Origin of the sequence: Streptomyces sp. NPDC014656 (assembly GCF_043084305.1) — a bacterium.
In the GTDB taxonomy this organism is placed as follows: Bacteria; Actinomycetota; Actinomycetes; order Streptomycetales; family Streptomycetaceae; genus Streptomyces.
This window is the reverse complement of record NZ_JBIBZN010000013.1, coordinates 114,945-224,864: the sequence shown is the minus strand read 5'-3', so window position 1 is coordinate 224,864 and position 109,920 is coordinate 114,945. Positions and strand designations below refer to the sequence as shown.

The window sequence follows — 109,920 nt, the reverse complement described above, 5'->3', positions numbered from 1 at the left end:
GCGATGGGGATCTCCCAGGCATCTTTCAACAACGCATCAAGCTCGTGGCCTTCAACCGGCAGGTGCACGTGAATCGACCACAGGTCGACGGACCTCATGGGGCCCCGGACCGAACGGCCGCGCTTGCCCAGGATGCGATTTCCAGCAAGCTGAAGCGCCCGCATCACAGCCATCTCTGACACGGCGATCAACGCGACGCCGCCGTGCTGTTCCATCCCTCGGCTCCTCTGCCAGACCTCTCCACCGTCGTAGGGATGCCGCTATGGCGAGACGATCGGATTTCAGATACGAAGGCGGCGTCTCGATCACCCCCTGCGCGAACAAGCTGTCCGGATCCGAGCACTGCGCTGACATCCCGTCCGCTGGAAGCGCTTCGCCGTCACCGCTTTCTTTCCGGCGATCCTCCTGACAGATGGGAGCCCAGCGACGGCGTGCCGATCATGCAGAGCATCGTCGAAGTCCCGATGAGCCCCCTCAGGCACTGCTGAGGAAGCACTCGCGCCGCCTTTGATCGCCCGCGATAGAGGGAGACCATCGAGGTCGGCACCGCTGCGCGTCGTCCGCTCACCACCAGAGCGCATCCACGGCATCCACTGACAGGTACACAAGACGGGACGGGCCCGTGAATCGCCCATAGAAGGCGGGCCCGCCCTGCTGTGCCGCGTGAGGCAGGGAGTGCGGCTCACGTCTACCCGGCGGCAGGCAGACGCCGCGACCCACGTCTGCGAACTCCTTGACCCTTCTCGCCATCCGGCCTCAGCCCCCTCAGGGGTGGCGTCCGCGTCATCACCGAGACACCGAGCGGCCAGTTCACGGCCTTCGAGGGTTCGGCCGGCAGGGTCTCGTCGTGAGGCTGGCGTACCGCCCCTCTTGGCGATCAAAATCGAGCCGGACAGCCCACTATTTTCACCCGTGAAAGTTGGGCAAATGTGAAGTACGCCCGATTGGAGCACGCACCACGCTAGGCAACCTTGATCGCCAAGCGGACTGTTTCAGCAGGTCAGGGGCATACGATCGACGCTTGAGCGCCAGCTCCTCCAGGGTGCCCCTCGGCTGCCGACACGTCTATAGTGAGCCTCAGCGACGTGTCCAATACTCTCAACTTTCACGCGTGGAAGTTAAGCCTTCTGGATCACGAACGGGCTCCAAGCAGAGGAGCTCGGCCCCGGTTGCACCCAGGACCGAGCTCATGCGTGGAGTTCAAGCGAGCCCGGCCGAGTAGACAACGGCCGGGCTCGTTTCTTGCTGCCCAACCTTCGTCCGGTACATCGCTCTCGTGGCGCTACCGCGCCAGCTGCTCCACACAGCTTGCGATCGCCACCAGCACGGCGAGGAGATCGACCATGAGCTGAGCCTTCGCGAGGCCGCTACCTTGATCGTTTCCGTCCGTCTTAGGCGTCCGCTTTCTTGCCATGTCTCACTTCCGATCCGGTTGTGCTGCCCCGGAAAACCCGGGGTCCTCGACCTCCTGGCCGAGGCGCAGGATGGACCGGAAGTGGACGGCAAGAGCATATATGCAGGCACCGACACCAGCCGCGGGCTGAACGTCGGCACCTACCACCCCTCCAGGACTACAGTGCTTCCAGGTTCGGCTTGGGCGGCTCGCCCGACTTGCTTACTGGAGGCAAGACGGACCAGGGGAAGTTGATCCACTCGTCCGTCTTCTTCCAGACGTACTCGCACTTCACGAGGGAGTGGGACTTCTCGTAGACGACGGCGGAGCGGACCTCGGCGACGTGGTCGACGCAGAAGTCGTGGACGAGCTTCAGCGTCTTGCCGGTGTCGGCGACGTCGTCGGTGATCAGGACCTTCTTGTCGGAGAAGTCGATCGCGTCCGGGACGGGCGCCAGCATGACCGGCATCTCCAGCGTGGTGCCCACGCCGGTGTAGAACTCCACGTTCACCAGGTGGATGTTCTTGCAGTCCAGCGCGTAGGCCAGACCGCCGGCGACGAAGACGCCGCCGCGCGCGATGGAGAGGATGATGTCGGGCTCGTAGCCGTCGTCGGCGATCGTCTGGGCCAGCTCGCGGACGGCCGTCCCGAAGCCCTCGTACGTCAGGTTCTCGCGCACTTCACTCATGTCCGGCTACCGCCTCACACCTGGGTCCGATGGAAGTTCATGAAGGAGCGGGACGCCGTCGGCCCCCGCTGCCCCTGGTACCGGGAGCCGTACCGCTCGCTGCCGTACGGGAACTCGGCGGGCGAGCTCAGCCGGAACATGCACAGCTGGCCGATCTTCATCCCCGGCCAGAGCTTGATGGGGAGGGTCGCGAGGTTCGACAGCTCCAGCGTCACGTGCCCCGAGAACCCGGGGTCGATGAACCCGGCGGTGGAGTGCGTGACGAGCCCGAGCCGACCGAGGGAGCTCTTCCCCTCCAGGCGGGACGCGATGTCGTCCGGCAGGGTGATGACCTCGTAGGTCGACGCGAGCACGAACTCGCCCGGGTGCAGGATGAACGCCTCGTCGCCCTCCGGCTCCACCTCGCGCGTGAGGTCGAACTGCTCGACGGCGGGGTCGATGTGGGGGTAGCGGTGGTTCTCGAACACCCGGAAGAAGCGGTCGAGCCGCACGTCGATGCTCGACGGCTGCACCATGGATTCGTCGTACGGGTCGATGCGCACCCGCCCGGCATCGATCTCGGCCCGGATGTCCTTGTCTGAGAGAAGCACGCCCCCACGATACGCAGAGGGCGCGGACCGCCCCAACCGGGACCGGCTCCGCGCCCCGTCCGGTTCACCCAGCTCAGCGCTGCTGAACCTCCACCGGCACCGCGTGCCTCAACCGCGCACACCGCGGACACCGGATGAGCCGCCCGGGCCCGATCCGCCCGGCACCGAGCTGCTGAAGCGGAAACGAGGCGGTACTGAACACGTGCCCTTCGGCACAGCGGACGACGGTGCGCTCCACGGAACCCATCAAGTCCCTTCCCCTACACACATGCTGGACGAGAGGCCACATTAGGGGATCAACAGGGCGCCCTCCACGCGGCACTCCGACCCGCGGAGGAGAGGCGAACTACGCCGCCTGTGGCGCATGGGGTACAGTGTGCAACGATGCGGCTGGCTCACTCAGCCGCTGCGCGGATGTAGTTTAATGGTAGAACATGAGCTTCCCAAGCTTATAGCGCGGGTTCGATTCCCGTCATCCGCTCTTGCAAGAAGGCCCAGGTCAGAGACCTGGGCCTTCTTCGTTGTCTAGACCTGTCGGGGGCTGTCGTGCCCTCCGCGTGCCCCATCTCACCCGAACTTCCTGTTCGGAGGGCACGTGGCGCACCACCTCGCACCACCTGCGTCAGAGTTCTGCCAAGGGGATCGCCGCCGGTCTCGGGAATCTCCTCATACGAGGCCGACGGCGTGGCTAGCGTGTGGCGTCATGACCGACGCCGCATCCTCCAGGGCGGACCTCCTGACGTATCTGAACCGTCTGGAGTTACGTTTCGACTCGTCCGCTTCCTTGGTCGCCTCCGATGCCCACGACGATCCCGCAACACTGGAATGGAGCTGCCGCGCCGTCCTGCCCGTGTGGGAGCCGGACGACGAAGAGGCCGAGGCCGACAACACGCGGCTCCTGGCCCCTGGCGTATCGCTGGCCCAGTCGTCCCGGGGCGAGGACCAGGAACTGACGATCCTCACCATGTCCGGCCTCACGGTGGACCTGGGGCGAGTCGGGAGCATCTACGTGTCGCTGGACGCGCGCGATGCCGACTACGAGCACTTCACACCGCTCTTCGACAAGTCGGGAGATCTCGGCCTGCACCCCGATCTGGAGGAGGGCCTGGTGAGCGGCGAACAAGTCGTCATCATCGACCGGGTTCGGATCGCACCGGCGTGGCGCGGGCTGGGCGGGGTCGGCCGGTTGTTGATCGGCCGACTGCTCCGCTGGGTGGCCGGCCAAGCGGCGCTCGTGGCGACACATCCGTACCCGATCGACACCCCTGTCGGCGAACGGGAGGACACGGCACGGGAAGCGCGGGAGCAGGCCGTGGTCCAGCGCACGTGGCGGTCCTTGGGGTTCGAGCCCTTCCGTGAGGACGTATGGGTGATGCAGCCGCATCTGAGCGCCCACGGCGACGCCGTCGAACTCCTGGAGACCGCATTCGCTCAGCACCTCTGAGCCCGCTCGTACGGCCGGACCAGAAGAGAGGACGAACAGGACCGCAATGCGCGAGTTCACCAACCACAAGGCGCGATCCCAGCTCAACACTCTTTACCGCTTCTACTTGGAGACCCAGGACTTCTCAGAAACGCATCCCGGGGCAACACTGGACGACTTCGAGCGGCACCTCCTTCAACAGATCGCCGACTTGAAGGCGGAGCTGGAAGCCGGTGAAGAGGCGGCTGAGACCGCCGTCGTCACCAAGCCCCTGTCGGGGCCTCTCGCGGACCCCGAACGCCAGCACGCGTTCCGTCTGCTGCAGGAATCGGAGCCACCTGCAGTGGGCCCTGAGAGGGAAGCCTGGTGGGACCAGCGTCGGGCCGTGATGGCCGAGATCAAGCAGCAAGGGCTGACAGAAGCCCAGGACTGGGAGTGCCGCGCTTGCGGCGCCCCGGTCGGAGTCGCCTGCCGCACGGCCGGTGGTAGGCCCACGAAGGGGCCCCACTTCCTCCGGGCCACCGACGCCGAAGCGCCCTACAACCACGCGTACGGTCTGCGTTGAAGCCGGGTCGGGGGCCGGGACGAGAAAGCGTCCCGGCCCCCGACCTCATGCTTCCCGAGCAGCAGGAGGCGACTCGGTGGCCGCCTGCCGTGCAGCGCGGACCTTGGCGTCGATGCCTCCGGCGACCTCCTGCTGGCGGGCGTCGTCGGAGTGCTGGTAGATCATCGCGGCCTTCTCCGAGGACTGGCCGGCGCGGACCATCGTGTCCTTGAGCGTGGCGCCGGACTGGGTGGAGAGGGTGTGGCCCGTGTGCCGGAGGTCGTAGAAGCGGAAGTCCTTCGGCAGGCCGACCTTGGCGCGGGCCTTCGCCCACTTCCGGCCGAAGGTGGTCCGCCGGAACGGCGCTCCCTTCTCTCCGACGAACAGCAGCCCGTCAGGTTCCTTCTCCGCGAACCAGTCCAGGTGCCGCTTGACCTCGATGTAGAGGAAGGGCGGCAGGTGGATGGTGCGCACACCGGCCGCGGACTTGGTGTCGCCTTCGACACGGCGGCCGGTGTTCAGCTCCGGGGCGGCCTCCGTGACCCGTACGGAGAGCGGGTCGAGGGTGACCGAGGTCCGGCGCAGGGCCGCCAGCTCCTCCGGGCGCATCGGGCCGTAGGCGCCGAGGTACACCATCAGGCGCCAGCGGATCCCGATGGCCTCGGCGAGGGCGTCGACCTGCTCGACGGTGGCCGTCGTGCGCTCCTTGGCCTTCTCGCTGCCGGCGCCCCTGATCCGGCACGGGTTGCGGCGGATCAGCTCGTCGTCCGCCGCCGTCTCCATGATCGCCTTGAGCAGGCGGTAGGACTTGGCGACGGTCGTCGCTCCAGTGGCGGCCAGACGCTCAGCCCGCCACGTCCGCACCGTGGGCGGGGTGATCTCGTCGAGGTCCAGGTAGCCGAAGAACGGCAGGATGTGCAGCCGCAGCAGGCGGCGGTACAGCTCGTCCGTCGTGGCCGACAGGCCACGCTCCACCACCCACTTCAAGGCGTACTCCTCGAAGTTGACCGCCCCGACCTCGGGGTCCACCCAGACGTTGCGCTGGATGTCCGCCTTGGTGAGGGTGAGCCAGTCCTGGGCGTCGGTCCTCGTCTCGAAGGTCTCCGGGGCGGTACGCCGGGACCCGTCCGGCGCCCAGTAGCGGGCCTGCCAGCGCCCCGAGGGCAGCTGGCGTACGGTGCCGAACTCGCGCCGCCGCTGCGGCTTGCGGCCCGCCATCAGGCCGCCTTCCCGAAGCGGGAGCGGGCTTCGCGGATCGTGGGGACGGTGCGCTCCTCCACGTACGCGATCAGCACGCTGTCGGCGATGCGGACGTGCTTGCCGAGCTTCACGTAGCGGATCCGGCGCTCCTGGATGAGACGGCGGATGAAGCGGACGCCGGTGCCGAGGCGTTCGGCGGCCTCGTCGACCGTAAGCAGGCGGTCGTTGTTGTTCACCTCCTTCGACATGCGGGGCTGGGTGGAGGCGTGGGGTATCGCCGTCTGGCGCAAGCGGGCTCCTCTCCTGGCCTCGGCTGATGGAGCGGCAACCCCGGCCGGGCCGTGTCGTTCTGGGATGGGATGGGCGTGGTGGTGCGGCCGGGCCCTGGGGTCTGCGGGCCAGGGCGGCAGGAGGAGCGGGCTACGGCTGGGGCGGCAGGCCGAACTCCTCCTGGTTGATCTTCATGGTGTTCTCGGCGATGGCGTTGCTGACCATCACGTCGGCCGCCTCCCGGATGTCCGGGTGCTCGTCGAGGTAGGCGATGAGTTCGGCGTTGGCCCGGCGGTACGCGTGCTGGGCTCTCTGGGCGGCCGCGTTGGCGGCCACGACGGTGTCGATCAGCTCCATGGCGCGGCCGGCAGCGGCCAGGGCCGGCGGGCCGACGAGGTTGGACAGTGACACCCCGAACACCTCGGCGAAGCCGATGGCCTCGTCGAGATTGATGCGGCGCTTGCCGTTCTCGATCCGCCACACCCCCGACGGGTTCATCTCGTAGCCGGCCTCGTTGAGGCGGTCGGAGAGCGTGGTGGTGCTCCAGCCGCGCTGGTCACGCTCGGCCTTGATCCGCTTGGCGGCGTTCTCCTCACCCTTGAGCAGGACACCCTCTGGCTCCTCGTCGTGCTCGTCGTCCGACATCGGCCCCTCCTTCCTGTCGCAGCGTGCCGCTGCACTCCGCAGGGCCAGTAAAGACAGTACAGCACCTTCTGCCACCTGCAAAGCATCTATGCGTAGTGCATAGTGATAGACATGCCGCACCGCCACGAACCGCTGGAGACCGCCATTGCCTAGACCGACAAACAGAAAGCCCCCCGGTGCTTGCGACACCGAGGGGCTCAAAGCGCAAACCTCACGCCGCCCATCCCTGAACGACTAGCTGCATGGCCGGGATTGCCGTCCCGTATGGCCCGCAGATTGAGGAGCTCGATGTCCAGTATGGACGAAGCCACCCCGAACACGCCATCGCTTCCCGCCGCCTGGCCGCCGGTCGCCGTCCCCGGCCAGCCGACCGCCCCCACGCCCACCCCTGCCCCGGACCCCGAGGGCGTAGAGATCCTCGACCTGCTCCGGGACGCCATCCGGCGCTACGTCGTCATGCCGAGCGACGAAGCCCTGACCGCGACCACGCTGTGGGCGGCTGCGACCCACCTGCAGACCGTGTGGCAGCACGCGCCGCGCCTGGCCGTGGTCGGACCGGCCAAGCGCTGCGGCAAGTCGCGGCTGCTCGAAGTCCTGATCGAAGCGGTCCACGAGCCGCTGATCACGGTCAACGCCTCCGCCGCCGCGATCTTCCGGTCGATCGGCGCGGGCGACCCGCCCACCCTCCTCGTGGACGAAGTCGACACGATCTTCGGCAGCGCGAAGGTCGCGGAGAAGAACGAGGAGATGCGCGGCCTGCTCAACGCCGGCCACCAGCGCAACCGGCCCACCCTGCGCGTCACCGGCCCCAACCACGAGGTGGTCAAGTTCGACACCTTCGCCATGGCCGCCCTCGCCGGAATCGGCGACCTGCCCGACACGATCATGGACCGGTCGGTCGTCATCCGCATGCGCCGCCGGGCCGAGACCGAGAAGGTCAGCGCCTGGCGCTACGGCCGTGACGACCTGACCGTACGGGAGATCCGCACCCGGCTGGCGGCCTGGCTGGCCTCCGTGCGCGAGAAGGCACTCGCCCTGGAGCCGACAATGCCGGTCGAGGACCGCGCCGCCGACACCTGGGCGCCGCTGATCAGCGTCGCCGACCTCACCGGCGGACACTGGCCCGTCCTGGCCCGCACCGCGTGCACCGCCATGACCGACTACGAAGCCGGGCGCGACGAGGACGGCGGACTGAAGATCCGCATCCTCGCCGACATCCGCCGCGCCTTCGCCTCCGAAGGCGACCAGCCGGCGATCCGCACCGGCCGCCTCCTGGAAATCCTCAACGCCGACGCCGAGGCCCCCTGGGCCGAACACAGCCCCAACGGGCTCACCCCGCGCGGCCTGCAGATCCTCCTCCAGGACTACGGCATCAAGTCGGCCAACCGCCGCTTCCCCGGCGGCCACCAGGCCAAGGGCTTCACCCGCGCCCAGTTCAACGACGCCTGGACCCGCTACTGCCCGCCCGACGCAGCAGTCACCCTCCCCTTCGAGCCCGGGGCCTGACCCTCCCTGACTCGTCCCACTCGTCCCCGCGCAGGTCAGCGCGGGGACGAGTCACCGACCCGCAACGAGTCGACTCGACATCACCGCCCCACCCGTACCTGCCCTGACCAGCGGCGGGACGGGTGGGACGAGTCCCCACCGCCCACGGCTGCCTGCGCCACGGCGGCCGCACCCTTCCCCACCTGGAGACCATCCCCTTGCACTTCCCTGCCCCCAGCGCCCCGGCAGCGATACGCAGCATCCGCGCCCGCATCACGTGGCTCACCTCGGCCCCCGAGGGCGAGGCCCTCAAGCAGGACGACGACCCTGACGACGCTCGCCGAGCGCCCGCGCCCGCTGAGGGTCATCGCGTGAACCGCGCGGGACGCATCACCCTCGTCATCGGCCTGGTGGCTGTCGTCCTCATGGCCTTCCGGGTCTCGTGGAACGCGCTGTCCGACGTGGCCCGCGCCATCGGCGCCGACCCGATCGCCGCCCTGCTCTACCCGATCGTGGTCGACGGGCTGATGGCCCTCGCGCTGATCGCCACGCTCGTGCTGACCGGACCCGGCCGGACGTTCGCGCTGTGGGTCCTGGCGGCCTACACGGTCGCCAGCCTCCTGCTGAACTACGTGCACGGCCTCGTACCGGCCCTGCATACCGACTCGGTCCAGTGGGGCCGACTGACCGACTCGAAGTACGCGAACTGGGCTCTTGTCCTGCTGGCGACCTCGCTCCCGGTCGGGTCGATCTACTTCGGGTCGGACCTTGTGGCCAAGGTGCTGCACCACCACCCCGAGTCGGCCGACTCCCCCAATGCGGCCTCTGACCAGTCGGCCGCCGACCAGGCCCCACGGTCGACGCCTGACCGGCCCGAATCGGCCTCTGAGCAGCTGACCGAGTCGGCCCCCACGGGGCCGACCGAGGGAGCCGAAGCGGCCCCCGCCACCCAACCGCCTCGGCCGACCACGGTGGCGGAATCGACCGGAGCCGCCCCGCGTCGAGCGACCGGTCGGGTCCCCGCCGCCGCCAAGTCGACCGCCGACCGCACCCGCACAGACGCCGACCTCCTCGACAAGGCCCGACTCCTGACCGCCGACTGGAGCGGCGACCAGCTGACCGCCGAGCGTCTGCGCCGCGAACTACGGATCGGTCTGCCCCGGGCCCGCACCTTGCGCGACCGACTGCAGGCCGAGCGCACCGGCCAGGCCGGGGCCGTCACGGACGACGGCTTCAAGGCCGGGCCGCTCGAAGGACTCGACGAAGCCGCCTCTCCCGCCGGCACCGTCTGACCCCTACAAGGCACCGAAGCCCCGCCCCTCCGGCCGATCTCGTGTCCCCGTGCAGCCGAGCACGTGGACACGACGGCCGTTCCCAGCCAAAAGCCCCACGGAGAAACGACCATGCACGACCCGAACCACGAACTCCCCACCACCCAGCAGGAAATGACCACCCTCCTCAACCGCGAAGCAAGGTATGGCGTTGGACCGTCCAGGGGCCGGTCCAACGCGGAAGCCTCCGCCCCAGGGGTGGCGGAGGCGGCGGAGCCCCGGCGCGAGGGCGCACCGGGGGCAGGGGGTGTGCGCGCGGCGGACGAGGCCGCTCTGCACCGTGTTGCCCGCCGTCGTGCCCGCCAGGACGTGCAGCGCAAGGAGAGGGTCGACGTCCGCTACAGCGTCGCAGAGAAGCAGGAGATCCTCGCCGAGGCCCGTCGCCTCGGTCTGGCCGGCGCGCACTTCGTCGGTGCCGTCGTCATGGCGCACCTCAACGGCGACCTCGCCCTGCCCGCCGAGCGGACCGCCGTCGACGATCTGATCGACGAGTACGCGGCACTGCGCGAGCAGGTCGCCCGGATCGGCACCAACGCCAACCAGATCGCCCACCGCCTCAACTCCGGCGGCGACGCACACCCTGTGGACGCCGCCGTCCTCGCCGAGACCGGACGGCTCGTGGCCCTGGTCCAGGACACGGTCAAGGCCGTCGACGCCGCAGCGAACGTGGCCGCCACAACCCGTTGGACGGCCTGAATGATCGCGAAGATCGGCAAGCCTGGCCACAAGACACGGGGCGTCCTGAACTACCTGTTCGGGCCCGGCCGGGCCAACGAGCACACCGACCCCCACCTCGTCGCCTCCTGGGACGGCTTCGCCCCCGACCCCGGCCGCGACCCCGACGCCACCCTCGCCCAGCTCGCCACAGCCCTCGACCTGCGAGTCAAGCAGGCCGGCCACAAGGTACCGAAGAGCCACGTCTGGCACTGCTCGATCCGCGCCGCCCCCGAAGACCGCCACCTGACCGACGACGAGTGGGCCACCATCGCCCGCCGCGTCCTGAACGCCACCGGCATCGCCCCGGCCGGCGACCCCGACGCTTGCCGTTGGGTCGCCGTCCGCCACGCCGACGACCACATCCACATCGTCGCCACCAAGGTCCGAGGAGACCTCCGCCCGCCACGGAACTGGAACGACTTCCTGCGCGCCGACAAGGAACTCGTCGCCATCGAGAAGGAGTACGGGCTCCGCCAGGTCCCGCGCGGCGACCGCACTGCCGCCAAGCGCCCCACTCGCGCCGAACAGGAGAAGGCCCGCCGCAAGGGAACCGCCCGAACGTCCCGGGAACGCCTGCGCACTATCGTCCGCACCGCCGTCTCGGCAGCCACGACCGCCGAGGAATTCTTCCGGATCATCGAAGGGACCGGGGCCCTGGTCGACGTCCAGTACTTCCCTTCCGGGGACGTCCGCGGCTACAAGGTCGCCCTCGCCGGCGACACCAACGCCCAGGGCGATCCGGTGTGGTTCTCCGGCTCCACCCTCGCCCCCGACCTGTCCTATCCCAAGATCGCCGCGCGCCTCACGACCACCGGGACAACACCGGCGGAGCGGGCCGACACACCGGCCTGGCGGCGACTCTCCATCGCCATCGCCCAGACACCCGACCACCTCACGCACGACAAGGACGAGGTCGGACAGGCCCACATCACCGTCCTCGCCGAAGCCCTCGACGTGCTTCCCCTGGTCGCCCCCGCCGACCTCCGGCACCAGCTGGTTCAAGCCGCCACTGTCTTCGAGCGGGCCAGCCGGTCCCGTATCCGCGCCCGACACCAGCAGTCTCAGACCACCCGCCGGGCGGTGAAGGCGATCCTGCGTGAACCCGCTCCGAAGGACGGAGTCCTCCTCGCCACCGTCCTCGACGCCCTGCTGCTGACGGTCATCGCCGCCCAGCACTGGCACCGCACCCGCAATCACACCCAGCAGGCCGATGCCGCCCGCCAAGCCGCCGGCCATCTCCGCGCCGCCTATCAGGCCCAGGCCGCCGAGCCGCTGGCCGTGCTCCGGCAGCAAGGAACACGGCTGGCCGAGTCACTACGCCGACGGCAGGAGTTCACCCTGCGCCGAGCCCTTCCCGAACTGGCCGAACAGATCCTCGCGGAGCCCGGCTGGCCCGCTCTCGCCGCCACCCTCGCCCGAGCCGAAGCCGCCGGCCACAAACCCGCCGCGCTCCTCACCGAAGCCACCGCCCGACGGGAGACCGACACCGCCACCAGCGTCAGCGAAGTCCTCACCTGGCGACTCCACCGTCTCGCCGACCTGACCGCCGTCACCACCACCAGCAGCAGCGCCCCGGCATCCCAGCCGGCCGCCTACCGCCCCACCAACGCCGCCACCAGCCAGCAGCGCCACACGCGCTGACCCCACCCTCAAGGAGCACCCCTGAAGATCCACCCCGCCGCCGACATCTTCGCGATGCTCGACCCCGACGAACTGCTCGACCTCGCCGAGTCCATCAAGGCCGAGGGCCTGCGCCAGGACATCGTCCTCGACACCGACGGCGTCCTCCTCGACGGCCGCAACCGGCTCGCCGCCTGCGAGATCGCCGGCGTCGAACCCCGCTTCACCACCTACACCGGCGACAACCCCCGCGCGCTGATCTTCTCCAACAACGTCTTCCGCCGGCACCTCGCCAAGGGCCAGCAGGCGATGATCACTGCCATGGCCTGTTCACTCTCGGGACACTCCCTGCGTGGCCTGGCCAAGACCCACGGCCTCAGCCGCACCCGTATCTCCGCCGCCAACGTCGTCCTCCAGTACGCCCCCGACCTCGCCGAACAGGTTCGCCTCGGCGCCTTCCCGCTCGACGCCGCCTACGACATCGCCCGCGAGCACAAGGCGAAGGCCGAAGCCCTCCAGGAGAAGCGCGACCGGCTCACCGAGAACGCCCCCGACCTCGCCAAGCAGGTCACCGAAGGCCGTCTCGCCCTCGACGACGCCATCACCACGCTGAAGGAACGCCAGGAGCGGACCCGCATACGGAAGCGGATCGCCGAGGCCGACGAGCTCCGTCTCGCCGACGGCCACACCACCCCGCCTCTGACCCTGCTCGCCGAGCAGGGAGACCTCACCTGGCACCAGGCCCACCAGCAAGCCGAGCAGTACCTCGCCCACCGTGAGTCCGCCATCCACCACACCCAGCAGGCCCTCGAACAGGCCGCCCAGCACTGGGCCCCGATCCGGCCCGCCACAACCCGTCCCGACACCGCCTTCGCCCGTGAAGTCCACGCCAGCCTCTCACCCGAAGCCCAGGAACTGGCCTCCCACCTCATCCCACACATCTGAGACAGCACGCCCTGCGGGTCCCCGACCACCAGCCCGGCAACTCCCTCACGCACAAGCGGTGTCCTCGGTACCGTGCTGAGTACGAACTCCGTACGGACAGGCCGCGCACCCCGCGCGGAAGTCCGGCGGCCGGGGAGGTGTCCTGATGCTGGAGGAAGCCGAGGAGATCGGCCGGCGCGTCCGCAGGGCGAGGCTGCGTCTCGGAATGCCGCAGGCCGATCTGGCGACGGCCCTGGGGAAGTCGCAGGGCTGGGTGTCCAAGATGGAGCGCGGCCTGATCGAGCTCGACCGGGTCGGACTGCTCAACCAGATCGCCGCCGAGCTGCACGTCCACCCGAACGACCTGATCGGGCGTCCGTACAGCAGCTCCCCGGAGGACAACCAGTGGCAGGTGGCAGCCTCCTCGATCCTGCGCGAACTGCGCCGCTACGACCTTGCGCCGGTCTTCGACGGGACGCCGCGGCCGGCCTCGCAGCTGTGGCGTGAGGTGACCCGCCTACACCGACTGCGCGACACCGCCTCGAACGTGGCGATCCTGCGGGTCCTGCCGGATCTGTTCCGTGAGGCGCGGGCCCTGGCCGAGGTGTCGGAGGGGCACGAGCGGGAGGAGGCGTACGCGGTCTACGCGGTGTGCTGCAAGTTCGCCCACACCGCAGCCCACTCACTCGGCCACCCCGAGCTCGTGGCGATGGCCTGCGAGCGGGCGGCGTGGTCGGCACGGCTGTCCGGGGACCCGGTGCTGCCGGCGGTCGCGGACTGGATGCGGGTGTGGGACATGTGGGCGACGGCCGACTGGTCGGACGCGCTGGCGCTCTCGGACAAGGCGATCGGGTCGGTGCAGCAGGCGTACGAGGACGGCGAACCGCTGGCCGTACGAGCGTGGGGCACCCTCCAACTGCGGGCAGCGGTCTCTGCCGCCCGCGCCAGCCGTGCCTCGGAAGCCGAGGACCGGATCGGGTACGCGAAGGACGCCGCCGCGCGGATGGACGCGTACTCCGGGGTGCCGGTGTACGACCGGCACTCGCTGACGTTCTCCGCCGGGAACGTGCAGATCCACGCGATCAGCGTCGCGCTGGAGATGGGCGAGCAGGGCAAGGCCCTGGAGATCAACCGCCGTACCAGCCCCGATCTGGTCGGCGCCCTGCCCAACTCCCGTCAGGGGCACCACCACATGGATATCGCGCGCGCGTGGCTGTGGGACGGCAATCGGGACAAGGCCCTCGTGGAGCTGGAGACCGCCGAGCGGATCGCGCCTCAGCTCGTACGGAACCACCCCATCGCCCGTTCCACGCTCCGCAGTATCGTCTACGCCGAACGGGCAGCCACGCGCGAGAAGTTGCGGCGCATGTCCGACCGCTTCCACCTGGACGGATAGGGGTCGTATTCCTCCGGCTCATATTCGAGGCCGCGACCGCCCCTAACTTCGGGGACATGACCGGACGACGCCTTACCCATCTGCCTTCCCAGGGAGCCGAGTTAGGAACAGCGGCTCCCTTCTTGCCCCAGCTCGGCGACCTCGCCGCCGACACCGCCCGCGAGGGCCGGGTCGGCGTCGTGGTCACCCTCCCCGGCGAGGACTCCGCCACCACCTACCACCTGCGCCCGCCCGGCGGCGGCCCCGCCTGGTCCGCGCCGGCGGACGGCACGACGCTGCGCCCGGTGCCGGCGCAGATCACCCACGCCACGCTGCTGCCCGGCCGGGACGCGGTCTACGACCCGCGCGCCCGCCAGGGTTCGGTGCCCGTGGAGTTCCACCTGGAGGACGGATCCTCCCGCGAGGGGGCCCTCGTCCTCACCGCCGTCGAGCTCGAACGGCTGTACGCGCAGACCTGCCGCCTCCTCGACAAGCACGAGAACGTCCTCGGCGAGGACTCGTGAGCCGGGCCCACCGTCGCTTCCACCGCCCCGCGCCCTTCGTGCGGGCAGACCGCAGCGGCCGGATCGCCCTGACGTTCCTCGCCTTCGCCGGTCTTGTCGGTCCCGCCTGGGCGCTGCGCACCCACGCCGGCCAGCTCCTCGACACCGGCGACAACCGAGTGGCCGTGACCGCGCCGGACGCCGTGGCGCCGTCCCCCGCCACCAGCCACTGAGCGGCCCTCCGCTGAGGAGACCCGGAGCCTCCCCGTCCCGCTCCCGCACCACTCGGCGGAGGGCGACCAGCCCCGTACTCGTCCTCGCACCTCCGACCCGCGAACGGTGAAGGTAGTGACCACTTCCCTAGATCCGACCACTGTCGTCTGGCACCCCGACAGGCCCCTGGAACAGCCCCTCCTCCTGCGCGCCCCGTACGGGCTCGCCTACGTCGACGAGCGCGACGGGGACCGTTCGGTCGAAGGCGTACTCATGAGCCGGGTCGCCCCCGGGGCCGTGGCCCGGCGGACGGCGATGGAGCGGCTGCTGTGCCGGGTCTGCTCGGCACCGGCCGGGCGGACCGGTGCGGGCGTCCTGTGGCTGCTGCCGTTCCCGCCGAGAGATCACCGGTGGGACGGCTGGCCCGAGGGCGCCATGACCACCGAGCCGCCCCTGTGCCTCCGCCACTCCGCCCCGGCCGGGGCGGACATCGGGCACCGGGCCTTCTTCGCCGCCGAGGCCGAGGTCGTCGGGGTCCGCGGAACACTCCACCCGGCGCCGCGGATCCTGGCCTCCCCGGTCGAGCGGATGCTGCGCTTCGGTGACCCGCGGATGCCGTGGATGGTCGCCACCCACTTCGTACGGCAGCTGCGGCGGCTCACCCCGGCCGACGAGCAGGGAAGCACCCGGTGACCGGCGTGGGGCCGCTCGGTCCCGTCGGAGTCCGCAGGGTCAGGGGCTGGGCCACGCGGGCCGCCGCCACCGCCCGTGCCGCCCACCTGACCGCCGCCTACCGGGCCGACCGCACGGAGGTCGTCCGCAATCCGCACCTGACCGCCGAATGGGCTCGCCACGCCGTCCGCTCCCCGGCCCTTCTCACCGCCGTACGCCGGGCCATCGGGCCGAACGTCGCCGTGGAGAACACCTTCCTGGTGATCAAGTGGCCCGGCCGGCCCTTCGAGGTCCCGTGGCACCAGGACGGCGTCAACGACCGGATCGTGCTCGATCCGCGCCGATCGGTCGCCGCCTGGCTGGCTCTGACCAACACCGATGAGTCCACCGGCTGTCTCCGCGTCGTCCCCGGTTCCCAGCGGCGTGGCTACCTGCCGTACGCCGCCGAGCCGGACGCGGGAGCCGTGCGCGGCCGGGCTCTCGGCATCACCGGCGTCGTCCCGTCCGAGGCACGTCCTCTGCCTTCACAGGCTGGTGACGGCTGCCTCATGGACGTCCGCCTCGTCCACGGCTCGGCCTCCAACACCGGGGCCGGCGTCCGCATCGGCCTCAACATCCGCTTCGTCGCGCCCGGCGGCTGCACGGTGCGCGACGGCTCAGACCCCAGCCTGTACCCGGTCTCCGGGACCGGCTGGTAGCTCCACCCATCCACGAGATCCATCCACGAGAGGGGAGAGCACCACCGTGACCATCCTCAAGGAGTTCCTCGCCCAGGACGCGCCCGCGCGGGTCCGCGTTCTGAACGGCGAGGACACCGACGCCGCCCGCCGCGGCGACAAGAAGCCGGTCGTCCGCAGCGAGTGCACCTACTACTGCCCGGACGAGGCGACCTCCCGCCGCTGCATCGAGGCGCTGGAGGAGTCGGACAGGCGGCTGCGTGAGCGCCCGGACGAGCTGATGCTCTGGGACTGGCAGGCCACGTACTTCGAGGCCGAGCAGGACAACGCCCACGGCGGCGGCACGGTCATCCTCGGCGTCGCCTGGTACGACGAGGAGTTCTTCACCGACCGGCGGGACGCCTGGTTCGGCGTCATGCACCAGCGCATCTACAAGGACCTCGGCATCCCGCTGGAGAACATCGAGGTCTCCCACTGGCGGCTGATCGCCTGACGACCGGCCGGTGAGTGAGCGGGCCCGGGGCAGCTAGAGCGTGTCTCCTTGATCCGTTTGTTGGTTGATCGGATATGTCCGTCCGCCTAGTGATCACTGATGCGATGTGGGACTGGATCGAGCCGTTGATGCCGGCCGATCCGGTCCGTGGTCGGCGATGGGCCGACCATCGTCGAACTCTGGAAGCCATCGCGTGGAAGTACCGCACCGGCTCGCCCTGGCGGGACCTTCCGGACGAGCTGGGCTCATTCCAGACCGCTCACAAACGGCTGCTCAGGTGGGCCGTGGACGGCACCTGGGAACGTATCCTCGCCGCGCTCCTGGCGGCGGCCGACGGTGTTGACGACATCGGCTGGACTGTATCGGTGGACTCCACCGTCTGCCGGGCCCACCAGCACGCCGCCGGCGCCAGGAAAAAGGGGCACCACTTCGGGCTGAGCCCGATGACCATGCGCTCGGACGTTCCCGCGGCGGCCTGAGCACGAAAGTCCACCTCGTCAGCGACAGCCATGCACGGCCCCTGGCCCTCCGCGTCACGGCGGGCCAGGCGGGCGACGCGCCGGCCTTCGAGGCGGTCATGGCAGGCATCCGTGTTCCGCGAAGCGGGCCAGGAAGACCGCGAACCCGGCCGGACGCCGTCCTGGCGGACCGCGCGTATTCATCCCGCGCGATCCGTGAGCATCTCCGGCGGCGAGGCATCCGTGCCGTGATCCCGCAGCCCGCCGACCAGGTCGGTCACCGACTGCGGCGAGGTCGCGCCGGTGGCCGCCCGCCCGGCTTCGACGCCGAGGCATACAAGCAGCGCAACGCGGTCGAGCGATGCATCAACCGGCTCAAGCAGTGGCGCGGCCTGGCCATGCGAACCGACAAACTCGCCATCGCCTACCGGGCAGCGCTCCACCTCGCCGCCATCCTCATCTGGGCCCGAGCGTAGGAGCGTCGGGCCGCACAATTTGGAGAGGCACGTCCTCAGCCCAGCATGGCAGCATGCGGCAATGGTCTTTCGACACCCCGACGGCGACTACACCATCACGGCGATGTACTCCATACCCGATGACGCCTGGTATCTGGAACTGGATCTCGTGGCCCGGCAACGGAATCTCGTGACCGCAATCGTCCCCGACGAGGATCCGGCACGGGAGCCGACGGTGTGCTTCAACCCGAACGCAGGACACGCTGACATCCCGTACGAGGTCATGCGCTGGTTCATGCACCAGGTCGATGAAGAGATACGTAGCTCCCGTGCCTGGATGTGCCTGAGACCGGAGCTCGTCGAGATCATCTACCAACTCCGTCAGGAACACATGGGCGTCATCGACGATGACCACTTTCCCCAGGTTCTAGCAGCAGTGCGCACCACGGTCCCCGAGGAAGACCTCCCCGCCGTTCTAGAAGCCGCCTTTGGGCGGAACCCTGACGGCACCACCATGAACCACCCGCAAAGGCCCGGCCTGTAGACGATCAAGGAGACAGGACCTAGCGGCCACGGGTCCGTTCGCCCGCTCCCGCCCCGACGGGCTCCTGGACGGAGCCGGAACCGACGGGAGCCCAGCGGGCAGCGAGGACCGCGCCGAGCAGCCCGACGCCGACCAGGCCGAGGCCGGCCACGGCGAACGCCAGGCTCGGACGGTCGGCGGCGAGCGCGGGCACGAACAGCATCGAGGCCGTCCCGGCGGTGCGGATGACCGTGAGGTCCACGGACATCAGGCGCAGTCGGTGGGCCGGAGGAAAGCCTGACAGGTGAGTGACGAGAGCGACTTGGACGAACGGATTGACCGCCCCGAGCAGGACGGACAGCGCCAGCAGCGCCGGGACCGACCCCGCGAGCGCGATCGCGGCGAGGGCCGCGCCGGAGACCGCCCAGGCCAGGCAGTAGAAGGCCGGCAGGTTGGGCGGCAGGCGGAGGTTCCCGGCGAGGCCGTTCGCCGCGAGGGCTCCGGCCCCCGTGGCGGCGAGCGCGGCTCCGTACGTCCCGGCGCCGGCGCCGAGCTGGAGGGTGATGAAGGCCGGGAGCGCGAGGGCGACGGTGTGGGCGGCGATGCCGACGCCGTGGATCCCGATGGCGACGGCTGTGTCCGGCCGTGTGCGCAGCAGCATCCGTGCCTGGACCGGGGCCGCCTCCTTCGCCGGGGCGCGGTCCTGCCGCACTACCGGGCTGTGGCGGCCCAGGACGGCGGCGGAGACGAGGAAGGTGGCTCCGTCCAGCCAGAACAGGGTGGTCATCGGCATGATCGCGAGCAGCAGCCCGGCCGCGCCGGGCCCGGCGATCCGCGCAATCCGGCCCGACAGGTCCATCAGCCCGCTGACCGCCTGGACGTCCCGCTTCTCGACCAGCTCGGGGGTCAGCGCACCGAGGTTCGGATCGAACACGGCCCCCGCGAACCCGGCCACGAGCACCAGCGCGAGCGCCCCCACCAGCCCGAGATGTGTCCATACCAGGGGCAGTGTGGCCACCAGGCCGGCCCGTACGACGTCGACCGTCGCCAGCGCCCTGAGCGAGCCGAACCGTCCCACGAGGCGGCGCCCGATCGTGCCGAGCAGGATGTACGGGACTGACTCGGCGATCGCCACGAGGCCCATCGCGTACGCTCCGGACTCCTCGAAGGCGATCCACATGACCGCCATCGCGTACAGCCGGTCCCCGAAGACCGACAGGGACTGCCCCACCCACAGGGTGAGCACGGACCGGCTCCGCAGCAGCCGCACGTAACCCAAGATCACCACCGGTCCAGGAACGAACAGAACCCGGCGACACCACAGAGCACCGGGAACGCACGTCACCCTAGAGCACCACGACAGGAGAGTCAGTCGATGTCCGAAGAAATCAGGATTCCCAGGGAGGCCCTGGCCTCCGTCGAATCCCACTGCGGACGACCGGTGCTGTGGGAGATCGTCAGCAGCCGTCGAGGCGCCACCGTCTGGAAGGGCACCGGCCCCGCCGCCTCGGTCGCCCTCAAGGCCGGCCAGGGCGAAGGCGCCCCGATCACCGCCCGCGAGATCACGGTCGCCGAAAGCATGCCGGGCCACAGCCCCCTCATCGCCTCCGGTCGTACCGGAATCGCCTCCTGGCTGATCACGCCGTGGCACGACGGTCCGTCCACCTGGGACGCCTTCCGCACCGTCCGCATCACTCATCAGGGCACGGAGGAGGCCCGGGACGCCGCCGTCGGCCTGTGCCTCGCGGTCACCGACCTCCACCGCCAGGGCTGGGTCCACGGCGACCTCCAGCCCGACCACGCGATCCACACCAAGACCGGCGTCCAGCTCATCGACTGTACCTGGGCCGCTTCCCCCACCCTGCCCCCTTCAAGGACCTTCCAAGGCGGCCTCCCCCACCTCCTCGCCCCCGAACTGGCCGCCGAGATCGAAGCCGGCCACCGCCCGGTCAAGGTCACTCCGGCCGCGGAGACCTACACCCTCGCCGCGACCCTCTGGCGTTCCGCCACCGGCAGGTGGCCGTTCGACTACACCGCCGCGGCCGACGCCGAGGGCCCCATCGCCGGCCCCAGGGCCCGCCAGCTGATCGCTGGTGGTCAGCTCTCACCGGCGCTCGCCCCACAGTGGCCCGCCCTGCTCTCTGTCCTGCGGACCGCCATGGCCGTATTTCCCGAGGCACGCCCGTCCTCCCACGCCCTTGCGCTGCTCATCGCCGACACCCCGCTCTGACGTGGGCATCCTGTGAGCGTCTGTACGGAAAGCTGATCACCGCCGCTCCTCTTCACTCCCCTCTCTGCGAAGGCGGGCTGAGCAGTGGAAAGTCACAGTCCTGGGGTCGGCGGCCGAGCCGCTGGACCGTCAGCGCCGCCAACAGCGCAGGTCCCGGCCCCCTCACAGGCCGACGTCGTCTGCCGATGTAGAGGATTCCTTCTGCATCCGCCTGGCTCTCCGACACGTCCCCCTCGGCGATCAGTGCCACATTGAAGCCCCACAAGTCCGCCCTCAGCCCACTGGGAAGCCGGGAATCCACCCAGGCGAGCGGACATCGCCTGCCGGCCCGGTCGTAGCCGAAGGCGATCACCGCGCCCACCTCATCGGGCAAGGGGTACGCGCTTTCCGGAATGTCCTCCGCTACCCCGCCCAGCGGTTCGCTGACGAAGGAACGCAAGGAAGCGATCACCTCCTCGTCATCTCGCCAGCCGTCCATGGGCTCCCCGTAGGTCCCGGCGTACAACGCTCTGATGTCGATCGCACGGAACCGGGATCTCGGTCTTCCCGAGCCGACCACCTCAGCGAGGTACGAGAACAACAGGTCACGCACCAAGCGGTTTCGCTCGGTCGGCGGCAGACCACTCTGGACAGCGATCCACCTGCCATCCGCCTTCCGGAACGGGAAGGCCAAGGAGCCCTGGGGAAGCTCCAGCTCAACCACCCCGACCTCCATGACGTCGGTCAGTACTTCCAGGGGTAGCGCCCAGAGGTCGTGCGCTCGAAGAAGGCCCCAGTCCGGGCCGCACTCGGCATCCGTTAGACCGGACATCGCCGCACCTCCCGAGAGAGGAAATTTGGCTTATACAGCCATGTTCACCCACTTAGAGGACGAAGTCTGCGGCGTGGATGCCGCATTCTTTGATCTTGGGGATGTCTTGGCGTCCTGGCATGCAGCGCACTTGAGGCCCTCGGCAAAACGCAGCCAGCGCCCGGGTCCGCTTCCGGCAAACCCAGCAGCTCTGGGAACAATGCGCTACTGCGCGAAATCCGAGTCAGGCAGCTGTGGGCCAGTGCTTCGGTGGCGTCGCGGCAGGGTCTGTCATCCGCAGGCGGCTGTTGCGCTGCGGGTCGACAGAGGTGAGAAAGACCAACCTCTGCCCCTCCGCCTTGGCAAGATCGTCCAGGGCATGAGGCAGAGCCGCGCACACCGTCGCTATAGCCGTCCCGAGACCGACGAGACCACCGTGCTTGTGGTTCGTCCGGTACTCGATGCGATGGAGGCCGGACTCGGCGATCGCCCGAACCTCCAGCGGCCGACTGAGCTGTTTGCCGTCGTTGGTGATGATGGCCTGGAAGCCTTCGATCTTGGCTTTGCCGTACAGCTCGATGTCCTTGGTGCCGGCCCATCCGTCCAGGTCGTAGACGTGCAGCACTTCGTGCGCTGCCAGAAGAGTCCGCACGATCCCCGCCATGGGGCGCGGCACGTTCTCATCGAGCAGCAGCTTCAAGCGGCGACCTGCCGAGGCGCGCTGTCGGTGTAGCTGTCGACGTAGTCGCTGAAGTCGAGCGCGTCCCGGGCCGCGTCAGCGCTGACGCCAGGGTAGAAGTCCGTGATGCGCTCGGGCTCGATGCCGTCGCGCACCAGCGCGGCGACCTCCGCAGCGGGCACGCGCGTCCCCTGGATTACTGGCTCCCCTCCGCGTACGGCGGGCTCGACGGTCAGGTGCTGCCTCGGGTGCAGCAATGCCGGGATGTGGCGTCCGTCCTGGTAGAACGGCGCCAGCACATCGACGAGCTGATGGATGACGTAGTTGCCACCCCGGAGAAGATCCGTGGCCTGGCCGTGTTCGGCGAGGTAGATAGTGTCCCGGTCCGTTACCAGGGCGTACGCGGAGAGGTGTTCTCGCTCGCCGAGATCCTCCCGGAGAGTGTTCAGAGCCTTGCGGATCTTCTGGAGCGAAGTCTCCTGGCGCAGGCGTACACAGGCACGCAGCGCCACAACGTCACGGAACGAGTAGAGGATGGGGCGCGCGTCGGACACCTCGGGCACGAGCACGGCCCCGTTCTTGCCCGCCCTGCGCCAATGGGAGAGCTGGCGCATAGTGGCTCCGGAGAGCGCGGCGGCGAGCTTCGGTTCGTACGACACCCACGCCTCCTTCCGCCCCCTCGGATACGAGCCGAACGTATCCCATTGTCCCGAGGCCTCGCCAGAAATGAAGGGCCAGTGCTATGGGAACGTCTGGTTGTAGGACGCCGGCCCGAACCGAGGTGGAAGCTCGGTGCAGAGCGAGCAGGAGCGTTCGAAAGGCTCCGAGCACCGTGCCCTCCAGTGCGGGGAAAAACGGTCGACACCGGCATATCTGGACCGCGGAAGACGCCACACAGGAGCTTGTTTTTGCAGGTCAGACACCTGGTGCTCTTCCGCGGTAACGGTGGTTTCCAACCCGAGTAGCGCGGGTTCGATTCCCGTCATCCGCTCTTGAGAGAAGGCCCAGGTCAGTGACCTGGGCCTTCGTCGTTCTCCGGGGCGGTGCCGGCTGACAGGGCTGCGGCGTGGGGGAGTTCGGCGAGGAGTATCTCGGCGGCCTGGGTGACGTTGTCGGCGTGGACGGCTCGGGCCATGGCGGTGCGGGCGGCCTCGGGCGTGGTGGCGGGCGGGACGACCATGAGGGAGAAGTGGTCGTTGTCGCCGCGGGTGATCAGGACGGTGTCGTCGCCGACGGGGAAGGAGTCGAGGTGCACGACCCGGTCGTCGACGACCAGGCGAGTGGGGATGCCGTTCCAGGCGGAGGCGTCCAGGCCGACTCGGGTGAGGGGCCCGAGATGTTCGGTCAGGGCGGTGATCAGCGGCGGGATCTCCCGCTCGACGTCGCGCGAGCGCGGCCACCACGCGCCGTCGAGGAGGTTCTGTCGGGACCCTGTCGTCTCCAGCCGGAGCAGCGCGGTGCCCGGTCCGACGGCCCGGTGGATCTCGTCCGGCAGGAGGCGCCGCAGCGGGGAGGGGGTGTATGTGTCGGTCATGGTCGGTCCGCCCGTCCACGGGTGGTGCCGATGCCGCCCGGACCGGTGCCACGGCGGACGCCGGGTCGGTGGGCGGGGCGACGGCCCCGTTCTTTCACCGTACTCCGGGAGGACCCGCGGACGCGCCGCTCCCCGCCGGGGGCCGGTCTGTGCGGGTCTTCGGACGTACCGTGGACGTACGGAGACCTGACCGGCCCTGCCTTCGACGGGAAAGGACGGTGCCGCCTTGGACCGCAACGAGCCGGAAGCCGAAGCCCTGCCGCCGGCCGGGGTACGCCGAAGTCCGCATCGTCTCCGCCACCCCGGACGCCGCCCGGATGGTTGCCGATGTCCTCCGTCACTGCTTCGCCGGTGAGGAGCAGCGCAGCTATCCCGCCCCCGGCGGAGGGACCCGCCTCCACCTCACCGTCGACACCGCCCGCACCGCCGAACCGGCCCGGTCCTGGCTGGCCACCAGCAGGCCCCCGAGCGGCACCGGCCCCCACTCCCAGGAACCCTGACCAGGCGGCCGGAGCCGTCGGACGCGCGTGGCGGCCCCAGTCGCAACGGAGCATCCTGGAAGCCGCACCGCGATGCCGGCGGATCGGCCCTCCGGCACCGGACCAGGGCATTGCGCCGCCGCCCGCCTGGAGGCCCCGGATGACCGTCGGACCACACGACGACGGGGGCCCCGCCCTCTCGGAGAGCTTCGGGGAGATGCTGCTGGGCGGGTTCCTGGACCACGCCCACGCGCTGCCGCCCGACCGGGTGGGGTCCGCTCTCGCCGACGCGGTCGCCCGGATCGGCGGCCGGGAGACGCAGATCCTGCTCCAGGACTACGGGCAGCGGAACCTGGTCCCCCTCGCCGGCGACGGGCTGGAGGACGGCGATCCCCTGCCCATCGACGGCTCGGCGGCCGGCTGCTGCTTCCTCACCTCGCTCCCGGTCGAGCTGGCGCTGGCCGACGGGGTGCGGGTCCACCTACCGCTGCTCGACGGCGGCGACCAGGCCGGTGTCCTGGCCGTCACCCTGGACGCGGTCGACGACGATGCCCGTCGCATCCTGTGCAGGCTCGCCGCCCTGGCCGCCGACACGATGCGGGCCAAGAACGGCTACACCGACCTCTTCTTCCGCACCCGCCGGGGCGAAGCGATGAGCGTCGCCGCCGAGATCCAGTGGTCCCTCCTGCCCCCGCTCGCTATGACGATGCCCCGCGTCGCCGTCGCCGGCGTCCTGGAACCCGCCTACGACGTGGCCGGCGACAGCTTCGACTACGCCCTCAACGGCGACGTCCTCCACCTCGCCATGATCGACGCCATGGGCCACGGCCTGGACGCCGCGACCATGGCGACCGTGGCCATCGGCGCGTACCGGCACGCCCGCCGCATCAGCGTCGAACTGTCCGAGATCTACCTTTTCATGGACCGGGCCGTCGCCGAGCAGTTCGCCCCCGACCACTTCGTCACCGCGCAGATGCTGCGGCTGGACACGACCACCGGCAGCCTCCAGTGGGTCAACGCCGGGCATCCCGCCCCCATGCTGATCCGCGACCACCGCGTCGTCCGCCGCCTGAACAGCCCCACCACCCTCCCCGTCGGCTTCGGCGGAGACCAGCCGCAGGTCAGCGAGGTGAAACTGCTGCCCGGGGACCGGATCCTCTGCTTCACCGACGGCCTGATCGAGGAACACGAGAGCGGGCAGGAGGAGTTCGGCGAGGACCAGCTGATCGACTGGGTCCATCGACTGGACCAGGCCGACCGGGGCGTACGGGCCGTGGCACGCGACCTGTCCCACACGCTCAGACGGGCCCGCGGCGGGGCCACCACCGACGACGCCACCCTCGTCCTCGTCGAGTGGCGCGGACGGAAGTGACGGGGCCCGGCGCGTCCGGCTCCGGCGCGGAGTACGTTGGAGGTACCGGGAGCACTTCGAACACCCGCTCCCACGCGGACGTCGTTCCCGGCGATCACTAGGCCGGGGCGCCCGCAGGCGCCTCGGGGACGGGTCCCGGTCCCATGACCAGCACCACCGCTCCCACCCGCCAGGCGCGCCTGGCACTGACACCGAACAACTCCCCGGCCGGGCTGCTGGACGGCGCCTGGTGGCCGTGTTCACGCGATCTCGCCACCGAGCTGCCGCCCCTGGTGGAGGCGCTGCGGGACCGCTTCGGACGCGTCACACGCATCACCGCGAACCCGGCACCCTGGTCTGACCCCCTGCACAAGGTCCCCGTCGGCGGCTACGCCGTGCACGTCGGCTGGTTCACCGACCAGGCCCTCGACACGATGATCCTGCTCTCGTACAGCCTCGGCCGCTGCGACCTGCTCGTGATTCCCCCGGAGAGCGAACCCGCCTCCGCCGCAAGGCTGATGGCCGCCGCGTCCGCCCCGGGCAACGTCCACACCACCGGCATCCTGATGTCCCGCGAGGACGCCGTCGGCCGCCGCCTGCTGGAGACCCGAGTCGGCGAGGACGCCTGGGAGACGGAAGGCGGCGCCTCCGGACAGCCCCTGCCCCCACCCCACCCCATCGTCGGGGCACGCATGATCCACCTGCCCCAGGGCATGCGGAGGTGACACCCGCTGTTCCCTCGGCCCCGCTGGTCCCTTGTCCAGGAGCTGTCACCACCGCTGTCATCGCCCTCCGCTCCCGTGCCCCATCCGTGCCCTTCGGGACGGTGAACAGCGGTCAAAACGGGTACGCCCGAGCCGGTGGAAGGCTGGACGCCAGGGATCGTTTCCCCAGGTCAGGCACTAGATAAGCGAGACGGGCGTCGGTGATTCCCAAGCTTATAGCGCGGGTTCGATTCCCGTCATCCGCTCTTGAACGAAGCCCCAGGTCAGAGACCTGGGGCTTCCTCGTTTCCAGACCTGTCGGGGGCTGCCGTGCCCTCCGTGTGCCCCGCCGCGCGGTCAGGCCCGTACGAGGGTGAACAGCACCGGGGTGCGGATGCCGAGGTGCGCGGCGGGGTTCGCCGGCTCGCCGGAGAGCGTCGTTCCGTCTTCGCCGGACTTCCCCGCGTCGAGGCCCAGCTGCCCGACGTGCCGTTCTCGGCGGAGGCGGAGGCGTATCGGCACGGCTTGAGGTGTTCGGGGGGCTGAGGACCGCGGTCGCCGAGGGGCGCGAGTGGATCGCCGCACGGCGGCGGAGGACCGGCGGCCCCAGCGGAACGAGAGGAGACAGAAGGGGAGATAAGCAACAAAGTGCGCATGTGGGTGCGCGGTGTTGAGATGGACCGGACCACCGTGGAACGGAGTGAGCCCATGGGCGCAGCCCTCCCCTTCGAGGACACCACCGACTTCGACGACGCCGACCGGGGGTTCGTCGGTGCCCTCGTCCCCGGCGTCGTGAAGGCCGCCGACGGCCGGGTGATCTGGGACAACGACGCGTACGCCTTCCTGGAGGCCGAGTGCCCCGGCACCGCCCATCCCAGCCTGTGGCGGCAGGGTCAGCTCTGCGCCCGTCAGGGTCTGTACGAGGTGACCGAGGGCGTCTACCAGGTCCGCGGCCTGGACATCTCCAACATGACGCTCGTCGAGGGCGAGCGCGGTGTCATCGTGATCGACCCGCTCATCTCCGCCGAGACCGCCGCCGCCGCGTTCGCGCTCTACAAGGAGCACCGCGGTGAACGTCCCGTGACCGGCGTGATCTACACCCACTCGCACGGCGACCACTTCGGCGGCGTCCGCGGCGTCCTCCCGCACGGCACCGAGGAGGGCGTCCCGATCCTCGCCCCCGAGGGCTTCCTGGAGCACGCGGTCAGCGAGAACGTCTACGCGGGCGGGGCGATGGGCCGCCGCGCCGGGTACATGTACGGCGCCATGCTGCCCAAGTCGCCCGAGGGACAGATCGGCGTCGGTCTCGGCCAGGCCACCTCCAACGGCACGATCACGCTCGTCCCGCCGACCGTGGACATCACCCGGACGGGGCAGGAGGAGACGGTCGACGGCGTGCGGATCGTCTTCCAGCTCACGCCCGGCACCGAGGCCCCGTCCGAGATGAACTTCCTCTTCCCCGACAAGCGGGCGCTGTGCCTGGCGGAGAACGCCACGCACAACATGCACAACATCCTGACCCTGCGCGGCGCCGTCGTCCGCGACGCCCGCGTCTGGGCCCGCTACCTGGACGAGGCCATCGAGTACTTCGACGGGCGCTACGACGTCGCGTTCGCGTCCCACCACTGGCCCACCTGGGGCCACGACAACGTGGTCGCCTTCCTCTCCGGACAGCGCGACCTGTACGCGTACATGCACGACCAGACCCTGCGCATGCTCAACGACGGCCTGACCGGCCCGGAGATCGCCGAGGAGATCCAGCTGCCGCCCGCCCTGGAGAAGTCCTGGCACGCGCGCGGCTACTACGGCTCGCTGTCGCACAACGTCAAAGCGATCTACCAGCGGTACCTCGGCTGGTACGACGGCAACCCGGCCCATCTGTGGGAACACCCGCCCGTCGAACTCGCGCAGCGGTACGTGGACGTGGCCGGCGGGCCGGCCGAAGCCCTCGCCAAGGCCCGCGCGTACGCGGACGCCGGCGACCTCCGCTTCGCCGCGACCCTCCTCGACCACCTGGTCTTCGCCGACCCCGGCAACCGGGACGCGAAGGAGACGCTGGCGGACGTCTACACCCGGCTCGGTCACGGCGCCGAGAACGCCACCTGGCGGAACTTCTACCTCATGGCCGCCAAGGAACTGCGTACCGGCCCGGAGTCCGACATCGTCGACCTCGCCAACCCCGAGATGCTCATGGCCCTCACGGTGCCCATGCTCCTGGACTCCATCGCCATCCGCCTCGACGGCCCCCGTGCCTGGGACGAGGACCTGGCCGTCGACCTCGTTCTCACCGGTCCGGCCGCCGAACGGGCCCGGCACCGGCTCACCCTCCGGAACGGCGCCCTCACCCACCGCGCCGCGCCCGCCGACACCGCGCCCAAGACCCCCGCCGGGCTCACCCTCACCCTGACCAAGGCCCAGCTCCTCGGCGTCCTCGCCGGCGAGGGGCTCGACGGCGTCACGGTCGACGGCGACCCGGCCCTCCTGGCCCGCCTCTTCTCGTACGTCACCACCCCCGACAAGACCTTCGCCGTCGTCACGCCCTGACGCCCGACCCCTGGCCCCGGTCCCTGAAGAGGACCGTTGAGTGCCGGGCGATTCCCGAGCTCAGGGGGCGGGTTCGATTCCCGTCCTCCGCTCCCGTCCTCCGCTCGCAAAGACGAAGCCCCAGGCCAGTGGCCTGGGGCTTCGTCGTCATCCGGACGTCTCGGGGCCCGTGTGGGGTGACGGGGCCCAGCCGCCGTACGGCACGGTGATGAGTTCCATGGCGTGACCCGCCGGGTCCATGAAGTACACGCCGCGGCCGCCGTCGTTGTGGTTGACCGTGCCGGGCTGCTTGCGGTGGGGGTCGGCGTAGTGCTCGATGCCGCGCTCTCTGATCTGCGCGTACGCCGCGTCGAACTCCTCCTCGGAGATCAGGAAGGCGTAGTGCTGGGGGGTGATGGTGTCCGCGGGGACGGTGGCGAAGTCCAGCGTGACGCCGTTGCCCAGGCCGACCGCGATGAACGGGCCCCACTCGGCGGTGATCTCAAGGCGGAGAAGGTCCGCGAAGAACTCAGCGGACTCCCGGTTGTCCCGGGCGTGGACGATCGTGTGGTTCAACTCGACTGACAAGGAATGCCTCCGAAGGCATGTCCCGACACCTCCATGCCTCACCCAGCCGGTGACCGACACGCGATGTCGGCGTACACGTTAGCCCCGATCTACGCAGTGGGCAACGGCAGTTGACGAGGAGAAGGTCACCGGAGGCGGAACCGCGGCCGAGAGCCGATCGCCGGGACCGGGCGGGATCACGGCAGGCGGTCGACCAGTCCGTCGACCAGTCCGTCGACGTAGTCCGGGGCGAGCGGGACCATGCCGAACAGGACGCGGACGTACATCGGGGCCAGGACGTGGTCCAGCACGTCGAGCGCGTCGGGCGCGTCCTCTCCGCGTTCGCGGGCGCGGTCGAGCATGGACTGCAGTTGCCGGGTGCGTTCGGCGCGGAGTTCCTCGGCCGCCCGCACGCCCCGCTCGCCGCTGCCGGCCAGGGCGACAGCCAGGTGGAGCACCGCGGGGCCGTCGGGCCCGGTGATCTCGCGGGCCACCTGGGCCGCGTACGTGCGCAGGTCGCCGGCCAGGCTCCCGGTGTCGGGCATCGGCGACCGCGCGTTGAGGCGGGTGAGCGCCACGTCGGTGAGCAGGGTCTCCAGGTTGCCCCACCGGCGGTAGACGCTGCTGTCGGCCACGCCCGCGCGGGCCGCGACCTCGCCGACGGTGAAGTTGCCGTAGCCGCGTTCGCGGATCAGGTCGGTGACGGCCTGGTGCACCTGGGCGCCGACGCGGGCGCTGCGTCCGCCGGGCCGCCTGGCTTGCTGTCGCTCGTTCACGCCACCACCTTAACGCAGCCATCTCTTGCGTTTACAGGGGTGCCCTCTCTATAGTCGCCTAACGCAGTCGCTGACTGCTTTTAGGTGGCTCGGTAGGGCCACCGCCCGCGTCACGCCCGGCCGGGTGTGACCGATGGACGAAGGGGGATCTGGATGACGGCACCGCGTACGGCCTCAGACGGTCGACCGAACCGGGCCGTGCTGCTTGCGGTGACCTGCCTGGGCCAGTTCATGGTCCTGCTCGACAACACGATCGTCGGAGCGGCACTGCCCGACATGCAGCAGCGGCTGCACACCGGGTTGACCGGTCTGCAGTGGATCGTCGACGCGTACGTCCTGCTGGTCGCGATGCTGCTGCTGTCCGGCGGCGTCTTCGCCGACCGGTTCGGCCGCAAGCGGGTGTACCTGGCCGGGGTGGCGGTGTTCACCGCCGCGTCGGTGCTGTGCAGCCTCGCGCCCTCGCTCGGCTGGCTGATCGCCGGCCGGGTCCTGCAGGGCATCGGGGCCGCGGCGCTGAGTCCCGCCTCGCTCGCCCTGCTCGCCTCCGCCCATCCCGTACCGCAGGAACGCGTCAAGGCGATCGGGCTGTGGGCCGGACTCAGCGGGATCGGTCTGGCGGCGGGCCCCGCGGCCGGCGGAGTTCTGACGGACGCCTTCGGCTGGCCCGCGATCTTCCTGGTCAACCTGCCCGTCGGCGTGGTGCTTCTGCTGGTCGGTCTGCGCCACCTCGACGAGTCCCGCAATCCGGGCGCCCCCGCGATCGACGTCCCGGGCACGGTGCTGTCCGTCCTGGGGGTGGGGGTGCTGACCTACGGGCTGATCGAGGGTGGTGCCCGCGGCTGGACGTCGCCGGTGATCCTGGGAAGCTTCGCCGCCGCGGCACTCCTCCTCGCCGCCTTCGTCGCCGTCGAAGCGCGCCGTTCCGCACCGATGCTGCCGCCGCGGCTGTTCCGGCGGCGGTCGTTCACCGTGTCCCACACGGCCATGGGCGTGGTGGGGTTCGCGCTCATGGGGTCGTCGTTCTTCTTCTCCCAGTTCTTCGTGCACGTCCAGGGCAGCTCGGTCCTGCGCGCCGGCCTGCAGACCCTGCCGATGTCCCTCGCCATGGTGGTCGTCAGCCCGTACGCGGGCCGGCTCGCCGCCCGGTACGGCTTCCGCGTCGTGGTCACCACCGGCCTGACCCTGGCCGGCCCCGGACTGCTCGCGCTCGGCACGGTGCACGCCGACACCGGTTACGGGAACGTCTGGTGGCGGCTGGCAGTCGTCGGCACCGGCTTCGCCCTGACCCTGTCGCCCCTGACCGGAGCCGCCATCCAGGCGGTCGGCCCGCAGGAAGGCGGCCTCGCCTCCGGCATCAGCAGCACCACCCGGCAGATCGGCGCGGTGCTGGGCGTGGCGGTGCTCGGAGCCGTCGTCCGCGCCCGGCAGTCCGGCGGCGCCTCCTTCGAGGCCGGTCTCGACAGCGCCTTCGTCGTGGCCGGCGCCCTCACCTCGGCCGCCGCCGTGTTCACCGGCCTGTGGCTGAGGAAACCCCGGACATCGTCACCGCCGTGCCCGGCCGCGGCGACACCGCCGTCGGCAACGACGTCTGGTTCGGCTACCGGTCGACCGTCACGCCGGGCGTCCGGATCGGGGACGGCGCGATGATCACGGACGACGCCGTGGTGACCGCCGACGTCCCGCCGACGTCCCGCCGTACGGCGTCGTCGGCGGCAACCCGGCCCGACCGGTCCGCCGCCTGGTGGGACCGGCCCACCGACCTCGTCACCGAACACGGAACGGAGAAGTCCCTTTGAACCACATGCCCCACGTGTCCATCGAAGAGCACCCGGTGGCCGACCGCGCGGCCGGACCCTACGCCCTCACCACGGGACCCGACGGCGCCCTGTGGTTCACCCTCGTCCACGGCGGCCGGATCGGCCGGCTCGTCCCCGGCGAGGAACCGACCAGCCACCGGCTCGACCCCGACTGCGGGCCGACCGTCATCACCCCCGGCCCCGACGGCGCCCTGTGGTTCACCGAGTACGAGGCGGACCGGATCGGACGCGTCACCACCGGCGGCACCGTCACCGAGTTCGACGTCCCCACCCCCGGCTGCGGGCCGTTCGGCATCGCGGCGGGCCCCGACGGCGCGCTGTGGTTCACCGAGACCGCCGCCGACCGCGTCGGCCGGATCACCGTCGACGGCCGCGTCACCGAGTTCCCGCTGCCCGTCACCGGCGCGTTCCCCTCCGCGATCACCGCCGGCGCGGACGGCGGGATGTGGTTCACCCTCAACCAGGCCGACGCCATCGGCCGGATCGGCACGGACGGCGTGATCACCCTCCACCCCCTGCCGACGGAGGCGGCGGCGCCGGTCGGGATCGCGGCGGGCCCCGACGGCGCGCTGTGGTTCACCGAGATCGCCGCCGGCCAGATCGGCCGGATCACCCCCGACGGGCGGATCACCGAATTCCCGCTGCCCGACCGGGCCGCCCGGCCGCACGCCGTCACCGTCGACGGCGACGGCACCGTCTGGTTCACCGAATGGGGCGGCAACCGCGTCGGCGCCCTCACTCCCGAAGGCTCCCTCACGACGTACGACCTGCCCACCCCCGGCTCCGAGCCCCACGGCATCGCCGTCGGCCCCGACGGCTCCCTGTGGACCGCGCTGGAGACCGGCGCGCTCGCCCGCGTCACCCCCTGACCACCCCGTCCCACTCCACCGAGTCGACAGGGCCGCCACACGGCGGCCGGAGAGGAAGACCCCATGAAATACGCGCTCGTGATCTTCGAGACGGACGAATCGCGCCGCCGGATCCAGGCCGACCGGGCCGCCTACCGCAAGGAGTACGAAGGCTGGATCGGCGGCCTCGCCGCGGCCGGGAAACTCGTCGGCGGCGACGCCCTGGAGACCGAGCGCACCGCCCCCGCGACGGTGCGCACCGCGGCCGACGGGACGACGACGGTGACCGACGGGCCCGCGCACCCCGGCGGGGAGACCCTCGGCGGCTGGTTCGTCGTCGAGGTCGCCGACCGCGCGGAAGCCCTCGAACTGGCCAGGAGCCTGCCCACCCCGGAGACCGTCGAGATCCGCCCCCTCCTCGAATCCGCATGACCGGCCCGGCTCGAAGCGGCAGGCCGGAGCGGCCGGCCCGCCGTGGCCGGAAGACCGAAAGACCGAAAGACCGAAAGACCGGAAGACCGTGCCACAGCGTGCCGTGGAAGCGGTGAACAGCGGTCGGCAGAGGGTCCGGCAGGACACCGGGGCCGCTCCCGGCTACGGCTGTTCCCACAGGTCAGGTGGGATGTACGCGGTCGAGTGCCGGGTGATCCGCAAGCCTGGGGCGCGGGTTCGGTTCCCGTCGTCCGCTCTTCTCGCGACGCCCCGGGTCGGGGGCCCGGGGCTGCTGCCCCTCGGCGGGCTTCTCCTCGGCCGCTTCGCGCTGCGGACGGGAACGGGCGCAGCGGATGCGCGCGGGCGCATACTGGCAGCAATGACAAAGCCCAGTGCACCGAAGCGCTTTTTGCCCACCAGCCCCTTCAAGGCCCCGGTCGCGCTGCCTCCCAAGCAGTTCGCCGTGGGCGACCAGGTCACACACGACGTGCACGGCCTCGGCCGGGTCGTCGGCGTCGAGGACGGGATCGCCGCCGTCGTGGATTTCGGCTCGGCGCGAGAGCGGATCCTGAGTCCGTACGCCAAGATGAGCAAGCTGTAGGACCGCCGTGCCCGGTCACGGCACCCCAGACGCGTTCACGGACCCACAAGGAAGAGGACCCCTCTCATCGACCTGACCTCGCCGTTCTCCGCTCCGGAAGAGGCGTCCCCCTGCGCCGCCGCAGCATCACCGCAGCCCGCCACACATCCCTTCCGGGCGCCCGACTTCGGGGAGATCGACACCTTCCTGTTCGACGAGGACGCGCAAGCGACGGCCTCTGGTACGAGTGCGGCCCGACGCGAGACGGGCTAGCTCCCCCTCGTGACGACGGCTTCGGCATCGGGCCCCGGCGATTCCGCCGCCCATGGCGCGGGTGCGATTCCCGCCATCCACTCTTGAACGAACGAAGCCCCAGGTCAGGGACCTGGGGCTTCGTCGTCGTCCGGGAAGCTCAGGGACCCGGGGAGGGCCGGGATCACTCGCCACCTCGCCCACGAGGTCCCCTCGTGGCCGACGGGCACTGCGCGCACCGCTCGCGGAAGGACCGGGACCGGCTCGCCGCGGAGGCCCGCCGCTTCTCTCGCGGGCGCCGGCGGCGGCTCGTACGCGGGACGGTCGCGGGACGGTCGCGGGCCGCTGACCACGTGGCACGTCGTTCACGCGGGTTAGACTCCCCGTCACGGAATAGCCTCGCGCCGGGGCGGGACCGACCATCCTGTCCGCTGTGCGCGGGGTCGATCGAAGCTGCGGGCGCACGGGGGCTACGCGATGGGATCAGACATGTCCGGGCTGGGGCTGTCCGCCCCTGAAGAGGCCGTGTACCGGCACTTCCTGAGGAATCCGGGCACCTCCGACGACGAGATCCACACACTGCTGGGACTGGATCGACGCGAGGTGGACACGAGCGTGCACCGCCTGTGCGCGCTGGGGGTGCTGAACCGCACCGGACCGGGTGAGTTCGCGGCCGCGGACCCGGAGACCACCGTGGAGCGCCTCACCGACCTGTGCCTGCGGGAGCTCCACAGGGAGCTCACCCGGATCACGCAAGCCCGGCACCTGGTCGCCGAGCTGCGGCAGGTGCAGCCCGTGGAGGCCGTTTCCGCTCCGCGCATCGAGCGGCTGGCGGACGTCGAGCGCATCCGCGCCCGGATCGACGATCTCGCCTTCTTCGCGCGCGAGGAGATCCTCTCGGTCGAACCGCACGTCGAGCTGACGCCCGAGAACATCGCCCACGCCCGTCCCCTCGACCAGCGCTGCCTGCGGCGCGGCGTGCGGATCCGAAGCGTCATACCGCGCACGGCGCTCGACCATCCGCCCACCGCCGGCTACCTGCGCGAACTCGCCTCGCAGGGGGCGCAGATCCGGGTCGCGCAGACCGTCACCGAGCGCATCCTCATCTACGACCGCGGCACCGCCCTGGTGCCCGTGGACCCCGATGACACGGCCCGTGGCGCCCTGCTCGTCCGTGAGGACGGTCTCGTCGCCAACATGCTCGCCCTGTTCGAGAAGATCTGGGGCGAGGCGGAGCCCCTCCCGTCGCACGGCGAGGACGGCGCCGGTCCCGACCAGCCGACCGAGCTGGAGCGGCGCGTCCTGGAATCGATGTGCCGGGTCAGCAAGGACGAGATCGGCGCCCGCGAACTCGGCATCTCCGTCCGCAGCTACCGGCGCCACGTGGCCGACTTAATACAGCTGCTCGGCGCGGCGGGGCGGCCGCAGGCCGCTCTGCTGGCTCGCGAGCGTGGCTGGATCTGACCTCTCTCACTCGTGAGCGTCGGCCAGGGACCAGCCGCGCAGCGCGCGGTCCCGCAGCGCCCCGGTCACGGCCGCGCGCGCCGCGTCCGGTCCGGCCCCGACCCACAGCGTGATCCGGTCCGCCGACACCCGCGTGGAGCAGGGCCAGTCCGGGGGCAGCAGGGCCAGCAGGCGGATCACGGTCAGGGGAGCGGCGGACGAGTCCGCGGCCAGGCGCACGACACGGAGCTCCGCCCCGGAGCCGCTGTTCCCGCCGCTCATGACGCGGGGCCGAGAGCCGGGGGCGTACGGATGCCGAACTCGTGCCGCAGGGCGGAGCGCGCGGCCCAGTAGCCGGACATGCCGTGCACGCCGGGGCCGGGCGGTGTGGAGGCCGAGCAGAGGTACACCCCGCGCAGCGGAGTCCGGTACGGGTCGAACCGGGGCACGGGACGCAGCAGTGACTGGGTGAGCGTGACGGCCCCCGCCAGGATGTCGCCGCCCACGTAGTTCGGGTTGTACGCCTCGAGGCCCGCGGCGGTGACGGCCCGCTCGGCCAGGACCGTGTCCGTGAAGCCGGGAGCGTGCCGCTCGATCGCGGCCCGGATCATCGGCAGCGGATCGCGCGTGTCGCCGTTGGGCACGTGCGCGTACGCCCAGACCGGCCGCCTGCCCCGCACCTCGCGTCCGGGGTCGGTGACGGCGGGATCGACGAGCATGACGAACGGTTCGGCGGTCGGGACCCCGCGCGCCGCGAGGGTCTCCTGCCGCAGCATCGTGGCGCGGCCGCCACCGAGGTGAACCGTGCCCGCGCGGCCGGCCTCGGGGTCGAGCCACGGGATCGGCGCGGAGACCAGGAAGTCCGCCTTCGCCGCGCCGGGGCCGTACCGGAAGCGCGCCAGGGCCTTCGCGTAGCGGGCCGGCAGCAGGTCCCCGGCGAGGGCGAGGAACCCCTTCGGCGCCACGTCCAGCAGGACGGCCCGTACGCCCCGCAGCTCCCGCACGTCGGCGACGGGCGCCCCGGTCCGGACGCGTCCGCCGTGCGCCACCAGGTCGTCGGCGAGCGCGCGGGCGATGACGCCGCTGCCGCCCTTCGGCAGTGGCCATCCCGTGCTGTGGCCGAGGTGCCCGAGCAGCACGGCTGTCGCGCCGGAGGCGAGGCTGGGCAGCCGCCCGACCGCGTGCGCGGCCACGCCGGTCAGCAGCGCGGACGCCTCCTCGGTCGCGAACCCGTGGAAGGGGCCGCCGTGGCGCAGGACGCGCGGCGCCAGCAGGGCCGGGGCGGCGAGGTCGTCGGGCCGGGACCGCTGCCCGGACAGCATGAAGTCGACGACGCCCGTGCTGTGCGCGACCAGCGGCTCCATGAGCCTTCGCCACCGGGCGCCGTCGGCGCCGAGTCCGGCACAGGTGGTGGCGAGGTCGCGGTGCGCCAGTGCGGCGGTCCGTCCGTCGAGGAGTTGGGCGTAGGAGACCGGGGGGTGGAGCAGTTCCACCCCCCGGGCAGCGAGGTCGAACGCGCGGAAGAACCGCGAGGCGGCGGCCATGGGGTGCACCGCGGCGCAGAGGTCGTGCACGACCTCGCTGTCGAAGAGCGGGGCGGTGCGCAGCCCGCCGCCGATCTCCCCGGCGCGTTCGCGGATCTCGACGCGCAGACCGGCGCGGGCCATGGTGACCGCGGCGGCGAGTCCGTTGGGGCCGCTGCCGACGACGGTGACGTCGACGTCCGTCATCCGCTTGCCGTCATCTCGGGGTTCCCTCGGTCTCGCGGGGCCTTCTTCGCCTCGGCGAGCAGCTTCAGCCCGGCCCGGTCCGTCCGGTCGGGACGGCCGCCGAGCCGGTGCACGACCGCCCAGACGGTGGTGCCGGGGAAGGCGCCGGCGAAGACGGACGCGTCCCGCGTCGCTCCGTTGTGCCAGCGCAGTTCGCCCGCGCTCTGCCAGGACACGGCGGGTTCGCCCAGCGCGCGGTCCACCAGCAGGCCCTTCACGAGCCCCGACACGGCCCGGGGGGTGGCCCACAGGCCGCCGGCGGGCAGGATCGGTCCGGTCATGGTCCAGGTGGCGCGGGGCCGTCCGAACAGGCCGCGGGCGGTCAGTGTCCGGTCGGCGGGCGGGGCGGGGGTGACTTCGTCGACGCCGAGCGGTGCGAGCACGTGGGTGCGCAGCAGTTCCTCGTACGTGCCGCCGCCGGCCTTCTCCAGGGCGGCGCCGAGGACGGCGTAGCCGAGATTGGAGTACTCCTGGTCCGCGCCCGGCTTCCGCGTGGCGATCGTGTCGAGCCGCCGCAGGATCCCGTCGAACTCCTGGGGGTCGAGGGTCGCGTACGGGTCGCGGGGGTCGGTCGACGCCGGCCGCGGGTGCGAGCGGGGCAGGCCCGACGTGTGGTCCGCCAGCTGCCGCAGCGTGATCCCCGATCCGGCGGGAACGGCCGGAAGCCATGCGGTCAGCCGGTCGTCGGGGTCGAGCCGGCCGGCGTCGGCCAGCCGTGCCAGCAGGGTTCCGGTGAGCGCCTTGGTGAGGGAGCCGATCTCCACGTACGCGTCCGGGTCGTGGCCGTGCTCGGCCCGCACGGAGCCGGTGCCGGAGATCGCGCACATCGGGGCGGGGCGCGGGAACCGCCTCATCCGCCGGTCCATTTCCGCAGCAGCGCCTGCCGCTCGGGCCGCTTCGGGCTCGTGTCGCCCGCGATCGCGCCCCACGCCGTGAGCGTCCGGGGGGACGCTTCGCCGTCGACGAACCGGGCGAGCAGGTTCTGGGAGAGGGTGAACTCCTCCTCGTCGTACGCACCGGCGGCGGCCGAGTGGACGGGCAACTCCTCGCTGCCGGAGGCGGTTTCGAGTCGCAGCAGCATCTCCGGCGGTTCGCCGGTGCCGCCCAGTGCCGCCGTGAGCACGGCCTCCACGGCGAGCGCCAGCCGTCGGCGGGAGGCGCCGCGCACCGGGGCTCCCTCGACGCTCGCGGAGCGCAGTTCCTCCCACGTCCACGTCCGGTGGTCACCGGCCGCGCCGGCCTCCACGCCCTTCTCGGTCAGCCGCGCTCCGCGGCCCTCGGTGCCCGGGGGGGCACCCACGTACACCGCGTCCGCGGTGATCCAGAACAGTCCGACCATCGCCACAGTTGACTCCCGTTCGTGTCGTGCGTCCCGTCCGGGAGGCCGGTCCGGCCGCCCGCGCCTGGACGATCAGCCTGCATTCTCGGCGGAGGCCGTCCGCGTCGCCGTGACGGCGGACTGTTCCGGCCATCCGGCCCGTTTCCGTACGGCCGCCGTGACGCGGTCGCCGGCCCGGCCCGCCATGCGGATCCCGGCGGCGAGCGGCCGGCTCAGGAAGATCAGGTCGCAGGCCACCATGGTGAGGGCGAAGCCGGTGAGCCCCATGAAGAAGGCGATCGACAGGTGGAAGCCGATCGACGCCACGGCCGCCCAGGGGCGCAGCTTCGGGACGAGCACTCCCAGGGGGAAGTAGACCAGGAACAGGGTGGTGGCGTAGGTGCCGCCGATCACCAGCAGGTCGTTCTCGTACACCAGCCGGGAGAATCCCGGGAGTTCGAACTCGGGGATGCGCATGATGTAGAAGAGCGCCGTGCCGTCCTGCCACAGTTTGCCCTGCACCTTGTAGAGGCCGCTGGTGACGTACACGAGGCAGATCTGCGTCGCGATGGCGAGCACGCCCAGGTTGTGCAGCGGGGTCTGCGCGGCGCGCAGTCCGGCGGGCAGCCGGTCCTTGACCCGCCCGGCCAGGCCGCTCGTCAGGGAGAGCCGGTCGTAGCAGCGGGTGAGCATCAGCATGGGGATGACGAGGTACGCCAGGTTGTCGCCGCCGTCGAGCAGGAACTGGTCCCGCTGGTAGACCGACCACAGGAACACCCCGTGCAGGGCGAGCACCGGTCGTCCTCCGACGCCCAGCGTGACTCCGAGCGCCAGCAGCATGCCGAGGTGGAAGACCAGCTCGAACCAGGCCGTCGAGGTGCTGACCGCGTAGAGGCTGAAGGTGTCCGTCTCGTCCAGGACGGTGAGGAAACGGCTCCAGGACTCGACGCCCGAGGGGCCGAAGAGATAGTGCCGGTCGGCGTACTGCGAGGCGTAGAACATGAAGCCGACGAAGCCGAGCAGGGCCCGCGTGCCGGAGACTCCCAGGACGGCGAACGACGTGGAGCCCATCCGGTCCAGCGAGGTCAGGGAACGGCTCTTCCGGGCGCGCAGTCGCGCGCGAAGTGAGGTGATCACCGCAGTTCGTCCGCCTTCAGCCAGTCGAAGTCCTGCACCTGCACCGTGTCCTCGCCGTCCTTCGCCGGGGCGTTGCGCTTCGACCAGGGCGGCAGTTCGCGCACGTACATGCGCACCTGGATCCGCCGGGGATCACCGCCGCAGGCGTCGGGCATCTGGGTCAGTGAGTAACGGGAGAGGAAGCGGACCGCGTTGTCCTGCGCCTTCTGCTCCTCCGGCATCAGGCGGACCTTGCCCGCACCGTCCTTCCGGTCCTTCGCGATGTCGTCCTTGTGCTTCTCCCGCAGCCGGTCGAGCAGGGGGTCGGTCGCGTTGATGGACTGCATCGGCGCGGAGACCAGCCGCGACATGCGGGAGGGGAAGAACCTGCTCTCCTGTGCCTCGCGCACGTAGGCGGTGGTGACGTCGTGGTAGTCGGTGACGCTCCCGTCCCGGCACTGGGCCCGGGCCAGCACGCCGCGGTCGTCGGCGAGGGGGTCCGGCGCGAAGAGCATCCAGTTCTGCACGAAGTAGGGGTTCAGGTAGCCCTTCACCTTGTCGAAGTGCCGGACCTTCAACGGGGTGGCGGGGGCCTGGGAGAAGGAGGCGAGAGCGAAGTGAAGGCCCAGGAGGGCGGCGCCGCCGAGCAGCACCGCCCTCCTGGTCACGAGGTGACCCGTCACTTGTCGAAGACCTCTTCGACGGACGGCGCGTTCTCGCTGGTGGTGTCCGCCGGGGCGGAGCCGAGGCTCGCGATCCGGACCACGTTGCCGACCTGGCTGCGGATGGCCTGCGTGCCGGCCAGCGCCTTGCCGTGGACGACCGCGGCCTTGGCCACGGAACCGATCCACATCGGCCGCATCTCGATCTCCGGCTCGGCCGTCTGCACGGCGGAGGCGGTCACCAGCGGCGCCGCGGCCTGGGCAGGAGCCTGCGTGGCGAGCAGGGCGGCGACGCCGCCGAGAACCACACCGGCACCGGCAATTGCCTTCTTCACTGTCTTCTCCCGTTTGTCTTCTCTTCCGGTCCGTCAGTTCACTGCCAGCCGTTGACCGGCGTGCACAGCCGGTTGACGGGCCGGGGCAGCGCGCGGACGCCCTTGTGCTTCTTGCAGAAGCCCTTGAGCGGCCGCTCCGCCAGGTCGTGCGAAGCGTTTCCCTGTGTGGACGCCGACAGGACGGGCCGCTGCTCCGCGGCGGCACCGGCCGTGCCTGTCGATCCCCAGACGATGGCCGCGGACACGGCCAGGACGATGAGCGGCCTGACGCGAACCGAATGGCGCCTGGATTGGGCGTTCACTTGCTTCCCCCTTGACCTGACGGGTCGTTCTGACAAGGAAGACGATGCCATCGGGACAGCAGCGTCGGGCCTGTTGGACATGTCAGCTTCCTGCAGGGGCCCCTGCACTTTCCTGCAGGCGGCCGGCGACCCGACGCTCGATCCCCTCGACGGTCCCGCTCCAGACCGATGACCGCCGCCTGCCTGGACCTTCCCTGCGACCTGGGGTCCGTGCGGTCTTGAGTGCCGAGCGGGGTTCTTGACCTCTGGGTCAAGAACCCCGCTACGATGTCGCCATGGGAAGACCCAAGCAGTTCGATCCGGACGTCGCGGTGGAGCGGGCCATGGGCGTGTTCTGGCGCAAGGGGTACGCGGCGACGACGCCCCAGGACCTCGTGGACGAGATCGGCATCGGGAAGGGCAGCCTCTACCACGCCTTCGGCAGCAAGCACGCGCTGTTCGAGCGGGCGCTGGGGCGGTACCGGGACTCGCAGGCCGCGTGGCTGGAGGCGCTCCTCGATCATCCCGGGTCGGCGAAGGACCGGCTGCGGGGCGCCTTGGAGGCCCTGGTGCGGCTCGATCTGGGCGACCCGGAGCGGCGTGGCTGCATGGCGGTGAACACCGCCGCCGAGCTGGCCCCTTCGGACGCCGGGACGGCCGACACGGTGCGCAAGATGTTCGCGCGCACGGAGGGGGCGTTCCGGGCCACCGTCGAGGAGGGCCAGCGGGCCGGCGAGATCGCCGGGGACCGCGACGCGGCGGCGGTGGCCGCCTGGCTGCTCGCGACGGTGATCGGGATGCGGGTGCTGGCGAAGACCGCCGAGGACGACACGCAGCTCAAGCGGGTCGTGGACGCGGCGATGAGGTCCTTGTAGGCGGTGCCGGCGATCGGCGGCCCTCCTTGGATTTTTTACGGGCTTGTTTTGTACCTACGGTTCAAGAATCTATGGGGAGCGGATATGGAACTCGGTCTCGCAGGCAAGACCGCGGTCGTCACCGGGGCCAGCCGGGGCGTCGGTCTCGCGATCGCCCGGCAGCTCGTCGCCGAGGGCGTCCGCGTGGTCGGCGCGGCCCGGACGGTCACGCCCGAGTTGAAGGAGATCGGCGCTCACCCCGTCGCGGTGGACCTGAGCACGCCGGAAGGGGCCGAGGAGCTGGGGACCCGGGCGCTCGCCACGCTCGGCGGCGTGGACATCCTGGTCAACAACCTGGGCGGCGGCGACGAGTTCACCATGAACGGGTTCCTCGCGACCGGCGACGCCCTGTGGGCTCGGTGCTTCGAGGTCAACCTGTTCGGCACGGTCCGGGTCACCCGCGGGCTGCTGCCGAGCATTCTGGAACGCCGCGGCTCAGTGGTGAACATCTCGTCGATGAGCGCGCGGCTGCCCGGCACGGGCCCGATCGAGTACGGCGCCGCGAAGGCGGCCCTCAACGCGTTCGGCAAGGCGCTGTCCGAGGAGTTCGGGCCCCGGGGCGTACGCGTGAACACCGTCTCCCCGGGGCCGACGCGTACCGGCATGTGGGAGGACGCCGACGGCTTCGGCGCCCGCCTGGCGGAGGCCGGCGGCGTCGAGCACCGCGACTTCGTGGCCGGGGTGCCCGCGGCGATGGGCATGACCACCGGCCGCATGGTCGAACCCGGCGAAGTCGCGGCCGTCGTCGCGTTCCTCGCCTCGGACCGCGCGGCGAGCGTGACCGGCGCCGACTACGTCGTCGAGGGAGGCGGCATCAAGACGGTGTGAGGCGTCCTCCGGGGCACCGGCTTCGTCCGGGCTCCTCGGGGCCCGGACGACGCGAGGGCCCTCGGTCCGTCTTCCGTGCCCCCGTACGGGGAGGGGCGGCGCGCCCGCGTCCCGGCCGCGGGGCGCGGCGTGCCTCTACGGCTGTGCGGGGGCCGCCTTCTCCAGGTCGTCGACGCTGCCGGACATGAGGGTGCGGATGTGGCCGGTGAGGTGCTCGGCGGGCCAGTCCCACCAGGCCAGCGCCAGGAGCCGGGCGACGTCCTCGTCGTCGTACCGGGTGCGGATGAGGCGGGCCGGGTTGCCGCCGACGACGCCGTAGTCGGGTACGTCCTTGGTGACCACCGCGCCGGCGGCGACGATCGCGCCGTGGCCGATGCGCACCCCGGGCATGACGGTCGCGCCGTGGCCGAACCAGACGTCGTTGCCGACGACGGTGTCCCCGCGGTTCGGCAGGCCGGTGAGCAGGTCGAAGTGGTCGGCCCAGGAGCCGCCCATGGTGGGGAAGGGGAAGGTGGAGGGGCCGTCCACGCGGTGGTTGGCGCCGTTCATGAGGAACCGCGTCCCCGTGCCCAGCGCGCAGAACCTGCCGATGACGAGCTTCTCGGGCCCGTAGTGGTAGAGCACGTTGCGCGTCTCGAACGCGGTCGCGTCGTCGGGGTCGTCGTAGTAGGTGTACTCCCCGACCTCGATCAGCGGGGACGTGACCAGGGGCTTGAGCAGGACCACCCGCGGCTGGTCGGGCATGGGGTGCAGAACGTTCGGGTCGGCGGGGACGACTGGCTTCACCGATGTCTCCTCTTCACACGCGAAGTACCGCTGGACCGGCCGCGAGCGCGGCGGCTCTTCCCCGGGCCTGGTGCCCCGGGGGCGGGGGAGCCCCCCTGCCGAGGTGTCCAGACTGGACGTGGGCGGGTGCCGGCGGCAACGGCCTTTCCGGCGAGGCGCGTCGACTCCGCCCTGTTCGAGCGCGGCAGCCGGTCCGTGGCGACGACGCCGACCGGCCGGTTCGACCGGTCGACCGGTCGAACCGGGTGGTTCCTGACGGGCTCCGGACGGCTGGACGGAGGGACGGCGGGACGGCGGGACGGGCTCGCCCGAGGGTCTCTCGGCCGAAGCTCCGCATTCCGCGTGCACGGATATCTGCGTTCGCGGACCGAGATTTTAAGCGGCGCCACGGAGAGAATTTATAGCGGCGACACGGCGGGCTCAAAACGGAACCCGTATGGGCCGCACCGGCGTGCTACTGTCGAATCAGTTGCAGTTTTGGTACCCGAAGACTTCAAGCGCCCCGTCGACCTTATGCGCCGTGCGGAAGCGCTTTGCATTCCGGTTTTTTTCCGGGCAGGGAATCATCGCGGCGACACGGCGTCCGTAAAGTGCGGATTCCGCTGCACTGCCCGAAGGAGATATGACATGGCTGCTGGCACCGTGAAGTGGTTCAACGCGGAAAAGGGCTTCGGCTTCATCGAGCAGGAGGGTGGCGGTCCTGACGTGTTCGCCCACTACTCGAACATCGCCACCCAGGGCTTCCGCGAGCTCCAGGAGGGGCAGAAGGTCTCCTTCGACATCGCGCAGGGCCAGAAGGGCCCGACGGCCGAGAACATCGTTCCCGCCTGATACTGACGCGTCATACGCGGCTGGGGCCCACACCCTTCGGGGTGTGGGCCCCAGCCGCGTTCATTTCACAGGACTTCCCCGCGCATCCGGGTCGCTGACGCCCCTCGCATTCCCTTCGGGCCGCTCCCGCTATTCCGCCGCCGGTCACACGATGCCGGCCATGCGCTGCCGGCCATGCACCGCCGGCCGCGCAATTCCGGTCACACTCTGCCGGAATTTCTCGGAACGCGCCGCGTGAAGAAATTCTTCGAATGAATCGCGCAGGCACGAACGGCCGTACCGCGCGGGGCGGCGCACCGGACGGCGCCGTCCGCCGGTGCGGGGTCAGTAGGGCGCGGGGCCAGCAGGACGCGGGGTCAGCAGGGCGCCGGGGTCAGTGGTCGGAGTAGCTGACGTCGCCCATGGTCCACGCGCTGATGTCCGCGATCGAGACGCGGTACATCCCGCCCGTCTCCGGGATGCCCACCGTGCCCTGAAGGATCCGCGCCAGGTGGAAGTGCAGGTGGGTGGGCGGTCCGTCCTTCGCCCCGGCGGTGGCGAAGACGGCGGAGAACTCGGCCAGCCGGTCGGAGTCCGCCAGGACCTCCGAGACCCGCTGCCGCCACACCGCTTCGGGTGCCAGCCGGCCTGTGATGACAGCGCCCCCGGTGACGACGGTCAGGGACATCTGGTTGCTCCGCCCGGACTCCACCAGCTGGGCGACCTCAACGAGCAGCTCGTCAATCTTCGACATGGAAGCCGATCCTACGGGCTACTCCGCCCCGCCCACAGGTCGTCCCCCGGGTGGGGCGGACAGCCGGGGAGCGGGGGCGCGGGGGCCGTCCTCCTTGCCGACCGCTGCTTTCTCCCACCAGGACCCACGACTACCTGCCGACGCGGGACGCGAAAATCTATGTCGGCCACAGTAGACATGGAGGGACGGTCGGGTTATGTTTTCTTCCGTAAGCAGCAGAGACAACAGGGCCCGGCAGAGACGACCTGCCGGGGAGCAGTACGGCTAGTCGCAGTGAGCAGGACGGTGCGGCGGCGGAGTTTCGAAGCCAGGGCTTTCGCAGGACGGCGACGGGACTGGCGGCCGCACCGGGAGGCCCGCGGTGATCAGGGGCCTCCGGGAGCGGGACCGCGTTCATGGCGGACGCGGTCCCGTGAAGGCAGTAGGGCAGTACCCCTGGTGAAGGCGTCGGGCTGCGGACGCGCGCACCGGGGCGCGGTGAAGCGGCGCCTCCTCGGGCGCCGATGCAGTACGCAGGACCCGCGGGATCCGTAGTACCGGCAGTATCCGCAGTGCCCGCGGGACGAGAAGTTGATCAGCAGGGAAGAACGGAGGAACACGGCGCCATCGGGATCGCCCGGGCGGGAGTCTTGAGCCCGGGTACCGCAGGACATCGATAGCGAGGTGGTCTTCGGTCAAGCAACCGCGATCCCCGCACCCCCGGCAGCGAACGGGCCGGGTGGGCGGACACAGAAGGCCGGCGCTTCATCAGGGCCGGCAGGTGGTGTAGTAGTTCCTTCAGGGCCCTGGTGCCAGTACTGGCACCAGGGCCCCTCTATGCGTTTCACGGAGAGGTGCAAATGACAGCAGACGACTCGTACGACCGTCTCGACGACGACGACTATCCCGCCTACACCATGGGTCGGGCCGCCGCGATGATCGGCACCACCCAGGGCTTCCTCCGCGCCATCGGCGAGGCCCGCCTGATCACCCCGCTGCGTTCCGAGGGCGGTCACCGCCGCTACTCCCGCTACCAGCTCCGCATCGCCGCCCGCGCCCGCGAACTCGTCGACCAGGGCACCCCGATCGAGGCCGCCTGCCGCATCATCATCCTCGAGGACCAGCTCGAAGAGGCCCAGCGCATCAACGCCGAGTACCGCCGCGCCGCCGAATCCGGCACGCCCCCGGAGCATGCCTGAGCCGAGCCCACCCGCGGAAGACCCGGGTCGGCCGGCCCGGGCCTTCTTCGTCGTGCGGGGCGCCCGGGCGGTACGCCCGGTACGGCGGCGGCCGGGGGTCAGCCCTGCTCGGTGTCGTCGTCCGTCCGGGTGGCGGCCTCGGCCCCGAGGGCCTTCTCGCGCATCTTGCGCACCAGCTCGGCCTTCCGGTCGGCGGCACCCTGGCGGTCGAGGTTGCGGTGCGGACCGTTGTTCTGCCGTTCGGCGCGGGACAGCTTCTTGCGCTGGCCACCGCCCTGGCCGACGGGGTTGTTGATGTTCTTGCTGTCGGTCACGGGTTCTCCCGGTGGGGGTGTGGGGTGGTCGGCGGGGGTCACGGTGGGAGACGGGCGCGGCACCGGAGACGTTACCCGGTTCCGCCGGCACCGGCGGCACGGGAGCGGAGGCCCCCACCAGGTGGAGGGCGCGGCGCGACGGTGCGGCCAGGCGACTCGTACAGCGGGCTGCCCGGCTTCGAGGCGGTGAGGGCGGCCGGGAGGTCCGCCGACCCGTCAGCCCGCCGCCCCACCAGCCCGCCAGCCCGCCAGCCCGTCAGTAGTAGCTGCGCATGATCTCGGTGGCCCAGTCGGGCTGGGTCGTGGTGCCGCGCGGGCCGAACTCGCTCATGTAGGGCTTGATGTCGAGCACCGGAGTGCCGTCGACCGCGTCCAGGCCCTCCACGTGGACGTCGAGTCCGTCGACCCGCAGCAGCCGGCAGCGGGACACCCCGAGCCGGTTGGGGCGGTTCTTGCCGCGCTGGGCGAAGATGCCGACCAGCGGCCAGTCGGTGTTGCCGCGCGGATGCCGGGCTCCCGTCTCCACCTTCTCCTCCGGCACCCGGTCGAAGTGGTAGACGATCTCCACGTGCGAGAAGGCGTCCAGCCCGGCGAGGGCCTCCGCGCCGAACCGGCCGTCCAGGCGGACCACCGCCGCCACCTCGCCCCACTCGTCGTCCCGGACCTCGGCCCGGCCTCCGACCACCCGGCCGACCGGGGCGGAGACGATCTCCACGGGGGCGGTGCTGCTCTCCGTCATGCGCTGTGCCTTTCGCGAGGGAACGGGGAAGCGGACCGGCCCGGCGCCCTGAGGACCGGACCGTGATCTCCAGACGTACGCGGTCGGCCACCGGTTCCGGGAGACGGCCGGGGGGCGGGTGGCGCGGATCACTCCCCCGCCCCCGTCCGGTTGTCACATACGGAGCGTCTGGCCAGTCTCCGGTACGTACCCACCTGGAGGTTGACCATGAGGATCCTGCTCGCCGGCGCGACCGGCGCCATCGGCCGTCCGCTGACCCGTGCCCTGATCCGGGACGGGCACGAGGTGCTGGCCCTCGCCCGTTCGGAGGGTTCGGCGGGGACGGTACGCGCCCTGGGCGCGACGCCCGTCCGGGCGGACGCGCTCGACCGGGAGGGCCTGCTGCGGGCGCTGGACGGGCTGTCCGCCGACGCGGTGGTCCACCAGCTGACCGCGCTCAAGGCGCCCCGGCTGAAGCTCACCGCGGACGACCCCAGCAACGTGCTGCGGGAGCGCGGCACGGCGCACCTCCTGGAGGCGGCGGGCGTGCTCGGGGCGGGCCGCTTCGTCACGCAGTCGCTGGTCCTGGGCTACGGCTACCGCGACCACGGGGAGCGGCCCGTCACCGAGGAGGATCCCTTCGGCGTCCTCGGCGGCACCGTCGCCGACCACGTCGTCACGGGTCTCGTGGAGGCGGAGGGCCGGCTCTTCGCGGCGGAGCACGTGGCGGGCACGGCCCTGCGGTACGGCGTCTTCTACGGCCCCGGCACCTGGTTCGACCCGGCGCCCGGCACCCGGCCGTTCCCCGTCCCCCGGGACGGCGGCGGCACGATGTCGTGGGTCCACGTCGAGGACGCGGCCGGGGCGACCGTCGCCGCGTTGGAGCGGGGCCGGGCGGGCGAGGCGTACAACATCGTCGACGACCGGCCCTCCACCTGGGGCGAACTCGCCGCCGCCCGGGGCCGGCGCCGCCTCCGCCTCCCCGGCCGCGCCCTCCGCCTGGCCGTCCCCTACCTGGGCTCCCTCATGCTCGACACGCACCTCCGCGTCTCCCACGCGAAGGCCACCCGCGACCTCGCCTGGACCCCCCGCTACCCGGACCACGTCGCGGGCATGGCGGCGCGCTGACCCCCGGGCGGAGCAGAGCCGGGCGGGGCGGTCAGGCGGTGGCCCGCTCGATGAGGGCTGCGATGCGGGCCTCGACCTCGGGGGTGAGGGCGGTGAGGGCGAAGGCGGTGGGCCACATGGCGCCGTCGTCGAGGGCGGCGGGGTCGTTGAAGCCGAGGGTGGCGTAGCGGGCCTTGAACTTGGCCGCGCTCTGGAAGAAGAAGACGACCTTGCCGTCCTTGGCGTAGGCGGGCATGCCGTACCAGGTCTTGGGGGTCAGGTCGGGGGCGACCTTCTTGGCCAGGGCGTGGATGCCCTCGGCGAGGACGCGGTCCCCGTCGGCCATCTCGGCGACCTTCGCGAGGAGGTCGGCCTCGCCGTCGGCGGCCTTGGCGCGGGTGCCGCGGGCCTTGCCGGCCTTCAGCTCCTTCGCGCGCTCCTTCATCGCCTCGCGCTCGTCCTCGTCGAAACCGTCGTAGGACTTGGCGGCCTCGGCGGTCTCGGTGCTCTTCGTGTTCTCGGTGTTCTTGGTGTTCTTGGTGTTCTTGGTGGTGGTCATGGCCGGTCCCCTCGTCGATGTGCCGCTCGGCTCACTGGTCCTGCGGTCCTGCTCGTTCTGCTGTCCTGCTGTCCCGCTCGTCCTTCGCGGTGCTGTTCCAGGCTAGGTTCCGGCGGTTCCGGGGGCTTCTCCGAAACTGACCGGGCGGCTCAGGAGAGCCAGGCCCCGTCGCGCATCAGGGTGCGTCCCTCCAGTTCGTCGGCCTCGCGCCAGGCGTGCACGCGGTGGGGCCTGACCAGGAAGTACTGGTAGGGCCCGGCGAGTTCGCGCGGATCGAAGCCGGTCTTCTCCGCGAACGCGTCGCCGGTGCCGGCGGGGAGGTCGGCGAGGTCCACGGGCTCGGCGGTGCCGTCGATCATCACGACGTCCCGGGTGGGCCCGAGGGCCAGCCTGACCCGGCCGTCGGCCAGGAGGTTGCGGCCGGTGAGGGAGGCGCGCGGGGTGGAGATCAGGACGGCGGTGCCGTCCCAGAGGAAGGAGAGCGGGATCAGGTGGCCCCGGCTGGCCACCCACAGGTCCACGTCGTTCTCCAGTCGGGCCAGCGTGTCCTCGACGCGTTCCTCGCGGGACCTCGGCGCGGGCGTGGTGGTCATGCTGTCCTCCCCCGGGTGGCGCGGAGCGCGGTGACGAAGGCGTACGGGGTCGTTCCGTACGCCCGGGTGAACGTGCGGTGCAGCGTCTCCGCCGTCAGGCCCGCCCCCCGGGCCAGGCCCGGGACGTCCAGCGGGCGGGTGTACTCGCGGTCGATGCGGTCGCGGATCCTGCGCAGGTCCTTCAGCGCCTGGAGCCGTACCGCCGCCGTGCGGGCCTCGGCCCATGCGGGCTGGCACATGTCGGTCCCCCTGGTGGGTCTGCCGGTGGGTCGGCCGGTGGGTCAGCGCAGTTCCTGGATGCGGATCAGGTTGCCGGCCGGGTCGCGGAAGGCGCAGTCGCGGACGCCGTAGGGCTGCCGGGTCGGCTCCTGGACGACCTCGGTGTCGCCGGCGGTGACCTTCTCGAAGACGGCGTCGAGGTCGGGGGTCGCGAGGAGGATCCAGCCGTAGGTGCCCTTGGCCATCATCTCCGTGATGGTGCGGCGCTCGTCCTCGGTGACGCCGGGGTCGACGGCCGGCGGGGCGAGCAGGATCGAGGTGCCGGGCTGTCCGACGGGGCCGACGGTGATCCAGCGCGTCTTTCCCTGGCCGACGTCGCTGCGCACCTCGAAGCCGAGGACGTCGCGGAAGAAGACGAGGGAGGCGTCGGGGTCCTCGTGCGGGAGGACGGTGGTGTGAATGGTGAGGTCCATACGGATCAAGGTAGTTGGCGGGCCGGGGGCGCGCTTCTCGAATCCTGACCGGGCCGGGCGGGCCGGGCGGGGGTCCGGGAGGCGGGCCACCGCCGCCTAGTCGACCCGGTGGACCGGTCCGGGCCCCTCTTCCTGACCCGGACCCGGGGCCGGACCCCCGGCCGCTGCCACTGCCTCCGGGTCCGCCAGGAAGTCCGTCACCGCCAGGGCGAAGAGCAGGGCCAGGGCCAGGCCGATCACGACCCAGCCGGTCGGGTGCGGCCAGAGGACGAAGGCGAGGGCCGCGCCCGCCACCAGGATCCACACGATCCAGGCGCGGAAACGGCGGACGAAACCACCGACCGGGCCCAGCCGCAGCCCCGCCCGGTCCGCCGTCGAGCGGGACGCGGCGATGCCCGAGTGCCACAGGCCCCGGGCCAGGACGGCCGGGCGGCTCGGCCCGGACAGCCAGGCGACCAGCGCGACGAGCACGCCGAGCACCGCGCACACCCGGACCGAGGTGCGCAGGAAGCGGACCAGGGTGTCGTAGACCGAGCCGGCGGCCGCCGGGGAGACCGAGGCGGGCAGCGCGTTCAGGTAGACGGTGCGGAAGACGGTGAGCGCGATCCCGAGGACCACGGCCGCCACGGCGAAGCCGAGGGCGGCGGCGACCAGCGCCCGGCGCCGGCGCACCGCGAGCAGCACGCCGCCCGCCACCAGCAGGACCGCGATGACCGGCAGCCACACGCCCATGGTCTGGAGCAGCGCGAAGCCGGTCTTCGCCTTTCCGATGTCGTCGGACCTGAGGACCGTGAAGTCCGTGTGCACCTCGGGGATCTTGCCGGCGGCGGTGAGCCCGGAGTCGACCAGGCGTTCCTTGACCCGGTCGATGACGGGCGCCAGGTCGATGGTCACCGCGTCCGTCTCGATCTTCACCGCCCCGTCCTGGTCGCCGGTCAGGGCCCGGTCGAGGGAGGTGTGGACGGCGCGGTTGGCGTCGGTCCAGATGGTCTCGAAGGCCGGGGAGGCGACGACGTCCTGCGCGCGGTCGTGGACGAAGCCGGCGACCGCGCCCTCCAGCGAGCCGCCGAGCTTCCCGAGCGCCTTCTCCACGAGCGGCCGCTGGTCGGGGGCGACGCCTTCGAGGAGCGTGGCGAGGTCGATGTGCTCCATGACGGCGTCGGTCGCGCGGGTGGCGACGGCCGCCTGCACGTCAGGGTCGGAGGCGAGCGGGGCCACCGTCCGCACGTAGCGGTCGGTGTCGCCCAGGAGGTCGGCCGTCCAGGCGGCCACCAGGCCCAGCGGCACGAGGACGCAGCCGACGACCACGAGGAGCGCGGAGAGGAAGGAGCGCATCCGGTGGTGCTCCCGCTTCGGCGCGCCCTGGGCGGAGCTCGCCTCCAGGGCCGCCACCCGGGCCCGCAGCCTGGTGAGTTCGTCGCCGCCGGTAGCGCCGTCCGGAGTTCCCATGGGGTCACCCTGCGGGCGGGGCGGCGGGACGGCGCGCGGGGTGGGCCGGACGGGTGAGCTGTCCAGGACCGGGGACGTACGCGATCATGCCGTCATGACTTCGCTGCCGCGCTGTGCCGTGCTCGACGACTTCCAGGGCGCCGCCCTCACCTCCGCCGACTGGGGGCCGCTGCGCGGCCGGGTCGAGGTGCGGGTGCTCCGTGAACACCTGGCGGACCGGGACGCCCTGGTCGACGCCGTCGGGGACTGCGAGATCCTGGTCGTGATGCGCGAGCGGACGCCGCTCGACGCCGCCCTGCTCGCCCGGCTGCCCGAGCTGCGGCTCGTCGTCACCTCGGGGATGCGCAACGCCTCGATCGACCTGGCGGCCTGCCGGGAGCGCGGGATCACGGTCTGCGGCACCGCCAGCGGCTCCGAGCCGCCCGCCGAGCTGACCTGGGCGCTGATCCTGGGGCTCGTCCGGCACGTGACGACGGAGTCCCGGGCCCTGCGGGAGGGCGGGCCGTGGCAGTCGACCGTCGGCGGCGACCTCGCGGGGCGCACCCTGGGCCTCCTCGGGCTGGGGAAGATCGGCGGGCGGGTCGCCGCCGTCGGCCGGGCCTTCGGCATGGACGTCCTGGCCTGGAGCCCGAACCTGACGGAGGAGCGGGTCGCCGCGCACGGGGACGGCGTGCGGCTCGCGAAGGACCGGGCCGAGCTGTTCGCGTCGAGCGACGTGGTCTCGCTGCACCTGGTGCTCTCCGACCGGACGCGCGGGATCGTCGGCGAGCCCGAGCTGCGGGCGATGCGGCCGGGGGCGTACCTGGTGAACACCTCGCGGGCCGGGCTCGTGGACGGCCCGGTCCTGCTGCGGGCGCTGCGCGAGCGCTGGTTCGCGGGGGCCGGCCTCGACGTGTACGAGACGGAGCCGCTGCCGGCCGGCGACCCCCTGCGCACCCTGCCGAACGTCCTCGCCCTCCCCCACCTGGGGTACGTCTCCGAGGCCAACTACGCCCGGTACTTCGGGCAGGCGGTGGAGGACGTCGAGGCGTATCTGGCGGGCGCGCCGGTCCGGGTGCTGTCCTAGGGCCCGTCTGACCACGGGCGCCGGATCAGGCCGGGCCGCCCGGTGCGCGCGATCGGCGTGCGGGCGGGCCGGCCCCGGTGGGAAGGGTCGGACAGGACCTAGCCGAGGGCGGTCCGGGCCAGGTCGAGGAACTCGTCCTCGGTGAGGCCGAGTTCGCGGGCCTCGGCGGCGGCCTCGCGGAGGCGGGTGACGAGGCGGGCGCGGTCGGGGGCGGTGGCGCCGGGGACGACGATGGCGCCGCGGCCGCGCCGGAGTTCGATGAGTCCCTCCTCGCGGAGCCGCTGGTAGCCGCGCAGGACGGTGTGGACGTTGACGCCGAGGGAGTCGGCGAGCTCGCGGGCGGCGGGGAGCCGCTCGCCGGGGGCGGCGGTGCCGTCGGCGAGGGCACCGCGGACGCAGCCGGCGATCTGGTCGCCGAGCGGGACGGAGGAGGCGGGGTCGACGCGGAAGAGCACGGTCAGAGCCTTCCACGGCGTTCGGCGAGGGTGTTGAGGAGGGCGGCGGCGGTGTGCGCGTCGGGCACGGTGACGGCGAACTCGCGGCCGTTCCCGCGCCGGACGACCAGGGCCTCGCCGGAGCGCAGGACGACTCCGCTGCGGTGGGCGCGGACCCGGTAGCCCCAGCCCCCGAACTCGCGCAGCGCGACGACGGTCCGGGTGCCGGCGGTGGTGATGTCGGCGAGCGGCACGTGGACGCGGGGCCGGGGGACGAGCGTGGAGCGGACGGTGAGGCCGTGCCGGTCGACGCTGACGCGGATCCGGGCGAGGGCGAGCCCGGGGACGCCGACGGCGAGGGCGACGAGCGTCAGCGGCCACGGGCCGAGGAGCGCGGCGACGGCGCCGCCCGCGAGGAAGAGCAGGCCGAGGGCGGTGAGCGGGGCGGAGGCGGTGGCCCGGGACCAGCCGGCCAGTTCGCCGTCGCCGAGGTCGAGCCGGGGCGCGTCCGGGGGGACGGCGGGCCCGGTGCCGTCGTGCTCCTCGGGCGGGACGAGCCGGGAGAGGGCGTGTCCGGCGAGAGCGAGGACGGCTCCGGCGGCGGCCGCGACGGCGAGGTGGGAGAGCGGCGAGACGACGCGCGCGGGGTCGGCCGCGTCCAGGTTGTCGTGGACGACGAGGCCGAGGAGCGTGCCGGTGAGCCCCGCGGTGAGCCAGGCGCCCCAGAGGGCTTCCCGCCGGACGAGGACGGTCCAGGCGGTGCCGAGGGTGAGGAGCAGCGCGGCGCCGGCGGCGGTGAAGGCGGCCCGGCCGGTGAAGCCGTCGGCCTCGCCGCCGTACGAGAAGTGGGTGGCGAGCGGGTCGGGGAGCCGGTCGGACCAGACGGTGAGGAGCAGGACGTACGCGACGGTCGCGAGGGCGAACGGGAGCGCCGCGAGGGCGCGGAGGCGGAACGGGGCGCGGAGTGCGGCGGGGTGCGGAGCAGTGGTCATGAAAACCTCCCTTGTTCGCACTCTACTAGAACAATGGGGGTTGAGGGACGGCCGCCGGGGCTTCCTTTCCGGACGGGGGTCCGCGCCCTCCCGGATGCGGGTCCGCACGGCCGGTTGTTGACTGGTCCAAACGCTGACGAATGCAGCCAAACGGGGAGAGTTCATGCGCCGTCGGTCCACCGCCGTCCTCACCGCCCTCGCCGCCCTCACCGCCGCCCTCACGACCGGCTGCGGCAGCGACGACGAGCCCGACCCCCTCCGGAACCAGCAGTGGGCCCTGGACTCCCTGAAGCTGCCCGACGCCTGGTCCACGGCCGAGGGCGAGGACACGGTCATCGCCGTCGTCGACACCGGAGTGGACCCCGGCCACCCCGACCTCAAGGGACGGCTGGTCGACGGCTACGACTTCGTGGACGGCGACGACGAGCCGAAGGACCTCAACGGCCACGGCACCCACGTCTCGGGCATCGCCGCCGCCCACACCGACAACGGCGTCGGGATCGCGGGCGGCGCGCCCGGCGCCAAGATCATGCCGGTACGGGTGCTCGGCGCGGACGGCAGCGGCAGCGACGCGAACATCACCAAGGGGATCGTCTGGGCCGCCCAGCACGGCGCCGACGTCATCAACCTCTCCCTCGGCGAGTCCGGTCTGATGGCCCGGCTCCTCAAGGGCGGCGTCCTCAACGACGCCATCTCCGTCGCCAACGGCAAGGGGGCGGTGGTGGTGGCCGCCGCCGGCAACGACGCGACCCTGCTCCAGCCGTACGAGCTGGACACCCCGGTCCTCGTCGTCAACGCCGCCGACGAGAACGGGCGGCCGGCCGAGTTCACCAACTTCGGCGCGCGGAACGCGGTGGCGGCGCCCGGCGTGGACATCCTCTCCACCCTGCCGACCTACACGGCCAGGGAGACCCTCAAGAACACCTCGGGCTACGGCAAGCTCTCCGGCACCTCGATGGCCTCGCCGTACGTCGCCGCCGTGGCCGCGCTCCTGCACCAGCGGGGCCTGAGCCCCACGGAGATCATGGGGGCGATCCGGGACACGGCGAAGAACCCCGCACAGGCCCCGAAGCTGGGGCTCGGGAACGTCGACGCGGCCGCCGCCGTGAAGGCGGCGGCCGGCCAGAACTGAACCCGGCCCCCGGGGGTCACGCCTCCAGGACCGTCCGCAGGGTCTTCGCGAACTCCTCCGGCGCGCCCTCCTGGCCGAACTCGCCGCCCAGGAAGCCGCCGTGGTGGCTGGGGAAGACGGCGAGCGGGGTGCCGAGGCGGTCGGCGAGCGCGGCGGCGGCGCGGGCCGCGAGCTCGTTCCGGGACTCCTCGCCCGCGGCCACGACGATCCGGGTGGCGGCCGCCCGCAGGGCCTCGACGTCGGGGTCGTAGCCGGTGCAGCCCCGCACGTTCCGGCCGAGCAGCGGGTCGTCGCGGCGGCCGTCGTCCCCGGCCGGCAGGCCGAAGGTCTCCGGCGGCGGGACCGGGAGCCCGGCCCAGTCCGCCGGGATCGGGCCCTGGTGGCCGGTGAGGGAGATGAACTTGGCCATCCCCGCGCCCCAGCCGTCCCTCAGGTAGGTGGCGTGGACGTCGGCGCAGGCGGCCAGGGCCTCGGCGGCGTCGGGGACCAGCCCGGCGGCGGGCGGCTCGTGGGCGACGAGGGTGTGCACCAGCTCGGGGCGGCGGGCCACCAGGGCGAGGGCGTTGACGGCGCCTCCGCTGCTGGCGAAGACGTCCACCGGTCCGGCGGCCAGCTCCTCGATCAGCCGGGCCAGGTCGTCGGCGTGCTCCTCGGGAAGGATCTCGACCGGGGCGCCCTCGGCGGTCTCGCTGCGGCCGCTGCCCCGCGGGTCGTAGGTGACGACGGTCCGGTCGGCGAAGTGGGAGGCGAGCGTGGTGAAGCCGGTCGCGTCCATGGGGGAGCCGATGAGCAGCAGCGGGCGCGGGTCCGTGCCGGTGCCGGGGCGGACGTCGTAGCGCAGGGTGGCGCCGGCGGTCTCCAGGATGTGGGTGGTGGGCTCGGCCATCGTTCTCTCCTCCGTGGTGTGCTCTCACGGGGGTGGACGGCGGCCGGCCGGAAAACTCATCGGTCGCGCCGCGACCTGCGCGAATTTTCTCCCACCCGCCGCGCCCGTGGGCGGACGGGTCGACGGCGACGCGGTCCAGGAGGCCGCGGAGCGGGGTCCGTCCGGCCTCGGTGAGGTCGGCGAAGAGCTCGCGCTCGGCCTCCCTCCCGCACCCCCCTCCCCGGAATTCTCCGACAAGACGAGACGATCCGTCTTGTCAAATCCCTCCGGACCCCTTACCGTCGAGTCAACGAGACGCCGCGTCTCGCTTTCCCGACGGCAGGAGTCCGCCCTTGTTCCGTGCGTCACTCACCGAGGTCACCAAGCGCTACGACGACCGGTACGTCCACCACCGGACCGTCCTCGACCGCGTCTCCCTCTCCGTCCGGGCCGGCGAGCGCCTCGGCGTCGTCGGCGACAACGGCTCGGGGAAGTCCACCCTGCTCCGGCTCCTCGCCGGCCTCGAAACCGCCGACAACGGCACCGTGGCCGTCGAAGCCCCCGGCGGCCTCGGTCATCTCGCCCAGATCCCCGCCCTCCCCGCCACCGCGCTCGTCGGCGACGCCGTCGACCACGCGCTCGCGGAGATCCGGGAGCTGGAGCGGGAGATCCGGCGGGCGGAGGGCGCCCTCACCCCCGCCGGACTCGACCGGTACGCCGGGCTCCTCGCCGCCTACGAGGCGCGCGGCGGGGCCGGGGCCGACCGGCGGGTGGCGACCGTCCTCCACCGGCTCGGCGAGACCGCCCCGCTCGACCGGGACCGGCCGCTGGCCACGCTCTCCGGCGGGCAGCGGGCCCGGCTCGCACTGGCCGGCGTCCTCGCCGCCGACCCCGAACTGCTGCTGCTCGACGAGCCGACCAACGACCTCGACGACGAGGCCGTCGCCTGGCTGGAGGAGCGGCTCCGCGCCCACCGGGGCACGGTCGTGGCCGTCTCCCACGACCGCGCCTTCCTCGACCGGGTCGCCACCGCCGTCCTGGAGGTCGACGAGGACCGGCACACGCTGCGCCGCTACGGCGACGGCTACGCCGGCTACCTCGCGGGCCGGGCCGCCGAACGGGCCCGCAGGGCCCGGGAGCACGAGGAGTGGAAGGACGAGCTGGCCCGCCACCGGGCCCTCGCCGACAGCAACACCGACCGCTTCACCGCCATCCCCCGCAAGGCCCCCGCCGCCTTCAGCGGGGCGGGCGCCTTCCGGGCCCGGTCACGGGCGCACGGGGCGATGAGCAGGATCCGCGCCGCCCGCGAGCGGCTGGCCCGGCTCACCGAGAACCCGGTGCCGCCGCCGCCCGAGCCGCTGAACTTCCGGGCGGACCTGGCGCGGACGGGCGAGGGGGCGGCCGTGGAGCTCACCGGCGCCGGGGCCGGGGGCCGGCTCGCGCCGGTCACCCTGCGCCTGGAGCCGGGCGAGCGGCTGCTCGTCACCGGGCCCAACGGCGCCGGGAAGACCACCCTCCTCAGGGTCCTGGCGGGCGAACTCGCCCCGGACACGGGGACCGTGAGGACACCGCGCCGGAGCGGGCTGCTCCGCCAGGACACGGCTCCGCCCACCGACCCCCGTACGGTCGGCGAAGCCTTCGGCGAGGGCCGCGAGGACGAACTGCTCTCCCTCGGGCTCTTCGCCGCCCGGGACCTGAGGACCCCGGTGCGTCTGCTGTCGGTGGGCCAGCGCCGCAAGCTGGAACTGGCCCGCCTGGTGACCGCCCCGGCCGACCTGCTCCTCCTGGACGAGCCGACCAACCACCTCGCCCCGGCCCTCGTCGAGGAGATCGAGGCCGCGCTGGCGGCCTACCGGGGCACGCTGGTGGTCGTCAGCCACGACCGCCGGCTGCGGGCGGGCTGGCAGGGCCGCCGCCTCGCGCTGGAACCGGCGGCCCTGGCGACGGCCCGCTAGGGACGGGCGGGAGCCCTACTCGTCCCCGGGGCCCTACTCGTCCCCGGAACCCTCCAGGTCGCCCTCGGTCTCCAGGAACACCCGGCGCAGGGCGGCCAGGGTCTCCGGGTCCGGCTTCTCCCACATGCCGCGCGACTCGGCCTCCAGGAGGCGCTCGGCGATGCCGTGCAGGGCCCAGGGGTTGGCCTCCTTGAGGAAGGCCCGGTTGGTCTCGTCGAGGACGTACTCCTGGGTGAGCTTGTCGTACATCCAGTCGGCGACGACCCCGGTCGTGGCGTCGTAGCCGAAGAGGTAGTCGACCGTCGCGGCCAGCTCGAAGGCGCCCTTGTAGCCGTGGCGGCGCATCGCCTCGATCCAGCGCGGGTTGACCACCCGGGCCCGGAAGACCCGGGAGGTCTCCTCCACCAGCGTCCGGGTGCGGACGGTCTCCGGGCGGGTCGAGTCGCCGATGTACGCCTCGGGGGCGGTGCCGCGCAGCGCGCGGACGGTCGCCACCATGCCGCCGTGGTACTGGAAGTAGTCGTCCGAGTCGGCGATGTCGTGCTCGCGGGTGTCGGTGTTCTTCGCCGCGACCGCGATCCGCTTGTACGCCGTCTCCATCTCGGCGCGCGCCGGCCGGCCTTCGAGCCCGCGCCCGTACGCGTACCCGCCCCACACCGTGTACACCTCGGCGAGGTCGGCGTCGGTGCGCCAGTCCCGCGAGTCGATCAGCTGGAGGATGCCGGCGCCGTAGGTGCCGGGGCGGGAGCCGAAGATGCGGGTGGTGGCGCGGCGTTCGTCGCCGTGCTCGGCGAGGTCGGCCCGGGTGTGGGCGCGGACGTGGTTGTCCTCGTCCGGCTCCTCCAGGCCCGCGACCAGCCGGACGGCGTCGTCGAGGAGCCCGATGACGTGCGGGAAGGCGTCCCGGAAGAAGCCGGAGATGCGCAGGGTGACGTCCACGCGCGGGCGGCCGAGCTCGGCGAGCGGGATCGGCTCCAGGCCGTTGACCCGGCGGGACGCCTCGTCCCACAGCGGGCGCACGCCGAGCAGGGCCAGCGCCTCGGCGACGTCGTCGCCCGCGGTGCGCATCGCGCTGGTGCCCCACAGGGAGAGGCCGACGGAGGTGGGCCACTCGCCGTTGTCCGTGCGGTAGCGCTCCAGGAGGGAGTCGGCGAGCGCCTGGCCGGTCTCCCAGGCGAGCCGGGACGGCACGGCCTTGGGGTCGACGGAGTAGAAGTTCCGGCCGGTCGGCAGCACGTTGACCAGGCCGCGCAGCGGCGAGCCGGACGGGCCGGCCGGCACGAAGCCGCCGTTCAGGGCGTGCACGGCGTGCGTCAGCTCGTCCGTGGTGGCCGCCAGGCGCGGCACGACCTGCTCGCAGGCGAAGCGCAGCACCGCGTGCACGTCGGGCCCGTGCGCGGCGGCCACGGCCGGGACGGCGTCCACGGACCAGGCCGCCGCCTCCATCGCCTCGACCAGGGCGCGGGCCTCCGCCTCCGCCTCGTCGGCGGTGGTCCGGGTCGCGGCTCCCTCGTCCAGGCCGAGCGCCTCGCGCAGACCGGGCAGCGCCTGGGTGCCGCCCCAGATCTGGCGGGCGCGCAGGATGGAGAGGACCAGGTTGACCCGGGCCTCGCCCTCCGGGGCGCCGCCGAGGACGTGCAGGCCGTCGCGGATCTGGGCGTCCTTGACCTCGCACAGCCAGCCGTCGACGTGCAGCAGGAAGTCGTCGAAGCCGTCGTCCTCCGGGCGCTCCTGGAGGCCGAGGTCGTGGTCGAGCTTGGCGGCCTGGATCAGGGTCCAGATCTGGGCGCGGATCGCGGGCAGCTTCGCCGGGTCCATGGAGGAGATCTGGGCGTACTCGTCGAGCAGCTGCTCCAGGCGCGCGATGTCGCCGTAGGAGTCGGCGCGGGCCATCGGCGGGACGAGGTGGTCGACGAGGGTGGCGTGGACGCGGCGCTTGGCCTGGGTGCCCTCGCCGGGGTCGTTGACGAGGAAGGGGTAGACGAGCGGCAGGTCGCCGAGGGCGGCGTCGGGGCCGCAGGCGGCCGACAGGCCGGCGTTCTTGCCGGGCAGCCACTCCAGGTTGCCGTGCTTGCCGAGGTGGACCATGGCGTCGGCGCCGAAGCCGCCGTCCTCGGCGCGCGCCGCGATCCAGCGGTAGGCAGCCAGGTAGTGGTGCGAGGGCGGCAGGTCGGGGTCGTGGTAGATCGCGATCGGGTTCTCGCCGAAGCCGCGCGGCGGCTGGATGAGGACCAGGAGGTTCCCGCGCCGCAGGGCGGCGAGCACGATGTCGCCGTCGGGGTTGCGGGACCGGTCGAGGAACATCTCGCCGGGCGCCGGGCCCCAGTGCTCCTCGACGCGCTCGCGCAGCTCCCGCGGCAGCTCGGCGTACCAGCGCTTGTAGTCGGCGGCCGGGATGCGGACCGGGTTCTTCGCCAGCTGCTCCTCGGTGAGCCAGTCCTGGTCGTGGCCGCCGGCCTCGATGAGGGCGTAGATCAGCTCGTCGCCGTCGCCGGAGACCAGGCCGGGGAGGTCCTCCTCCGGGCCGAAGTCGTAGCCCTCGGCGATCAGGCGGCGCAGCAGGGAGACGGCGGAGGCGGGGGTGTCGAGACCGACCGCGTTGCCGATGCGGGAGTGCTTGGTGGGGTACGCGGAGAGGACGAGCGCCAGCCGCTTCTCGGCGTTCGGGATGTGCCGCAGGCGGGCGTGGCGGACGGCGATGCCGGCGACGCGGGCGGCGCGCTCGGCGTCGGCGACGTAGGCGGGCAGGCCGTCGGCGTCGATCTCCTTGAAGGAGAACGGGACGGTGATGAGCCGGCCGTCGAACTCGGGGACGGCGACCTGGCTGGCCGCGTCCAGCGGCGACAGGCCCTCGTCGTTCTCCTCCCAGTTCGCCCGCGAGCCGGTGAGGCAGAGCGCCTGGAGGACCGGCACGTCGAGCGCGGCGAGCGCGCCCGCGTCCCAGGACTCCTCGTCGCCGCCGGCCTGGGCGGCGGCCGGCTTGGTGCCGCCGGCGGCGAGGACGGTGGTGACGACGGCGTCGGCGCCGCGCAGGACTGCGAGCAGCTCCTCCTCGGGGGCCCGCAGGGAGGCCACGTACAGCGGGAGGGCGCGGGCGCCGGCGTCCTCGATCGCGTCGCACAGGGCGCCGACGAAGGCGGTGTTCCCGCTCATGTGGTGGGCGCGGTAGTAGAGCACGGCGATCGCCGGGCCCTCGGTGACGCGGGCGGTCCGCTCCAGGGGGCCCCAGGTGGGGGCGGCGGCCGGGGCCTCGAAGCCGTGGCCGGTGAGCAGGACGGTGTCGGAGAGGAAGCGGGCCAGCTGCCCCAGGTTGGCGGGGCCGCCGTGGGCGAGGTAGGCGTGCGCCTCGGTGGCGACGCCGACGGGCACGGTGGAGGCGGCCATCAGCTGGGCGTCGGGGGCCTGTTCGCCGCTGAGGACGACGACCGGCTTCCCGGCGGCGAGGACCGTGTCGAGCCCCTCCTGCCAGGAGCGGACGCCGCCGAGGAGGCGGACGACGACCAGGTCGGTGCCGTCGAGGAGGCCCGGGAGGTCGGCGAGGGGCAGCCGGGAGGGGTTGGCGAAGCGGTACGCGACCGGGCCCTCGGGCGCGGCGGCGTTCGCCGCCCGGGCACTGAGCAGGTCGGTGTCGGAGTGCGACAGCAGCAGGAGCATGGCGAGGCTCAGGCCCTTCCTCGGGGTTTCCGCGCCCCGGGTGGTCGTGGTCGGCGGGGAGTTCCTGGCTCACCCGGGCCGTCGCCGGCTCGGGCTCACAGTGGCGGGACCGCGCCGGATTCTCACCGGGCTTCCTCCCCGGGGTCCTGGGACCCCATGCCGATCTGCATAGTAGAGCGTGCCGTCGGCGGGCCGGAGGGGGCCGGAGAGTCGGCCGGATCACACTCGGTGGCCGCCCGGTTCCCCGTGGGTATGCTCGCCGCCATGCCGCCGACCCCGCCCACCCCGCCCGAACCGGGCGAACCTCGCATACGGGACCGTGGCGACGCGTGCCCGGGGGCGCTCCGGCTGCACGCCGCCGCCGACGGGTTCCTCGCCCGACTCCGCCTGCCCGCAGGGCGCTTGACGCACCATCAGGCACTCGCCCTGGCCGGTGCGGCGGAGGCCCTGGGCGACGGGCGGATCAGCGTCACCTCGCGCGGCAACGCCGAGCTGCGCGGCCTCGCCGAGGGCTGCGGCGCGGAACTCGCCGCCCTCCTCGACGCGGCGGCCCTGCTGCCCTCCCCCACCCACGAGCGGGTCCGCAACATCGTGGCCACCCCCGCCGCCGGAACCGACGGACTCGGCCACGCCGACGTGCAGTTGTGGGCCCGCGCCCTCGACGCGGCGCTCTGCGCCGAGCCCCGCGCGGCGGCCCTCTCCGGCCGCTTCCTCTTCGTCCTCGACGACGGCCGCGGCGACGTCGCCGGCCTCGGCGGCGATGTGACCTTGATCGCAGCACCGGACGGCGCCGCGACCCTCCTCGCCGGCTCCGGGGCCTTCGCCGTGGCCGCCGCCGACGCCGTCCCCGCCGCCCTCGCCTGCGCCCTCGCCTTCCTCGACGCCGCCGAAGCCGCCGGGACCGGCGCGTGGCGCCCGCGCGAGCTCCCCGCCGGGCACCTCCCGGACTGGGCCCGCGCCCTGGCCGGAGCGGGGATCACCGCGGAGCCCGTACCCCTCCTCCCTCCCCCGTCGGCGCCGCCGCCCGCACCCGGCCCGCTCGGCGACCGCGCCCTGCACGTCCTCGCCCCCCTCGGCCGGCTGACCGCCGCCCAGCTGCGGGCCCTCGCCGAAGGCGCGGCCGAGGTCCGGCTCACGCCCTGGCGCGGCGCGGTCGTGGTGGGGGCCGCCGCCGGCCGGCTCCCCGCCCTGGCGGCCCACGGGCTGATCACCGACCCGGCCGACCCCGGCACCGGGGTCACCGCCTGCACCGGCACGCCCGGCTGCGCCAAGTCCCTCGCCGACGTGCGGGCGGACGCGGCGCGCGCGCCCGGCGGCCCGCTGCCCGTGCACTACTCCGGGTGCGAGCGCCGCTGCGGGCACCCGCACGGCGCCCGGATCGAGGTCACCGCCCGGGACTCCGGCACCTACCTGCTGGACGGCGCCCCCGTCCCCCGCACCGCCCTGGCCGAGGCCGTCGCGGCGGCCCGCAAGACATCGACGTCGATGGAGAGCCGATGATGTACGAGTACGAGAAGGACGGCGCCGAGATCTACCGCCGCTCCTTCGCCACGATCCGCGCCGAGGCGGACCTCTCGGGGATGCCCGACGACGTCGCCACGGTCGCCGTCCGCATGATCCACGCCTGCGGCATGACCGACCTCGTCCGGGACCTCGCGTACTCCCCCGGGGTCGTCGCGCACGCCCGCGCCGCGCTCCGGGCCGGCGCCCCCGTCCTCTGCGACGCGCAGATGGTCGCCTCCGGCGTCACCCGCAAGCGGCTGCCCGCCGACAACGAGGTGCTGTGCGCGCTCTCCGACCCGGCCGTGCCCGCCCTCGCCGCCGAGCTGGGCACCACCCGCTCCGCCGCCGCCCTCGAACTGTGGCGCGACCGCCTCGAAGGCTCGGTCGTCGCCATCGGCAACGCCCCCACCGCCCTCTTCCACCTCCTGGAGATGATCGCCAAGGGCGCGCCGAAGCCGGCCGCCGTCCTCGGCATCCCCGTCGGCTTCATCGGCGCCGCCGAGTCCAAGGACGCCCTCGCCGCCAACGGGCTCGGCCTCGACTACCTGGTGGTCCGCGGCCGACGCGGCGGCAGCGCCATGACCGCCGCCGCCCTCAACGCCCTCGCGCACGAACCGGAGATCCAGGCATGAGCACCGCCACCGGAAAGCTGTACGGCGTCGGGCTCGGCCCCGGCGACCCGGACCTCCTCACCCTCGCCGCCGTGAAGGCCATCGCCGAGGCCGACGTGATCGCCTACCACTCGGCCCGCCACGGCCGCTCGATAGCGCGCTCCATCGCCGCCGGGCACCTGCGCGAGGACCACATCGAGGAGCGGCTGATGTACCCGCTCACCGTGGAGACCACCGACCACCCCGGCGGCTACCGGGGCGCGCTCGACGACTTCTACGAGGAGGCCTCGGCCCGGCTCGCCGCCCACCTCGACGCGGGCCGCACGGTCGCCGTCCTCGCCGAGGGCGACCCGCTGTTCTACGGCTCCTACCAGCACATGCACAAGCGCCTCGCCGACCGGTACGACACCACCGTCATCCCCGGCGTCACCTCCGTCAGCGCCGCCGCCGCCCGGCTCGGCGAGCCGCTGTGCGAGGCCGAGGAGGTCCTCACGGTCATCCCCGGCACCCTGCCGGAGGACGAGCTCGCGGCCCGCCTCGCGGGCACCGACTCGGCGGTCGTGATGAAGCTCGGCCGCACCTTCCCGACCGTGCGGCGCGCCCTGGAGCGGGCCGGCCGGCTGGAGGACGCGCGCTACGTGGAGCGGGCTTTCATGGCGGGCGAGCGGACGGAGCACCTGGCGGACGTCGACCCGTCGACGGTCCCGTACTTCTCCGTCGCCGTCCTGCCCTCCCGCATCGACCGCGCGAACCCCGTACGGGAGACGGGCGACGTCACCGTCGTCGGCACCGGCCCCGCCGGCGCACCCTGGCTGACCCCCGAGTCGCGCGGCGCCCTCGTCAACGCCGACGTCCTCGTCGGCTACACCACCTACCTCGACCGGGTGCCGGTGCTGCGCCCCGGCCAGATCCGGCACGGCTCCGACAACAAGGTCGAGTCGGAGCGCGCCGAGTTCGCCCTCGACCTGGCCCGCCGCGGCCACCGGGTCGCGGTCGTCTCCGGCGGCGACCCGGGCGTCTTCGCCATGGCCACCGCCGTCCTGGAGGTCGCCTGCGAGCCGGAGTACGCGGACGTGCCCGTACGGGTCCTCCCGGGGGTGACCGCCGCCAACGCGGCCGCCGCCGCCGCGGGCGCCCCGCTCGGCCACGACTACGCCACGATCTCGCTCTCCGACCGGCTCAAGCCCTGGGACGTCATCGCGGCCCGGCTGCGCGCCGCCGCCGAGGCCGACCTCGTCCTCGCCCTCTACAACCCCGGCTCGAAGTCCCGCACCCACCAGGTGGCCGCCGCCCGCGAACTCCTCCTGGAGCTCCGCTCGCCCGACACCCCGGTGGTCGTCGCCCGGGACGTCGGCGGCCCCGAGCAGTCGGTGCGCGTCCTCACCCTCAAGACCCTGGACCCCTCCGAGGTCGACATGCGCACCCTGCTCCTCGTCGGCTCCTCGCAGACCCGGGCGGTCGAGCGCGGCGACGGCCGCACGATCGCGTGGACGCCGCGGCGGTACGGCTGACGGGCGGGCGCTCCGGCCGCGGCGGCGCCCGCCGTCAGCGCGGCGCGTGCGCCCAGGCGGCGGCCTCCTCCGGGGTCGCCGCCGTCGGCACGCCCTCCGGGACCGGCGGCCGCCGGACGACGACGACCGGGATCCCGGCCTCGCGCGCGGCGGTCAGCTTGGGGGCGGTCGCGGCGCCGCCGGAGTCCTTCGTCACCAGCACGCCGATACGGTGACGGGCCATCAGCTCCCGCTCGCCCTCCAGCGTGAACGGCCCCCGGTCGAGCAGCACTTCGGCGCGCGCGGGCATCGGCGCGTCGGGCGCGTCCACGGACCGCACGAGGAACCACTCCGGCCGGTCCGCGAAGGCGGCGAGCCCCATCCGGCCGGTGGTGAGGAAGACGCGGTCGCCGAGGCCGTCGAGGGCGCGGGCCGCCTCCTCCAGCGAGCCCACGTCCCGCCAGTCGTCCCCGCCCCCCGGGACCCACCCGGGGCGGCGCAGCGCCAGCAGGGGAACATGGGCGGTGGCGGCCGCCCGGGCCGCGTTGAAGCTGATCCGCTCGGCGAAGGGATGGGTGGCGTCGATGACCGCGTCCACGGCGTGCTCCCGCACCCACGCCGCCAGCCCCTCGGCGCCGCCGAACCCGCCGACCCGCACCTCGCCGGCCGGCAGCCGCGGCGCCGCCACCCGCCCCGCGAGGGAACTCGTCACCCTCGTGCCGGGGGACAGCAGTCCCGCCAGGACGCGGGCCTCGGTCGTCCCTCCGAGAATGAGTACGTGCATAGGAGCCCCTTCGTGAGTACCGGCGGCGGGCGCGAGGCCCAACTCAAGCACACCGGTCTGCGGCCCGGCTGGACGACCGGTGCCTGTGCCACGGCCGCGACGACCGCCGCGTACACCGCGCTGCTCACCGGCGACTTCCCGGACCCGGTGACGATCACCCTCCCCAAGGGCCAGACCCCGTCCTTCGCCCTGACGGCGGAGTCCCTGGCCCCGGACTCGGCCATGGCGGCGGTGGTGAAGGACGCGGGCGACGACCCGGACGTCACCCACGGCGCGGTGATCCGCTCGACGGTACGGCTCCTGCCCCCCGGCTCCGGCGTCGTCTTCCGCGCGGGCGAGGGCGTCGGCACGGTCACCCTCCCCGGCCTCCCCCTGGAGGTCGGCGAACCGGCCATCAACCCGGTCCCGCGCCAGATGATGCGCGACCACGTGGCGGAGGTGGCGGCGGCCCACGGGGCGCCCGGCGACGTCGAGATCACGATCTCCGTCGACGACGGCGCCGAGATCGCCCGCTCCACCTGGAACCCCCGCATCGGCATCCTCGGCGGCCTGTCGGTCCTCGGCACGACGGGCGTCGTCGTGCCGTACTCCTGCTCGGCCTGGATCGACTCCATCCGCCGGGGCGTGGACGTGGCCCGCGCGGGCGGCCTCACCCACGTCGCGGGCTGCACGGGCTCCACCTCCGAGCGCACGGTCCGGCAGCTCTACGCCCTCCCGGACATCGCCCTCCTCGACATGGGCGACTTCGCGGGCGCGGTCCTCAAGTACGTCCGCCGCCACCCCGTCGACCGCCTGACGATCTGCGGCGGCTTCGCGAAGCTCTCCAAGCTCGCCGCCGGCCACCTGGACCTGCACTCGGCCCGCTCCCAGGTCGACAAAACCTTCCTGGCGTCCCTGGCCCGCGAGGCGGGCGCGACGGCCTCCCTGGCGGCGGAGATCGAGTCGGCCAACACCGGCCTCGCCGCCCTCCGCCTCTGCGAGGCGGCGGCCGTCCCCCTGGGCGACGCGGTGGCCACCCGAGCCCGCGACGAGGCCCTGTCGGTCCTGCGCGGCGCCCCGGTCACCGTCGACGTGATCTGCATCGACCGCGCGGGCGTGATCGTGGGGCGGTCGGCGGTGGCGGGGCCCTAGAGGTCGTCCGGCGGGTCGGTGCCTTCGAGGAGGCGTTCGCCGATGTCGTCGGACCAGTGCTGGGCCCAGGCGCGGAGCTCCTGGATCCCGTCGGCGTCCAGGCCCAGGGCGGTGAACTCCTCGTCGTCGATCCAGACCGCGCCGGCGAGCTTGGTCTGGAGTTCTTCCAGGTCGAAGCCGTCGCGGGCGTGCTGCCGGCCCAGTTCCTCCAGTTCCAGGAGGCTCCAGCGGTCCGCGGCGGCCTTGACGTCGATCAGGTCGCGGGCCATGCCCCGGTCGGCGAGTGCGCGGACCTTCGTGCCGACGACGTCGCGCAGCGAGAGGAGGAGGCCGAACTCCCGGCGTTCGGGAGGGCCGCACAGGGCCTCCTTGAGGACGTCGACCTCGCACGCCTCGCCGGTCGCGGGGTCGGTGGCGATCAGGCGGGCGGAGAGCGGGTCGGTCTCCAGCGTCCGCACCCGCCAGCCCTTCGCCTCCAGTTCCGCCCGCAGGTGGGCGGCGATCTCCGTCATGGGGCGGGGGTTCTCGGTGGCGACGTCGAGGTCCTGGCTGAGGCGGTCCACCAGGCCGTGCGCCTGGACGGCGTAGCCGCCGGTCAGGGCGAGGGGGTACTCGGTGCCGGCGGCGAGGACGTCGTCGAGGAGGCGGCGGTGGAGGCCGGTGAGGTTCACCCCGGTCGCCCGGCCGCCGTCGCCATCGGCCCCAGTTCGCGGAAGGCGTCCTCCCAGACGACGCGCAGGTCCTTGCTGACCAGGGTGCGCAGGACGGGCCACAGCTCGACGAGCAGGTCCCGGTTGAGGTGGCGGACGAGGTCGTCGTGGCCGCCCTCGGCGAGGACGGTGCGGTAGCAGCTCATCCGCAGCCGGGGCCGGTCGAGGTCGTACTCCGTCAGCCCCGACCAGGCCAGGTGCAGGGGGAGCCGGACCGTCCCGTGCCCGGGTCCGCGCAGGGCGGACAGGTCGGGGGGGAGCCGTCGTGCGTACCGTTCGCGCCGTACCTCGGAGACGGTCGCCGTCTCATGTGCCATGCCCCCGATTATCCCCGCGCCCGGCCGTCCCGGGGGGCACATCCGCCCCACGGACCGGATGCGGTCCCGTGTCGCCGTGCCTAGGCTCGGCAGCGCACGCACCCCACTCAAGGGAGGAAGCACCATGGCGAAGCGCGGCAACAAGAAGCGGGCCCGCAAGAAGAAGAAGGCGAACCACGGCAAGCGGCCGAACGCCTGAGGACGCCTGAGGACGTCCGAGGACGTCCGAGGCGGACGCGGCGGGGTCCCGGGGATCGGACTTCCCGGGGCCCCGCCGCGCGGCTCAGCAGGTGTGGCGGTCCCGGGCCGGGTCGTAGAGGTGGCTGTCGCGGAACTCGGAGGCGGCGAGGGTGCGGCCGACGAGGATGACGGCCGTCCTGGTGATGCCCGCCTCCTCCACCTGGGCGGCGATGTCCGCGAGGGTGCCGCGCAGGACGAGCTCGTCGGGGCGGCTGGCCATGGCGACGACGGCGGCCGGGCAGTCCTCGCCGTAGTGGGGGATCAGCTCGGAGACGATCCGCTCGGCGTAGCGGGCGCCGAGGTGCAGGACGAGCAGGGCGCCGCTGCGGCCGAGGGTGGCGAGGTCCTCGCCCTCCGGCATGGGGGTGGCCTGCTGGGCGACGCGGGTGAGGATGACGGTCTGGCCGACGGTCGGGACGGTCAGCTCCCGCTTGAGCGCCGCCGCGGCGGCGGCGAAGGCCGGGACGCCGGGCACGACCTCGTACGGGATGCCCGCCGCGTCCAGCCGCCGCATCTGCTCGGCCATGGCGCTGAAGACGGACGGGTCGCCGGAGTGCAGCCGGGCCACGTCCTGTCCGGCCCCGTGGGCGGCGGTGATCTCCGCGACGATCTCGTCGAGGTGCATCTTCGCGGTGTCGACGAGCCGCGCGTCCGGCGGGCACTCGGCGAGCAGCTCGCGGGGGACGAGGGAGCCGGCGTAGAGGCAGACCCCGCAGGCCGCGAGGGTGCGGGCGCCGCGCACGGTGATGAGGTCGGCGGCGCCGGGGCCCGCGCCGATGAAGTAGACGGTCATGCCTCTGGAGAACCCTTCGTTACGGACCATTGCGTGACGGGCATCGCCGTGCGCCAGCCGGTGAAGCCGCCGACGGGCACGGCGGCGGAGACCGCGAGCCGGACCAGTTCGCCGCCGTGGCGGCGGTACCGGTCGGCGAGCAGCGCCTCGGATTCGAGCGTCACGGTGTTGGCGACGAGCCGGCCGCCGGCGGGGAGCGCGTCCCAGCAGGCGTCGAGCAGGCCGGGGACGGTGAGGCCGCCGCCGATGAAGACGGCGTCGGGGACGGGCAGGCCGGCGAGCGCGGCGGGCGCCGGGCCGGTGACCACGCGGAGGGCCGGTACGCCGAGGGCGGCGGCGTTGCGGGTGATGCGGGCCGCCCGTTCGGGCGAGCGCTCGACGGCGATCGCCCGGCAGTCGCGGTGGGCCCGCGTCCACTCGATGCCGATGGAGCCGGAGCCGCCGCCGACGTCCCAGAGCAGTTCGCCGGGGGCGGGGGCGAGCGCGGCGAGCGTCGCGGCGCGGACGTGGCGCTTGGTGAGCTGTCCGTCGTGCTCGTACGCCTCGTCGGGCAGGCCCGGCGTGGTGCCGAGCCGCAGCGTGCCGGGGTCGCGGACGCAGTCGAGGGCGAGGACGTGGAGGGCGTCGGCGCGGGGGTGCGGCCAGTCGGCGGCGGTGCCGTCGAGGAGCCGCTCGGCGGGGCCGCCGAGCTGTTCGAGGACCCGGATCCTGGTGCCGCCCCAGCCGGCCGCGCGGAGCAGTTCCGCGACCCGCGCGGGGGTCTCGGGGCCCTCGCCGAGGAGGAGGAGCCGGCGGCCGGGGTGGAGGGCGGCGCGGAGCGCGTCGAGCGGCCGGGCGACGAGCGAGAGCGTCTCGACGGCCTCCAGGGGCCAGCCGAGGCGGGCGCAGGCGTACGAGACGGAGGAGGGGTGCGGGCGGACGTCGAGGCGGTCGGGGCCGACGGTCTCGGCGAGCGTGCGGGCGATGCCGTAGAAGGAGGGGTCGCCGCTGGCGAGGACGGCGATCGCGCGGCCCTCGTGGGCGGCGATCAGGCCGGGGACGGCGGGGCGGAGCGGGGACGGCCAGGCGACGCGCTCGCCCGGGCAGTCGCCCTCGGGGAGGAGGTCCAGCTGGCGGGGGCCGCCGAGGAGCACGTCGGCGGCGCGCAGGATCCGGCGGGAGCCCTCGGGGAGCCCGTCCCAGCCGTCCGCGCCGATTCCGACGACCGATATCGCACCGTTCACGCCCGCGACTCTACGTGAGGGGCGCGGGCGGGCGGCACGTGGCGACCCTCACGTCACGACGGGTGCGCGGCCCGCACGCCACGACGGGTACGGCCCCACGACGGGTACGGCCTCACGACGGGTACGGCCTCACGGCTGGCGCGGCCCCGCGTCACCCACGGGCGCGGCCCCACGCCACGGCTGGCCCGGCCCTCTCCGCGCGGGGCGGGCGGCGGCCGTCACTTCTGGGCGTTCTGCCCCACGTAGAAGAGGAGCCAGACGAAGCCGGCGAAGGCGTGGGTGGCGAAGACGTAGACGAAGACGCGGAGCATCACGCCCCGCTCCTTCCAGTTCTCGTCGTCGTGCGCCTTCTCGGTCATGGCGTCCAGGGTACGGGGCGGAATACCGGGGCGGGTGGCACCGTTGGACGAGATGATTTAAGCTTCAACTAACACAACGGAACGCGAGAGGTGACCACGATGCAGTTCGGGATCTTCACCGTCGGCGACGTGACGACCGACCCCACCACCGGCCGCACCCCCACCGAGCACGAGCGCATCAAGAACACGGTCGCCATCGCGCTCAAGGCGGAAGAGGTCGGGCTCGACGTCTTCGCGACCGGCGAGCACCACAACCCGCCGTTCGTCCCCTCCTCCCCCACCACCCTCCTCGGGCACATCGCGGCCCGCACGGAGAAGCTGGTCCTCTCCACGTCCACGACCCTCATCACCACCAACGACCCGGTGAAGATCGCCGAGGACTACGCCACGCTCCAGCACCTCGCCGACGGCCGCGTCGACCTGATGATGGGCCGCGGCAACACCGGCCCGGTCTACCCGTGGTTCGGGCAGGACATCCGCCAGGGCATCCCGCTCGCCATCGAGAACTACGCGCTCCTCCACAAGCTGTGGAGGGAGGACGTGGTCGACTGGGAGGGCAAGTTCCGCTCCGCGCTCCAGGGGTTCACGTCCACCCCGCGCCCGCTCGACGGCGTCCCGCCGTTCGTCTGGCACGGCTCCATCCGCTCCCCCGAGATCGCCGAGCAGGCCGCGTACTACGGCGACGGCTTCTTCGCCAACCACATCTTCTGGCCCAAGCAGCACACCGAGAAGATGGTCCGCCTCTACCGCCAGCGGTACGCGCACTACGGCCACGGCACGGAGGAGCAGGCCATCGTCGGCCTCGGCGGCCAGGTCTTCGTGCGGAAGAACTCGCAGGACGCGGTACGGGAGTTCCGCCCGTACTTCGACAACGCGCCGGTCTACGGCCACGGCCCCTCCCTGGAGGAGTTCAGCAGCCAGACCCCGCTGACCGTCGGCTCCCCGCAGGAGGTCATCGAGCGCACCCTGTCCTTCCGCGAGTACGCCGGCGACTACCAGCGCCAGCTCTTCCTCGTCGACCACGCCGGACTGCCGCTCAAGACGGTCCTGGAACAGCTCGACATCCTCGGCGAGGAGGTCGTCCCCGTCCTCCGCAAGGAGTTCGCGAACCTCCGCCCGGCCGGCGTCCCGGCCACCGCCCCGCTCCACCCGGCCGTCACCTCCAAGGAGGCGTGAACCATGCAGACGCTGAAGCTCGTCGCCGTGTCCGCCGGCCTGAGCAGCCCCTCCTCCACCCGGCTGCTCGCCGACCGCCTGACCCAGGCGGCCCGCTACCGGCTCGCCGAGCAGGAGTACGCCGTCGACGTCGAGGTCGTCGAACTCCGTGACCTCGCCGTCGACATCGCGAAGAACCTCGTCACCGGCTTCCCGTCGGAGGCGCTCCAGGGCGCGATCGACGAGGTGACGGGCGCGGACGGCGTCGTCGCGGTGACGCCGGTCTTCACCGCCTCCTACAGCGGCCTGTTCAAGTCCTTCTTCGACCTGATCGACCCGGCGGCCCTCACCGGCACGCCGGTCCTCCTCGGCGCGACCGGCGGCACCGCCCGCCACTCCCTCGTCATCGACCACGCGCTGCGCCCCCTCTTCGCCTACCTGCGGGCCCGGATCGCCTCCACCGCCGTCTACGCGGCCTCGGAGGACTGGGGCACGGGCGGCGACGAGTACACCGAGGGCCTGCCCGCGCGGATCACCCGGGCGGGCCAGGAGTTCGCGGAGCTGGTGGCGGCGGCGGGGCGCCGGGACGGCCGCGACGAGGAGGAGATCGTCCCCTTCGAGAAGCAGTTGGCCGACCTGAGGCTCGATTGACCGTTTTGTTAGGTTGGGAGGGAAGTATCCCGACGACGGACGGAGGTCGGCGATGGCCGGCGGCAGGATCGTGGTGGGCGTGGACGGCTCGGAACCGTCCCTGAAGGCGCTGAAGTGGGCGGCCGCGCAGGCCGCCCTCACCGGAGGCACGCTCCACGCGGTGATCGGCTGGGAGTACCCGGCGTCCTGGGCGACGCTGATGCCCGGGGTGCCCCCGGAGTTCGACCCCGAGCGGCTCGCGAAGCAGATCCTCGACCAGTCCCTGGAGCAGGCGCTCACGCCCTCCGAGGCGGCCGGGGTCACCCGGACGGTCGTGGGCGGGAACGCGGCGCAGGCACTGGTCGACCAGGCCGAGGGAGCGGAGCTGCTGGTGGTGGGGGACCGGGGCTACAGCGGCTTCAAGGCCGCCGTCCTGGGCTCCGTCTCCTCCAACGTCACCCAGCACGCCCCCTGCCCCGTCGTGGTGGTCCGGGGCACCTGACCCGCGACCGCGAAGCAGCCGCCGGCGGGTTCCACGGTCCGCCCGCGCCCCCGGGCCGGGCCCGGTGCCCTGCCCTGCCCTGCCGGTGCCGGCCCTCCCGGCGGGGAAGGCCGATGGGGGCCCGGCCCTCCCGGCGGGGAAGGTCGACGGGCGCCTCCGGCTCCGCCGACGGAGGATGCCCTCATGGACATCAAACTCGAACTGATCGGCGTGCCCGTCACCGACGTCGACCGGGCCAAGGCCTTCTACGAGCGGGTCGGCTTCCACGCGGACCACGACGTGACCGTCCGCGACGGGATCCGCTTCGTGCAGATGACCCCGCCCGGCTCGGCCTGCTCGATCGCCTTCGGCGAGGGGATCACGCGGATGGCCCCGGGCTCCCTCGACAACATGCAGGTCGTCGTCGAGGACATCGAGCGCGCCCACGCCGAACTCACCGAGCGCGGCGTCGATGTGGGGGAGATCGACGACCAGCCGTGGGGCTCCTTCGTGTACTTCGCCGACCCGGACGGCAACCGCTGGGCGGTCCAGCAGACGAAGCCCCGGGGAAAGTGACCCTCACTTCCGGTTGTACAGCCGCATCGTCACGGCGCCGAAGACGGCCACGAAGAGCACCGACCAGCCGAGCGACCAGGCGATGTCCGCCGCCGGCCACTCGCCGGCCATCAACTCCCGCACCGCCGTCGCCAGATGGGTCACCGGGCTGTTGTTCACGAAGGCCTGGAGCCAGCCCGGCATGGTCCTCGGGTCGACGAAGACGTTGGAGAGGAAGGTCAGCGGGAAGATCACCATCATGCTGACGCCCATGACCGACTTCTCGCTGCGCAGCAGCAGGCCGAACATGGTCCAGATCCACGAGAAGGCGAACGAGAAGACCAGCAGCAGCGCCACCCCGAGCAGCACGCCGACGACCCCGCCGTCGGGGCGGTAGCCGATGACGAGGCCGACGGACAGCATCACGGCGGAGGCGATCAGATAGCGCACGACGTCGCCGAGGAGATAGCCGACCATCGGCGCGGGCCGCCAGATCGGCAGGGTGCGGAAGCGGTCGAAGACGCCCTTCTCGATGTCGGTGTTGACCGAGACGCCGGTGTACATCGTGATCATCACGACCGACATGACGAGGATGCCGGGCAGCAGGAACTGGACGTACGCCGAGACCGAGCCGGCCAGCGCGCCCCCGAAGAGGTACGTGTACATCAGCACCATCATGATCGGGAACGCCGTCACGTCGAACAGCTGCTCCGGCACGTGCTTGATCTTCAGCATGGCCCGCCAGCCGAAGGTGAGCGACGCGGAGAGCGCGGAGGGCCTGGGCGGGCGGGTCTTCCCGACGAGCAGCGCGGCGAGTTCGTCGGAGCGGGGCGCGGCGAGGTCCGCGCCCGTCGCCGTGTCGGTTCCGGTGGACGTGGCGGAGCTCATGCGGCCGGTCCCTTCCGGTCGGTGAGGGCGAGGAACACCTCGTCCAGGCTCGGCTGGCCGAGGGCGAAGTCGTCGACGGTGATCCCGGCGCGGGCCAGTTCGGCGAGGGCCCGGGCGGCCTGCTCGGCGGCGCCGAGGTCGGTGCCGTGGCCGTTGACGGTGGCGGTGAGCGCGACCGGGTCGGGGTCGAGCTGGACCTCGGAGTTCAGCGCGGCGGTGAGGACCCGCCCGGCCTCCGGCCGCTGCTCCGGGTCCCGGAGGCGCACGTGCACGGAGCCCGCGCCCACCGAGGCCTTCAGCTCGCCCTTCGTGCCCTCCGCGATCACCTTGCCGTGGTCGATGACGGCGATCCGGGAGGCGAGCTGGTCGGCCTCGTCGAGGTACTGGGTGGTGAGCAGGACGGTCGTGCCCTGGTCGACGACGGCCCGCACGATGTCCCACACCTGGTTGCGGCTGCGGGGGTCGAGGCCGGTGGTCGGCTCGTCGAGGAAGAGCAGGTCGGGGGTGTTGAGGATGGACGCGGCGATGTCGATGCGGCGCCGCATGCCGCCCGAGTAGTTCTTGACCTGCCGGTCGGCGGCCCCGGCGAGGCCGAAGGCGCCGAGCAGCTGCGCGGACCGGTCCCGGGCGGCGGGGCGGCCGTGGCCGAGGAGGCGGGCGAGGAGGACGAGGTTCTCGGTGCCGGTGAGGTCCTCGTCGACGGAGGCGTACTGCCCGGTGAGGCTGACCCTGCCCCGCACGGTGTCGGCCTCGGCGACGACGTCGTGCCCGAAGACCCGGGCCCGGCCGGCGTCCGGACGGAGCAGGGTGGCGAGCATCTTCACGGCGGTGGTCTTGCCGGCGCCGTTGGGTCCGAGGAGTCCGTAGACGGTGCCGGCCGGGACGCGCAGGTCGACGCCGTCGACGGCCCGGTTCCCCCCGAAGGCCTTCACGAGCCCCTCGGTCTCCACGGCGAAGCCGTCACTCATCCCGGTGCCTCCTCCTCCGGACGGACACCCCTCCAGTCTGCTGCGGCACGGGCGGCGGCGCAGTCCGGAGGGGTGCGGAGGGCGGGGCCGGCTCAGTACGGCGCGGGGCGGCCGGCGGCGTCCTCGTGCGTGTAGAAGAGGTAGAACGCGCCCGCGGCCACACCGGCCCCCACCAGCAGTCCGAGGCCGCTCGACGAGAACACGCTCGCCCCGGAGAGGCTGTAGAGGAAGCCGGTCGCGCCGCCCACCAGGGCGCCCCAGGCCACGGACCTCGCTTCGCGCGGCAGGGCGCGCCCGTGGGTGCGCAGCGCCCACACGCCGCCGGCGAGGAGGATCGCGGAGACCAGGCCGAGCCACAGCTGGCCCCAGGTGAGCGCTCCGCCGTGCCGCGAGACGGTCGCGGCGTAGAGGCCGTAGAGGATGCCGATCAGGGCGGGCAGGAAGGCGCCGTGCGTCTCCACGGAACGCCGGGCGGGTACGGCTGCGTGTGCGGCCATGGCAGGAGCTCCTTCGGGTCGCCCCCCTGCTGCTGCACCCTCCAGGGCACACCCGCCGGGGGCGCCCCGCAAGTGGATCAGCGGCCGGCGGCGGCCTCACCCGTTCGGCGCAGCCAGAAGGCCGAAATCGTACGCATGCTCCCACGATGGGGCCATGAGCCAGAACAGCACGCCTCCTCGCCCGGACTCCGCCCCCCGACCGCACAGGTCGGCCTCCTCGGAGGCGTGGTCCTCCGGCGGCACCCTCTTCGCCGGCGTCCTCATGCTGGTGATCGGCATCATGGACGTCTTCCAGGGCATCGCCGGGATCGCCGAGGACGAGGTCTACACCCGCGTCGGCGACTACGTCTTCAAGTTCGACCTCACCACCTGGGGCTGGATCCACCTGATCCTCGGCGTCATCGTCGCGATCTCCGGCTACGGGATCCTCAAGGGCGCCGAGTGGGGCCGGGTCGCCGGCATCTCCCTGGCGTCCCTCAACCTCCTCGCCCAGTTCCTCTTCCTGCCGTACCAGCCGTGGTGGGCGCTCTTCTCGATGGCCATCTCGGTCTTCGTGATCTGGGCCCTGGCCACGGACGACGCGTACGGCCCCGGCGAACGGCTCTGACGTGGCCCCACGCCCCCGCGCCGGCCTCCGGGCACGCCCCGGCGGCCGGCCCCGCGCACGGCTCCGGCGCACCGCCGGGGCCGTGCTGCTCGCCCTCGCCGTCACCGGCGCCGCGACCGGCTGCGACGCGGCGAAGGAGGCCGCCGGGGACCTCGTCTCCTCGGCGACCGCCGCCGTCTCCTCGGCCGCGCGGCAGAAGATGGACGAGATCAAGGACGGGGCGAACGCGACCGGAGACGTGTCCGCAGGGGCGGCCTCCGCCGACGGGGACCGCACGGCCGCCACGATCACGGCGGCCAACCCCGGGGCGGCGACCGCCGACTACACGGTCATGGTCGTCTTCCGGGACGACGGCGGGAACCTCCTCGACACCGTCGTCCTGAACATCGGCTCCGTCCCCGCCAGGGCCTCCAAGTCCGGTACGGCGCGCAGCAATCGGACCCTGGAGGGGCCGACGACCGCGGAGATCGCGCGGGCCCTGCGACACTGAGGGGGTGGACCGAGCACCCGCCGCCGCGACCGACGGCGCCCCGGACGCGGCGACCGCCCCGCCCCCGCCCGTGCCCGTGCGGCCCGGGCTCCGGACCCGTGCGGCCGCCTGGGCCGCCGGGGCGCTCCTGGCCGTCCCGGCGGCCGTCGCCGGCTGCCGGGCGCTGGACGCCGACGGCGTCACGCCCCTCCCCCAGCTCCTCTCCTTCCTGCCCTGGCTGACCGTCCCCGCCGGGCTCGGCCTGCTGCTGGCGGCCGTCGCCCGGCGCCGGGGCCTCGCCTTCCTCGCGGTGCTCGTCCTCGCCGGCACCGCGTGGGCGTCGCTGCCGTACACCCCGCCGCTCGCCGTCACCTACGGCGATCCCGTCGCCCGGATCCGGGTCATCGCCTCGAACGTCGAGTACGGCCAGGGCACCGGCTCCCTCATCGACCTCGCGCTGCGGGAGAAGCCCCAGCTCCTGTACGTCTCCGAGTGCGACCCCGCCTGCGGGCGGGCCCTCGCCGCCGCGCTCTCCCGGCAGCTGCCGCACCGGGTGTCGGTCGACGCGGAGGGCTCGTCGGGCTCGGTGATCCTCAGCGCCTACCCGCTGCGCGACCGGTCCGCGGTGCCCGCCGCCATGGGGATGCCGGGCGCCACCGCGCAGATCGCCGGCCGGGCGGTGCGGCTCCAGCTCGCGCACCCGCTGCCGCCCGTCCCCGGCCAGGTGGGGCTCTGGAAGAGCGAACTGGCCCGCCTGCGGGCGGCGGTCGAGGCCCGTCCCGCCGGCGAGACCCTGCTGCTGGCCGGCGACTTCAACGCCTCCCAGGACCACGCCGCCTTCCGCGCCCTCTCCTCCGGCCGGACGCTCCTCGACGCGGCCCGCGCCACCGGCTCGTCCCGCGCCCCCACCTGGCCGGCCGAGGGCCCGCTGCCGCCGTACGTCCAGATCGACCACGTCCTCACCACCCCGGACCTCACCGCCGTCGCCACCCGCTTCCTGCCGGTCCCCGGCAGCGACCACCGGGCCGTCCTCGCCGACCTCGACCTGCAGGACGAGCGCTGATCGGCGACGCTGGGAGCATGGACAACGAGCAGATCCTCGATGACATCGGCACGCTCGTGGAGGAGGAACGCGCGCTGCGCCGGCGCACCGGCGGCCTGCTGCCCGAGGAGCGCGAGCGCCTCGCGGAGCTGGAGGTCCGCCTCGACCAGTGCTGGGACCTGCTGCGGCAGCGCCGGGCCAAGTCCGAGTTCGGCGAGGACCCCGACACCGCGGCCCTCCGCCCCGCCGCCGAGGTCGAGTCCTACCGCAACTGAGCCCGGCGCCACCGGCAGGCCGTCCGCCCCCGCGCCGGGCCGCCGCCCCGCCACCGGTTCCCCGCCCCGCCACGGGCCCGCGCACGCCTCGGCCGCCCCGCCACCGGCCCGCGCACGCCGCCGGGACCGGTGGCGGACGGCCGCGTAAGTTGGAGGGCATGGGTCGTGGACGTGACGGGAACGGTCGGCTGGCTCCTCCCGCGTGGCTGACCGCGGGACTCCGGCCCGCACCCGCGCCCGTCCCGTGGGCCGCCGTCCTGCGCGCGTCCCTCGCCCTGTCGCTGCCGCTCGCGGCCGGCCTCGCCCTGGACCGCCCCGCCGAGGGCGCGCTCGTCTCCATGGGCGCCCTCTCCGGCGTCATCGGCGACACCGCCGACGCGTACCGGATGCGGGTCTTCAACATCGCCGTGCCGCAGCTCTTCGGCGCGCTCGGCGTCACGCTCGGCACCCTCGTCTTCGGTCAGGGCTGGCTCGCGGTGGCGACCCTGACGCTCGTCGCGCTCGTCTCCGGGATGATCTCCTCGATCGGCGCGGTCGCCTCCGCCTCCGGCCTCCTGCTGCTCCTCAACGCCGTCGTCGGCGCGGGCCTGCCGATGCCGGACCCGTGGTGGAAGGCGCCGCTGCTGCTGGCCCTCGGCGGCCTCGTGGTCCTCGCCCTGACGCTCCTCGGCTGGCCGCTGCGCCGGGCCGTGCCGGAGCGGGCCGCGGTCGCCGCCACCTACCGCACGGTCGCCGAGCTGTACGAGGCCGCGGGCTCGGAGGCGTACCAGGAGAAGCGGCACGCGGTGACCGCCTCGCTCAACCAGTCCTACGACCTGATCCTGGCCCGCCGCACCCGCCAGCACGGCCGCACCTCCTCGCTGGCCCGGCTCCTCGCGCAGCTCAACGTGCTGGTCCCGCTCCTGGAGGCGGCCCCCGCCGCCGACCTGCGGGCCCGGTTCCACGGGCCGCCGCCCCCCGCCGTCGCCGCCACCGTCCGCGCGCTCGCGGACGCGGTCGAGACCGGACGGACGGAGCACCCCGCACTGGACCTCCCGCCCTCCACCCGCCCCTCCGAGAAGGCCGTCGAGCACGCCCTCCGGCACGCCGCCACCGTCGTCCACGAGGCCGAACCCGACCCCTACAACGTCGACGACCGGCTCGGCCGCCCCGCCTCGCTGACCGTCCGGGCCCGCCGCGCCACCCGCACGACGCTGCTCTCCGCGCCGTCCTGGCGGTACGGGCTCCGCCTGGCGCTCTGCATCGGCCTCGCCCAGGCCCTGGTGTCGCTGATCGCCGTGCCGCGCTCGTACTGGGTGGCGCTCACCGTCACCTTCGTGATGAAGCCGGACTTCGGCTCGGTCTTCTCCCGGGCCGTGCTGCGCGCCGTCGGCACCTGCCTGGGTCTCGTCTCCGCCGCGCTGGTCCTCGCCGAGGTGCCCCGGGGCTGGTGGGACGTGCCCGTGATGATGGTGCTGGCCGCGCTCATCCCGGCCTTCTCGGCGAAGGGGTACGCCTTCCAGACCGCGGCCATCACCCCCGTCATCCTGCTGCTCTCCGACGCCCTCAACCAGCAGGGCTTCGACCTCGTCCTGCCCCGCCTGTACGACTCCCTCATCGGCTGCGCCATCGCGCTGGTCGCCGGCTACCTGCTCTGGCCGGAGTCCTGGCACAGCCGGATCGGCGACCGGCTGGCCGGCGCGGTAGCGGACACCGCCGCCTACGTGGACCTCGCCTTCGGCGGCCCGGCGGACGCGGGCCGGCCCCGGGCCCGCCGCAAGCTCTACCGGGACCTGTCAGCGGTCCGCTCCGAGTTCCAGCGGGCCCTCACCGAACCGCCGCCGACCGGCACCCGGGCCGCCGCCTGGTGGCCGCTCGCGATCGCCGTCGAGCGGATCGTGGACGCCACGACCGCCGCCCGCATCCGCGTCGCGCACGGCGCCCCGCCGCCGGACCCGGCGGAGGTGGCGGAGGTGGCGCGGGAGCTGCGCGAACTCGCCGAGGGCCTGCGCTCCACCGACACCCTGGTCGCGGTCCGCACCGAGCTGCCCGGCGACGACGACGGCGTCCTCGCGCCGGTCCGCCAGGAGGTGCGCGCGGCCCGCGCCATCGCCGGTCCCGAGCTGCGGTAAACCCCTTCCGGGGCGGTGCGCGGGGGCGCGAAGGAGAACTTACCGGCGGTCACGGAACGGAACCCTCCTGCCACCGTTACCGGATTCCACCGGGGCGACTACGATGCGCTCGACCGCCCCGCCGTGATCCGCTCCCGCACCCGTGCCCGCGACCGTCCAGGCCGCCAACCGGTACGCCGACCGGGCCACTTCACCCTGCCCGACCCCGCCCGACCCGCACCCCTCCCGCCGCACCCGCTCCTCCCCTCCCCCTCCGTCGTCCGGAACCCCCCACACCCGCTCCCAGGACTCCGAGGACACCGTCATGCGCACGACCACCAGCAGAGGGCTCCAGCCCAATGTCCTCGGCACCTTCGACACGATCGTGATGGCCGTCGCCGGCAGCGCCCCCGCCTACTCGCTGGCCGCCACCACCGCCGTGCTCTTCGGGGCGGTCGGCCTCGCCGGACCGGCCGCGCTGCTCTACTGCGCGATACCGATGTTCGGCATCGTCCTCGCCTACGCCCGGCTCGGCCGGATCGACGTCAACGCGGGCGCCGGCTACTCGTGGGTGGGCCGCACCCTCCACCCCTTCCTGGGCTTCCTGTCCGGCTGGGCGCTGGTCTTCGCCGCCACCGTGTTCATGGTGGCGGGCTCGCTGCCGGCCGGTTCGCTCACCCTCGCCCTGATCGACCCGGACCTCGCCTCCTCCACACCGCTGGCCGCCGCCGTCGGCGCCTGCTGGTTCCTGCTGATGCTCGGCGTCGTCCTGGGCGGCGCCCGGCTCACCGTACGGGCCCAACTCCTGATGTCCGGCGCCGAGATGGCGATCCTGCTGGCCTTCGTGCTGGCGGCGGTGGCCCACCGGGGCCGGGCGGTCGCCTTCGACTGGTCCTGGTTCGGCCTCGGGCACTTCCACGGCCCCGAGGGCTTCGCGGCGGGCGCGCTGATCGCCGCGTTCTACTACTGGGGCTGGGACGTCACCAGCAACCTCAGCGAGGAGACCCGGAACAGCCGGCGGACCGCCGGGCTCGCCGCGCTGGTCGGCGTCGGCTTCGTCTTCCTCCTCTTCGTGGCCTTCACGGTCGCGGTGAACGTGCTGCTGCCCGCCGAGCGGATCCTGTCCGCGGGACCGAACGTGCTCGCCGTCCTCGGCGAGGAGATCTGGCCCGGCGCCGGCGGGAAACTGCTGGTCGTCGCCGTGATCCTGTCCACGGTCGCGACCCTGGAGACCACCCTGCTCCAGGTGACCCGCTCGCTCTTCGCGATGGGCCGCGACCGGACCCTGCCGGCCGCCCTCGGCCGCGTCCACCACCGCTGGAACACCCCCTGGGTCGCGGTCGCCGCCGTCGGCGCCGCCGCACTCGTCCTCTTCGCCGGCGCGGCCGCCGCCGGTTCCGTCCAGCGGATCCTGCGGGACGCGGTCTCCGCGATTGGCCTCCAGATCGCGTTCTACTACGGCCTGGCCGGCATCGCCGCCGCCGTCGCCTACAAGTCCCTGCTACTGCGCTCCGCGCGGAACCTGCTGCTGGGCGGGGTGTGGCCGCTGCTCGGCTCCGCGTTCATGCTGTGGGCCTTCGTCGAGTCGCTCGGCGAGCTGTCGACCACCGCCCTCACCATCGGCCTCGGCGGCCTCGCCGCCGGACTCGTCCCGATGGCCGTGTACTGGCGCAAGGGCAGCGACTACTACCGCCCGGCCCGCCTCGACGCCCGCCGCGCGCTCGACGCCGCGGGCGAGGCCGCCCCGACGGCCCCGGGCACCCGCCTGCGGGACAAGAGCTACGCCACGGACTTCTGACCGCCCCGCGTCCCACCGACGCACCGTCCCACCGACGCACCGACGCACCGACCGGAGCACGACCGAAGGAGGTCACCCATGGGCGTACGCCGACGCGCCCTCAGGCGGTCCCGCGGGGAGCGGTTCACGCCCGACTTCGACCCGGACTTCGGTGACCGCGCGCTGACGGAGGCCCGCCACGACATCGTGATCGGCCGCTGGCAGGGCGTGCGGGACCTGCTCGCCGCCACCGGCGACGACTGGGCCCGCCGCACCCACCGCGTCCGGCTGCTCTCGCACGCCGCCGCCGGCAGCTCCACCGTCGAGACCTGGCGGGCCGCCGAGCCGCGCAGCGCGGACGCGGCGGTGCTGCGGGCGGCGACCGAGGTGGTGCGGGTCTTCGACGCTGCCATCGCCGCCGGCCGGGGCGCCGCGGTCGACCGGTCCCGGATCGACGCGGCCGTGGACGCCTGCCGGAGCGCGGCGGACGCGGCGCCCGCCGACCCGATGCCGTGGGTCTCGCTGCTGTCGGTGGCGCGGCTGTACGAGGGCGGCGTACCGCGCCGCGAACTCCGGTACTGGTTCGACGAACTGCGCCGCCGCGACCCGTACAACACCGAGGGCCACATGCAGGTGCTCCGCTACCTCTCGGCCCGCTGGCACGGCACCCACGGCTCCATGTACGACTTCGCGCGCGACGCCGCCGGGGTCGCCCCGCCCGGCTCCGCGCTGCCGGTCCTGGTGCAGGTGGCGCGGGTGGAGGAGTACCGCTACATCGCGGACGGGGCGCTCGGGCGCGGCCCGGTGCGCGGCTTCGACCAGCACTGGAAGCACGAGCTGGCGGTGACCGAGCTGCGGCGCACCCACGACCGCTGGATCGGCGGCCGGGACCCGGCGCGGCCGGTCGCCCCCGAGGAGGTCGGTGACCTCAACTTCCTCGCGCACGCCGCCTGTTACTCGGGCCAGGTGGAGCTGGCGCGGGAGCTGATGGGCCTGCTGGGCACCCGGGCGGCCTGGGTGCCGTGGGCGTACACGGGCGACCCGGAGGAGCAGTTCGTCCGCTTCCGGGAGGGCCTGGGGGCCGGCTGACCCCCGGGCCCTCCCGGTGCGGGCGTCAGACGCCGATGTCGCGTCCGTCGTGGCGCCAGACGGCGACGACGGACGGCCGGACGATCCTGCCGGGCCCGTCGGGCCAGGCCGAGGCCGGGTTCTCGACGGAGGCGCCGTCGAGCTCGCCCGGGTGCTGCACGGCGACCAGGACGCGGCGGTCCTGGATGACCGGGCCGCAGGTCTCGGCGCCCCGGGGGACGGTGAGGAACTGCTTCAGCTCACCGCGGCGCTCGCCGTGCACGGCCACGCCGAAGAGGCCGTCGTGCGAGCCGAGCTGGTTGCCGTCGGTGGAGATCCACAGGTTGCCGTGCGGGTCGAAGGCCACGTTGTCCGGGCAGGAGATCGGGGAGACCCGGTCCTTCGGGTAGCCCGCGAAGTAGGTGGCCGGGTCGTCCGGGTCGCCGGCGACGAGGAAGAGGCGCCAGGCGAAGCCGTCGGCGGACGGGTCGTCCCAGTGCTCGGCGAGCTCCAGGACCTGCCCGTGCTTGTTGAGGTTGCGCGGGTTGGCCTCGTCGGCACCGGGGTTGGTGCCCTTGCCGCGGTTGGTGTTGTTCGTCAGGGCGACGTACACGCGGCCGGTGCGCGGCGACGGCTCGACGTCCTCGGGCCGGTCCATCTTCGTCGCGCCGGCCTTGTCACCGGCGAGGCGCGTGAAGACGAAGACCTCCTCGGCGGTCATCCCGGGCACGTGCGAGACGGCGCCCTCGGGCCCGGCCGTGGCCAGCGGGATCCAGACGCCGGAACCGTCGAACTCGCCGTCGTTCGGGAGCTTTCCGGTGCCGTCGACCTCGGCCGCGGGGGAGTCGCCGGACAGCTTGGCGACGTACAGCGTGCCCTCGTCGAGCAGGGTGAGGTTGTGGGCCCGCGCCCTGCGCGAATCGCCCTTCATCATCCGCTTCGACGAGACGAACTTGTAGAAGTAGTCGAACCGCTCGTCGTCGCCCATGTAGACGACCGGACGGCCGTCGGCGGTGAGGCGCGGCTGCGCGGCCTCGTGCTTGAAGCGGCCGAGCGCGGTGCGCTTGCGGGGCGTGGACTCCGGGTCGTACGGGTCGAGTTCGACGACCCAGCCGAAGCGGTGCGCCTCGTTCGGCTCCTGCGCGAGGTCGAAGCGCTTGTCGAACCGCTCCCACTTGCGCTCGCTGGCGCCGGTGCCGATGCCGTACCGCTTGTCCGTGGCGGACGAGCCGTTGGCGAAGTACTGGTTGAAGTTCTCCTCGCCGTGCAGCGTGGTGCCCCACGGGGTGGTGCCGCCGGCGCAGTTGTTGAGCGTGCCGAGGACGGTACGGCCCGCCGGGTCGGCGGAGGTCCGCACCAGCGCCGACCCGGCGGCCGGACCGGTCAGCTCGAACTCGCTGGTGGTGTGCAGCCGCCGGTTCAGGTGGTGGCGCCGGACCGGCGTCAGCCGCCCGCTGCGCCGCTCCTCCTGCACCACGACCACGGACAGGCCGTGCGCGGCCCAGGCGATCTCGACCTGCTCGCGGGTCGGGTTCGCGGCGTCGTAGCCGCGGAACATCAGCACCTCGTCGGTGTACTCGTGGTTGGCGACGAGCACCTGGCGGTCGCGCTCCCCGCGCAGCGGCAGCAGGGAGAGGAAGTCGTTGTTGTACCCGAACTGCCCGGCCTGCGCCTCGGCGGTCTGGTTCTCGGAGTCGAAGGCGGGGGCGCCGCGGAGGATCGGCTCGCCCCACCGGATGACGACGTTCTGCCCGTACCCGGACGGCACGGTGACCTGGTCGGCGGTGTTCGGCGCGACGGGCGCGAACCGGAGGCCGCGGGCCCCGTCGGCGACCGGCGGCTTCCCGTGCCCCGGGTGCCCCGGGTGCGCCTCGGCGGCGGGCGCGCCACCGAGCACCACCGAGCCGCCGGCGGCGGAGGCGACGGTCACGACGGCGGCGGCGCGGAGCGCGGAGCGGCGGGACAGCGCCCCGGCTATGACGTCGCCGGCGTACTCGTTGTCGCTGGTGTTGGGCACCTCCTGGAAGCAGGCGTCACCACACCGGAATCGGCAGGTAAGGGCGGAACGACCGCCTCCGTGCGGGTTGGTGCCGATCAGCGGCAGCAGTTTGCGCACTGGGTCCTCCTCCGGCGCAGCACTGCGCCGACATGGTGTCGGGAATCCGTTCGGCCGTGACGCTATGTGTGCACGTCTGCACGGGGGCGGCGGCGGAATGAACGCCCGGTGAATGAGCGGCAACCGTGACCGACCGGGTCCCCGGAAGCGGAGGACGCGGCCGCTAACCTTACGTGTCCGCCCTGGCCAGGGGTGAAGGACGCATACCGCATCCAACTCATGCGAAAGGGTTCGCCCATGGGTATTCGGAGCTTGCTGCGCAAGGTGTTCGGCCGCGACCGCGAAGATCCCGCGACCCCCTCCGTCCCTCCCCAGTCCCGCGACCCCCACACGCCGGACCCGAAGCCCCTCCAGCCCACGGAGCCCGCGGAGACGACGGGGACGGCGGGGACGACGGACGCCGTGGAGACCGCGAAGACCGTGGAAGCGGCGGAGATCGCGGAAGCCGCCTCGGAGGCAGCGCCCGCGGATGCCCCGGAGGCAGCGGCCCGCAAGGCGGCGGACGACCTGGTGGCCGCGGCCTTCGACAACCCCCAGATCTCCCAGATCCCCAAGGCCCGCACGCCGGAACCGGCTGCGGCTACGGCTGCGCCGGAGAAGGCGGAGGCGGAGGCTGACGCGGAGCTGGAGACGGCGCCGGAAGCCGTCGCGGACGCCGAGGCGGACGCGGATGCTGCGCCGGCGAAGGCGGATGCGGAAGCGGTGGCTGACGCGGATGCGGACGCGTTGGCTGACGCGGAGGCGAAGGCGGATGCGGATGTGAAGCCGGGGGCGACGGCTGACGCGGACGCGGATGCGACGGCAGATGCGGAGCTGGAGACGGCACCGGAAGCCGTCGCGGACGCCGAGGCGACCACGGCCACCGAGGCGGACGCGGATGCTGCGGACGCTTCGGCCGCGCCGGAGAAGGCGGACCCGAAGACTGACGCGCCGCTCGCCGCCGAGGCGGACACGGAGGCGACCGCCGACGCGGCGGACGCACCGATCGCGGAGACGGAGCCGACGGCGGACGCGGATGCGAGGCCGACCCCGGCTGCCGACACGGAGGCGAACCCGGCCACGGACACCGAGGCGGACGCGGAGTCGGAGACGGCACCGGACGCCGTCGCGGACACTGAGCCGGCCACGGCCGCCGAGGCGGACGCCGACGCGACGGACGCTCCCGCCGCGTCGGAGGAGGCGAAGCCGGAAGGCGAAGCAGAGCCGACGGCGGCAGCAGACGTGGAAGCCAAGGCGGACGCGAACGCGGCGGACACGGAGACGGCGTCGGACGCCGCCGCAGAGCCGGCCACGGCTGCCGCAGCGAACGCCCACGCGGACGCGGAGCCCTCCGCCGAGGCGGAGGAGCCGGAGGCGACCTCCGACGCGGACGCGGAGGCGGAAGCCTCCGTGGACGCGGAGGCGACCGCGGCCGACGCCACCGACGCGACGGAGGCGAAGACGGCGTCGGACGCCGCCGCAGAGCCGGCCACGGCTGCCGCAGCGAACGCCCACGCGGACGCGGAGCCCTCCGCCGAGGCGACGACGGAGGCGGAGACCGACGCCAACGCCGACGCCGACACGGAGCCCTCCGCGGAGGCGGAGGAGCCGGAGGCGACCTCCGACGCGGACGCGGAGCCCGTCGCCGCCGAGGCGGACACCGCCACTGCGGCGGAGCCCGAAGCCGAGGCCGAGCCGGTCGCCGCGCAGGCGGAGGCGCAGGCCACCGAGGCCGTCGCCGGGACCGCCACCGAAACGACCACCGGCGCCGTGCCCACCTCCCCCGCCTCTTCCGCCTCCCCCCTCCCCCCGCACCTCCGCGACGCGTACGACGCCGCCGGGGTCGTGCTGGGCAAGGCGGGGCTCGGCGGGGCGCGGGCGCGGGTGTACCTGGTCGTCGACCGGTCCGGGTCGATGCGCGGGTACTTCAAGGACGGGTCCGTGCAGCGTCTCGCCGAGCAGGCGGTCGCGCTCGCCGCGCACCTGGACGAGGACGCGACGGTCACGACCGTGTTCTTCTCCACGGACATCGACGGGGTCGTCGACCTCACGCCCGCCGAGCTCACCCCCACCCGCGTGGACGAGGTCAACGCCGGTCTCGGCCGCCTCGGCCGGACGAACTACCACCGTGCCGTCGAGGAGGTGCTGGCCCACCACGAGAAGACGGACCCGGCCCGCCCGGCGCTGGTGATCTTCCAGACGGACGGCCCGCCCGAGTCCCGTACCGCCGCGAACCAGGCCCTGGCCGAGGCGGCCGGACGCCCGGTCCACTGGCGTTTCACCGCCTGGGGCGAGGAGGACGGCAAGGGCTTCGACTACCTGCGGAAGCTCACCGCGGACCGCACGGCGACGCACTTCGCGGGCCCGGCGCCGGTCGAGACCCCGCACGCGGAGTTCTACGAGGGCGTCCTCGCCGGTCTCAGCCTGTAGGCACCCGCCCGCCCCCTGCTTATCGATGTGAGTGGATCTTCGGACGCCCGTTAGGATTTCGACCATGGCGGCCACTGGATCCGAGAAGCAGGGGGCGAAGGCGTTCTACGTCACGACCCCCATCTACTACGTCAACGACGCTCCTCACCTGGGCCACGCCTACACGACCGTCGCAGGCGACGTGCTCACGCGCTGGCACCGTCAGCGCGGCGAGAAGGTGTGGTACCTCACCGGCACGGACGAGCACGGTCAGAAGATCATGCGCACGGCCGAGGCGAACGACGTCACGCCCCAGGCCTGGTGCGACAAGCTCGTCGAGGAGGCCTGGAAGCCCCTCTGGGAGCACCTGAACATCGCGAACGACGACTTCATCCGCACCACGCAGAAGCGTCACACGGACCGCGTCCAGGAGTTCGTACAGGACCTGTACGACAAGGGCGAGATCTACAAGGGCGGCTACGAGGGCCCGTACTGCGTCGGCTGCGAGGAGTTCAAGCTCCCGGGCGATCTCATCGAGGCGGAGGACGGCACCAAGCTCTGCCCCGTCCACAAGAAGCCGGTGGAGATCCTCAAGGAGGAGAACTACTTCTTCAAGCTGAGCGAGTACGGCCCGAAGCTGCTGGAGTTCTACGAGGCGAACCCGGGCTTCATCCAGCCGGAGTCCGCCCGCAACGAGGTCCTGAACTTCGTGAAGCAGGGCCTGGACGACCTCTCCATCTCGCGCTCGACCTTCGACTGGGGCATCCCGGTGCCGTGGGACGGCGAGCACGTGATCTACGTGTGGATCGACGCGCTGCTGAACTACGCGACGGCCGTCGGCTACAACGAGAACCCGGAGAAGTTCGACGAGACCTTCCCCGCGAACGTCCACCTCATCGGCAAGGACATCCTCCGCTTCCACGCGGTGATCTGGCCGGCGATGCTGATGGCGCAGGGCCTTCCGGTCCCGGGCCGGGTCGCGGCCAACGGCTGGCTGATGGTCGGCGGCGAGAAGATGTCGAAGTCGAACCTGACCGGCATCAAGCCGCAGGACCTGACCTCGCACTTCGGCGTGGACGCGTACCGCTGGTACTTCCTGCGGGCCATCGCCTTCGGTCAGGACGGCTCCTTCTCGTGGGAGGACTTCTCCGCCCGCTACACCTCCGAGCTGGCCAACGACTACGGCAACCTCGCCTCCCGCGTGGCGGCGATGGTCGGCAAGTACTTCGGCGGCGAGCTGCCGGCCTCGACGGCCGACGGCGACGCCGAGAAGGCCGTCCAGGAGGGCCTGGCGAAGGCGGTCGCGACGGCCGACGCCAAGATCGGCGAGGAGCTGGACTTCCAGGGCGGCATCCTCGCGGTCTTCGACTTCGTGAAGCAGGTCAACGGCTACATCACGGAGCAGGAGCCGTGGAAGGTCGCGAAGGACGAGTCGGAGGAGGGCCGCGCCCGCCTGGCGACGATCCTGTACACGGCCGCCGAGTCCCTCCGCGCCGCCGCGGTCCTGCTGAACCCGGTCATGCCGGAGTCGTCCCAGAAGCTGTGGGACTCCCTCGGCGCGGAGCCCTCCCTGGGCGCCCTGGCCGCCCAGCCGGTCCAGGACGCGGCCCGCTGGGGCCAGCTCCCGGCCGGGTCGACGGTCACGAAGGGCGCGGTCCTCTTCCCGCGCCTGGAGGACCCGAAGAAGGACTGACGTCCGCCCGCACGCGAGCGAAGGCCGCCGCCCCCGGTCTCCCGGGGCGGCGGCCTTCGCCGTCCTCACGCCAGGACGAGCGCGGCGGCGGCCGGCGCCAGGTACATCAGCGGGAAGGCCACGTGCCCGTACGCCTTCGCCCGCACGACGGTGATCACGGCCCCGGCGAAGTACAGCACCACCCCGGCCGCCGCCGTCGCCCCGATGACCGGCACCCAGAACCCCACGAGCAGCCCGAGCGCCCCGGCCAGCTTCACCAGCCCCAGCCGGTTCCACCACGTCCGCGGCACCCCGTAGGCGGCCAGCGGCTCGACGACGAACTTCGCCCGGAGCAGCACGGCCGCCCCGGAGAACCCGGCCATGAAGGCGGCGAGAAGGGTGACGACAGCGGCCGTGGTGGACATGGGGACTCCTCCGGTCGAGGCCCCGGGGAGGGGCCGTACACCGGGGTGACGGAGCGGGCGGCGGAGGTGTGACGGCGAAGGCGGACGACCACGACACGAGATTCATGTAAACAAAAGTTCCCATGGACCGGCTTCGTAAACTACAGTTGTCGCATGACGTTCTCGGAGCAGCTTCCCGCGGAAGAACTGACCGGCCTCGAATCCGCCCTCTACGAGGCCCTGAACCCCCTCGCCGCCACCCTCCGCGCCCGCGCGACCGGGCAGCCCGAGGAGGGGATGTGGCACGGCGAGCCGGTGGACATCGCCCTCTCCGTCCTCGCCGCCTGGAAGGTGGTCGACCAGGAGGTCAAGCGCCTCACCGCCGTCGCCGCCGGCACGGCCGGCTCGTACGGCGCGAGCTACGAGCAACTGGGCGCCGTCTGGGGCATCACCCGCCAGGGCGCCCGCAAGAAATGGCCGGACGCGGTGACCCGCCCCGCCCCCGGCACCACCACCCTCGCCCTCTTCGGCGGCCGCGCGGAGCTCTCCCCCTCCGACGACACCTGGACCTGGACGGCCACGGCCGCCGACGGCACGAGAACCGCCCCGGCCCCCGCCCCCACCAAGGAGGAAGCGGCAGCACTGGCGGGCGTGTTCCTCAGGGCCCACGCCCATGGAAACCCGACGGCGGCGGCACTGCGGACTCAAGGAGAGCGGGGCAAGGGATGACGGGCAGGACGGCCGTCGAAGCGATCCACACCGAGCGGCTGGAGCTCGTGCCGCTGGAGGTCGGGCACGCCGAGGAAATGGCCGGGGTGCTCGGGGATCCGGCGCTGCACCGGTTCATCGGGGGTGCGCCGGAGAGCCTGGAGGAGTTGCGGGCGCGGTACGTGCGGTGGGGGGCCGGGGCGCCGGAGGCCGGGACCAGCTGGTGCAACTGGGTGGTGCGGGAGCGCGACGGAGGGCGGCTCGCGGGGACCGTGCAGGCGACCGTCGTCGGGGACGGCGCCGAGGTCGCCTGGGTGGTCGGGACGGCCTGGCAGGGGCGGGGGTACGCCTCCGAGGCGGCCCGCGCGCTCGTCGGGTGGCTGCGGCCCCGGGTGCGTACCGTCGTCGCCCACGTGCATCCCGGGCACGCCGCCTCCGCCGCCGTCGCCCGCGCCGCCGGGCTCGTACCCACGGACGAGACGCACGACGGCGAGGTGCGGTGGGAGCTGCCCGTGGGGTGAACGTGCGAGGGGCCCGGGATCCGTGAGTCACGGATCCCGGGCCCCTCACCCACGCGTCGGGGTCAGCGCGCCGCGTCCGGGTGGACCGACTCCGTGACCGGGCGGTCGCCCGCGGGCTTCTTCTCGACCGGCTTGCGGAGCTGGATGTTCAGCTCGCGCAGGCGGGTCTCGTCCAGCTCGGTGGGGGCGCCCATCATGAGGTCCTGGGCGTTGCCATTGAGCGGGAAGGCGATGGTCTCGCGGATGTTGGGCTCGTCGGCGAGGAGCATGACGATGCGGTCGACGCCGGGGGCGATGCCACCGTGCGGCGGGGCGCCGAACTGGAAGGCGCGGAGCATGCCGGCGAACTCGGTCTCGACGGTCTCGCGGCTGTAGCCGGCGATCTCGAAGGCCTTGAACATGATGTCGGGCTCGTGGTTCCGGATGGCGCCGGAGGAGAGCTCGATGCCGTTGCAGACGATGTCGTACTGCCAGCCGAGGACGTCCAGCGGGTCCTTGGTCTCCAGGGCCTCCAGGCCGCCCTGGGGCATGGAGAAGGGGTTGTGCGAGAAGTCGATCTTGCCGGTCTCCTCGTCCTTCTCGTACATCGGGAAGTCGACGATCCACGCGAAGCGGAAGACGTTCTCCTCGAACCGGCCGGCGCGCTTGGCGGCCTCGACCCGGACCGGGCCCATGATCTTGGAGACCTCGTCGAACTCGCCCGCGCCGAAGAAGACCGCGTGGCCCGGCTCCAGGCCGAGGCGCTCGGTGAGGACCTTGACGTTCTCCTCGGTGAGGAACTTGGCGATCGGGCCGGTGAGGGCGCCGCCCTCGCCGACGCGGACCCAGGCCAGGCCCTTCGCGCCGAGCGAGACGGCGAAGTCGCCGAGCTGGTCGAAGAACTTGCGCGGCTGGTCGCCCGTGTCCGGGACGGCCAGGGCGCGGACGTGCTTGCCCGCGAAGGCCTTGAACTCCGAGGCCTCGAACACGTCGGAGATGTCGACGAGTTCGAGGTCGGTGCGCAGGTCCGGCTTGTCGTTGCCGTACTTGAGCATCGACTCGCGGAACGGGATCCGCGGGAAGGGGGAGGTGACGTGGCGGCCGCCGCCGAACTCCTCGAAGAGCTCGGTCATGAGCTTCTCGATGGGCTGGAAGACGTCCTCCTGCTCGACGAAGCTCATCTCGACGTCGAGCTGGTAGAACTCGCCGGGCGAGCGGTCGGCGCGGGCGTCCTCGTCGCGGAAGCAGGGCGCGATCTGGAAGTAGCGGTCGAAGCCCGAGATCATCAGCAGCTGCTTGAACTGCTGCGGGGCCTGCGGGAGCGCGTAGAACTTGCCCGGGTTGAGGCGGGACGGGACGACGAAGTCACGGGCGCCCTCGGGGGAGGTCGCGGTGAGGATCGGGGTCGCCATCTCGTTGAAGCCGAGGGCCACCATCTTGGAGCGGATGGAGGCGATGACGGCGGAGCGCAGCATGATGTTGCGGTGCATGCGCTCGCGGCGCAGGTCGAGGAAGCGGTACTCCAGGCGCCGCTCCTCGTTGACGCCGTCGTCGGCGTTGATGGTGAAGGGGATCTGCTGGGCGGCCCCCAGGACCTCGACCTCGGCGGCCTCGATCTCGATCTCGCCGGTGGCGAGCTCGGGGTTCACGTTGTCGGCACCGCGCGAGACGACCTTGCCGTCGACGCGGACGACCGTCTCCTTGGTCAGCTTGTCGAGGACCTCGGCCGCCGGGGTGCCGGGGCGGGCGACGAGCTGCGTGATGCCGTAGTGGTCGCGCAGATCGATGAAGAGGATGCCGCCCAGGTCGCGCCGATTGTGCAGCCAGCCGCTCAGCCGGACGTCGGTGCCGACGTCAGAGGCGCGGAGCTCGCCGCAGGTGTGGGACCTGTACCGATGCATCGTCGTTCATCCAGTCTTCGGGATCGGAGAGTAGTGGGCCTTGACAGGGTCGAGGCCATCCCAGCCTACCGGCCGGCCCAAGATCGCGATTCGATTACCGTCGGTGGCACCCGGTGGGGGCACAGTGGCGGCCCGGTGTCCGATATTCATAAAGTAGGGCAATGCGCACCGAGGACGTCCTGGCCGCGATCGCCACGGGCCTGTGGCGCTGGGACAACGCTTCCGGGATCGTCTCGCTCGACGCCGAGGCCGCCCGGCTGCTCGGGCTGCCCGCCGAGCCGGTGCGGCTCAGCGAGGCGGCGGTGCGGTCCCGCTTCCACCCGGTGGACTGGAACGAGATCGACGGCGTGGTCAACCTCGCGGTGGCCGAGGGCACGCTCGCCGAGGCCCGTCTGCGGATCATGGACGAGCGGGGCCGGGTGGTCCGTACGGTACGGAGCCGGTCCAAGCCGCTGATCGACGGCGGCGACTACCAGCTGGTCGGCACCCTCCAGGAGGTGGCGGAGCCGCAGCCGGGGACGGCCGGGCCGCACACGCCGATCACCGGCGACTGGCGGCGCTCGCGCGAGGCCTTCCTGCTGGACGCGGGACGGGCGCTGGCGGAGGCGCGGTCGACGGCCGAGGTGCTGCGGGTCGCGGCCTCGCTGTCGATGCCGGGCTTCTCGCCGGACGGCCTGGCGGTCTTCGGGATGTCGGGCGAGCGGCTGACCGTGATCGGGCACCACGGGCAGCGGGACGGCGACGAGGGCCCCTTCACCTCGATGTCGCTGGCGACCGACTATCCGGCGGCGGAGGTGGTGCGCACCGGGCGGGCGATCTACCTGCCGTCCCCGGAGGAGTACCGGCGCCGCTTCCCGATGACGTGGCCGCTGGCGGAGCCCTTCGAGCGGCAGTCGTGGGCCTTCGTGCCGCTGGTGGTGGCCGGGCGGACGATGGGCGCCTGGATGGCGGCCTTCAAGCACCAGGTGGCCTTCACGCCGGACGAGCGGTCGGTGCTGACGACGGTGGCGCGGATGCTGGCGCAGGCGCTGGCGCGCGCCGGCGTCGCGGAGTCGGAGCGCGAGCTGTCGCTGGGGCTCCAGCGCACGATGATGCCGGTGCTCGGGCCGGGGATCCCCGGGATCCGGGTGGCGGCGCGGTACGTGCCGACCGGCGGCGGGCTCCAGGTGGGCGGCGACTGGTACGACATGATCCGGCTGCCCGGCGGGAGGGGCGGCTCGGCGGGCGGCGGCGCCGGCCGGATCGCGCTGGTCATCGGGGACGTCCAGGGGCACGACGTGCGGGCCGCGGCGCTGATGGGGCAGCTGCGGATCGCGCTGCGGGCGTACGCCTCCGAGGGCCACCGGCCGGACGCGGTGCTGTCGCGGGCCTCGCGGTTCCTGTACGGGGTGAACGACGGGCACGACGGGTACGACGGGGCGGACGGCTCCGGCGGGGCCGGGGCGGAGGCCGCGGGCGGCGGGCCGCGCTTCGCGACCTGCCTGTACCTGGAGGTGGACCTGGAGACGGGGACGGTGGACATCGCCCGCGCGGGCCACCCGGACCCGGCGGTGCGGATGGTCGACGGAACGGTCCTGCTCAGGCCGACGGCCGGCGGGCTGCCGCTCGGCATCGACCCCGACACCGACTACCCGACCACCCGGCTGACGCTGGACCCCGGCGAGACGCTGATGATCTGCACCGACGGGCTCCTGGAGACCGGCGGGCACGACCTCGACAGCGGCTGGGAGCGGGCCAAGCGGCTCCTGGAGCAGCACCGGGGCGACGACCTGGAGGAGCTGGCCGACACCCTGGTGGACGCCGTCCACGGGCCCGGCTCCCACCACACCACCGGGCCGCTCGCCGACCGGCGCGAGGACGACATCGCCGTCCTGCTGCTCTCCCGCCGGCCGGCCACGGCGGTGCGGGAGACCCCGCGCCGCACCCTGATGACGATCGCCCAGGCCGAGCCGGAGCGGATCGCGGAGGCGCGCGAGCAGGTGCGGCAGCTGCTGCACGACTGGACCGACGGGGACCAGCTGGACGCGGCGGTCCTGATGGTCTCCGAGATGGTCACGAACGTGCTGGTCCACACGGACGGCGACGCCCTCCTGATCGCGGAGGTCGCCTGCGGCGAGAAGGCCCGCCGACTGCGCGTCGAGGTCTCCGACGCGAGCGACGAGCTCCCGCACAAGCGGCACCCGGGCGAGATGGCGTCCAGCGGGCGCGGCCTGGTCCTGATGGAGATGCTGGCCGACGCGTGGGGCGTCGAGCCGCGCGGCGAGGGCAAGACCATCTGGTTCGAACTGACGGAGCCGACGGGGCCGGAGGGGTGCTGCGGGTAGCCCTCCCCGCCCCCGCCCGGTGCACGCGCGCGCGTGGCACGGGCCCGCCCCCGCGGAGCCCGCCCTCCCCGTGACGGCCCCGGCGGAGCCCGTACGGCCCCCGTCGCCGCCCCGGCCGAGCCCGTACCGCCCCCACCGCCAACCCGGCCGAGCCCTCATCGCCCCCGCCGCCCCCGTCGCCGCCCCGGCGGAATCCGTGCCCCCTCCGCCGCGCGCCGTTCACCCGTACGGCGGAGACTGGTGGGGTACGGCCGCCGGGGGGAGCACGGAGCTCGCCATGGACATCCACAAGGTCGGCAGTGACACCACCGTCCTGGCCGACAGCCTGGAAGCGCCGGGAATCGGTCACCTGCCGGTGAACGCCTATGTCGTCACGGCCGCCGAACCCGTCGTCGTCGACACCGGTCTCTCCCTCCAGGACCGGGACTTCCTCACCGCGCTCGGCGAGGTGATCGACCCCGCCGAGGTGCGCTGGATCTGGCTCACCCACCCGGACAAGGACCACACGGGCGGGGTCTTCGCCCTGCTGGAGGCCGCCCCGCACGCGCGCGTGGTGACGACGTTCCTGGGCGCCGGGGAGATGACGACCGAGCGGGCGCTGCCGATGGACCGGGTGTACTTCCTCAACCCGGGGCAGTCCCTGGACGTCGGCGACCGCGCCCTGCACGCCTTCCGCCCGCCGCTCTTCGACAATCCGGCCACCGTCGGCCTCTACGACGACCGGACCCGGATCTGCTTCAGCTCGGACTGCTTCGGCGGCCCCATGCCGACCGCCGAACTCGCCGAGAGCGGGCACGCGAGCGACCTGAAGCCGGAGGACCTGGCGGCGGCGCAGACGATGTGGGCGACGATCGACAGCCCGTGGGTGCACCTGGTGGACGCGGAGAAGTACCGGGCGACCCTGGACGGGATGCGGGCGATGGACCCGGAGATCGTGCTCTGCACCCATCTGCCGCCCGCCGTGCGGATGACGGACCGGATGCTAGCGACGCTGGCGGCCGTGCCGGACTCCGACCCCTTCGTCGGCCCCGACCAGGCGGCCCTGGAGGCCATGCAGAAGTCCTTCGAGCCGGGCGCGGCGGCGGTCTAGCCGGCCTCTCCCGCTTCGGCTCCCGGCCCCGGTCCTCCCTCCCCCGCTTCCGCGCGGGAGCCGTACCGGGCGCGGAGTTCGCCGAGCACGCCGGTGGCGGCGGCCGTCAGGGGGACGGCGAGGAGCATGCCGAGGACGCCGGCCACCGAGGCGCCGGCGGTGATGGCCAGCATGACGGCCGCCGGGTGCATCTGGACGGTGCGGCTCTGGACCATCGGCTGGAGGACGTTGCCCTCGATGACCTGGACGGCGAGGACGACGCCCAGCACCCACAGGGCGATGACGAAGCCGCGGTCGGCGAGGGCGACGAGGACGGCGACCGCGCCGGAGAGGAAGGCGCCCAGGTAGGGGATGTAGGCGGTGACGAAGACGAGCGCGGCGAGCCCGACGGCCCCGGGCACCTGGAGCACGAGCAGGCCGACGCCGATGAGGACCGCGTCGACGAGGGCGACGAGCGTGGTGCCGCGCATGAAGCCCTCGACGGCCTCGAAGGCGCGGCGGGCCATGGCTTCGGCGGTGTCGCCGGTGCCGGCCGGGACGAGGGAGCGCAGGGAGCCGGCGGCGCGGTCGGAGTCGCGGAGGAAGAAGAAGATCAGGAGGAGGGCGAGGACGGCGGTGGCGAGCATCTGCCCGACCACGCTGAGCCCGGAGATCACGCCGGAGGCGGCGGTCCCGCCGAACTTCTCCAGCAGGCTCTTGGCGTTGTCGGCCAGGTCCTCCAGGGAGGTCCCGGCGGCCCCGAAGTGCTCGGCGATGTCGATGGCGGACTGCCGCAGCGAGGCGAGGATCTGGTCCCCGGTCTCGATCAGCGCGGCGACCACGATGTACGTGGCTCCGCCGACGACCAGGAGCACGGCGAGGACGGTGACGGCGGCGGCGAGGGACTTGCTGACCTTCATCCGCAGCAGCCGCCGGTAGAGCGGTCCGAGCAGCGCGGTCCCGAGGATGGCGAGCAGCACCGGGGTCACGGCGGCCTTGAAGACCACGCAGAGCCAGATGAAGACGGCGGCGACGGCCGCGACGAGGAGGACGACGCCGCACCAGGCGGCGAGCTTCCGGGCGGGTTCGGGAAGCAGGGGGGTTCGGCTCGTCTCCACCCGTCCATAAGATCACATCAATAGAAGGAAACGGGAGGAAACGCGGACATGACGGGCCGTCCGGGCGACGGGCCGTCACGTCCTCGCGTTCCTCGCGCTTCTTACGCGCCTCGCGCTCCTCGCGCGCCTCGCGTCCCCCGGCGCTCCCCGCGCGTCCCGGCCACTCGCCCGATCGCCTACTCGCCCATCCCGTGGACCGCCGGGACGGTGCCGAGGCGGCCCGCCTGGAAGTCCTCGAAGGCCTGGCGGAGTTCGGCCTGAGTGTTCATCACGAAGGGGCCGTAGTGGGCCATGGGCTCGCGGATCGGCCGGCCGCCGAGGAGGACGACCTCCAGGTCCGGGGTGTGCGAGTCCTGCTTCTCGTCGGCGCGGACGGTCAGCGAGCCTCCCTGCCCGAAGACGGCGGTCTGCCCGAGGTGGATCGGGCGGTGCTCGGCGCCGACGGTGCCGCGGCCGGCCATGACGTAGGCGAGGCCGTTGAAGTCCTCGCGCCAGGGCAGGGTGATCTCGGCGCCGGGGCGCAGGGTGGCGTGGATCATCGTGATCGGGGTGTGGGTGATGCCGGGGCCCTGGTGCCCGTCGAGCTCGCCGGCGATGACGCGGAGCAGCGCGCCGCCGTCGGGGGAGGTGAGGAGCTGGACCTGGCCGCCGCGGATGTCCTGGTAGCGGGGGGCCATCATCTTGTCGGAGGCGGGCAGGTTGACCCACAGCTGGAGGCCGTGGAAGAGGCCGCCGGACACGACGAGGGACTCCGGCGGCGCCTCGATGTGGAGGAGGCCGGAGCCGGCCGTCATCCACTGGGTGTCGCCGTTGGTGATGGTGCCGCCGCCGCCGTTGGAGTCCTGGTGGTCGAAGGTGCCGTCGACGATGTAGGTGACGGTCTCGAAGCCGCGGTGCGGGTGCCAGGGGGTGCCCTTGGGCTCGCCCGGCGCGTACTCCACCTCGCCCATCTGGTCCATCATGATGAACGGGTCGAGGTACTGGTAGTTGATCCCCGCGAAGGCCCGGCGGACCGGGAAGCCCTCGCCCTCGAAGCCCTGGGGGGCCGTGGTGACGGCGAGCACGGGGCGCGGGGCGGCGTCGGCCGGGGCGACGACGCGCGGCAGGGTGAGCGGGTTCTCGACAGTCACGGCGGGCATGGCGGGACCTCCTTGGTGCGGCCTGAGGGCTCGGTGGCCTTCGCGGCCTGTCCTCGTACCCTCACTTTAGTTGAATGCTGAACTTCTTGCCACCCGGAACGCGGAACGCCCGGGAGGAATTCCTCCCGGGCGCTCTCCCTGGTCTCAGGATGGGGTCAGCCGTACATCCGCCGCATCGCGAAGTCCACCATCTGCTCCACGGCCTTCGCGTCGAAGACCATCCGGTGGTCGCCCTCCATGTCGAGCACGAAGCCGTAGCCGGTGGGCAGGAGGTCGATCACCTCCGCGCCGGTGATCACGAAGTACTTCGACTCCTTGCCCGCGTACCGCCGCAGCTCCTTCAGCGTGGTGAACATCGGGATCACCGGCTGCTGGGTGTTGTGCAGGGCGAGGAAGCCGGGGTTGTCGCCGCGCGGGCAGTAGACCTTCGAGGTCGCGAAGATCTGCTGGAAGTCCTCGGCGGCCAGGGTGCCCGTGGTGAAGGCGCGTACGGCGTCGGCGAGGGAGGGCGGCGAGGGCTCGGGATAGAGCGGGGCCTGCTGCTGGCCGTACCCGCCGGGAACCCCGCCCTGCATGCCGTTCGGCATCCCGCCCTGCATGCCCCCGGGCATCCCGTACTGCTGCTGCGCACCCGGATTCTGCTCGTAGCCGTACATGGGCCACGAGCCTACTGCGTCACAGATCGCCCGGTAGGGGTTGCTCTTATTACCGGTGGGTAGCATCATCGGAGAGAAGAGTGCGCTACCCGTGAGTAGGAAGCGGGTGGCCCTCGGTACGAGGAACCCTCCCCGATCTTTACGGAGCCGTCGCCATGGGGCACTACAAGTCGAATCTCCGCGACATCGAGTTCAACCTCTTCGAGGTGCTCGGCCGCGACAAGGTGTACGGCACCGGTCCGTTCGAGGAGATGGACGTCGAGACCGCCAAGAGCATCCTCGACGAGATCCGCCGCCTCGCCGAGAACGAGCTGGCCGAGTCCTTCGCCGACGCCGACCGCAACCCGCCGGTCTTCGACCCCGAGACCAACACCGCCCCGGTCCCGGCGACCTTCAAGGCCTCGTACAACGCCTTCATGGAGTCCGAGTACTGGCGCCTGGGCATCCCCGAGGAGATCGGCGGCACGGTCTCCCCGCGCTCCCTCATCTGGGCCTACGCGGAGCTGCTCCTCGGCTCCAACCCGGCCATCTGGATGTACTCCTCCGGCCCCGCCTTCGCCGGCATCCTCTACACCGAGGGCAACGAGCAGCAGAAGAAGGCCGCCCAGATCGCCGTCGAGCGCCGCTGGGGCTCCACCATGGTCCTCACCGAGCCCGACGCCGGCTCGGACGTCGGCGCCGGCCGCACCAAGGCCGTCCAGCAGGAGGACGGCTCCTGGCACATCGAGGGCGTCAAGCGCTTCATCACCTCCGGTGAGCACGACATGGAGGAGAACATCCTCCACTACGTCCTCGCCCGCCCCGAGGGCGCCGGCCCCGGCACCAAGGGCCTGAGCCTCTTCCTCGTCCCGAAGTACGAGTTCGACTGGGAGACCGGCGAGCTCGGCGCCCGCAACGGCGTCTACGCCACCAACGTCGAGCACAAGATGGGCCTCAAGGCCTCCAACACGTGCGAGATGACCTTCGGCGACAAGCACCCCGCCAAGGGCTGGCTCATCGGCGACAAGCACGACGGCATCCGCCAGATGTTCCTCATCATCGAGTTCGCCCGCATGATGGTCGGCACGAAGGCGATCTCCACCCTCTCCACGGGCTACCTCAACGCCCTGGAGTACGCCAAGGAGCGCGTCCAGGGCACCGACCTGGCCGACTTCATGGACAAGGCCGCGCCCAAGGTCACCATCACGCACCACCCCGACGTCCGCCGCTCGCTGATGACGCAGAAGGCGTACGCCGAGGGCATGCGCTCCCTCGTCCTCTACACGGCCTCCGTGCAGGACGCCATCCAGGTCGCCGAGGCGGCCGGCGAGGACGCGAAGGCGCTCCACGGCCTCAACGACCTGCTCCTGCCGATCGTGAAGGGCTACGGCTCCGAGAAGGGCTACGAGCAGCTCGCGCAGTCGCTCCAGACCTTCGGCGGCTCCGGCTTCCTCCAGGAGTACCCGATCGAGCAGTACATCCGGGACTCCAAGATCGACACCCTCTACGAGGGCACCACCGCCATCCAGGGCCAGGACTTCTTCTTCCGGAAGATCGTCCGCGACCAGGGCGCCGCCCTGAACACCCTCTCCGAGGAGATCAAGAAGTTCCTCGCGGTCGGCACCGGCGGCGAGGAGCTGGCCGGCGCCCGCGACGCGCTCGCCAAGGCGGCCGTCGACCTGGAGGCGATCGTCGGCAGGATGATCACCGACCTCACCGCCACCGGCGAGGACGTCAAGAACATCTACAAGGTCGGCCTCAACACCACCCGCCTGCTCATGGTCTCCGGCGACGTCGTCGTCGGCTACCTGCTGCTCAAGGGCGCGGCCGTCGCGGCCGAGAAGCTCGCGGCCGGCACCGCCGGCAAGGACACCGCCTTCTACCAGGGCAAGATCGCCGCCGCGAAGTTCTTCGCCGCGAACGTCCTGCCCGGCGTCTCCACCGAGCGCCTCCTCGCCGACGGCGTGGACGGCGGCCTCATGGACCTGGACGAGGCCGCGTTCTAGTACTCCGGTACCGAACGCACCACGTCCTACTGGAACGGCCCGTCCCCGGGGAGGGGGGCGGGCCGTTCCGCCTTTTCCGGTGAGGGGGCGAGCCGTTCCGCCTTTCCCGGGGACGGCCGCCGCGGGGGCGAGAGGTACGGGCTCCGCGGGCGGGTGCTCCGGCGTGCGCGCGGGGTCCCGCACGGCCCGCCCGGCACCGGGAAAGGGCCCCGGCCGGGCTGCGTAAGGTGGGACGCATGAGCAGCGCAGCCTCCCGACCGGCGTCCGCACCCTTCGGACCCGGCCACACCGATGACCTGATGTCCTTCCTCGCGGCCTCCCCGTCGCCGTACCACGCGGTCGCCAACACCGCGGAGCGGCTGGAGAAGGCGGGCTTCCGCCGGGTCGAGGAGACCGCGGCGTGGGACGGGACGAGCGGCGGGAAGTTCGTGACCCGCGGCGGCGCGATCATCGCGTGGTACGTGCCCGAGGGCGCCGCCCCGCACACCCCGTACCGGATCGTCGGCGCCCACACCGACTCCCCCAACCTCCGCGTCAAGCCCCGCCCCGACATGGGCAACCAGGGCTGGCGGCAGATCGCCGTGGAGATCTACGGCGGCACCCTCCTCAACACCTGGCTCGACCGCGACCTCGGCCTCGCCGGACGCCTCACCCTCCGCGACGGCAGCCACCGCCTGGTGAACGTCGACCGGCCGCTGCTGCGCGTCCCGCAGCTCGCCATCCACCTCGACCGCGGCGCCAACGACGGGCTCAAGCTCGACCGCCAGCGCCACATGCAGCCCGTGTGGGGCACCGGCGAGGTCCGCGAGGGCGACCTCGTCGAGTTCGTCGCCGGCGAGGCCGGCGTCGACGCCGAGGACGTGGCCGGCTGGGACCTCATGGTCCACGCCGTCGACGCCCCCGCCTACCTCGGCCGCGACCGCGAACTCGTCGCCGGCCCCCGCATGGACAACCTGCTGTCCGTGCACGCCGCCGTCGCCGCGCTCACCGCCGTCGCCGGCCGCGACGACCTCCCGTACATCCCGGTCCTCGCCGCCTTCGACCACGAGGAGAACGGCTCCGAGGCCGACACCGGCGCCCAGGGCCCCCTCCTCGGCACCGTCCTGGAGCGCTCCGTCTACGCCCGCGGCGGCGGCTACGAGGACCGCGCCCGCGCCTTCGCCGGCACGGTCTGCCTCTCCTCCGACACCGGCCACGCCGTCCACCCCAACTACGCGGAGCGCCACGACCCGACGCACCACCCGCGCGTCAACGGCGGCCCGATCCTCAAGGTCAACGTCAACCAGCGGTACGCCACCGACGGCACCGGCCGCGCCCTCTTCGCCGCCGCGTGCGAGAAGGCGGGCGTGCCGTGGCAGTCGTTCGTCTCCAACAACGACATGCCCTGCGGCACCACGATCGGCCCCATCACGGCCGCCCGCCACGGCATCACCACCGTCGACATCGGCGTCGCGATCCTCTCCATGCACAGCGCCCGCGAACTCTGCGGCGCCGAGGACCCCTACCTCCTCGCCAACGCCCTGACGGCGTTCCTGGAGGGCTGAGCGCCGGTACGGAGGAGGGCCCCGCTCGCCGGTCGAGCGGGGCCCTCCTCCGTGTCCGTACGCGCCCGGGTCAGGCGTCCAGCCCGGCCAGGATCAGCGGGAGGCGGGTCGCGCCGTCTTCCGTGAGCCTCACCGGGACGCCCCAGTCCTGCTGGTGGACGTGGCAGGCCGGGTACTCGTTGGCGGGGTCGTCGTCGCAGGACGCGGCCATCGCGGAGACGTGCAGGACGCCCTCGGTGAGCGCCGGGTTCAGCTCCAGGTCGCGGAAGAGGTCCGTGCCGGTGCCCTCGCCGGAGAGCAGCAGCTCCGGCGGGGTGGCGGAGACCAGGAGGCGGGTCGAGGGGCCGTACCGCTCGTCCAGCTTCTGGCCCGTCGGGGCCCGGAAGGCGACGTCCAGGCGGAAGGCGCCGGGCGCGACCTCGGTGGCCTCGCGCTTCGTGCGGTGCGCGACCGCCTCCACCCGCACGGCCTCCTCGGGGAGGCGCAGCCGGGTGAGGCGGTGGCGGGCCGACTCGACCACGACGACGTCCTCCCCGACGACGACCGCGTCGCTGGGCTCGCGCAGATCGGTGGCGAGGGTGGTGACCTCGTCGGTGGCCGGGTCGTAGCGGCGCAGGGCGTGGTTGTAGGTGTCGGACACCGCGACCGAGCCGTCGGGCAGGGCCGTCACGCCGAGCGGGTGCTGGAGCAGGGCCTGGCCGGCGGCGCCGTCCCGGTGCCCGAAGTCGAAGAGGCCGGTGCCGACGGCGGTGTGGACGTGCCCGTCGGTGTCGACGTACCGCAGGGCGCTGGTCTCCGAGTCGGCGATCCAGAGGCGGTCCTCGGTGGCGGCGAGCCCGGACGGCTGCGCGAACCACGCCTCGGCGCCCGGCCCGTCGACGAGCCCCTCGTTCGTCGTGCCGGCCGCGACCGCGACGGTCCCGGACTCGGGGTCGTACGTCCAGAGCTGGTGCACGCCGGCCATGGCGATCCACACCTTGCCCTGCCACCAGGCGACGTCCCACGGCGAGGACAGGTCCACGTCGAGCGCGGGCCCGGAGGTCGGCGACCCCTGCCACCACTGCTTCCCGGTGCCGGCGATCCGCTCGACCGCGCCCGTCGCCGGGTCGAAGCGCTGGAGGGAGTGGTGCACGGTGTCCGCGACGACGACCGTCCCGTCCGGCAGCAGGGTCAGCCCCTGCGGCTCCCGGAAGACGCCCTCGCCCCCGATCCGCCGCACCACGGTCTCCCCGTCGGCGGCCAGCTCGACCAGCTGGTGCCGGGTGGTGTCGGAGACCAGGAGGTTCCCGTCCGGCAGCGCGATCGCCTTCCCCGGGAACCGCAGATCGGTCGCGACCGGCTCCGGCGGCACGTACGGCCCGTCGCCGCGCCGCAGCGTCCCCTTCGCCGCGTGCTCCGCCTCCAGCTCCTCCACCAGCGTCCGGATCGCGTTGGCGTGCCCCTCGCCCGCGTGCTGGGCGACGACGTACCCCTCGGGGTCGATCACGACGAGCGTCGGCCACGCCCGCACGGCGTACTGCTTCCAGGTCGCCAGCTCCGGGTCGTCCAGCACCGGGTGGTGCACCTCGTACCGCTCCACGGCGTCGACGACCGCCTGGTGCTCCGCCTCGTGCACGAACTTCGGCGAGTGCACGCCGACGATCACGAGCGTGTCCCGGTGCTTCTCCTCCAGCTCCCGCAGCTCGTCGAGGACGTGCAGGCAGTTGATGCAGCAGAAGGTCCAGAAATCCACAACAACGCACTTACCTCGCAGATCGGCGAGGGTGAGCTCTTTGCCGCCGGTGTTGAGCCAGCCGCCCTTGCCGATCAGCTCGGGGGCACGGACACGGGCACGCTTGCGGGGTGCGGGCGCGGGGGTGGGCGCCGGGGCAGCATCGTTCATCCTTCAAGCTTGCCATCCGCTCCCAAAGGGGCCGTGAAGGGCCTGTCCCGGTGCTCAGGTGACGGCGTCGGCGCCCGGCTTCGCCCACTGGATCCGGATGCGCTGCTCTGGAATGATCCGCTGGCCGCGCACCCCCTTGGTCACTTCAACTCGGTCGATGGCAAGTGACAACCGACCCCGCCGGTCTTCGTTGGTCGCATTCGCCCACGCTTCACGCAGGGTGAGGCCGTCGAGCATCGGAGACACGTCCACGGACGGCATGGGGAGCTTACGAAGAGCGCTGCCAAGCCCTTCGATGCGCCCCCTCAGGCGCTCTGCGAGCCGGTTGTAGCGCTCCACGGCTGCGGGGCCACTGAACTCACCGCGCACGTATCGCGCGTCCTCCAGGTCGGCAAGGCGGGATTCTTCATCCTGGATCTCAGCAGTAAGCGCCTCACGTTTCGCGAAGGTCTCCGGGTCCACGCGGTGCACCCAGCGATCTGCGATCGCGACAAGCAGCGGGTCGTCCGGTTCGAGCTCTGGGAGCTTCGTGAGGAACTGTTCCGTCACGTACTGGTCAACCGGTTCAGCCAGCGCCGATGCTCCGATGCACTGGTTGCCCGCGCGGCGAGCCATGCACTGGTAACTGCCTCCCACGCGGTGCATCCGACGACCGCAGCCGGCGACCGCGCAGTGGACGAGTCCCGTGAGCAGCGCCGTCGCCTCGGGCTTCGGCCGCCGCTTTCCTGCGTGTACGAACGTCCTGGATTCCAGGGTGCGGATGATCTGTTCACGCTCTCCGACCGTGATGATCCCCTCGCCGATCTCGACGGTGTCCAGAGTCTCGGGATCGCGGTACGGGAAGACCCTGCCCGTGTACTTCCGCTCGCCGTCGTCCGTCTTGACGGTCTCGGTCTCCGGCATCAGGCCGGCGAACGCCGGGGAGCGCAGGAGCTGCATGATGCTGGCCGCGTTCCACTGCCCGCCTCTGGGCGAGAGGATCTCGTACTCGTTGAGGAATCGGGCGATCTTGACCAGCGATGTTCCGGCGAGTGCTTCATCCGCGATCAGACGGGCGTAGACAGCGTGCTCCGGGTCGTGAACGAGCTTCTTGGTCTGCGGATCGATGAGCAGCCCGTACGGGGGCTGTCCGCCGATCCACCGGCCCTTGCTGCGCAGGTAGCGCTTGGCATGGCCGACGCGTGTGCCGAGATTCTCCGACTCGGATCGGGCGAGTTCGGCGAGCATCGCCACGACCATGCGCGCCGAATCGTTCGAGGTGTCGAGACCATCCATCACCGAGACAAGACGGCCACCGGCCTTCTCGATGTCGTCCAACACCTTGCCTACCTGGCCGATGCCCTTGCGGGACAGGCGGTCCAGTCTCCAGACGATCAGCGTGCCCACGACGCCCGCCGTGACAGCCGCCAGCGCGGCGTCGAAGCCTTTGCGCTCGATGGTCTTGTAGCCGGAGCGCCCTCTGTCCATGTGGACCTTGCGGACGGTCAGTCCGTTGCGTTCGGCCCAGGCACGGCAGTCGGCTTCCTGCCGTTCGATTGCGGTCTTGCCGTCCCGCTCAAGAGACAGGCGGAGGTACAGGTCACAGACCGTTTCTTGGTGCACACACTCAGCATGCCGACGAGTTCGGTGGTTTGTTGTCGATTTCAAAAATCGAGAATCATGGTCTTTCCGCGCAGATCGGAGAGGATCGGCTCGTCGCCTCCGGTGTTTCTCCGGCCTCCCCGCCGATCAGGTCGGGGGCACGGACGCGGGCGCGGGAGCAGGGGCCTGCCACGGGCGTACGGGTGGATCGGTGGGGCCGGGTGGGGGGTGTCCGCGTGTCCCGGCGCGGGTGGGCGGTGAAGGGGGCGGTGGCATGGGCGCATGACGCATGCGGGCAGATCATCGGACTACTCGTGCTTCCGGGGGAGGCGAGCCGTCCGGGACCGGCGGGCCGTCCGGGCTGGGCGGGCCGTCCGGGTCGGGGCCGGGATCCTCGCCGGGGTCCTCGCCCTGCCCTGCCTCGTCCTCGGCGGCGAGGGCACGGCGCGGGCCGGGGGCGCCGGCGACAAGGCGCTGCGGATGACCGTGACCGTCAACGCCCGTGGCCACAGCGGCCAGCGGCCGCCCGCCGTGCGGGCCGGGGCCGAGGTGGTGAAGAGGTACCGGCTGGAGAACCGGGGGGAGGCCGACCTGTACGGGGTCCGGGTGCGCGACCCGGGCGTCCCGGCGGGCGCCGTCCGCTGCCCCGGGCGGCCGCTCGGCGCGCTCGCCGTCATGGAGTGCGTCGCCCGCTTCCGCGCCCTGCCCGGCGACCACCGGGCCGACGCCCGCGCCGAGGGCGGGATCCCCTCCCTGGGCCGGACCCTCACCGCCACCGCCCCTTCCGGGTACGCGGGCGTCGCCGGGGCCCTCACCCTGGCCGAACGGGTGGCCCCGGCCCCCCGCGCGGGCACCGCCGTCATCACGTACACCGTCGCCAACCACGGCAACCGGCCCCTGCACGACGTGCGCGTCACCGACCCGGGACTCGGGCTCTCCGGGCGGAACGTCGACTGCGGCACCGGGCCGCTCCGGCTCGCCCCCGGCGCCTCCGCGCGCTGCACCGCGACCGTGCGACGGCCGCCCGGCACGCACCGCAGCGCCGGACTCGCCACCGGCACCGACCGGATCGCCACCTACGACCCCGGTGGCCGGCGCCTCCCCGCACCGCTGCTCACCGCACGGTCCACCGGGTCCTTCACGGTGCCGGAGGAGCGGAGGAAGCCCCCGGTGCCGACACCGGAACCGGCACCGACGGCTGCGGCTGCGGCGGAGGCCGGGCGTGGGGGCGGGGGGCAGGGGGGAGGTCGCGGTGGAGGTGCAGGCGGAGGTGGTGGTGGAGGGGCGGGCTCGCGGCCGTTGACCGGTGGGGCCGCCGGCGCTCCTGGCGCCGCCGGCGCCGCCGTGCCCGCGCCCGCCGTGGGGGTGCTGCCGGTGGGGCCGCCCGCGCCCGACCCCGTGCCGCCTCCCGGGGACGCGGCGGACGTCGGGGCGGGGGCGGGAGCCGGGGCCGGGGCCGGAGCCGCCGAAGGAGCGGTGGAGGCCGGGCCCGGCGCCGTACCGCCTGGAGCCGTGCCACCCGGCGCCGTGCCACCCGGTGGGGCGGTCACGCCCGGCGGGGCGGTCGTGCCCGGCGGGGCGGTCGTGCCCGGCGGGGCGGTCGCTCCGTCGCGTGCCGAGACGCCGCCCGAGGCCTCGCGGCGGGCCGCCACCCTCGCGGGCGAGGGGTTCCTGGGGCGGGTTCGGCGGCGTGGGCAGGAGGCGGGCGAGATGGGGACCGTCGTGATGCTGCTGCTGATCCTGCTGCCGGCGGCCCTCGCCGCCGCGCTCCTCGGGAACCGGAGGTCCTGAGCCGTGGCCCTGTTCGAAACGCTCTTCGTCGTCCTGGGGGTCGCACTGCTCGGCGCGCTCGCCGTCGTGGTCAAGACGCGGCTCTTCCCCGCCGCCGAGGACGAGGAACCGCGCGAGGACGTCGCCGAGTACATCGCCATGATGGTCTCGGTGCTCTACGCCATCGTCCTCGGCCTCTGCCTGGTCTCCGTCTGGGACACCCGCACCTCCGCCTCCGACAACGTCCAGGCCGAGGCGAGCGCCCTGCACCAGACGTACCTGCTCGCCGACGCGCTCCCCGCCGACCGGCGCGAGCCGCTGCGGGAGGCGACCCGCACGTACGCCGACCACGTCGTGGACGTCGAATGGCCGATGATGGCCGCCCGGCGGCCGCTCGACCCGTCCGGATGGCGGCTGCTCGAACTGATCCGGCAGTCCGGCGAGGTCGGCGACACCGCCACCGTCTCGCAGCAGATCGCCGCGCAGGAGGTGCTCGCCCAGCTCGGTAACGTCGACGACGCCCGGCGCAGCCGGGAGGCGGCCGCGCAGGAGCGGCTGTCCCCGGTGCTGTGGACGGGGCTGATCCTCGGCGGCTTCCTCACGCTCGCCTTCATGTTCATCTTCGGGATCAGCCGCAGCACCACCCACGTGGTGATGGTGATGGGCCTGGCCGGCTTCATCGCCTTCACCGTGCTGCTGATCCATCAGCTCAACGCGCCCTTCGGGGAGGTGCTGGGCACCAGCCCCGAAGCCTTCACCCGCTATTTCGCCTGAACGCGCGGGCGCGCTGTTTCACGTGAAACAGCGAGAGGGGAGACATACCGCATGAAATACCTCGTACGGGACAAGATCTTCGCGATCGGCGACGACTACTGGATCGAGGACGAGGACGGCCGGCACGCCTTCCTCGTCGACGGAAAGGCGCTGCGGCTGCGCGACACCCTGGAGCTGAAGGACCCGGACGGACGGGTGCTCGTCACCCTGCGGGAGAAACTCCTCAGCCTGCGCGACGCGATGACCGTCGAGCGGGACGAGCGGCCGCTGGCCACCGTCCGCCGCAAGCGGCTCTCCCTCCTCCGGAACCACTACCGCGTGACGCTGGTCGACGGCACCGAACTGGACGTCAGCGGGCGGATCCTGGACCGGGAGTTCGCCGTCGAGTACGACGGCGAACTCCTCGCCCACATCTCCCGCCGGTGGCTGCGCGTCCGGGACACGTACGCGGTGGACGTGGTCCGCGAGGACGCGGACGCGGCCCTGCTCATCGCGGTGGCGGTGTGCGTGATCCGGATGGCCGAGCGGGAGGACTAGAGCGCGGACGCCTTGCCGAGGGCCTGGTCCAGGTCCGTCCACAGGTCCTCGACGTGCTCGATGCCGACCGAGAGGCGGACCGTGCCGGGACCGATGCCCGCGGCCTCCAGGGCGGCGGCGTCGAGCTGGCGGTGCGAGGTGGAGGCCGGGTGCATGACCAGCGTCTTCACGTCGCCGAGGGAGACCGAGAGGGAGGCCAGCCGGACCGCCTCGACGAAGGCCCGGCCGGCGTCCCGGCCGCCCGCGAGGTCGAGCGAGATCACGCCGCCCGCGCCGTCCGGCAGCAGCCGCTCGGCGATCGCCCGGTCCGGGTGGCCCGCCAGGCCGGGGTAGCGGACGGCGGAGACCGCCGGGTGCTCCGTGAGCCGCGCGGCGAGTTCGGCGGCGGAGGCGCAGTGGCGCGCCATCCGCAGCGACAGCGTCTGCATGCCGCGCAGGGTCAGCCAGGCGGCGAACGGGTCGGTGGAGGCGCCCATCTCGACGGCGAAGTGACGGAGCCGGCCGAGGAGTTCCGGGTCGTCGCCGGCGACGATGCCGCCGAGGACGTCCGCGTGGCCGCCGAGGAACTTGGTGGCCGAGTGGATGACGAGGTCGGCGCCGAGCGAGAGCGGGCGGCAGAGCAACGGGGAGGCGAAGGTGTTGTCGACGGCGACCGGGACGCCGGCCTCGCGGGCGACGGCGGCGAGGGCCGGGACGTCGGAGAC

112 protein-coding genes, 1 tRNA gene, 2 pseudogenes and 1 riboswitch (2 of these 116 running past the window's edge) are annotated in these 109,920 nt (G+C 72.6%); of the genes and pseudogenes, 62 read left to right on the top strand and 53 right to left on the bottom strand.

Annotated elements, in window-relative coordinates; genetic code table 11:
- From ACF1ED_RS27525 to dcd, 3 genes are all read right to left on the bottom strand, one after another.
- Positions 1-215 carry the 5' portion of a hypothetical protein gene (locus ACF1ED_RS27525; RefSeq protein WP_391764871.1) on the bottom strand. Its footprint begins 166 nt before the window's first position, so the window shows 215 of its 381 coding nt (coding positions 1-215); it begins with the start codon at positions 213-215; its stop codon lies beyond the left edge, outside the window.
- A 1,356-nt stretch (positions 216-1,571) separates the two neighbouring features.
- Positions 1,572-2,081: a phosphoribosyltransferase gene (locus ACF1ED_RS27520; protein WP_391764869.1), complete on the bottom strand. Its 510-nt coding sequence runs from the start codon at positions 2,079-2,081 to the stop codon at positions 1,572-1,574.
- Positions 2,082-2,095: 14 nt separating this feature from the next.
- Positions 2,096-2,671, bottom strand: coding sequence for a dCTP deaminase (dcd, locus tag ACF1ED_RS27515; RefSeq protein WP_266966911.1), 576 nt, complete (start codon positions 2,669-2,671; stop codon positions 2,096-2,098).
- Between the two features lie 410 nt (positions 2,672-3,081).
- Between dcd and ACF1ED_RS27510 the strand changes: the two genes are divergently transcribed.
- From ACF1ED_RS27510 to ACF1ED_RS27500, 3 genes are all read left to right on the top strand, one after another.
- Positions 3,082-3,152, top strand: a tRNA-Gly gene (locus ACF1ED_RS27510).
- Between the two features lie 222 nt (positions 3,153-3,374).
- Positions 3,375-4,115 carry a hypothetical protein gene (locus tag ACF1ED_RS27505; protein ID WP_391764867.1) on the top strand — a complete coding sequence of 247 codons (741 nt, stop codon included), beginning with the start codon at positions 3,375-3,377 and terminating at the stop codon, positions 4,113-4,115.
- 46 nt (positions 4,116-4,161) lie between these two features.
- Entirely contained in the window at positions 4,162-4,659 is a 498-nt protein-coding gene (locus ACF1ED_RS27500) for a hypothetical protein (RefSeq protein ID WP_391255183.1), read from the top strand.
- Between the two features lie 45 nt (positions 4,660-4,704).
- Here the strand turns inward: ACF1ED_RS27500 and ACF1ED_RS27495 are convergent, their stop codons facing one another.
- From ACF1ED_RS27495 to ACF1ED_RS27485, 3 genes are all read right to left on the bottom strand, one after another.
- A complete protein-coding gene (locus ACF1ED_RS27495) occupies positions 4,705-5,856 on the bottom strand; it encodes a tyrosine-type recombinase/integrase (protein WP_391764865.1) in 1,152 nt (383 codons plus the stop codon).
- Positions 5,856-6,086 carry an excisionase family DNA-binding protein gene (locus ACF1ED_RS27490; protein ID WP_391255522.1) on the bottom strand — a complete coding sequence of 77 codons (231 nt, stop codon included), beginning with the start codon at positions 6,084-6,086 and terminating at the stop codon, positions 5,856-5,858. The genes ACF1ED_RS27495 and ACF1ED_RS27490 overlap by 1 nt, the downstream gene beginning before the upstream one ends.
- Positions 6,087-6,258: 172 nt before the next feature.
- Positions 6,259-6,753, bottom strand: a complete 495-nt coding sequence (locus ACF1ED_RS27485) for a helix-turn-helix domain-containing protein (RefSeq protein ID WP_391764864.1) — start codon at positions 6,751-6,753, stop codon at positions 6,259-6,261.
- A gap of 297 nt (positions 6,754-7,050) precedes the next feature.
- Between ACF1ED_RS27485 and ACF1ED_RS27480 the strand changes: the two genes are divergently transcribed.
- The 13 genes from ACF1ED_RS27480 (at position 7,051) to ACF1ED_RS27420 (ending at position 18,220) form a co-directional block, all read left to right on the top strand.
- Positions 7,051-8,259 carry a DUF3631 domain-containing protein gene (locus tag ACF1ED_RS27480; RefSeq protein WP_391764898.1) on the top strand — a complete coding sequence of 403 codons (1,209 nt, stop codon included), beginning with the start codon at positions 7,051-7,053 and terminating at the stop codon, positions 8,257-8,259.
- Between the two features lie 350 nt (positions 8,260-8,609).
- A complete protein-coding gene (locus ACF1ED_RS27475; protein WP_391764862.1) occupies positions 8,610-9,530 on the top strand; it encodes a DUF2637 domain-containing protein in 921 nt (306 codons plus the stop codon).
- A 348-nt stretch (positions 9,531-9,878) separates the two neighbouring features.
- Entirely contained in the window at positions 9,879-10,265 is a 387-nt protein-coding gene (gene mobC / locus ACF1ED_RS27470; protein ID WP_391764860.1) for a plasmid mobilization relaxosome protein MobC, read from the top strand.
- Positions 10,266-11,927 carry a relaxase/mobilization nuclease domain-containing protein gene (locus tag ACF1ED_RS27465; protein ID WP_391764858.1) on the top strand — a complete coding sequence of 554 codons (1,662 nt, stop codon included), beginning with the start codon at positions 10,266-10,268 and terminating at the stop codon, positions 11,925-11,927.
- Positions 11,928-11,981: 54 nt separating this feature from the next.
- Positions 11,982-12,851 (top strand): ParB/RepB/Spo0J family partition protein, encoded by an 870-nt coding sequence (locus ACF1ED_RS27460; protein ID WP_391764856.1) that lies wholly within the window; start codon positions 11,982-11,984, stop codon positions 12,849-12,851.
- A 145-nt stretch (positions 12,852-12,996) separates the two neighbouring features.
- Complete coding sequence (locus tag ACF1ED_RS27455; RefSeq protein ID WP_391764854.1) at positions 12,997-14,226, top strand: helix-turn-helix domain-containing protein; 1,230 nt, start codon at positions 12,997-12,999, stop codon at positions 14,224-14,226.
- Positions 14,227-14,348: 122 nt separating this feature from the next.
- Positions 14,349-14,729: a hypothetical protein gene (locus ACF1ED_RS27450; RefSeq protein WP_391764852.1), complete on the top strand. Its 381-nt coding sequence runs from the start codon at positions 14,349-14,351 to the stop codon at positions 14,727-14,729.
- Positions 14,726-14,941, top strand: a complete 216-nt coding sequence (locus ACF1ED_RS27445) for a hypothetical protein (protein WP_391764850.1) — start codon at positions 14,726-14,728, stop codon at positions 14,939-14,941. Before ACF1ED_RS27450 ends, ACF1ED_RS27445 begins: the two co-directional genes overlap by 4 nt.
- A 115-nt stretch (positions 14,942-15,056) precedes the next feature.
- The gene (locus ACF1ED_RS27440; RefSeq protein ID WP_391764848.1) at positions 15,057-15,614 is read left to right on the top strand and encodes a hypothetical protein; all 558 of its coding nucleotides are present in this window, start codon (positions 15,057-15,059) and stop codon (positions 15,612-15,614) included.
- Positions 15,611-16,291, top strand: a complete 681-nt coding sequence (locus ACF1ED_RS27435; RefSeq protein WP_391764846.1) for a phytanoyl-CoA dioxygenase family protein — start codon at positions 15,611-15,613, stop codon at positions 16,289-16,291. The genes ACF1ED_RS27440 and ACF1ED_RS27435 overlap by 4 nt, the downstream gene beginning before the upstream one ends.
- Before the next feature lie 46 nt (positions 16,292-16,337).
- Positions 16,338-16,763 (top strand): hypothetical protein, encoded by a 426-nt coding sequence (locus ACF1ED_RS27430; protein ID WP_391764844.1) that lies wholly within the window; start codon positions 16,338-16,340, stop codon positions 16,761-16,763.
- A gap of 74 nt (positions 16,764-16,837) precedes the next feature.
- Positions 16,838-17,697 (top strand): IS5 family transposase gene (locus ACF1ED_RS27425; RefSeq protein ID WP_391764842.1). Its coding sequence is split into 2 segments (ribosomal slippage): positions 16,838-17,180 and positions 17,180-17,697, totalling 861 coding nucleotides; the frame shifts between segments, so codons are not numbered across the junction.
- Positions 17,698-17,758: 61 nt separating this feature from the next.
- Positions 17,759-18,220 carry a hypothetical protein gene (locus tag ACF1ED_RS27420; RefSeq protein WP_391764840.1) on the top strand — a complete coding sequence of 154 codons (462 nt, stop codon included), beginning with the start codon at positions 17,759-17,761 and terminating at the stop codon, positions 18,218-18,220.
- Between the two features lie 19 nt (positions 18,221-18,239).
- Here ACF1ED_RS27420 and ACF1ED_RS27415 read toward each other — a convergent pair whose 3' ends face one another.
- Positions 18,240-19,487: an MFS transporter gene (locus tag ACF1ED_RS27415; protein ID WP_391764838.1), complete on the bottom strand. Its 1,248-nt coding sequence runs from the start codon at positions 19,485-19,487 to the stop codon at positions 18,240-18,242.
- Between the two features lie 87 nt (positions 19,488-19,574).
- Between ACF1ED_RS27415 and ACF1ED_RS27410 the strand changes: the two genes are divergently transcribed.
- Positions 19,575-20,429 (top strand): hypothetical protein, encoded by an 855-nt coding sequence (locus ACF1ED_RS27410; protein ID WP_391764836.1) that lies wholly within the window; start codon positions 19,575-19,577, stop codon positions 20,427-20,429.
- 52 nt (positions 20,430-20,481) lie between these two features.
- Here ACF1ED_RS27410 and ACF1ED_RS27405 read toward each other — a convergent pair whose 3' ends face one another.
- The 4 genes from ACF1ED_RS27405 to ACF1ED_RS27390 form a co-directional block, all read right to left on the bottom strand.
- Positions 20,482-21,240: a hypothetical protein gene (locus ACF1ED_RS27405; protein ID WP_391764834.1), complete on the bottom strand. Its 759-nt coding sequence runs from the start codon at positions 21,238-21,240 to the stop codon at positions 20,482-20,484.
- A 223-nt stretch (positions 21,241-21,463) separates the two neighbouring features.
- Positions 21,464-21,919: a DUF5615 family PIN-like protein gene (locus ACF1ED_RS27400; RefSeq protein WP_391764832.1), complete on the bottom strand. Its 456-nt coding sequence runs from the start codon at positions 21,917-21,919 to the stop codon at positions 21,464-21,466.
- On the bottom strand, positions 21,916-22,557 hold the full coding sequence (locus tag ACF1ED_RS27395) for a DUF433 domain-containing protein (RefSeq protein WP_391764830.1): 642 nt from the start codon (positions 22,555-22,557) through the stop codon (positions 21,916-21,918). The genes ACF1ED_RS27400 and ACF1ED_RS27395 overlap by 4 nt, the downstream gene beginning before the upstream one ends.
- A 350-nt stretch (positions 22,558-22,907) precedes the next feature.
- Positions 22,908-23,432 carry a DUF5994 family protein gene (locus ACF1ED_RS27390; RefSeq protein WP_391764828.1) on the bottom strand — a complete coding sequence of 175 codons (525 nt, stop codon included), beginning with the start codon at positions 23,430-23,432 and terminating at the stop codon, positions 22,908-22,910.
- A gap of 218 nt (positions 23,433-23,650) precedes the next feature.
- Here ACF1ED_RS27390 and ACF1ED_RS27385 point away from each other — a divergent pair, with 218 nt between their 5' ends.
- The 3 genes from ACF1ED_RS27385 to ACF1ED_RS27375 all read left to right on the top strand — a co-directional run bounded on the left by ACF1ED_RS27385 (position 23,651) and on the right by ACF1ED_RS27375 (position 25,987).
- Positions 23,651-23,932: a hypothetical protein gene (locus ACF1ED_RS27385; RefSeq protein WP_391764826.1), complete on the top strand. Its 282-nt coding sequence runs from the start codon at positions 23,651-23,653 to the stop codon at positions 23,930-23,932.
- Between the two features lie 139 nt (positions 23,933-24,071).
- Entirely contained in the window at positions 24,072-25,283 is a 1,212-nt protein-coding gene (locus ACF1ED_RS27380; RefSeq protein ID WP_391764824.1) for a PP2C family protein-serine/threonine phosphatase, read from the top strand.
- Between the two features lie 143 nt (positions 25,284-25,426).
- Positions 25,427-25,987 (top strand): DUF5994 family protein, encoded by a 561-nt coding sequence (locus ACF1ED_RS27375; RefSeq protein WP_391764822.1) that lies wholly within the window; start codon positions 25,427-25,429, stop codon positions 25,985-25,987.
- A 336-nt stretch (positions 25,988-26,323) separates the two neighbouring features.
- Here ACF1ED_RS27375 and ACF1ED_RS27370 read toward each other — a convergent pair whose 3' ends face one another.
- A complete protein-coding gene (locus ACF1ED_RS27370) occupies positions 26,324-26,488 on the bottom strand; it encodes a hypothetical protein (protein ID WP_391764820.1) in 165 nt (54 codons plus the stop codon).
- 186 nt (positions 26,489-26,674) lie between these two features.
- On the opposite strand from ACF1ED_RS27370, the gene ACF1ED_RS27365 reads away from it, so the two are divergent.
- Positions 26,675-28,510, top strand: coding sequence for an alkyl/aryl-sulfatase (locus ACF1ED_RS27365; RefSeq protein WP_391764818.1), 1,836 nt, complete (start codon positions 26,675-26,677; stop codon positions 28,508-28,510).
- A 147-nt stretch (positions 28,511-28,657) separates the two neighbouring features.
- On the opposite strand, the gene ACF1ED_RS27360 is transcribed toward ACF1ED_RS27365, so the two are convergent.
- Positions 28,658-29,077, bottom strand: a complete 420-nt coding sequence (locus ACF1ED_RS27360; protein WP_391764816.1) for a VOC family protein — start codon at positions 29,075-29,077, stop codon at positions 28,658-28,660.
- Positions 29,078-29,253: 176 nt separating this feature from the next.
- The gene (locus tag ACF1ED_RS27355; RefSeq protein WP_391764814.1) at positions 29,254-29,832 is read right to left on the bottom strand and encodes a TetR/AcrR family transcriptional regulator; all 579 of its coding nucleotides are present in this window, start codon (positions 29,830-29,832) and stop codon (positions 29,254-29,256) included.
- A 153-nt stretch (positions 29,833-29,985) separates the two neighbouring features.
- Between ACF1ED_RS27355 and ACF1ED_RS27350 the strand changes: the two are divergent.
- From ACF1ED_RS27350 to ACF1ED_RS27325, 6 genes and pseudogenes are all read left to right on the top strand, one after another.
- Positions 29,986-31,363, top strand: a pseudogene (locus tag ACF1ED_RS27350) (MFS transporter); the annotation flags it as partial.
- Positions 31,362-31,594, top strand: a pseudogene (locus tag ACF1ED_RS27345) (hypothetical protein); the annotation flags it as partial. The pseudogenes ACF1ED_RS27350 and ACF1ED_RS27345, both read left to right, overlap by 2 nt.
- A 39-nt stretch (positions 31,595-31,633) precedes the next feature.
- The gene (locus ACF1ED_RS27340; protein WP_391764896.1) at positions 31,634-32,518 is read left to right on the top strand and encodes a virginiamycin B lyase; all 885 of its coding nucleotides are present in this window, start codon (positions 31,634-31,636) and stop codon (positions 32,516-32,518) included.
- 63 nt (positions 32,519-32,581) lie between these two features.
- Positions 32,582-32,929, top strand: a complete 348-nt coding sequence (locus ACF1ED_RS27335) for a YciI family protein (RefSeq protein WP_391764812.1) — start codon at positions 32,582-32,584, stop codon at positions 32,927-32,929.
- 379 nt (positions 32,930-33,308) lie between these two features.
- Positions 33,309-33,530, top strand: a complete 222-nt coding sequence (locus tag ACF1ED_RS27330; RefSeq protein ID WP_391764810.1) for a hypothetical protein — start codon at positions 33,309-33,311, stop codon at positions 33,528-33,530.
- A gap of 720 nt (positions 33,531-34,250) precedes the next feature.
- Complete coding sequence (locus ACF1ED_RS27325) at positions 34,251-35,225, top strand: helix-turn-helix transcriptional regulator (protein ID WP_391764808.1); 975 nt, start codon at positions 34,251-34,253, stop codon at positions 35,223-35,225.
- A 6-nt stretch (positions 35,226-35,231) separates the two neighbouring features.
- Here the strand turns inward: ACF1ED_RS27325 and ACF1ED_RS27320 are convergent, their stop codons facing one another.
- The 8 genes from ACF1ED_RS27320 to ACF1ED_RS27285 form a co-directional block, all read right to left on the bottom strand.
- Positions 35,232-35,486: a hypothetical protein gene (locus ACF1ED_RS27320; RefSeq protein WP_391764806.1), complete on the bottom strand. Its 255-nt coding sequence runs from the start codon at positions 35,484-35,486 to the stop codon at positions 35,232-35,234.
- On the bottom strand, positions 35,483-36,934 hold the full coding sequence (locus ACF1ED_RS27315) for a phytoene desaturase family protein (protein ID WP_391764804.1): 1,452 nt from the start codon (positions 36,932-36,934) through the stop codon (positions 35,483-35,485). Before ACF1ED_RS27315 ends, ACF1ED_RS27320 begins: the two co-directional genes overlap by 4 nt.
- Positions 36,931-37,827, bottom strand: a complete 897-nt coding sequence (locus tag ACF1ED_RS27310) for a serine hydrolase domain-containing protein (protein WP_391764802.1) — start codon at positions 37,825-37,827, stop codon at positions 36,931-36,933. Before ACF1ED_RS27310 ends, ACF1ED_RS27315 begins: the two co-directional genes overlap by 4 nt.
- Positions 37,824-38,318: a hypothetical protein gene (locus ACF1ED_RS27305; protein ID WP_391764800.1), complete on the bottom strand. Its 495-nt coding sequence runs from the start codon at positions 38,316-38,318 to the stop codon at positions 37,824-37,826. The genes ACF1ED_RS27310 and ACF1ED_RS27305 overlap by 4 nt, the downstream gene beginning before the upstream one ends.
- Before the next feature lie 66 nt (positions 38,319-38,384).
- Positions 38,385-39,428, bottom strand: coding sequence for an HTTM domain-containing protein (locus tag ACF1ED_RS27300; RefSeq protein WP_391764798.1), 1,044 nt, complete (start codon positions 39,426-39,428; stop codon positions 38,385-38,387).
- A complete protein-coding gene (locus tag ACF1ED_RS27295) occupies positions 39,425-40,090 on the bottom strand; it encodes a DUF5819 family protein (protein ID WP_391764796.1) in 666 nt (221 codons plus the stop codon). The genes ACF1ED_RS27300 and ACF1ED_RS27295 overlap by 4 nt, the downstream gene beginning before the upstream one ends.
- On the bottom strand, positions 40,087-40,404 hold the full coding sequence (locus tag ACF1ED_RS27290; protein WP_391764794.1) for a hypothetical protein: 318 nt from the start codon (positions 40,402-40,404) through the stop codon (positions 40,087-40,089). The genes ACF1ED_RS27295 and ACF1ED_RS27290 overlap by 4 nt, the downstream gene beginning before the upstream one ends.
- Positions 40,405-40,442: 38 nt before the next feature.
- A complete protein-coding gene (locus tag ACF1ED_RS27285) occupies positions 40,443-40,649 on the bottom strand; it encodes a hypothetical protein (RefSeq protein ID WP_391764792.1) in 207 nt (68 codons plus the stop codon).
- 332 nt (positions 40,650-40,981) lie between these two features.
- On the opposite strand from ACF1ED_RS27285, the gene ACF1ED_RS27280 reads away from it, so the two are divergent.
- Both ACF1ED_RS27280 and ACF1ED_RS27275 read left to right on the top strand, forming a co-directional pair.
- Positions 40,982-41,560 (top strand): TetR/AcrR family transcriptional regulator, encoded by a 579-nt coding sequence (locus ACF1ED_RS27280; RefSeq protein WP_391764790.1) that lies wholly within the window; start codon positions 40,982-40,984, stop codon positions 41,558-41,560.
- A gap of 84 nt (positions 41,561-41,644) precedes the next feature.
- A complete protein-coding gene (locus ACF1ED_RS27275; RefSeq protein ID WP_391764788.1) occupies positions 41,645-42,427 on the top strand; it encodes an oxidoreductase in 783 nt (260 codons plus the stop codon).
- A 135-nt stretch (positions 42,428-42,562) separates the two neighbouring features.
- Here the strand turns inward: ACF1ED_RS27275 and ACF1ED_RS27270 are convergent, their stop codons facing one another.
- Positions 42,563-43,171, bottom strand: coding sequence for a CatB-related O-acetyltransferase (locus ACF1ED_RS27270; protein WP_391764894.1), 609 nt, complete (start codon positions 43,169-43,171; stop codon positions 42,563-42,565).
- A 669-nt stretch (positions 43,172-43,840) separates the two neighbouring features.
- Between ACF1ED_RS27270 and ACF1ED_RS27265 the strand changes: the two genes are divergently transcribed.
- Positions 43,841-44,044 (top strand): cold-shock protein, encoded by a 204-nt coding sequence (locus ACF1ED_RS27265; protein ID WP_319009446.1) that lies wholly within the window; start codon positions 43,841-43,843, stop codon positions 44,042-44,044.
- A gap of 373 nt (positions 44,045-44,417) precedes the next feature.
- Here ACF1ED_RS27265 and ACF1ED_RS27260 read toward each other — a convergent pair whose 3' ends face one another.
- On the bottom strand, positions 44,418-44,777 hold the full coding sequence (locus tag ACF1ED_RS27260) for a hypothetical protein (RefSeq protein ID WP_391764786.1): 360 nt from the start codon (positions 44,775-44,777) through the stop codon (positions 44,418-44,420).
- Between the two features lie 839 nt (positions 44,778-45,616).
- Between ACF1ED_RS27260 and ACF1ED_RS27255 the strand changes: the two genes are divergently transcribed.
- Positions 45,617-45,955 carry a MerR family transcriptional regulator gene (locus ACF1ED_RS27255; protein WP_391764784.1) on the top strand — a complete coding sequence of 113 codons (339 nt, stop codon included), beginning with the start codon at positions 45,617-45,619 and terminating at the stop codon, positions 45,953-45,955.
- Between the two features lie 98 nt (positions 45,956-46,053).
- On the opposite strand, the gene ACF1ED_RS27250 is transcribed toward ACF1ED_RS27255, so the two are convergent.
- Both ACF1ED_RS27250 and ACF1ED_RS27245 read right to left on the bottom strand, forming a co-directional pair.
- On the bottom strand, positions 46,054-46,269 hold the full coding sequence (locus tag ACF1ED_RS27250; protein ID WP_391764783.1) for a DUF6243 family protein: 216 nt from the start codon (positions 46,267-46,269) through the stop codon (positions 46,054-46,056).
- Between the two features lie 256 nt (positions 46,270-46,525).
- Positions 46,526-47,008 (bottom strand): SAM-dependent methyltransferase, encoded by a 483-nt coding sequence (locus tag ACF1ED_RS27245; RefSeq protein WP_391764781.1) that lies wholly within the window; start codon positions 47,006-47,008, stop codon positions 46,526-46,528.
- Positions 47,009-47,215: 207 nt separating this feature from the next.
- Here ACF1ED_RS27245 and ACF1ED_RS27240 point away from each other — a divergent pair, with 207 nt between their 5' ends.
- Positions 47,216-48,115, top strand: a complete 900-nt coding sequence (locus ACF1ED_RS27240) for an NAD-dependent epimerase/dehydratase family protein (RefSeq protein WP_391764779.1) — start codon at positions 47,216-47,218, stop codon at positions 48,113-48,115.
- A 31-nt stretch (positions 48,116-48,146) separates the two neighbouring features.
- Here ACF1ED_RS27240 and ACF1ED_RS27235 read toward each other — a convergent pair whose 3' ends face one another.
- From ACF1ED_RS27235 to ACF1ED_RS27215, 5 genes are all read right to left on the bottom strand, one after another.
- The gene (locus ACF1ED_RS27235; protein ID WP_391764892.1) at positions 48,147-48,539 is read right to left on the bottom strand and encodes an iron chaperone; all 393 of its coding nucleotides are present in this window, start codon (positions 48,537-48,539) and stop codon (positions 48,147-48,149) included.
- Between the two features lie 263 nt (positions 48,540-48,802).
- Positions 48,803-49,246: a pyridoxamine 5'-phosphate oxidase family protein gene (locus ACF1ED_RS27230; protein WP_391764777.1), complete on the bottom strand. Its 444-nt coding sequence runs from the start codon at positions 49,244-49,246 to the stop codon at positions 48,803-48,805.
- The gene (locus ACF1ED_RS27225) at positions 49,243-49,485 is read right to left on the bottom strand and encodes a hypothetical protein (protein ID WP_391764775.1); all 243 of its coding nucleotides are present in this window, start codon (positions 49,483-49,485) and stop codon (positions 49,243-49,245) included. The genes ACF1ED_RS27230 and ACF1ED_RS27225 overlap by 4 nt, the downstream gene beginning before the upstream one ends.
- 42 nt (positions 49,486-49,527) lie before the next feature.
- The gene (locus tag ACF1ED_RS27220) at positions 49,528-49,938 is read right to left on the bottom strand and encodes a VOC family protein (protein WP_391764773.1); all 411 of its coding nucleotides are present in this window, start codon (positions 49,936-49,938) and stop codon (positions 49,528-49,530) included.
- 96 nt (positions 49,939-50,034) lie between these two features.
- Positions 50,035-51,387 carry a hypothetical protein gene (locus ACF1ED_RS27215; protein WP_391764771.1) on the bottom strand — a complete coding sequence of 451 codons (1,353 nt, stop codon included), beginning with the start codon at positions 51,385-51,387 and terminating at the stop codon, positions 50,035-50,037.
- A 94-nt stretch (positions 51,388-51,481) separates the two neighbouring features.
- Between ACF1ED_RS27215 and ACF1ED_RS27210 the strand changes: the two genes are divergently transcribed.
- Entirely contained in the window at positions 51,482-52,453 is a 972-nt protein-coding gene (locus ACF1ED_RS27210; RefSeq protein WP_391764769.1) for a D-2-hydroxyacid dehydrogenase family protein, read from the top strand.
- A 98-nt stretch (positions 52,454-52,551) separates the two neighbouring features.
- Here ACF1ED_RS27210 and ACF1ED_RS27205 read toward each other — a convergent pair whose 3' ends face one another.
- Positions 52,552-52,908, bottom strand: a complete 357-nt coding sequence (locus ACF1ED_RS27205; protein WP_391764767.1) for a GntR family transcriptional regulator — start codon at positions 52,906-52,908, stop codon at positions 52,552-52,554.
- Positions 52,909-52,910: 2 nt separating this feature from the next.
- The gene (locus ACF1ED_RS27200; protein WP_391764765.1) at positions 52,911-53,879 is read right to left on the bottom strand and encodes a DUF1648 domain-containing protein; all 969 of its coding nucleotides are present in this window, start codon (positions 53,877-53,879) and stop codon (positions 52,911-52,913) included.
- A gap of 163 nt (positions 53,880-54,042) precedes the next feature.
- Here ACF1ED_RS27200 and ACF1ED_RS27195 point away from each other — a divergent pair, with 163 nt between their 5' ends.
- Positions 54,043-55,011 (top strand): S8 family peptidase, encoded by a 969-nt coding sequence (locus tag ACF1ED_RS27195; RefSeq protein ID WP_391764763.1) that lies wholly within the window; start codon positions 54,043-54,045, stop codon positions 55,009-55,011.
- A gap of 16 nt (positions 55,012-55,027) precedes the next feature.
- Here the strand turns inward: ACF1ED_RS27195 and ACF1ED_RS27190 are convergent, their stop codons facing one another.
- Entirely contained in the window at positions 55,028-55,897 is an 870-nt protein-coding gene (locus tag ACF1ED_RS27190; protein ID WP_391764761.1) for an alpha/beta fold hydrolase, read from the bottom strand.
- Positions 55,898-56,229: 332 nt separating this feature from the next.
- On the opposite strand from ACF1ED_RS27190, the gene abc-f reads away from it, so the two are divergent.
- Positions 56,230-57,831 (top strand): ribosomal protection-like ABC-F family protein, encoded by a 1,602-nt coding sequence (gene abc-f, locus ACF1ED_RS27185; RefSeq protein WP_391764759.1) that lies wholly within the window; start codon positions 56,230-56,232, stop codon positions 57,829-57,831.
- A 33-nt stretch (positions 57,832-57,864) separates the two neighbouring features.
- Here the strand turns inward: abc-f and cobN are convergent, their stop codons facing one another.
- Positions 57,865-61,485 (bottom strand): cobaltochelatase subunit CobN, encoded by a 3,621-nt coding sequence (gene cobN / locus ACF1ED_RS27180; protein WP_391764757.1) that lies wholly within the window; start codon positions 61,483-61,485, stop codon positions 57,865-57,867.
- Between the two features lie 38 nt (positions 61,486-61,523).
- A riboswitch (cobalamin riboswitch) is annotated at positions 61,524-61,658 on the bottom strand.
- Between the two features lie 79 nt (positions 61,659-61,737).
- Between cobN and ACF1ED_RS27175 the strand changes: the two genes are divergently transcribed.
- From ACF1ED_RS27175 to ACF1ED_RS27165, 3 genes are read left to right on the top strand one after another with little or no spacing between them, the layout of a single operon-like run.
- Positions 61,738-62,985 (top strand): cobalamin biosynthesis protein CobG, encoded by a 1,248-nt coding sequence (locus tag ACF1ED_RS27175; protein WP_391764755.1) that lies wholly within the window; start codon positions 61,738-61,740, stop codon positions 62,983-62,985.
- The gene (locus tag ACF1ED_RS27170; RefSeq protein WP_391764890.1) at positions 62,985-63,620 is read left to right on the top strand and encodes a precorrin-8X methylmutase; all 636 of its coding nucleotides are present in this window, start codon (positions 62,985-62,987) and stop codon (positions 63,618-63,620) included. Before ACF1ED_RS27175 ends, ACF1ED_RS27170 begins: the two co-directional genes overlap by 1 nt.
- Positions 63,617-65,110, top strand: a complete 1,494-nt coding sequence (locus ACF1ED_RS27165) for a precorrin-2 C(20)-methyltransferase (protein WP_391764753.1) — start codon at positions 63,617-63,619, stop codon at positions 65,108-65,110. The genes ACF1ED_RS27170 and ACF1ED_RS27165 overlap by 4 nt, the downstream gene beginning before the upstream one ends.
- A gap of 34 nt (positions 65,111-65,144) precedes the next feature.
- Here ACF1ED_RS27165 and ACF1ED_RS27160 read toward each other — a convergent pair whose 3' ends face one another.
- Positions 65,145-65,873 (bottom strand): cobalt-precorrin-6A reductase, encoded by a 729-nt coding sequence (locus ACF1ED_RS27160; RefSeq protein WP_391764751.1) that lies wholly within the window; start codon positions 65,871-65,873, stop codon positions 65,145-65,147.
- Positions 65,874-65,885: 12 nt separating this feature from the next.
- Between ACF1ED_RS27160 and ACF1ED_RS27155 the strand changes: the two genes are divergently transcribed.
- A complete protein-coding gene (locus ACF1ED_RS27155; RefSeq protein WP_391764749.1) occupies positions 65,886-67,004 on the top strand; it encodes a cobalt-precorrin-5B (C(1))-methyltransferase in 1,119 nt (372 codons plus the stop codon).
- Here ACF1ED_RS27155 and ACF1ED_RS27150 read toward each other — a convergent pair.
- Positions 67,001-67,675 carry a nucleotidyl transferase AbiEii/AbiGii toxin family protein gene (locus tag ACF1ED_RS27150; protein WP_391764747.1) on the bottom strand — a complete coding sequence of 225 codons (675 nt, stop codon included), beginning with the start codon at positions 67,673-67,675 and terminating at the stop codon, positions 67,001-67,003. The two genes, ACF1ED_RS27155 and ACF1ED_RS27150, sit on opposite strands and share 4 nt — an antisense overlap.
- Positions 67,672-68,031, bottom strand: coding sequence for a transcriptional regulator (locus ACF1ED_RS27145; RefSeq protein WP_391764745.1), 360 nt, complete (start codon positions 68,029-68,031; stop codon positions 67,672-67,674). Before ACF1ED_RS27145 ends, ACF1ED_RS27150 begins: the two co-directional genes overlap by 4 nt.
- Positions 68,032-68,155: 124 nt before the next feature.
- On the opposite strand from ACF1ED_RS27145, the gene ACF1ED_RS27140 reads away from it, so the two are divergent.
- Positions 68,156-68,230 (top strand): 50S ribosomal protein bL37, encoded by a 75-nt coding sequence (locus ACF1ED_RS27140; protein WP_099895366.1) that lies wholly within the window; start codon positions 68,156-68,158, stop codon positions 68,228-68,230.
- 84 nt (positions 68,231-68,314) lie between these two features.
- On the opposite strand, the gene cobM is transcribed toward ACF1ED_RS27140, so the two are convergent.
- The 3 genes from cobM to ACF1ED_RS27125 form a co-directional block, all read right to left on the bottom strand.
- Positions 68,315-69,064, bottom strand: coding sequence for a precorrin-4 C(11)-methyltransferase (gene cobM, locus ACF1ED_RS27135; protein WP_391764743.1), 750 nt, complete (start codon positions 69,062-69,064; stop codon positions 68,315-68,317).
- Entirely contained in the window at positions 69,061-70,287 is a 1,227-nt protein-coding gene (cbiE, locus tag ACF1ED_RS27130) for a precorrin-6y C5,15-methyltransferase (decarboxylating) subunit CbiE (protein ID WP_391764741.1), read from the bottom strand. The genes cobM and cbiE overlap by 4 nt, the downstream gene beginning before the upstream one ends.
- Positions 70,288-70,505: 218 nt before the next feature.
- Positions 70,506-70,646: a DUF6126 family protein gene (locus ACF1ED_RS27125; protein WP_391764739.1), complete on the bottom strand. Its 141-nt coding sequence runs from the start codon at positions 70,644-70,646 to the stop codon at positions 70,506-70,508.
- A 99-nt stretch (positions 70,647-70,745) separates the two neighbouring features.
- Between ACF1ED_RS27125 and ACF1ED_RS27120 the strand changes: the two genes are divergently transcribed.
- From ACF1ED_RS27120 to ACF1ED_RS27105, 4 genes are all read left to right on the top strand, one after another.
- On the top strand, positions 70,746-71,822 hold the full coding sequence (locus ACF1ED_RS27120) for an LLM class flavin-dependent oxidoreductase (protein ID WP_391764889.1): 1,077 nt from the start codon (positions 70,746-70,748) through the stop codon (positions 71,820-71,822).
- A 3-nt stretch (positions 71,823-71,825) separates the two neighbouring features.
- Entirely contained in the window at positions 71,826-72,452 is a 627-nt protein-coding gene (locus ACF1ED_RS27115) for an FMN reductase (RefSeq protein ID WP_391764737.1), read from the top strand.
- A gap of 52 nt (positions 72,453-72,504) precedes the next feature.
- Positions 72,505-72,933: a universal stress protein gene (locus tag ACF1ED_RS27110; RefSeq protein WP_391764735.1), complete on the top strand. Its 429-nt coding sequence runs from the start codon at positions 72,505-72,507 to the stop codon at positions 72,931-72,933.
- 183 nt (positions 72,934-73,116) lie between these two features.
- Positions 73,117-73,488 (top strand): GNAT family N-acetyltransferase, encoded by a 372-nt coding sequence (locus ACF1ED_RS27105; RefSeq protein ID WP_391764733.1) that lies wholly within the window; start codon positions 73,117-73,119, stop codon positions 73,486-73,488.
- 3 nt (positions 73,489-73,491) lie between these two features.
- On the opposite strand, the gene ACF1ED_RS27100 is transcribed toward ACF1ED_RS27105, so the two are convergent.
- From ACF1ED_RS27100 to ACF1ED_RS27090, 3 genes are all read right to left on the bottom strand, one after another.
- Positions 73,492-74,355, bottom strand: coding sequence for an ABC transporter permease (locus ACF1ED_RS27100; RefSeq protein ID WP_391764731.1), 864 nt, complete (start codon positions 74,353-74,355; stop codon positions 73,492-73,494).
- Positions 74,352-75,323: an ATP-binding cassette domain-containing protein gene (locus ACF1ED_RS27095; RefSeq protein ID WP_391764729.1), complete on the bottom strand. Its 972-nt coding sequence runs from the start codon at positions 75,321-75,323 to the stop codon at positions 74,352-74,354. Before ACF1ED_RS27095 ends, ACF1ED_RS27100 begins: the two co-directional genes overlap by 4 nt.
- Positions 75,324-75,415: 92 nt before the next feature.
- Positions 75,416-75,820 carry a hypothetical protein gene (locus ACF1ED_RS27090; protein ID WP_391764727.1) on the bottom strand — a complete coding sequence of 135 codons (405 nt, stop codon included), beginning with the start codon at positions 75,818-75,820 and terminating at the stop codon, positions 75,416-75,418.
- A 154-nt stretch (positions 75,821-75,974) separates the two neighbouring features.
- Here ACF1ED_RS27090 and ACF1ED_RS27085 point away from each other — a divergent pair, with 154 nt between their 5' ends.
- The 7 genes from ACF1ED_RS27085 to ACF1ED_RS27055 all read left to right on the top strand — a co-directional run bounded on the left by ACF1ED_RS27085 (position 75,975) and on the right by ACF1ED_RS27055 (position 83,169).
- Positions 75,975-76,427, top strand: a complete 453-nt coding sequence (locus ACF1ED_RS27085; protein WP_391764725.1) for a hypothetical protein — start codon at positions 75,975-75,977, stop codon at positions 76,425-76,427.
- 1 nt (position 76,428) lies between these two features.
- A complete protein-coding gene (locus ACF1ED_RS27080; RefSeq protein ID WP_391764723.1) occupies positions 76,429-76,917 on the top strand; it encodes a hypothetical protein in 489 nt (162 codons plus the stop codon).
- A gap of 4 nt (positions 76,918-76,921) precedes the next feature.
- Positions 76,922-77,959, top strand: a complete 1,038-nt coding sequence (locus tag ACF1ED_RS27075; RefSeq protein ID WP_391764721.1) for an endonuclease/exonuclease/phosphatase family protein — start codon at positions 76,922-76,924, stop codon at positions 77,957-77,959.
- A gap of 17 nt (positions 77,960-77,976) precedes the next feature.
- Entirely contained in the window at positions 77,977-78,213 is a 237-nt protein-coding gene (locus ACF1ED_RS27070; protein WP_190223044.1) for a DUF2630 family protein, read from the top strand.
- A gap of 158 nt (positions 78,214-78,371) precedes the next feature.
- Entirely contained in the window at positions 78,372-80,324 is a 1,953-nt protein-coding gene (locus tag ACF1ED_RS27065; RefSeq protein ID WP_391764718.1) for an FUSC family protein, read from the top strand.
- Between the two features lie 304 nt (positions 80,325-80,628).
- Positions 80,629-82,101: an APC family permease gene (locus ACF1ED_RS27060; RefSeq protein WP_391764716.1), complete on the top strand. Its 1,473-nt coding sequence runs from the start codon at positions 80,629-80,631 to the stop codon at positions 82,099-82,101.
- A gap of 78 nt (positions 82,102-82,179) precedes the next feature.
- Positions 82,180-83,169 carry a hypothetical protein gene (locus ACF1ED_RS27055; RefSeq protein ID WP_391764714.1) on the top strand — a complete coding sequence of 330 codons (990 nt, stop codon included), beginning with the start codon at positions 82,180-82,182 and terminating at the stop codon, positions 83,167-83,169.
- A 25-nt stretch (positions 83,170-83,194) separates the two neighbouring features.
- Here the strand turns inward: ACF1ED_RS27055 and ACF1ED_RS27050 are convergent, their stop codons facing one another.
- Positions 83,195-85,264: a PhoX family protein gene (locus ACF1ED_RS27050; RefSeq protein WP_391764712.1), complete on the bottom strand. Its 2,070-nt coding sequence runs from the start codon at positions 85,262-85,264 to the stop codon at positions 83,195-83,197.
- 237 nt (positions 85,265-85,501) lie between these two features.
- Here ACF1ED_RS27050 and ACF1ED_RS27045 point away from each other — a divergent pair, with 237 nt between their 5' ends.
- Together ACF1ED_RS27045 and metG are read left to right on the top strand one after the other, a co-directional pair.
- Complete coding sequence (locus ACF1ED_RS27045; RefSeq protein WP_391764710.1) at positions 85,502-87,673, top strand: VWA domain-containing protein; 2,172 nt, start codon at positions 85,502-85,504, stop codon at positions 87,671-87,673.
- A gap of 64 nt (positions 87,674-87,737) precedes the next feature.
- Positions 87,738-89,345, top strand: a complete 1,608-nt coding sequence (gene metG, locus ACF1ED_RS27040) for a methionine--tRNA ligase (RefSeq protein ID WP_391764708.1) — start codon at positions 87,738-87,740, stop codon at positions 89,343-89,345.
- Between the two features lie 65 nt (positions 89,346-89,410).
- Here the strand turns inward: metG and ACF1ED_RS27035 are convergent, their stop codons facing one another.
- A complete protein-coding gene (locus ACF1ED_RS27035; RefSeq protein WP_391764706.1) occupies positions 89,411-89,749 on the bottom strand; it encodes a DoxX family protein in 339 nt (112 codons plus the stop codon).
- A 153-nt stretch (positions 89,750-89,902) separates the two neighbouring features.
- On the opposite strand from ACF1ED_RS27035, the gene ACF1ED_RS27030 reads away from it, so the two are divergent.
- Both ACF1ED_RS27030 and ACF1ED_RS27025 read left to right on the top strand, forming a co-directional pair.
- Positions 89,903-90,457: a hypothetical protein gene (locus tag ACF1ED_RS27030; protein WP_391764704.1), complete on the top strand. Its 555-nt coding sequence runs from the start codon at positions 89,903-89,905 to the stop codon at positions 90,455-90,457.
- A complete protein-coding gene (locus ACF1ED_RS27025) occupies positions 90,454-90,957 on the top strand; it encodes a GNAT family N-acetyltransferase (protein ID WP_391764702.1) in 504 nt (167 codons plus the stop codon). Before ACF1ED_RS27030 ends, ACF1ED_RS27025 begins: the two co-directional genes overlap by 4 nt.
- Positions 90,958-91,019: 62 nt before the next feature.
- Here ACF1ED_RS27025 and aspS read toward each other — a convergent pair whose 3' ends face one another.
- A complete protein-coding gene (aspS, locus tag ACF1ED_RS27020; protein ID WP_391764700.1) occupies positions 91,020-92,837 on the bottom strand; it encodes an aspartate--tRNA ligase in 1,818 nt (605 codons plus the stop codon).
- A 161-nt stretch (positions 92,838-92,998) separates the two neighbouring features.
- Here aspS and ACF1ED_RS27015 point away from each other — a divergent pair, with 161 nt between their 5' ends.
- Both ACF1ED_RS27015 and ACF1ED_RS27010 read left to right on the top strand, forming a co-directional pair.
- The gene (locus ACF1ED_RS27015; protein WP_391764698.1) at positions 92,999-95,161 is read left to right on the top strand and encodes a SpoIIE family protein phosphatase; all 2,163 of its coding nucleotides are present in this window, start codon (positions 92,999-93,001) and stop codon (positions 95,159-95,161) included.
- A 277-nt stretch (positions 95,162-95,438) separates the two neighbouring features.
- Positions 95,439-96,251 (top strand): MBL fold metallo-hydrolase, encoded by an 813-nt coding sequence (locus tag ACF1ED_RS27010; RefSeq protein WP_391764696.1) that lies wholly within the window; start codon positions 95,439-95,441, stop codon positions 96,249-96,251.
- On the opposite strand, the gene ACF1ED_RS27005 is transcribed toward ACF1ED_RS27010, so the two are convergent.
- From ACF1ED_RS27005 to ACF1ED_RS26995, 3 genes are all read right to left on the bottom strand, one after another.
- Positions 96,248-97,348, bottom strand: a complete 1,101-nt coding sequence (locus ACF1ED_RS27005) for an AI-2E family transporter (protein WP_391764694.1) — start codon at positions 97,346-97,348, stop codon at positions 96,248-96,250. The genes ACF1ED_RS27010 and ACF1ED_RS27005 overlap by 4 nt on opposite strands.
- 176 nt (positions 97,349-97,524) lie before the next feature.
- Positions 97,525-98,487: a pirin family protein gene (locus tag ACF1ED_RS27000; RefSeq protein ID WP_391764693.1), complete on the bottom strand. Its 963-nt coding sequence runs from the start codon at positions 98,485-98,487 to the stop codon at positions 97,525-97,527.
- A 155-nt stretch (positions 98,488-98,642) separates the two neighbouring features.
- Complete coding sequence (locus ACF1ED_RS26995) at positions 98,643-99,143, bottom strand: SseB family protein (RefSeq protein ID WP_391764691.1); 501 nt, start codon at positions 99,141-99,143, stop codon at positions 98,643-98,645.
- Between the two features lie 155 nt (positions 99,144-99,298).
- Here ACF1ED_RS26995 and ACF1ED_RS26990 point away from each other — a divergent pair, with 155 nt between their 5' ends.
- Positions 99,299-101,128, top strand: coding sequence for an acyl-CoA dehydrogenase (locus tag ACF1ED_RS26990; RefSeq protein ID WP_391764689.1), 1,830 nt, complete (start codon positions 99,299-99,301; stop codon positions 101,126-101,128).
- Positions 101,129-101,364: 236 nt separating this feature from the next.
- Entirely contained in the window at positions 101,365-102,672 is a 1,308-nt protein-coding gene (locus ACF1ED_RS26985) for a M18 family aminopeptidase (RefSeq protein WP_391764687.1), read from the top strand.
- A gap of 70 nt (positions 102,673-102,742) precedes the next feature.
- On the opposite strand, the gene ACF1ED_RS26980 is transcribed toward ACF1ED_RS26985, so the two are convergent.
- Together ACF1ED_RS26980 and ACF1ED_RS26975 are read right to left on the bottom strand one after the other, a co-directional pair.
- A complete protein-coding gene (locus tag ACF1ED_RS26980; protein ID WP_391764685.1) occupies positions 102,743-104,554 on the bottom strand; it encodes a thioredoxin-like domain-containing protein in 1,812 nt (603 codons plus the stop codon).
- Positions 104,555-104,608: 54 nt separating this feature from the next.
- Entirely contained in the window at positions 104,609-106,156 is a 1,548-nt protein-coding gene (locus ACF1ED_RS26975; protein WP_391764683.1) for a recombinase family protein, read from the bottom strand.
- Between the two features lie 261 nt (positions 106,157-106,417).
- On the opposite strand from ACF1ED_RS26975, the gene ACF1ED_RS26970 reads away from it, so the two are divergent.
- The 3 genes from ACF1ED_RS26970 to ACF1ED_RS26960 are packed head-to-tail and all read left to right on the top strand — an operon-like array spanning position 106,418 to position 109,216.
- Positions 106,418-107,926 (top strand): hypothetical protein, encoded by a 1,509-nt coding sequence (locus tag ACF1ED_RS26970; RefSeq protein ID WP_391764681.1) that lies wholly within the window; start codon positions 106,418-106,420, stop codon positions 107,924-107,926.
- A gap of 3 nt (positions 107,927-107,929) precedes the next feature.
- Positions 107,930-108,679 (top strand): hypothetical protein, encoded by a 750-nt coding sequence (locus ACF1ED_RS26965; RefSeq protein WP_391764679.1) that lies wholly within the window; start codon positions 107,930-107,932, stop codon positions 108,677-108,679.
- Between the two features lie 51 nt (positions 108,680-108,730).
- Positions 108,731-109,216, top strand: a complete 486-nt coding sequence (locus ACF1ED_RS26960; protein ID WP_391764677.1) for an LURP-one-related/scramblase family protein — start codon at positions 108,731-108,733, stop codon at positions 109,214-109,216.
- Here ACF1ED_RS26960 and ACF1ED_RS26955 read toward each other — a convergent pair.
- Positions 109,213-109,920: the 3' portion of a trans-sulfuration enzyme family protein gene (locus ACF1ED_RS26955; protein WP_391764675.1), read on the bottom strand. Its footprint extends 510 nt past the window's final position; the window shows 708 of its 1,218 coding nt (coding positions 511-1,218); the start codon falls outside the window, past its right edge; its stop codon occupies positions 109,213-109,215. The genes ACF1ED_RS26960 and ACF1ED_RS26955 overlap by 4 nt on opposite strands.

What these genes read in the sequence shown, in the direction of transcription:
- ACF1ED_RS27115 (WP_391764737.1), top strand. Translation starts at nt 71,826, where the DNA reads ATGCAGACGCTGAAGCTCGTCGCCGTGTCCGCCGGCCTGAGCAGCCCC.
- ACF1ED_RS27390 (WP_391764828.1), bottom strand. Translation starts at nt 23,432, where the DNA reads ATGACCGACACATACACCCCCTCCCCGCTGCGGCGCCTCCTGCCGGAC.
- ACF1ED_RS27070 (WP_190223044.1), top strand. Translation starts at nt 77,977, where the DNA reads ATGGACAACGAGCAGATCCTCGATGACATCGGCACGCTCGTGGAGGAG.
- ACF1ED_RS27035 (WP_391764706.1), bottom strand. Translation starts at nt 89,749, where the DNA reads ATGTCCACCACGGCCGCTGTCGTCACCCTTCTCGCCGCCTTCATGGCC.
- ACF1ED_RS27275 (WP_391764788.1), top strand. Translation starts at nt 41,645, where the DNA reads ATGGAACTCGGTCTCGCAGGCAAGACCGCGGTCGTCACCGGGGCCAGC.
- ACF1ED_RS27490 (WP_391255522.1), bottom strand. Translation starts at nt 6,086, where the DNA reads ATGTCGAAGGAGGTGAACAACAACGACCGCCTGCTTACGGTCGACGAG.
- ACF1ED_RS27240 (WP_391764779.1), top strand. Translation starts at nt 47,216, where the DNA reads ATGAGGATCCTGCTCGCCGGCGCGACCGGCGCCATCGGCCGTCCGCTG.
- ACF1ED_RS27085 (WP_391764725.1), top strand. Translation starts at nt 75,975, where the DNA reads ATGAGCCAGAACAGCACGCCTCCTCGCCCGGACTCCGCCCCCCGACCG.
- ACF1ED_RS27230 (WP_391764777.1), bottom strand. Translation starts at nt 49,246, where the DNA reads ATGACCACCACGCCCGCGCCGAGGTCCCGCGAGGAACGCGTCGAGGAC.
- ACF1ED_RS27255 (WP_391764784.1), top strand. Translation starts at nt 45,617, where the DNA reads ATGACAGCAGACGACTCGTACGACCGTCTCGACGACGACGACTATCCC.
- ACF1ED_RS26995 (WP_391764691.1), bottom strand. Translation starts at nt 99,143, where the DNA reads ATGTACGGCTACGAGCAGAATCCGGGTGCGCAGCAGCAGTACGGGATG.
- ACF1ED_RS27215 (WP_391764771.1), bottom strand. Translation starts at nt 51,387, where the DNA reads ATGGGAACTCCGGACGGCGCTACCGGCGGCGACGAACTCACCAGGCTG.
- ACF1ED_RS27105 (WP_391764733.1), top strand. Translation starts at nt 73,117, where the DNA reads ATGGACATCAAACTCGAACTGATCGGCGTGCCCGTCACCGACGTCGAC.
- ACF1ED_RS27505 (WP_391764867.1), top strand. Translation starts at nt 3,375, where the DNA reads ATGACCGACGCCGCATCCTCCAGGGCGGACCTCCTGACGTATCTGAAC.
- ACF1ED_RS27010 (WP_391764696.1), top strand. Translation starts at nt 95,439, where the DNA reads ATGGACATCCACAAGGTCGGCAGTGACACCACCGTCCTGGCCGACAGC.
- ACF1ED_RS27190 (WP_391764761.1), bottom strand. Translation starts at nt 55,897, where the DNA reads ATGGCCGAGCCCACCACCCACATCCTGGAGACCGCCGGCGCCACCCTG.
- ACF1ED_RS27175 (WP_391764755.1), top strand. Translation starts at nt 61,738, where the DNA reads ATGCTCGCCGCCATGCCGCCGACCCCGCCCACCCCGCCCGAACCGGGC.
- ACF1ED_RS26970 (WP_391764681.1), top strand. Translation starts at nt 106,418, where the DNA reads ATGACGCATGCGGGCAGATCATCGGACTACTCGTGCTTCCGGGGGAGG.
- ACF1ED_RS26960 (WP_391764677.1), top strand. Translation starts at nt 108,731, where the DNA reads ATGAAATACCTCGTACGGGACAAGATCTTCGCGATCGGCGACGACTAC.
- ACF1ED_RS27125 (WP_391764739.1), bottom strand. Translation starts at nt 70,646, where the DNA reads ATGACCGAGAAGGCGCACGACGACGAGAACTGGAAGGAGCGGGGCGTG.
- ACF1ED_RS27315 (WP_391764804.1), bottom strand. Translation starts at nt 36,934, where the DNA reads ATGACGGACGTCGACGTCACCGTCGTCGGCAGCGGCCCCAACGGACTC.
- aspS (WP_391764700.1), bottom strand. Translation starts at nt 92,837, where the DNA reads ATGCATCGGTACAGGTCCCACACCTGCGGCGAGCTCCGCGCCTCTGAC.
- ACF1ED_RS27045 (WP_391764710.1), top strand. Translation starts at nt 85,502, where the DNA reads ATGGGTATTCGGAGCTTGCTGCGCAAGGTGTTCGGCCGCGACCGCGAA.
- ACF1ED_RS27280 (WP_391764790.1), top strand. Translation starts at nt 40,982, where the DNA reads ATGGGAAGACCCAAGCAGTTCGATCCGGACGTCGCGGTGGAGCGGGCC.
- ACF1ED_RS27405 (WP_391764834.1), bottom strand. Translation starts at nt 21,240, where the DNA reads ATGTCCGGTCTAACGGATGCCGAGTGCGGCCCGGACTGGGGCCTTCTT.
- ACF1ED_RS27330 (WP_391764810.1), top strand. Translation starts at nt 33,309, where the DNA reads ATGACAAAGCCCAGTGCACCGAAGCGCTTTTTGCCCACCAGCCCCTTC.
- ACF1ED_RS27420 (WP_391764840.1), top strand. Translation starts at nt 17,759, where the DNA reads ATGGTCTTTCGACACCCCGACGGCGACTACACCATCACGGCGATGTAC.
- ACF1ED_RS27060 (WP_391764716.1), top strand. Translation starts at nt 80,629, where the DNA reads ATGCGCACGACCACCAGCAGAGGGCTCCAGCCCAATGTCCTCGGCACC.
- ACF1ED_RS27220 (WP_391764773.1), bottom strand. Translation starts at nt 49,938, where the DNA reads ATGGACCTCACCATTCACACCACCGTCCTCCCGCACGAGGACCCCGAC.
- ACF1ED_RS27160 (WP_391764751.1), bottom strand. Translation starts at nt 65,873, where the DNA reads ATGCACGTACTCATTCTCGGAGGGACGACCGAGGCCCGCGTCCTGGCG.
- ACF1ED_RS27265 (WP_319009446.1), top strand. Translation starts at nt 43,841, where the DNA reads ATGGCTGCTGGCACCGTGAAGTGGTTCAACGCGGAAAAGGGCTTCGGC.
- ACF1ED_RS27520 (WP_391764869.1), bottom strand. Translation starts at nt 2,081, where the DNA reads ATGAGTGAAGTGCGCGAGAACCTGACGTACGAGGGCTTCGGGACGGCC.
- ACF1ED_RS27270 (WP_391764894.1), bottom strand. Translation starts at nt 43,171, where the DNA reads ATGCCCGACCAGCCGCGGGTGGTCCTGCTCAAGCCCCTGGTCACGTCC.
- ACF1ED_RS27375 (WP_391764822.1), top strand. Translation starts at nt 25,427, where the DNA reads ATGACCAGCACCACCGCTCCCACCCGCCAGGCGCGCCTGGCACTGACA.
- ACF1ED_RS27120 (WP_391764889.1), top strand. Translation starts at nt 70,746, where the DNA reads ATGCAGTTCGGGATCTTCACCGTCGGCGACGTGACGACCGACCCCACC.
- ACF1ED_RS27100 (WP_391764731.1), bottom strand. Translation starts at nt 74,355, where the DNA reads ATGAGCTCCGCCACGTCCACCGGAACCGACACGGCGACGGGCGCGGAC.
- ACF1ED_RS27245 (WP_391764781.1), bottom strand. Translation starts at nt 47,008, where the DNA reads ATGACGGAGAGCAGCACCGCCCCCGTGGAGATCGTCTCCGCCCCGGTC.
- ACF1ED_RS27480 (WP_391764898.1), top strand. Translation starts at nt 7,051, where the DNA reads ATGGACGAAGCCACCCCGAACACGCCATCGCTTCCCGCCGCCTGGCCG.
- ACF1ED_RS27195 (WP_391764763.1), top strand. Translation starts at nt 54,043, where the DNA reads ATGCGCCGTCGGTCCACCGCCGTCCTCACCGCCCTCGCCGCCCTCACC.
- ACF1ED_RS27095 (WP_391764729.1), bottom strand. Translation starts at nt 75,323, where the DNA reads ATGAGTGACGGCTTCGCCGTGGAGACCGAGGGGCTCGTGAAGGCCTTC.
- ACF1ED_RS27455 (WP_391764854.1), top strand. Translation starts at nt 12,997, where the DNA reads ATGCTGGAGGAAGCCGAGGAGATCGGCCGGCGCGTCCGCAGGGCGAGG.
- ACF1ED_RS27000 (WP_391764693.1), bottom strand. Translation starts at nt 98,487, where the DNA reads ATGCCCGCCGTGACTGTCGAGAACCCGCTCACCCTGCCGCGCGTCGTC.
- ACF1ED_RS27485 (WP_391764864.1), bottom strand. Translation starts at nt 6,753, where the DNA reads ATGTCGGACGACGAGCACGACGAGGAGCCAGAGGGTGTCCTGCTCAAG.
- ACF1ED_RS27320 (WP_391764806.1), bottom strand. Translation starts at nt 35,486, where the DNA reads ATGAGCGGCGGGAACAGCGGCTCCGGGGCGGAGCTCCGTGTCGTGCGC.
- ACF1ED_RS27110 (WP_391764735.1), top strand. Translation starts at nt 72,505, where the DNA reads ATGGCCGGCGGCAGGATCGTGGTGGGCGTGGACGGCTCGGAACCGTCC.
- ACF1ED_RS27335 (WP_391764812.1), top strand. Translation starts at nt 32,582, where the DNA reads ATGAAATACGCGCTCGTGATCTTCGAGACGGACGAATCGCGCCGCCGG.
- ACF1ED_RS26980 (WP_391764685.1), bottom strand. Translation starts at nt 104,554, where the DNA reads ATGAACGATGCTGCCCCGGCGCCCACCCCCGCGCCCGCACCCCGCAAG.
- ACF1ED_RS27225 (WP_391764775.1), bottom strand. Translation starts at nt 49,485, where the DNA reads ATGTGCCAGCCCGCATGGGCCGAGGCCCGCACGGCGGCGGTACGGCTC.
- ACF1ED_RS27170 (WP_391764890.1), top strand. Translation starts at nt 62,985, where the DNA reads ATGTACGAGTACGAGAAGGACGGCGCCGAGATCTACCGCCGCTCCTTC.
- ACF1ED_RS27165 (WP_391764753.1), top strand. Translation starts at nt 63,617, where the DNA reads ATGAGCACCGCCACCGGAAAGCTGTACGGCGTCGGGCTCGGCCCCGGC.
- cobN (WP_391764757.1), bottom strand. Translation starts at nt 61,485, where the DNA reads ATGCTCCTGCTGCTGTCGCACTCCGACACCGACCTGCTCAGTGCCCGG.
- ACF1ED_RS27365 (WP_391764818.1), top strand. Translation starts at nt 26,675, where the DNA reads ATGGGCGCAGCCCTCCCCTTCGAGGACACCACCGACTTCGACGACGCC.
- ACF1ED_RS27025 (WP_391764702.1), top strand. Translation starts at nt 90,454, where the DNA reads ATGACGGGCAGGACGGCCGTCGAAGCGATCCACACCGAGCGGCTGGAG.
- ACF1ED_RS27065 (WP_391764718.1), top strand. Translation starts at nt 78,372, where the DNA reads ATGGGTCGTGGACGTGACGGGAACGGTCGGCTGGCTCCTCCCGCGTGG.
- ACF1ED_RS27310 (WP_391764802.1), bottom strand. Translation starts at nt 37,827, where the DNA reads ATGAGGCGGTTCCCGCGCCCCGCCCCGATGTGCGCGATCTCCGGCACC.
- ACF1ED_RS27200 (WP_391764765.1), bottom strand. Translation starts at nt 53,879, where the DNA reads ATGACCACTGCTCCGCACCCCGCCGCACTCCGCGCCCCGTTCCGCCTC.
- ACF1ED_RS27460 (WP_391764856.1), top strand. Translation starts at nt 11,982, where the DNA reads ATGCTCGACCCCGACGAACTGCTCGACCTCGCCGAGTCCATCAAGGCC.
- ACF1ED_RS27015 (WP_391764698.1), top strand. Translation starts at nt 92,999, where the DNA reads ATGCGCACCGAGGACGTCCTGGCCGCGATCGCCACGGGCCTGTGGCGC.
- ACF1ED_RS27500 (WP_391255183.1), top strand. Translation starts at nt 4,162, where the DNA reads ATGCGCGAGTTCACCAACCACAAGGCGCGATCCCAGCTCAACACTCTT.
- ACF1ED_RS27260 (WP_391764786.1), bottom strand. Translation starts at nt 44,777, where the DNA reads ATGTCGAAGATTGACGAGCTGCTCGTTGAGGTCGCCCAGCTGGTGGAG.
- ACF1ED_RS27055 (WP_391764714.1), top strand. Translation starts at nt 82,180, where the DNA reads ATGGGCGTACGCCGACGCGCCCTCAGGCGGTCCCGCGGGGAGCGGTTC.
- ACF1ED_RS26990 (WP_391764689.1), top strand. Translation starts at nt 99,299, where the DNA reads ATGGGGCACTACAAGTCGAATCTCCGCGACATCGAGTTCAACCTCTTC.
- ACF1ED_RS27030 (WP_391764704.1), top strand. Translation starts at nt 89,903, where the DNA reads ATGACGTTCTCGGAGCAGCTTCCCGCGGAAGAACTGACCGGCCTCGAA.
- ACF1ED_RS27380 (WP_391764824.1), top strand. Translation starts at nt 24,072, where the DNA reads ATGACCGTCGGACCACACGACGACGGGGGCCCCGCCCTCTCGGAGAGC.
- ACF1ED_RS26985 (WP_391764687.1), top strand. Translation starts at nt 101,365, where the DNA reads ATGAGCAGCGCAGCCTCCCGACCGGCGTCCGCACCCTTCGGACCCGGC.
- ACF1ED_RS27340 (WP_391764896.1), top strand. Translation starts at nt 31,634, where the DNA reads ATGCCCCACGTGTCCATCGAAGAGCACCCGGTGGCCGACCGCGCGGCC.
- ACF1ED_RS27465 (WP_391764858.1), top strand. Translation starts at nt 10,266, where the DNA reads ATGATCGCGAAGATCGGCAAGCCTGGCCACAAGACACGGGGCGTCCTG.
- ACF1ED_RS27090 (WP_391764727.1), bottom strand. Translation starts at nt 75,820, where the DNA reads ATGGCCGCACACGCAGCCGTACCCGCCCGGCGTTCCGTGGAGACGCAC.
- ACF1ED_RS27410 (WP_391764836.1), top strand. Translation starts at nt 19,575, where the DNA reads ATGTCCGAAGAAATCAGGATTCCCAGGGAGGCCCTGGCCTCCGTCGAA.
- cobM (WP_391764743.1), bottom strand. Translation starts at nt 69,064, where the DNA reads ATGACCGTCTACTTCATCGGCGCGGGCCCCGGCGCCGCCGACCTCATC.
- ACF1ED_RS27235 (WP_391764892.1), bottom strand. Translation starts at nt 48,539, where the DNA reads ATGAAGGAGCGCGCGAAGGAGCTGAAGGCCGGCAAGGCCCGCGGCACC.
- ACF1ED_RS27210 (WP_391764769.1), top strand. Translation starts at nt 51,482, where the DNA reads ATGACTTCGCTGCCGCGCTGTGCCGTGCTCGACGACTTCCAGGGCGCC.
- ACF1ED_RS27325 (WP_391764808.1), top strand. Translation starts at nt 34,251, where the DNA reads ATGTCCGGGCTGGGGCTGTCCGCCCCTGAAGAGGCCGTGTACCGGCAC.
- ACF1ED_RS27495 (WP_391764865.1), bottom strand. Translation starts at nt 5,856, where the DNA reads ATGGCGGGCCGCAAGCCGCAGCGGCGGCGCGAGTTCGGCACCGTACGC.
- ACF1ED_RS27145 (WP_391764745.1), bottom strand. Translation starts at nt 68,031, where the DNA reads ATGGCACATGAGACGGCGACCGTCTCCGAGGTACGGCGCGAACGGTAC.
- metG (WP_391764708.1), top strand. Translation starts at nt 87,738, where the DNA reads ATGGCGGCCACTGGATCCGAGAAGCAGGGGGCGAAGGCGTTCTACGTC.